This window comes from Mucilaginibacter frigoritolerans, from assembly GCF_007830615.1.
In the GTDB taxonomy this organism is placed as follows: domain Bacteria; phylum Bacteroidota; class Bacteroidia; order Sphingobacteriales; family Sphingobacteriaceae; genus Mucilaginibacter; species Mucilaginibacter frigoritolerans.
Map to the genome: position 1 here is coordinate 344,943 of NZ_VLLI01000002.1, position 115,343 is coordinate 460,285.

Consider the following 115,343-nt stretch of genomic DNA (forward strand, 5'->3'; position numbering starts at 1 on the left):
CATCACCTTCATCGGTTACGGTCCATACAATACGGCGGCCTTCTACATCTGCATTTACAATAACCTTTTTTTCAGGGTCAAGTTTGTTGCCATGCACTATGGCATTGATGGCGGCCTCACTAAGGCAGGTCATCATGTTAGCAAAAGTATCTTCGCTAACTTTATGCTTATCGGCAATTTCCTCAATCAAATTTTCGAGCAGTGTTATGCTTTCCTGTTTTGAAGGAAGCTGTAAAGTATATAATTCACCTGTTTGAACATTTGATTGGTCCATGTCATTTTGCGTTGAGTAGATCAAAATAATCTTTAATTTTTAATTTATAATATAAACTTAAGTCGGGAGGAACGGTCCTCACCTGCTCGGTTTGTTTTTGTTTAGCCTGCTGATATTCCTGCAGGGCTTTTATATAGCCCGGGGGAATTTCTTTTCCGGCATGACTTTCACGTTGCTGATCCTGATCCCGTTGTTGTTCTGCCTTCTCCGCCTCTAGTAATCGGCTCTTAATTTGTTGCTGTCGGGTCAGGGCTTCCTCTGATATTGACCTGTTTACGAGATCGTGTTCAGTTTGTTCCATTTGTTTGGAAATTTTATCCAAATTCCCTAAACTGCCCGTACCATCTTTATTATCATCTCTGTTTATCTGCTGCAAAGCCTCTCGGATCATTTGCTGCTGACGCGCTAATTTAGCTAATTGTTCGCTAATATTTTCATTATTCCCATTATTTCCGCTCTTGCTTTTTCCCTGGTTTCCCTGGGCGCCCTGTTGTTGCATTTGCTGCCGGGCTTTTTGCATGTTTTGGTTTAGCTGCTCCTGCATTTTTGCCAGTTGGGCAATGGATTGCTGCTTGCCTTTCCTTTTGCCGCCGCCTTTGTTTTTAGCATTCTGCAATTGCTCCAGCGCTTCGCTCAACATTAGTGCCAAATTATTCATAGAAGTCATGGCAAATTGCTGATTCCGGGTGGCTTCGGCGGTATGACGGTCGCCAAGGTTATCCAAAGCGTCATCAATATGCGTATTTATAGCGGCTATTTCCTGGTTAACGGTTGATTGTATTTGAGGTACTTTGCGGCTTAATGCGTACAAACTATCCTCCGCTGTTTTTAAATTATCTTTTATACTTTTTTGGTTTTGGGCCAGCGAAAGATAGCCCGGATCAGCAGGATTGGTGCTTTTTAACGTTTGCATTACCTTTTCCTGATCGAAAGAACTGTTAATGAGATTTTTCAAAAGCTGGCGTAATTGCTGCTCGTCAATGGTGGTTTCAGTCTCTGCACCTTCCTGGTCTTTTTGTTCCATTTTATTGGCCAGCTCCTTCATTGATTTTGAAGCCTGTTGTTGCGATTGGGATGCTTTTGCGGCATCGTTCTTCTTCAGCTCGTCCGAGCTTTGTTGCATTTGCTGTTCAATGTGTTGTTCTTCCTGTACAGGGTTTTTAAAATCCTGTTTATGCTCAGCCTGTTCATCTGTCTTTTGCAAATCTTCCAGCGATTTTTTAACATCCTGAAAATCCTGATTGAGCTTTTGCTGATCTTTTTGTAATTGCTGCTGATCGGCATTAGGCTGTTTAGCCTGGTCGGCCAATTTTTGCTGCTCTTGCGACAGTTGGTTAAGCTGTGTTACGTTTTGATTGAGTTTTTGCTCAAACTCTAAACGTTTGTATAACTCCAGCATACGGTCGAGCTCCTTTTTTAAGGATTTATTTTCATTCTGCATTTTTGAAAGCTGATCGCGTGTGCCTTCTTTTTGTTCATTTTGCAGCATTTGCTGTAATTTCTCCAGCATTTCCTGTGTTTTCGGATCAAGCACATTGTTCAGCAATTGTTCCATTTGCTGTTGTTTTTCTGTAAGTGCTTTATCCTGTGGTTGGTTCTCCTGGCGATTGTAAAGGTTCTTTTTATTATCGCCCTGAATTTCTTTTACCAGGTTATCGAGGTCTTTCTTTTTTTCGAGCAGATCTGCAATTTGCTTTTTCTCATCAAATGAAAGCGTGTTTTTATCCAGCAGCATTTGATTCAGCTTTTGCGAATCGTGCTCAATTTGCCCGGCAATTTTTATGGCCGATTGCATTTTTTGCTTAACCTGTTGCGTGCCGGCATTAAGCTCATTATTCATTTCCTTCGTATCCGGAATGTTAAGCGTATGCTCGGGCGAGCGTACTTTTTTTGGACCGTTAACGCCATCGTTATCGGCCACTTCAAAATAATAAGTCACTTTGTCGCCGGCTTTTATGCCCAGTTCTTTTAAGTTCCAGAAATAAAAGAAATCAGACTGGGCTGCCCCTAAATCGGCTTTAACCGGTTTGCTGAATGATTTTTGACTGGCTTTATCCGCCGGATCACCAACAATGTAATGAAAGGTAAGATCAGAAAAACCATGATCGTCCTGAATGCGGCCATTAAAGTACAGGGCTTTCATGCTGACGGAATCCTGTCTTTCATCAACCGTAATGGTTGGCGCTTCATCAGCAATGACATTGATGCGGTAACTTGCCGAGTCGGCATGATTAATCCGGTTATTTATTGGAGCTACTTTGTAAACGCTATTTTTAAGTACCCGTTCCCGGTGTTCAAAAACATCTGTTGCTATGGGGTTTACACCACCGGTATTTCCGTTTAAGAAAAACAGTAAACCTGTGGCGTTCTGCGTATGAAATTTCCAGGTTACTATGGTGCCCGCCGGAATGGTTAAATCGCCGGCATTAGCAAGGGTTTCATTTTTTTTGTGCAGATAAGAAGGATAATTCAATTCGGCATCGAAATGTAAAAGGGCCGGCCTGAGGTTTACTTTTATTTCATACTGAACAGAAGTAAAACCATTACCGCTGAGCCTGAAATATGTATTTTGCTGTAAATTGGTAAATTGATAATGGAACTTGCTGATATTCTCTTTATCCAGCTTGAAAGTATTGTTGGCTGTTTCTACATAAACATCGGCAGGCAAATTATTTCCGGCAAGTTTCAGATCAAGCTTAAAATCATCGCCCTGAACAACCGACAGATTTTTATTTTGGACGATAAAGCTAAAAGGAGCCACCGGAGCAAAATATTCATTATGACGGATAAGCTTTTTGGTGCTTTCTGTTAATATTGATGGAGCCGCCAAAGCGATGATGCAAATTATCCCGGCAGGAAACAGAATCCATTTAAGGTATTTGGTGTTTTCTTTAATATTGATGGCCGATGGAAAACTTACCGGTTTTAAAGCTTCAATTTTTTGGTCGATGCTGGCTTCAATCAATGCCCGGTGCTGTTCGTCTTCGGAAGCCAGTTTTTTTAACTGGAGGGTATTAAGCAGCTTGTCATTAACATCATTAAAATGTTTGCCAATAATTTCTGCAGCCTGATCGTGTGTTAGTGATTTACCCAGTTTAAGCCAGGCCAGTAAGGAGGGAACAATAAGCCAGACAATAAGCCCGAGATTTAACAGGATAAACAGGTAAAATATGAGGGTGCGAAACAGGGAATTAAAATTGCCTAAGTACTCGCCAACGGTAACCACTACATAAGCCGAAAACAGACCCGCACCCAAAAAGATAAGTCCCCGTAAAAAATTATTAAAATAATATTTACGGATAAAGATGTTAATCTTATCAATTAAGAGCGAATAGTTATCGGTTGAATTCATATTTCAGCTCACAATGTTAATACGCTATAACGAAATAATCAGTTTCAATTATATAATGGCGCATCAATAGTATAAATATAAATTGAGTTAATTGGCCTTAAATTAACAAAAAAGGCCTGTAAATAAATTGTAATAAAAGGTTAAGTATTTAATAACAAGTTGCTTGTGTTCAATAACTAAATCAAAACGGGCACAATTTAATAAAGAATGACTATTAAATGATAATTAATTTTTATTTAATAGGAAAACCCATCCTATATTTGTAAGGCAAACTTATAAGTTTGCCTTATTATAATGAGCAACAATAAAGATCTTGAATTTGCATCGGAATTACGTACGGCAATTGTACGGCTGATAAAAAAGCTGCGCAAGCATTCGCCAACGGGAGAAAAGCTGTCGCTTACGGAACGGTCAACCATGGCCTTGCTGCACCAGCACAAAGCAATGTTGCCCAGTGAACTGGCGGCTATGGAAATGATTACCAATCAATCCATGTCGCAGGTGTTGAATAACCTTACGGATATGGATTACATTATCCGCGTACCATCAGAAACCGATAAAAGAAAAATTAATATCTCTCTTTCAGCAAAAGGGGAAGAAGTATTGCTGCAATTTTTTCATGAACGCGATGAATGGCTGTTAAAAGCCATTAAAGAAGCATGCAATGCGGAAGAGCAGCAACTGCTGAAACAGGTGATAGGGCCTTTGAATAAAATAATTGATTTTAAGTGAAACGGGATTTAAGAAACAAGGAGTTTAAATGGAAGCAGAGAAAACACACGAAATAAGAACATTCAGAGCATTTAGCAGCAGGAACTATCGTCTGTATTTTATGGGTCAGTCGGTTTCGCTGATTGGTACCTGGATGCAAAAGACGGCCGTAAGCTGGGTGATCTATACCCTTACACATTCTACCCTTTTGCTGGGCGTTACCCTTTTTGCCAGTCTTTTTCCGTCGTTCTTGCTTTCGTTGGTAGGAGGTGTGGTTTCTGACAGGTATAACCGTTACAAGGTTTTGTTAACCACACAAATTGCCTCGCTGATACAGGCGTTGATGCTGGCCATATTAATTTTGCTGAAGCATTATGCCGTATGGGAAATTATAAGCCTGAGTGTGGTGCTGGGTATTATTAATGCATTTGACGTACCAGCAAGGCAATCATTAGTTTATGAAATGGTAGAGGATAAAAATGATTTGCCCAATGCATTGGCGCTCAACTCATCAATGGTGAATTTATCGCGCATTATAGGTCCGGCGCTTGCCGGGATTGTTTTGGAAGCCTTTGGCGATGGGATGTGTTTTTTACTGAATGCATTAAGTTTTGTGGCGGTTATAGGATCGTTATTGATGATGCGCCTACCCAAGTATGTAAAAAAGGAGCATACAAAAAATGTATTTGGCGAATTGAAAGAAGGGTGGGGCTATATTAAAAGAACACCGTCTATCGGTTTTGTGTTAATAATGCTTGCACTCATCAGTTTAATGGTGCTACCCTTTAGTACGCTGATACCTTATTATGCAAAAGATGTATTTAAGGGAACGGCTTCAACCTTTGGGGTAATTGACAGCTTTATTGGCCTGGGTGCATTTTCAGGGGCTATTTTCCTGGCGTCGCTTAAACAGGGCACCAATTTGAAACAGATATTATTTATTAATACACTGGTGTTTGGTGTGGGGCTGATATTGTTTTCGCACGAGCATAGTTACCCATTGGCGCTGGCCTTTGTTACCATTGCCGGTTTTGGAATGATGTCGCAAATTACCGTAAGTAATACGTTGATCCAAACTACGGTATCTCCAGAGATGCGTGGCAGGGTGATCAGCTATTATGCAATGGCGTTTTTCGGAATGCAGCCATTGGGTGGATTACTGGTGGGTGCCGTTTCAAAGTGGATTGGTACACAAGACACGCTGCTGGGTGAAGGTATTGCCGCGTTGCTGATTGGCCTATTACACTGGAGTCACCTGCATAAAGAAAAATTGAAAAAGAAAGCGATTCCTATTGAAACGCAGCACCTGGAAGCGGTGCAAACCACTTAATTTTAATAGTAAATCACTGTCCGGCTGGGGGCATTGAACGTTCGTTTCAGATACCGCGTTCTTGCTGATGGTAATTATTATTTAAGCAATACCGTAAACATAAGTCTTTATAATCCAGCCGCCCGGATGCTGAAAAAGTTGTTGAATAAAAACGATTTAAAAGAGATAAGAATAACTTTTTTGGCAGGCATTCCCAAGGGAAGTAAGTTAACGATGTTTTAACATCCATTTTAGATTCAAGTGTAACAGAAATATTGCAATTGGATTTTGCTTGATCTATCTTTACTAGCTCAAAGCAGCAACACTCTGTTGCCCATTGTAATAAGGTTTCCTCTAAAAAAACAACTATTCAATTTAAGTTATACCTTTTAATCACTTCCTCCCGTGTTTTGTCATCAGCTACTCTAATTTGAGATCCTTGGCTACCAAATATTTGATAATCGTACTTAAGCCAGTAAATTCTATCTACAAGCATTTTTAACGGAACTTGATCTAATTGCTTTTGGTTTACGGCAGTGGCGACTACAGATAGATATTTTTCCATCATTTCTAAAGGTGAGTGTTGTACTACCAGCCACATAGTTGCTTCAAACTGTTTACCTACTAATTGCCTGCCGATGTAAGTTTGGTAAACATTAAATAAAGAGTCGATCAACTGTTGATTACGTTCATCCAATGGTTTCTGCTTAGTCCAATCCACAGGTTTAGTCATTCTAAATTTAGAATCATTTAATTGGATCATACTAATAATACTTACTAAGTCCGGGTTCAGCTTATTGTTCTCCGCGTAGTTAGCTACATTAAAGTTTGAACTTTCTGCCGTTGATGATTGCGCACAATTGGAATAGAAGGGTAGGAATGACTCAGGGATAAGTTTATCTAAATTTGATGTACCCATCGCTTTAATATATGAGCAGATAGTAGCCGCATCCGAATGAATAGCTTTATTAAACGCAGCTTCAATGTGACTTTTTGGTTCCTTTAGGATAACAAATGCTGTAGTGATATTCCAGAAATCAGCAGCATTTAAATTTTGTACGTTATTTTTAGACGCAGACTTTGTGTCATTAATTATTTGTTGAGCATAATGAAATCGCTGCTCTGTAACGCCTTCCCTTTGGACAGGGGCAAAAAGGAATATTGCATTTCCTATGGTTTGTTCGTTGGCCAATTGGTCCGTAGTATTTTGGCTAAAACATTTTACCATTGCCAATAGTAACACAAAACATGCAAATGATTTTTTCATATCGAAAAGACGTGGAAGATTTGGATAAGTACCAATTTGTTAAACAATTCTCACTTCATTATAGTTAGATAACAAATATATTTTATTACGATATATTTAGCTGACATTTTAAAAAATAAGTTTCCTCTGCGTTCTCATGGAACAAGCCTGAGTGCTATCTACAGTTTTGGTAGCTTAGGTTTCAGACTCTTTATTCTATTACCTTTTCCGTCCTTTTAGTATTTTAGTCAGTATTAGTTTGAGGCCACGATAGCTTTGAGTTATAATATAATCCCGCTTTAGCCTGCAACTCCACGAAATGAGCGATGCCCTTTTCTTTGTAAATAGTTAGTGTTTCTAATGTGTTATGCACCACTTTGAGCAATCTTCTTGTAACAGCTACAATTGCTTTTTGCGCCTTCATGCGCTTGCGTAGCTTATCAAATAACGCATGCCAATAGGAGTCTTTCATACGAACAGCGGCCCACGCCGCGCCAACAATGGCAACACGTAAATAACTATTGCCTTTTTTAATCGAAGTGTTTTTCCGTTTACCTGCACTTTCATTGTTTCCCGGTGCAATACCGCACCAAGCTGTAAAATGGTCTGCCGATGGAAAACGACTCATATCTTTTCCGGCTTCGCTGATAATGATTTCTGCAGATTTAACACCTATGCCACTGATGCTATCAAAACATTCAGATGCCTGTGCATAATGCTCTCTGATTATATCAGCAATTGATTTATCCAAAAAGTCCACTTGCTTTTGCACATGGTCATAATCTGCCAATAGCATTTGCAGTTGAGTACGATGATATCCTTGGAGTTCGCAGGTGTAAGTGCCAAATTCCCTAAATTCCTGATTGCTGCCATCTTTACAAGAGATAAAGCCGATGATCTTGTTTTTGTGCATATCCAAACCACCGGCTCTATCTAATTGTGGCATAATGTTCACATCTTCAATTACTTGTTGTTTCATAAATATCCTCCGTTGATTATCTATGAATACATTTTTATAAGCCCAGGTGTTTTTCAAATCATAATACTTAGGTTGAAGCCTCTGAGCAGCGAGTGCAAAGAGGCTTTGTTTTTTATAGGGTTTCCCAAAACAATAACAAAACGTTAAGTAACTTATAAGCCATTGCTGAATTATTCAGTTAAAAATCGGCAGCGCCACCAAAAGTTTTAAACAAAGTTTTACTTAAAGGATCTTTGTATATATTTGCCGCCTCCGAAAATAATAGTTCGGGATGTAGCGTAGCCCGGTATCGCGCCACATTTGGGATGTGGAGGCCGCAGGTTCGAATCCTGCCATCCCGACATAGCCGGTAAAAGTCTTGACGATTGTCAAGGCTTTTTTGTTTCCTGCTATTTGGCAAGATGTTGTACACGCCTTTAAGTAATATTCAACATATAAATTATTGCCAAAGTTTTATTCACAAGATTTACACTTGCTGATTGCAAACATTGACCCCCCTTATCATTACCAAAAGTTTTAAATAAAGTTTTACTTAAAAAACGGGTTATATATATTTGTTACCTCCAAAATTAATAGTTCGGGATGTAGCGTAGCCCGGTATCGCGCCAGCATGGGGTGCTGGAGGTCGGAAGTTCGAATCTTCTCATCCCGACTAAATGACCCCAATAAAGCGAAAACCCCTTTACATCATAAAGTGGTTTTCGCTTTTTCATCATGCTATATCAAAGAAAAGGTACCTTATTGAGAGAACGACTCCCCAATGATGCTTTTTAACTTTATAAATGTGAGCATTCAATCATTGCAAACCCTATCTCCGGCTTTTCTTTCTCCTTCCCGCAAACTTGCATTATCGCTGCATATTAATTAAAGCATCCAAAAACCAGTTTGGGCCATCGCTAAATATGTCTTTTTCTTCTATTATATGGAAATGCATCCAATATATGGAAATATTATAAAAAGAACTAAAATTAAATTATTGATTATTAGGCAATTAGTGATTTGGATCAACTTCTGATGTGCTCGCGTGATTGCTTTAATAAAGCTTTCGGGGCCCCCAATAAATAAATAATAACGAAGGCCTTTTTAGAATTAAAACGATAAAAAACCCTGTCTAAGATGATTACCGGTCCTAATGCACATTTAAAATGATTGATCTGAATTTAAAAATTTTACATCTTGAAACCAAAGCATACGATATAGAGCTGTTAAATACAGCGCTATCCAATTCTGCCTTAAAGTTTGAGAAATTTAATGTCGCTTCGAAAGAAGAGTTAGTTAATTGGCTGGATAATAACACCGCTGATATTATTATTTCTGATTGGGATATGCTTTCATTTACTGCTTTAGATGTTTTAGCAATATTGAAAGCGAGGAAGCAGATAGTTCCATTTATTCTTGTTGTTTCTCCGGAAGATGAAAATTTTGCAGCAAACGCCATTAAAGAAGGTTTTGCCGATTACCTTACAAGGGACAGAATGCAACGGTTGCCGTTTGCTATTTTAAATGCTATTGAGAAGTTTAAATTGGAGAAGGGGCGCTATCAAAACTTTAGTAGCAAATTAACAACAGAATCTCTGCTGACAAAAACCGAAAAAATGACTAAAAGCGGTACTTTAGAAATAGACCTGTTGACGAATGCCAGAAAGTGGTCGCCGGGGGTGGATGCAATTTTGGGGTTTAAAGACGGAGAGGCAGAACAATCATACGAGACTTTTATCAATTGCTTACATCCTGACGATACGGACCGCGTGAGGCGGGAGGTGGACTATGCTATTAAAAACCTGGATAAGATTGATATCGAATTCCGTATTATAACCCCCGAAGGCATTATTAAATATATTCATTCCAAGCTTTTATTTGATGCCGATCAATTGGGCAGGAACTATCGTGCAAGTGGATTTATCCGCGATATAACCGATAATAAAATAGCAGAGCTGAAGTTATTGGAGGCCAATAAAGAATTAAATAGCCTTTTCAATACCATTGATGAAGTGTTTTTTTTACGCGATATGGTGCAATCAAAACTAATACAAATATCGCCAGCCTGCGAAAAAATGTACGGTTATACGCAAGATGAATTTTTAGGAGATCCCGATATATGGTCAAAAATAATGCACCCCGAAGATATTCATATTCAACAATCAAATTTACTGAAACATAATGCGGGCGAAATAGTATTTAGTCATTATAGAGTTATTCACAGAGTAAATGGCGTGCGTTGGGCAGAAAGCAAAATTATACCGAGCCTTGACGAAAATGGCAAACTGGTACGGCTGTATGGAGTGACCCGGGATATAACGGAACGTAAACAGCTTGAACAGAGTCAGCAACAAAGCGAACAGCGGCTCCGCGAATTACTAGACAATAGTACCGACATCATATCAGTAACAAACATTAACGGCGAAATAATTTTCACAAGTGAAAACGTAAAGCATATACTCGGTTATGATAAGGGTCAATATAGTAAGGTGTTATTTGATAAGGGTTTTGTTCATCCTTCAGAATTGCGGGCACATCAACAAACGTTTCGGGCTGTTTTGGAGAATCCGGGCCAGGTTTATTCTTTTAGTTACCGGCTTAAGCACGCAAATGGTAATTGGGTATGGTTTGAAGGCACAATAAAAAACCTGTTGAATTTACCGGCAGTAAACGGTATAGTAGCTAATTACAGAGACATTTCGGAACGAAAAGAGGCCGAACATCAGATCGACGTGAATCGGGCAGGGGTGCAGGAATGGCTTTTAAAGCGTAGCTCAATTTTGAACGCGTTGCCACCCCAAATAGCTTTGTTAGATGAGAATGGTTCAATCGTTGATGTAAATGAATCATGGAAAAAATTTGGAAAACAAAACGGCCTCCAATTAAATGATTACGGGATAGGATCCAATTATATCGCTATTTCGGATAGTGCCAATGGCGGGGATGAATTAGAGGGACGTAATATTGCCGAAGGAATAAAACAGGTGATATCTGGCGAAAAAATGCAGTTTTCAATGGAGTATCCATGCCATTCGCCAACCCACAAAAACTGGTTTCAAGTTTTGGTTTCACCCCTAACAGAAAAAAACAATAAGGGCGCTGTTGTTTTACATAATAATATTACGGAAAGAAAAATTGCGGAAAACAAATTATCTCAAAGCGAGCAGCGTTACCGGCATATTGTAGAAACTGCGCAGGAAGGCATATGGGTTATTGATGAAAACCTCGTCACTATTTTTGTAAATAAAAAAATGTGCGACATGCTGGAATATCCGGCGAGCGAAATTATTGGTAAACATAATTATGATTTTAAGGATGATTCACAAAAACAGCCTACTATTGAGCGCGTCTCAAAAAGAGTACGGGGGGTAGTTGAAACCCATGAATCTATTTTTACTACCAAAAGCGGAAAAAGCATTGTTTGCAATGTATCAACCAACGGTATTTTTGGTGTTGATAACGAATTTATTGGCACCCTGGCAATGGTTACTGATATTACCGACAGAAAAGCACACGAAGATGCCCTTAAAAAGTCGGAAGCGAACTTATCGGCTATAATAGAGAACACTACAGATTTGGTTTATTCGCTTAATAAGGATTTGCAATTTATTACCTATAACGAGCGGTTTAAAACTACAATTGAACATGTTTATGGATTTAAGGTAAGCATTGGGGGTAGTGCTTTGGCACTATTAAGTGGGCTCCCACCCAAAATTGCAAAGAAATGGAAAACTGTTTATCATTCAGCGCTGGCAGGAAGGACGCTTAGTTTTGTAAACGAATATCCAAATGGCAACGAGAAGGTGTACTTAAGCTATTCTGTCAATCCAATATGGAAAACCGGCGAAGTTATCGGGTTGTCATGCTTTTCACGAGACATTACCCAACAAAAAACAAACGAAGTAAAACTGGTAACATCTGAAGCTAACCTTCGGTCGGTTTTTGAAACCACTGATCTTTATACCATATTATTTAACTCCGATTTGAAGGTGGTATCATTCAATAAAAATGCTGCGGAAAACGCCTTAAAGTATTTTGGCAAAAAGATAAAGACAGGTACTTCTGGCTTTGATTTTTTCCCAAAATCGCGATGGTCCGCAATATTGCAAACTTTGGAGAAGGTAAAAAACAGGGAAACAGTTAGTTATGAAGTGGTTTATGATTTAAAAGGTGGCAGGAAGGAGTGGTTTGAGGCAAAATGGGCCGGCGTATTTAATGCCAAAAAGAAAATGGAAGGCGTTATTTTAACATTAAACCTTATTACAGAAAAAAAACTTGCAGAACTTGAGCGCGCGAGGATCACCGCCGACCTTATACGCCGCAACCAGGACCTTGAACAATTTACATACATTGTATCGCACAATTTGAGGGTTCCGGTTGCTAACATTATGGGCCTGTCGCAATTGCTCGGTTTTGAAGAATCTGTTTCTACAGATTTTACCACAACCCTGAATGCGCTTTCTGGTTCAATTAACCAACTGGACAACGTGATAAACGATTTGAACCTGATACTTGAGGTAAGTAAACAAGTAGTTGAGAAAAAGGAAACGATTGTTTTTGCCCGCTTAATTGAAGAAATTAATATAGAGATTCAATCAATGCTCCAAAAAAACAAAGTGGTATTAAGTTGCAATTTCAGCTATATTGGCCAGATATTTTCGATAAAACCCTATGTATACAGCATTTTTCAAAACCTTATTGTTAATAGTATAAAATATAGGCGGGACGATCTTGACCCGCTTATTACTATACAAACGTTAGTTAATGACAATAAAATTTGTATAAGTTTTGAGGATAACGGAAAAGGAATAGATTTAAATCGGTCCGGCAGTCAGGTTTTTGGGTTATACAAGCGTTTCGATTTCAGCGTGGAGGGAAAGGGGATGGGCCTGTTCATGGTAAAAAAACAAGTTGAAAATTTGGGTGGCACTATATGTGTACAGAGCCAAATTGGGCAGGGCACTAAGTTTTTAATTGAATTACCTTTGTAAAAAAATTATCTAAAGATATTTTCAATACTATCTCAAATGCATGACCAATTGAAGGGCAAATAAAAACCACAGTGTTTACATTTTTAGAGCAGCGAGTACTGCAAATACAAATTTCTTTTCGGGTAGACAGTTTTTGCCTCTTCAACGAATATTTTTCCTATGGATTAATTTCTGATGTAATTTTGGGTATTATCAAAAAAGGATTGTTCTCAAAAACTAAATTTAAAAACCATGAGAAATTTACCTAAAGTTTTAGGCCTTATTGTTGCTGCCACTTGCTTTGCTTCAATATGGACCAGCTGTGAAAAACCGGCTACAGACGCACATTTGGTAGCAACAGAGATTGATAGTTTAAAAAAGCAAGCTTCACTGGCCTATGTTCCGGGAACGGGAGAAATTATGAATGGCATCGTTCAGCCGCATCATTATAAACTTTGGCTGGCTGGGCATAATAGCAACTGGAAGTTAGCGGCATATGAGGCAGGCTTACTTAACGGTGGTTTTAAGCGTATTGAAAAATATCATGCAGGTTCTAAAACGGCGCAGGCTGTTCCGATGATTTACCCGGAGCTTGCAGCAATTAATAAAGCCATTGAAAGTAAGGATCGAGATAAATTTGATAAAGAATTTGTGGCCCTAACAAAGATGTGCAATATATGCCACCAAGCCACTGGTTATGATTTCAACATCATCCTGGTGCCAGGCAAGCCTGCTTTTGAAAATCAGCAGTTTTAAGGGATTGCAAATTCTCATTATTGTTAGCCCTGGATTGTAAATCCGGGACTAACGGGTTTGCTTATTCCCATTCTTCGTTGTTAGCGTTGCGACTATCACGTCGGTAAAAGCCTTGCAGATATATCGCGGAGCATAGGACTATCAAAATCATCAAAAGAAACAAAATGGTCTTTAGCCATTCTGGTTGTATTGGCAGGATGTAAATTGCCCAGCCAAGTCCCAAACTACAAAGGAGTATACAAAGAGCAATTAGTTTTCGTTGTGTTTTGCTTCTATATCTCATTAGGAACTTGTTTTAAAGGGATACTGTTTGTTGGCATAAGCTTATAAAACCAGATGCTTCCTACTACCGGCAAGGTATGGCAGATTATGGATTGAATAATAGCGTTTATTGCGACTGTTCTGATTAAGCCATTAGTATTTGACATGAGCATATCAAATAACAAGATGGCTTCAAAAAACGTAGCAAGTATAACTCCTATAACAGAAAGATAAGCCTTAATGCAGAATAATCCGATTGGTTTTTTGCTTAGTAAAACAATACTATAGTAAAGGCCCACAGCCAATGGCAAAAAGCCAACCCAGATTAATGCTATCGACTTTAATAATCTCAGCAGTTCTTTATCATAAATTCTGGCATCATAAAAAGGGTGAAGATTGTTCAGCGACAAAAAATAGAAATGCAATGCTGTAGTCAGGATAGGTGTCAAAACAGATGATGTCAACCAAACCTTTAAAGTATAGGTGAGTTCCTGTTTCATAATTGTGCATCAGTTTTTAAATACAGGCGTTTTAAACCTTTGACATCCAGTTCAAGGGTAATCAAACCAAGACCTCTATCTAAGCGGTAAAATGTACCTTCAACAACAACATAGTGGTGGTTTAAAGATTTTATATGACGGAATTTAGCTTCGTCTAATTTCAAGTGTATCGCTTTTCTATAGGGAGAATTATGTCCATTTGGGGGATGCTCAATATGGGCAGTATCAGTTTGCCCAAAAGAACAATTACTTTTTAAACTGGCGAGTATAATTGTTATAACAATCAGGTATTTCATTGGTTAGGTTTAGCCATAAAGCTAATATACAACAGTTCTCCTTTTAAACTAATATGTTGGTCTCGCTAACGCTCTTTCTGGCACGGGTATTCCCTTATCAGGTATAGTTTTTTAACCTCGTCCTAAAATGTGTTAAGTTTACAGCTTAGCCAGGTAACAAGCCTTTCGTTATTTCGGCAAGCACGGGTGCCTTTGATTAACAGCAATATTGTTTTATTTCATGATTGGTGTAGCAATGCTTATACCTGATTCGTAATGATAAAAAACGCAACCATGAAACCCAAAGGATTATTTTTTATTTTACTACTATCGCTTGCTGTTGGCGGATGCAAAAAAGACAAGAAAGAAAATGTAGTTTTTGATGGGAATTACTCGGGCTGGTTTTTTTTAAGTAACAAAAGCGGCGTGGCTTTAAAGGATAGTGTTGTGATTTTAATGCAATCGGGGCAATTCAGTTCTTTAACAAGTTCCTCAACGCTAACAACTGGCAAAGGAACCTACCTGATTAACGGCGGTACTGCAACCTTTACGAACATGGAAGCATTTCCTGATAATTTAAGCGTTGTTACTACTGCAGTGCTGAATGGTTCCTATACGTATGCTATTAAAGGAGATAGTTTACTTTTAATAAAAACAGATGCCAGCCAAAACATTTATACTTATAAATTGGCAAAGTAATAGTCGCAAAAAACCTCATTTTTCGCTACCTGGTCGAGGTTAGTAAGCTCGTCCTAAAAATGTCTTAAGTTTATAGCTTAGCCGGGTAACAAGCTTTTCGTTATTTCGGCAAAGCGAGGATGCTTAACCGGGCGGGTTGAACTTATAGAACCATAAGCATATCACTGTCGCACAACTATAACATATAAACAAGGGCTGTGAAAGCTGATCTCCATCCAATATCAAGTGATACCCATTGATTAAGAAAAAAGGAATATAAGTTAATAGTATACCAACCAAAGAAAGGATGATCTTATCGATCAAGATGCTAAAGCGCAACCTTACCAGGTAATTACTTGTAAGATAAAGCAGAAGAAAGCTTGGTACTGATAACACTCCTCCCATAAGCCATTCGAACGGTAATATCTCAATCCCTATTCCCGTGTTCTTTGGCAATGTAAATATCAAAAACAACAACGGTGCTGCAACCACGCTGGTTAGCCAAACATTTAAGCTGTATATGAGCGTTTGCTTCATGTGTTTACTTGAGTTGTAGCTTATGAAGAACTCAAGCTATAAAACCAAACCTTAACTGGTCCGGGTTTTGTAACTTGGTCCTAAAAAATATTAAGCTTGTAGCCTAACCGGGTAACAAGCTTTTCGTTATTTCTGCAAGCGGGGACGCTTAGCCGGGCGGGGGTCACAGAGTAGGGAGTAGGGAGGATTTTTAGCCAAACCATTAATTTTCACCCCGAAACAATGACAATTAAACATTAGCAGGTCATTATCATGCTATTATATACAGGATAGCAACCGGTTGATACTCTATTAGCCATAATTTGGTGTATCTTTGCAACAAAGCATGAGACAACTCAAAATTACCCAATCCATTACCAATCGCGAATCCCAGTCGTTAGATAAGTATTTAAGTGAAATAGCCAAGGTTGATCTGATCACAGCGCAAGAGGAAGTAATTCTGGCGCAAAAGATTCGTGAAGGTGACCAGGCCGCTTTAGAAAGACTAACCAAAACGAATCTTCGCTTCGTGGTATCCGTAGCTAAACAATACCAGAACCAGGGCCTAACCTTGGGCGACCTGATTAACGAGGGCAACCTCGGCCTGATTAAGGCAGCGAAACGTTTTGATGAAACCAAGGGTTTTAAGTTTATATCATATGCGGTTTGGTGGATTAGGCAGTCTATCCTTTCTGCTGTAGCAGAGCAATCCAGGATAGTGCGCTTGCCGCTGAATCAGGTAGGCTCATTGAGTAAGATCCGTAAATCATCTTCAAAACTGGAGCAACAGTTTGAGCGCCCGCCAACACCCGAGGAGCTTGCCGTTGATCTGGAAACAACAGCCGATAAGATAGCAGATGCGTTGTCAAATTCGGGTCGCCATATATCCATGGATGCACCTTTTGTTACCGGTGAAGAGAATACCTTGCTGGATGTTTTACAAAGTACAGATGCGGGTACGGATAGTGACCTGATGATTGATTCACTGGCTCAGGAGATCAGAAGATCACTTGGGGCTTTGGCCGATCGCGAGCAGCAGGTGCTTGTTTTGTTTTTTGGCCTGAACAGTATTGCCGCACATTCATTAGAAGAGATCGGCGAGAAATTTAACCTGACACGTGAACGCGTAAGGCAGATCAAGGATAAAGCATTGATGCGGCTCCGTCAAAAATCTGGCGCACATACACTGCAATCCTATTTATAGGCGAACAGGGTTGATTGAATACTGGTACTTGTTAGTCCGGATCTATAATCCTGGACTAAAGCAGGGTAACATGAAAATAATCAGCAATAATTTCGCATTGCAAATTTGATCAGACTAATCTTTTTTAGTAAACAGATGGGTAGTTCCTCCCTGAGTTACAGTGAAAGTTTTTTTAGTTGTATCAAATTGGAAAACAAGGCCATCATAAGCAAATTTATTACTTTCAATAGCTTCCAGCGGATATGCTATCTGACCAATGCCTCGTACAAATAGTACGGTATTGTTTTTAGTAATAACAGCTTTTACCGGCGTTTGGGTACAGGTATACTTACCGGTATATTTATCAAGGTCGGCCGTATTTAAGGTAATTGTTTTAAACCCGGGGATTGTGAACGGGTAGTTAAAATAAATGTTTAATGCACCCATAACAACTTGATTAGTTGAATACCTTACGCCATTAGATATATAGGCTATTGCAAGCTTGCCCTCCGGAAAATAGGTAAGCAAACTTAAAAACCCATCAATGCCACCGGTATGTCCAAAACCTTTTTTATCATCAAACGGAATTGAGATCATAGCCATACCGTAGTTGTCCTTCATTGTCTTCATCAACGTTAAATCAGCCTGGCTAATGAGTTTTCCGGTAAAGAGTGCATTTATAAATTTAACCAAGTCCGTTGGCGTGGATATGATGGCACCAGCACCGCCCGTAATACTTATATCCGTTTCGGGCATTTGCGTCCATTGCCCGGTATAATTATAAGAGGAGGCTTCATTTTTGGACGGGTTGGCTTTAGTGCCGCAATATGTGTCTGTCAGGCCTATTTTTGAGGTGATTCGTTTTTTCAATTCTTCGGCATAACTTTTACCAGTTAGTTTTTCAATTATATAACCCAGCAGCACGAAATTGGTATTACTGTACTCGGCCTTTGTATTTGGTTCAAAATCGGATTTCTGTTTGGCAAAGATGGCCATCATTTCAACTTCCGACTTATGGGTGGTCATATAGGTGGTGTAAAGTGAGTCTTGTGTAAAATTATGAAGACCGCTACGATGATTAAGCATTTCTCCGATGGTAATCTTTTGGGCATTAGGAAGTTGTGGGAAATAACTGGCTAAAGGTGTTTTAAAACTAAGTTTACCTTCGTCTATAAGCTGAAAGATCATAACCGCGGTAAACATCTTACTGATAGAACCAATCCGGTATTTAGTTTTGATAGTGGCCGGTGTTTTTATATCTTTATTCACCTGACTATAACCGATGGTGTTTTGATAGACCAACTTGCCGTTTGAAGCTATGGCAATACTACCCATGTTTTCATGATGCGCGTTCATTGCGACAAAAAAACTATCTAACTTACCTTTGTTGAATGTTTGAGCATGGGTACAACTTTGTAAAATAAGGAGCAAGAATAAAAGATAAGGTCTTTTTTTAGCCATTGCTGTAATGTTTAGAAGATAAAGATAGGATTTAATTTATTAGGTCTTAAACTGGTCGAGTTTTGCAATCTCGGCCTAAAATACATTAAGCGTGCAGCTTAACAGCGCCTGGTCAATTAGCGCACCGTCTCCAAATAGTGTCTAACTTTTGGGGTCAGTGCAAAGCGAGGGACACTATTTTTCCGCTTTAGCGCAAAACACTCGCTAAAACGAATTTTTTGACCTGCTGTCCGTAGATTATATCTACGGATTCGCGATGCTTGTAGCCCGCCTGCCCATTGATTGATATTTAAATATAAGTATGCTTTGATTTTTGTAGCTTTAGATATGGAAAAAATCTATTTTTCACATAATCTAAAAAAAGTCCCATATCAAATTAACGCACGACGTTATGAATCATCTGGTAAAAACGTAAAAGTGCCTTATAGCCGGAATGATTTTTTTAAAATTTGGCTCATCGAAAATAAATGTAAATTATACTTTAACGATCAAGAGTTTGATTGTGACAAACCCGCGCTTTTTTTTGCGCATCCATCAGCTACATACGCTTATGACAGTCTGAAATCTATGAGATCGGGATATTGGTGTGTATTTACCCAGGATTTTCTTAATGCTAATGAAAGCGTTGGCAAAGTATTACCTTCTGCCCTTTTTGGAACCATTGGAACGAATGTCTTTTTTCCGGAAAAGGAACAAATACAATTTATCAGGCAGTTATTTGATAATTTAATTGCTGAAATTAATTCTTCATTTTTATTTAAAGATGAAATAGCGCGTCATTATATCAGTTTGCTGATTTATGAAGGATTGAAAATTAAAAGCGATGCTATTAAGCTTCAGCCTAACGGAGCTAATGCCCGTATTGTTCATCTCTTTTTTGATTTACTCGAAAAACAATTTCCAATTCAATCACCACAAGAGCCGATCTGCTTAAAAAAACCGGGTGATTATTCATCTAAACTATTTGTTCACGTAAACCATTTAAATTCAGCTGTAAAAAGCCTTACCGGAAAGCCCACGTCCAGCCATATTGCAGATAGATTACTTAGTGAAGCCAAAGCTTTGCTTAAACATAGTAATTGGAGCATTGCAGATATTGCTTATGGACTTGGATTCAATTATGCAAACCATTTTAACACCTTCTTTAAAAAACACACGGCCCTTACTCCGGCTACTTTTCGACAGCGTAATATTATTTGATTTTTGTATTTTTTTCTTTGCCCGGGGTACAATCATCCCCATCCTATACTTCTACTTTTATTCACCAAAACGAATTAAATGTAGTAAACCTATGACACAAGAAAATGACAATTCAACCAACGTATTGAATTATGAAGTATTTACTTCAAGCCGCCCTGGTTTAAATCGCGATCCTAATACTCCTCCGGGTTTGGATGACCTTAAATGGGTACCTAATAGCGCTACACTCATTTATGGTAAAACCGATGCAGTATTAGTAGATGTATTTCTGGCCATTGACCATTCAAAGGCATTGGCAGATTCTATCGCTGCTACAGGCAAGAACCTCAAGTACATTTACATCACTCATCCTCATGGTGACCATTTTTATGGTCTTCAATTATTGCTTGACCGTTTTCCAGACGCAAAGGCTATAGCTACTAAAGATACCGCGGAAGACTGCCTTGAACAGGTACAGCCGGCAGTTATAGAAGGGTTTTGGGTTCCCAGATATCCAGGGCAAATACCTGAAAAACTAGTAGTGCCCACTGCATTGTCAAGCGATGAATTTGAATTGGAAGGACAGAAATTGATTGTTATCCATACCGGGTTTTCTGATACGCATAATACAACCAGTCTTTACGTGCCATCAATCGGACTAATTGCAGCTGGAGATGTTGCTTATAATGGGGTACATCAATATTTAGCTGAAACAACAACAGAAACCAGAAAGGAGTGGATAAACGCGATTGACAAGCTGATTGCCCTTAATCCCAAATCTGTAGTTGCCGGACATAAAGTACCATCCAATACTGACGATCCCGGTATTTTAATCACCACAAAAAAATATATAGAAGATTTTGAACGGTTGAATAGTGAAACTTCGACTACTCTTGAGCTGTATAATGGAATGTTGGAGCTTTATTCAGATCGCCTAAATCCGGGCTCACTTTGGGGTGGAGCTCTTGCTGCTAAAAAAGCAAACGAAGTTTCCCCGAAGACCGGCAAATAACATAAAATATAAAGTGTGTGGGTTTGACATCCCCCCGCTCATTAAACAAAAAGCCCTCAGAATATTTTGAGGGCTTTTTATGCTATATGGTTTATAAAACAGCAGCAATAATACCGGGGTGACAAAAAAGGCAGGAGTGTCCCACTGATTACGAAGTTTCATTTTTATACCGCCGTGGGACAAAATCTTCCGAAAATCCGCAATTTTTAGCCCATGTTAGCCCAGCTTGTCCCACGCGCCTTATTTAAGTTGTTGATTTATAGCGATAGTCTGTTTTAGCTCCTCATGGGTATTTTTTGTCCCGTGTTTTTTGTGGGACAACGCTTGTTCTTGTTATGCTGATGAAAGAAGCATCTTCTTCACCGTATATGTGGGCGGATTGCCGGGCGAAGACTTATTAGTTGAAGAAGATCCTTCTCCGCCATACTGGCGGAGAAGTGATTACAAGAGGAGGCTATAGGATTAGATTGATTTCAGGCGTTATCCTCAAGCGGCAGGGTGAACCAAAAAGTACTGCCGGTACCCAACATGGTATCAACCCCTATTTCGCCTCCATGTTTTTTGATAATGTCGGCGCCTATGTAAAGTCCCAGCCCCAGTCCCGAAAACTGTACGCCGCTATAGTCGGCGCGGTAATAGCGGTCAAACAGGTGGGGTAGCTTCTCGGCCGCAATACCCGGGCCGCTATCTTTAACCGAAACTTTTGCCCAACTATCTAATTGCTCAATGCTAATTTCAATATATTTTGAATCGGGGGCATATTTAATGGCATTGTTAATGATGTTTACCACTACCTGGTCTATCCGCAGTTCATCAGCATAAATTTTCAGGGAAAGATCGCCGTTTAGTCTTATCTCATGATGCCCCGTAGCGCGGATGAGCTGGCAGCAATCGTTAATCATATCAGCAAGTACAAACGTTGTTTTGCGCAAGGTGAGTTGCCCCTGTGCAATGCGGTTTACATTAAGCAAATCGTTTACCAGGTTGCTTAATTTTTCGAGGCTTTTATTGGCCTGGTCTATAAGCTTTGACAGCATGGGGGAGGATGGGTCATTTTTAATCCGGTTGAGCAGCTGGATAGACGCTTTTAAACTGGTAATGGGTGTTTTTAATTCATGACTGGCAATGCTGATAAATTCGTCTTTTTGTTTCATCAGCTTGCGCCTGTTGGTAACATCCATAAAAGTGGCTATACCTCCGGTTACTTCCCCCTTGGCATTAACAATGGGCGCGGCATTTATGGAGATATAAAAAACTTCCTGGCGGGGTATTTTGATGCCAATCTCCTGATCATGCGCAGCCAAGCCCGTTTTGAGAGCAATGGTCATGGGGTGCTCTTCATCTGGCAACAGTGTTCCATCCAAACGGAGGTTTTTCCATTTGGCATCGTTGTAAGATCGCTCGGTTATATCCAAATCAGGAAGACCGAAAATTTTCTGTGCCATTTGGTTGATGTAAACCAATTTGCCTTTTACATCAACAATAGACACACCCTCGGCCATGGTATCCAGTATCCCTTTTAGGCGTTTTTCGCTGGCCGCCAGTAAGTCGGTCGTTTTTTGCTGACGCTCGGCTTTTTCAAGGTTAGAAAGACGTAGTTCTACCTGGTCCATCACTACACTTGCCAGGCTTTGTAAAATTTCTTTTTGGTGCGGGCTTAAAGTACGGGGTTGGGTATCAACCAGGCACACGGTGCCAATAATATGATCATCGGGTGTAATGATAGGAGCACCTGCATAAAAACGTAAACCAAATTCGCCGTGTACATAGGGGTGCTTATTAAAAACCGGATCGTAAAGCGCATCTTCAACAACCATTATTTGGGGCTCCAATACAGATAATGCACAAACGCTCTCACCCCGGTTTACCAGCACAATGCCATCAATCCCGATGCTGGCTTTAACAAATTCATATTCGGCATCTAAAAATGAAATATGTGCAATAGGTACCCTGAAAATGGTTATCGCTAACTTTACAATATTGTCAAAATCCTTTTCGGTGGGCGTATTTAAAATGTGGTATTTTTTTAACGCTTCCACCCGTTCACTGTCATTGGGAGGGATGATGTTAAAGCTGTAAGTATTCTTCATAAACAGTGACTGGCTATTACAAATATACTTTTTTAACACATTGGCTAAAACAAAGTTGGTATAAAAAATTAATGATTAATTAAACATAGATTGTTTAGAGAAAAATTTAAGCGCAAATGATAAATAAAAAAACACCAGATTAAAAGGGCATTTTATGCACCCAATGCATGGTCTCTTTTAAATCGGTATACAGCTTTTTAAACACCTGGAAGTTTTGGTTATAGATTTGGTGGTTACCTGAATTGGGAATAATATTTTCGGTTTGGCCATTAACCACCGATTGCTTGGGCGATGGTAAGTTAAGGGCATCCATCGCTAAAAAAACAGCACCGATGGCGGATGCATCTTCCTGCTGCACAATGGCCAGTTCTTTGCCGGTAATGTCAGCCAGTATTTGCGTCCATACGGTTGAGGTTATAAAACCGCCGCTGATATTTAACTGACGTATTGGGGAGGACGATTGCTCCAATGTTTGTAATACATTGTTCAGTGCAAAGCAAATGCCCTCCAATCCTGCCCTTAAAAAATGGGCCTGGGTGTGCTGTTGTTTAATGTTGAAATATACGCCACAACTTTTGGTATCCCACAGTGGGGCGCGTTCGCCATACAAGTAAGGTAAAAAAATCAAACCTTCGCTTCCCGCGGTAACACTATTTATTTTCTCAAAAACCGCCTCGTAATCGGCGGGCCCCGCTTGTTTTTTATCTAGAAAGCTTTTTATTAGCCAGTTCAGCACAATGCCACCATTATTGATGGCCCCGCCGCAAACAAAAGTTTTTTCGTTAAGCAGGTAATTAAAAATCATGGCCCCAAAATCATATACCGGTTGCGGACTGGTTATCCGTACCGCGCCACTGGTGCCTATGGTTAATGAGGCGGTATCCGGCGTATTTACAAAACTCCCGAGGTTGGCGCAACAACCATCACTGGCCCCAATTACAAAGATGGTCTCTGAGGGTAGATTCAGTTTTTCTGATACAGTGTTACTTAAGCCGGATCTTTTATAGGTGGTGTTAACAGGAACAGAAAGTTTTTCAGTTGTAATACCGGCCAAACTACAAGCTTCCGGATTCCATTTTAGGTTGATGATATCAAAAAGCCCGGTTGCCGCTGCATTTGCATAATCAATTTCAAAAACCCCAAACAGGTTATACCAGATATATTCTTTTATACCGATAAACTTATCGGCATTGTTAAAAAGCGTTGTTTCATTTTCGCGCAGCCAGATAAGTTTGCACAGCGGCGTCATCGCATGGATGGGAGTGCCGGAGGTTTTATAAATTTCTGGCCCCTGATCGGAATTGCGTAGTTTTTCGGCTATGTCTTCGCTTCTTGCATCGGCCCAGGTAATCATATCTGCAAGGGCTTTTCCATTGCTGTCAACCGGAATAACACTATGCATGGCACTGCTCAGGCTAATTGCGTGCGGGGCCTTGCCTGTCTTTTTCACCATATCATTAATGCAGTTGATAAAAGCATCCAGGATCAATGCCGGGTCTTGTTCGCTGTAGCCCGGCTTGGGGCTTTTAACCGGATAGTAATGTTGTGTTACGTCGAAAGCCTCTCCGTTAAAATCAACAGCTACAGCTTTGGTACTACCGGTGCCAATATCAACCCCTAAAATGTATGATTGCATTATTTGTGTGTTTACCCGACTAATTTATGTTTTTATAGATAAACAAAGGGCAAAAGCAGCCAATAAAAGGAATGGTTTAGTTTGAATATTGCCAAGGATGGCAATATTATTTAATAACAATAATTCATTCAACGCCTTTTAATGGTTGAATGAATTATTGCTTCGGTAAATACCGTTTTATTTTATTAGTAGCGTGTTTCTGGTTGAATGGTTTGTTTTACCTGCTCAATGGTCTCTTCAGCAAATTTCTTTGCCTGGTCAAACCACTCGGGCGCTTTCTCGGTAACATCATCCAGAATAGAGCGGCCATTTGGTCCTTTTTTGGTAATGTAATTAATGCCGTATCCAACAGCCACACCAACTACTATAAATCTTAATAAGCCCATATTTTATTTTTTTAATTTAACGGCAATAGTTAAATATTGTTTTTAAGGGTTTGATAAATATGGGTTTAAGATGTTACAGCTAATGTTGATTTATTAGTAATTTATATAATGCTCATCGAAGCTACCATCGGCATAAAAATCAATTAAGCCGTAGCCTGGTGCTGTTTCGCGTTTGTTGCCTTCCCACCACGAACCGCTAACTGCTCCATTACAAATGTAGGTTACGTTGTTATAAACTACTTTGTCGCGCAAATGGATGTGGCCGCTTAAGCATAGTTTTACATTAGGGTATTTATAAAATAAGCTGATAATCTTGTTGGTATCGGTATGCATGTCGCCGCCCAGTATTTCCCATTTATTGGAGCCGGTGTCATTGTCATCAACCATTAATGTTGCCGAAAGAATAGGAATGTGCGACATTACACAAACCGGCATATCTGCCGGGGTCAACTTTAGCTCATTTTCAAGCCAGCTTAACTGCACATCTCCTAATTTGCCAATGTACCAGGTGTTATCAAAATCAAGATGAACGCTATCCAGCAAAATAAATTTCCAGCCGTTTTTAGTAAAACTGTAATAAGGCGATGATAACTCTAACTGGCCCAGTGAGAATTGCTTGCCGTATAAAGTTTGCCCCTTATCGTTTTCGTTCCACCATACATCGTGATTGCCTAATATATAATGCATGGGCAGGCTGCATTCCGCTTTTATAATAGAATGCCATAGTTTCCATTCGGTGTTAATGGTATCTATGTTTTCTTTGTTCATGTCAAATACAATATCGCCGCCATTCAATATCATATCCACACCAGGTTGCTGCTGTACGTGGTGTAAGCATTTGGCAAAACGCGCCGGGGCATCCCACTTATCTTTTAAATGGATATCGGTTAAGTGTGCAACCCTCAAAACGGGCTTTTTTTCTGTTTGTAAACTTTTAAATGGCAGGGCGGGGATTAATGCTAAACCACCCAGGCCCTTAAGCAAGGATCTTCTTTCCATATCAATATAAATAACAGCTTTTTGGTTGTTATTGGGGTTTTCTTTTTAATTCACAGCAAAAATAAACGGGTAATATAAAACAGGAATGATTTTTTCATAAATAATAGCACAAAATCATTGCGTTTTCCGTAAAAGGGTTAGCATGTAGTTAACAAATCATTAAGTTTTGAACAATTATTTTGATGCACTTTCACTTATGATAAAATGCTGTATATTTAAATCGTCTGATGATGAACTCTAATATAATTCAACGAAAAAACCTGGCCGATGAAGTTGCCTCTAAGCTACAGGAAAAGATTTTAAAAGGGGCGTACCAGGTAAATCAAAAGCTGCCGATAGAAGCAGAATTAATGAAGAGCTATGGAGTAGGACGATCAACCATAAGGGAGGCGGTTAAGATACTGGTAAATTCAGGTTTCTTACGTGTACAGCAGGGAGTAGGAACCTTTATTGAAGATGCATCGGGCATAAATGAGCCCTTAAGTCAGCGCTTGAAAAGAGCAGACCCACAAAATATTAAGGAAGTACGTAAAATATTGGAGGCTAAAATTGCAGTAACTGCGGCCATGAACCGTAACGGTAACGATATATCCAAGCTGGAACACTTTTTAGATAAACGTACAACTGCCGCCAATGCAGATCAGTTAGAAGAATGTATCAATGCACATATAAGCTTCAATGTATTATTAGCTGAAGCTTCAAAAAACGAGGTGCTGTCTGATTTGTATAAACTGTTTGCTATTCAATTAAAAAACGAGCTGCTGGACCATTATCATGATACCTCCTATTTTAAGGATACATCAGGCAGCTACCATAATTTATTTGATGGGGTGTTGAGGCAGGATCCGCAAAAAGCCGGCTACTGGAGCACCAAAATTATCGAGACCAATATATAATAGGTCAGTCTAAAAGAGGGTAGTCTGCATTCTTTTTAATTCAGAAAAGCTGGATTCCAGGTTTCCTGTACCCTTTATATAATATACTTCACTTTCCACATGCCTTGAGGCAACAACAACGGTTGTACCATTAGCGTGCTCATTAAATAAATCCTGTACCAGTTTCGGGTCGTTATTGTTTTTAGACAGATGCGATAAAAGCAAATGACTTAAATTGGATGACCGGTGATTGATAAACAACTCCAGAGCCTGTTTGTTAGAAAGGTGACCATTTCCGCTCCTAATACGACTCTTTAAATGATATGGATAATTGCCTTTATCCAGCATTTCATCATCATAATTGGCTTCCAAAAAAGCAGCATGACATTTACTGAAATGAGTGATCACATTTTCGCAGACTGTGCCTATATCTGTTAATACACCAATATTAATATTATTACAGCTTACAATAAAGCTATGTGGGTCGCTGGCATCATGTTGCTTGGGAAATGCGGTGACCTGTATTTCGCCAATAGTAATGGGACTAAACGGAGAAAATGTAAAAGTTAAATGATCTTCAATTGTGAGCCGCCCATTTAGCATGGTGGGTTTTGTGATATAAACTGGCAGCTGATATTTTTTGGCCAGCACGGGTATTCCGTTGATGTGATCGGAATGCTCATGCGAAATGAAAATAGCTTTTACTTTTTTCATGGATAAACCAAGTCGCAGCATCCTTTTTTCGGTTTCGCGGCAGGATATGCCTGCATCAATCAATACAGCATCGTGCCCATTGCCAACATAATAGCAATTGCCGTTACTTCCGGAATTTAGTGATGCAATAAAGAGAGACATTTGTAAATGCAAAGAAACCCTGAATTTAATGAAATAACAATTTTGTATGTAGAAATTGTTAAAAGTAAATGTAGAGGCTATTTTAAAATTTGCTAAAAAGAGCTTATAATGTGTTATTTTGCGCTGTCGGTTACCGGCTTGATAAATAATTGCATAAACCACCGAAATAGAAAATCGGAATGACACCTATTAGCCCATGGATTCACCAATAACTTTACCTGTACTAACCGCAGAAGAAATAAGGGTGCTTGGTTCCTTAATGGAAAAAAGCAAAACCACACCCGATTATTACCCCATGACTATTAACAGCCTTACTACTGCTTGTAATCAAAAAACATCGCGTAAGCCGGTTGTGCAATATGATGACGATACGGTGGCACAGGCATTAAATACATTAAAAAAACGCGGTTTAATTTCAACCGCTACCGGAGGCTCAATCCGCAGCATAAAATACAAACACAATTTCGCTATTGTATTTCCGGTATTACCATCAGAAGTAGCTATAATATGTTTGCTGATGTTACGTGGTCCGCAAACGCCGGGAGAGTTAAATACCAATTCGGGCAGGCTGCATGAGTTTGAATCGTTAGAAGAAGTGCAGGACGTTTTGGAAAGATTAAGTTCTGAAGAAATGCCATTCCTGATCCAGTTGCCACGCCGACCTGGGCAAAAAGAAGTCAGGTACGCACACCTATTAGCCGGTGAGCCGGAAATAACAGATGATGAAGACGAGGAAGAAACACCTGTTAGAAATAGCAGCGGCCTGGAGGCAAGGGTAGCTAAGCTGGAAACAGAACTTGCTGAATTAAGGGAAGCCTTTGATAAACTAATGAAAGAACTAACTTAGCCACCGCGGGATTAAGCATAGGTTAAAAAAACTTATTGGTATATAATTTGTTGTAATAATAAATAAATTATATACCTATGAAAAAGATGAGTTATGTGTTTGTTGTCGCCTTTGCAGCGCTTGCAATGGGCGGCTGTAACAACGCTTCGAAAGATGCCAAACAGTCGGCCGATAGTTTAAACAAAACTAAAGACACAACCAGTAACGTTGCAACCACTGGTGGCATTGCCGTTTCTGCAGCAGATGCCAAATTTGCGACCACAGCAGCAGATGGTGGTATGGCCGAGGTGGCTTTAGCCAAACTGGCTTTAAGTAAAACAACCAATCCTCAAATTAAAGATTTTGCCAATATGATGGTGACCGACCATAGTAAAGCAAATGAGGAGCTGGCCGGTATCGCCAAAACAAAAAATATTACTTTGCCCGCTGCCGTATCTGCCGATCATCAAAAAAAGTTGGATGATCTTTCTCAAAAATCGGGGACTGATTTTGACAAGGCCTATGTTGATGCCATGGTTGATGGCCATAAAAAAACACTTTCCTTAATGCAGGATGAAGCCAAAAATGGCCAGGATGCAGATTTGAAAACATTTGCGGCTACAACCGCTTCAACCGTTCAAATGCATTTGGATGCTATAAATAAGATACATGATAGCGTGAAATAATAACCAGTAATGCTAATTTGAAGGGGAGGTGAGTTGATCACTTTCCCTTTTTTTGTTGTTTTGAGTTTGTTTATTGCTTCTTTCTTTGTGAATCAACTTGTATCATCTTGTTCTGTATTGTTAAAGCTGTTTAAAAAATGGAGCTATATTTTTGTTGCTCTAAACTAAAGCAGATAAACAATCCCGATGAAAACTACACTTATTAAAACATCAATTACACTATTATTTATGGTCAGCCTCTTTGCAGCTACAGCTAAAGGGTTAAATACTATTAAGCACGATAGCAGTGCAGTAAAAAGCGCCATTGACAAGGTTGACAAAACCTATAATCAGGCATTTGCCACTGGCGATTCGGCACTAATACTGAATTGCTATGCTGATGGTGCCGTTTTAATGCCGCCTAACTCCCCGGTTATAAGCGGGTGGAACGGCATATCAGCATTTTTTAAATTTAGTTACAAGGCGGGTGTGCGGAGTGTTGTATTTAAAACGGCGCAGTTGTTTGGCTTAACAGATCAATATGCTACCGAGCAGGGTACTTATGAAGTTTTTGATGCCAATAATACAATATTAGATAAAGGAAAGTTCCTGGTAGTATGGACGAAAACTTCTGATGGCTGGAAAATGTATCGCGATATGTTTAGCAGTAATGTGCCGGCAATGCGCCCTGCAAAAAAATGATATGGGTGGAAACACAGATAAGTAAAAAGGGCACAAATTAATTACTTAGGTGTTTATTGTTTTTATGCCACCAGGCAGGGCTTCCATATAGGAGCCCTGTTTTTTTGTGCCTAAATGTTTTTTGCATTAGCTAATATTGTATTAATGAAGACCCTTAACGATTTACTTTTATTGGGCGACCCTCGCCTTTATGAAACTTGCACCCCTGTTTTAAAGGAAGAATTGCCTTTAGTTAAAGAATGGATTGCTGATTTAGATAATGTGATGCGCGAAATAAGGATAAAATACAATTTCGGCCGTGCTATTGCCGCTCCGCAGTTGGGTATTATGAAAAGGCTTATTTACATGAATATTGACCATCCGGTTGTTTTTATTAACCCCGAACTCACCGATTTAAGCGAAGATCTTTTTGAACTATGGGATGATTGTATGAGTTTCCCGAACTTATTGGTGAAATTAAAGCGGCATCAATCAATCACCATCAATTACCTTGATGAACATTGGCAACCACAAACCTGGAAAATGGAGGGGGCATTATCCGAATTGTTGCAGCACGAATATGATCACTTAAACGGCGTGCTTTGCACCATGCGGGCCATTGACGAAAAGTCATTTAAGTGGAGGACGTGAGTATCGCTCGTAGAATTTACTCACCCTGCCATTGCTTCGCTCTGCATCCCTCTCTTTTGCAAGCAAAAAAGAGGGAAATAAAATAAAGAAATAAAAATATAAAGCCTTCCCGCTCTTTTTATGACTTGTCATAGAGAGGGCAGATCCAGCGTAGCGTCGATCGGGTGAGTCAACGGAGCGCGTTGCAATTTAAATAGTACCCCTGCAAAGCAATCGCCAAAACAACTATATTTATCGCTTCAAAACCAAATTAATAAATCGCCTTTATTACCGATAGGAATGAAATATTTGAGCTTTATTTTAACCATTGCTTGTACCACTATGCTTACTTCTTTTAAGCCGGCTATTCAAACGGGTCCGTTTGATAATTATCCGGTATATTCCGGGAACGATCTCGGTGTTGAATATTCACCCGCTGCAACCGTTTTCAAAGTATGGGCGCCAAAAGCATCGGCAGTTAAATTAAGATTATATGAAGCCGGGAACGGAGGGGATGCCATCAGCACTACTGATCTGCAAATGGCAGAAAATGGTGTTTGGCAATTAACAATAAAGCAGGATCTCAAAAACAAATATTACACCTTCCAGGTAATGCAGGATGGTAAATGGCTGCAGGAACGCCCTGATATTTACGCACATGCGGTAGGCGTAAACGGAAACCGCGGTATGGTGGTTGATTTGCCTTCAACCAACCCGGCCAACTGGCAGGATGATAAAAAGCCTGCCCTTAAAAATGCAACAGATGCCATAATCTATGAGACCCATATCCGCGATATTTCTATCAGCCCTAATTCGGGTATTGCTCATAAGGGAAAATTTTTAGGGCTGACTGAAACAGGCACAAAAAGTCCTGATGGTGAAGCTACCGGACTAGATCATTTAAAGGAACTGGGTGTAACCCACGTGCACCTGTTACCGGCATTTGATTTTAATTCAGTTGATGAAACCAAGCCGGAGGCTAATCAATATAACTGGGGTTATGATCCGCTAAACTATAATGTTCCCGAAGGTAGTTATTCAACCAACCCTTATGATGGTAATGTGCGGATTAAGGAATTTAAGCAAATGGTGCAGGCACTGCACAAAAACGGTCAAAGGGTAATACTTGATGTGGTATATAACCATACCAGCGATATCAATAACTCCAATTTCAGCCAGTTTGCGCCGGGGTATTTTTATCGCCAAAATCCAGATGGTTCTTATTCAAATGCTACGGGCTGTGGCAATGAAGTAGCTTCTGAAAGGGCAATGGTGCGTAAATTTATGATCGAGTCGGTTGTTTATTGGGCCCGGGAGTATCATTTAGATGGTTTCAGATTTGATTTAATGGGGGTGCATGATATTGAAACCATGAACCAGATAAGCGAAGCACTGCACAAAATTGACCCGACGATTATTATTTATGGCGAGGGCTGGACAGCAGGGAACAGTCCTGAGCCTGAAACCTTAAGGGCGGTAAAGAAGAATGCATCCAAGTTAAATCATATTGCTGTTTTTAGTGACGATATCCGCGATGGCATAAAAGGTGGTTGGGGCGATTTAAAAGAAAAAGGTTTTGTAAGCGCAGGGGATAGGAAGGCCGAAAGCATAAAATTTGGTATTGTAGCATCAACGCCAAATCAGCAAATTGATTATAAAGCGGTAAATTATTCTAACGTGCCCTGGGCGGCCGAGCCTTTTCAAACCATTAGTTATGTATCCTGCCATGATGATAATACTTTGTTTGATCGCCTTAAAATATCTAACCCCAATGCATCTGAGGCTGATTTAATTAAAATGGATAAACTGGCCAATGCTATTGTGCTTACTTCGCAGGGAATTTCCTTTTTGCACTCAGGTGCCGAATTATTGCGGACAAAACAGGGCATTGCCAACTCTTATAACTCGCCCGATTCCATTAACCAAATTGACTGGAGCCGGAAAACAAAATACAAGGCCGTATTTGAATATTATAAAGGACTGATTGCCTTACGCAAAAATCACCCGGCTTTCAGGATGCCTTCAACAGCAATGATACAGGCAAATTTAAAGTTTATAGATACCGGCGATCAGCATTTAATAGCTTACCAAATTAGCAATAACGCCAATGGCGATAGCTGGAAAAACATATTGGTTGTTTTAAATGGCAACACCACTGAAAAAACATTTAAATTACCTTCCGGGAAATGGACATTAGGTGCAGACGAAAATAATATTCCAGAAAACGGAATAAAGTCTATTAATGAAACAAGCCTTATAATTGCGCCAACTGCCGCTTATATTTTATTTAGTAATTAATGGAGTGGATATAACAGATCAGGCAACCAACTGCACTTCAATCTTTTGAATGAGGGAGTCAATATCAAAGGGTTTTTGCAATACATCGTCAGGAGCCCCTTTTTGTTTCAAAACATCCATAATGGTATCATCGCCCGAACACATAATGACCGGTAACTGGCTGGTTGTTTTGTTTAGTTTAATGAGCTGGCAAATTTCGCGTCCGTTTATGCCGGGTAAAATGGCATCAAGCAACACCAGATCGGGGTGAATGGCTTTAATATTATTTAATACTTCAAAGCCGTTTGATAAAGATATTACCTCATAACCACTACTAATTAATATGTAGGTGAGCACATCTACCATTAAGGCATTATCATCTACAATTAATATTTTCTTGGCCATCATTATAAATCTTTACGTATTAATTAATACAAAGGTTGTGCCATGAATTAATAATAAAAAATATAACTATCTAAATACGAGGTTTTAAGACACTGATATTATATTTACACAATTATAATGGAGATTTAAATCGTAATAACCTACTTTTATTACTTTTGATCATCTAAAAACCTAAAAGCACCATATGGATAATATTAATATTAAGAAAATGGCCAAAGAGTTGAATATTTCAACCTCAACCATTTCAAGGGCATTTAATGGTAGCCCGGATATTAATAAAGATACAAAAGAGAAAATTTTAGCCTTCGCACGGGAGCATAATTTTTTACCCAATCACTACGCAAGTAATCTGCGCGACAAAAAGAGTCATACGCTGGCTGTTATTGTTCCGGAAATTGCCAACGATTTCTTCTCGCAGGCTATTAATGGGATAGAGGAGGTTGCCCGCAAAAAAGGCTTTTATATTCTTTTATACCGCACAGATGATATTTTTGAAAAAGAGGTATCCTTTGTAAACTACTTAAACAATGGCAAAGCCGATGGTATTATTATGTCGGTATCTGGTGAGGCCAGCGATCACAACTATTTAAAAAAGCTATCGCAGAAAAATGTACCGGTGGTGTTTTTCGACCGTGTTTACGAAGATATTGAAGCCGCCAAAGTTACCACAAACGACTACGACAGCAGCTTTGCTGCAACGGAACACCTGATTGAAACAGGCTGCCAAAAAATAGCTTACCTGGTGGTAAACAAAAGTATCTCCATAGGTAAGGTACGTATGCAGGGTTATATTGATGCCCTGCAAAAGCACCATATCCCTTTTGATGATAATTTGGTGATTGATTGCAGCAATGATGAAAAGGTAAACTATAACATACTCTCAAAAGTACTTACGGAAATTAAGCCCGATGGCATTTTTAGCTCTGTTGAACGTTTGGCCTTTGCAACCTATTACGTTTGTAATGACCTGGGTATTGATATTCCAGGAACATTAAAGGTGATCAGCTTTTCCAGCCTGGGTATTGCACCATTACTGTGCCCTGCGCTATCAACCATAACACAACCCGCTTACGAAATGGGCATTAAAGCAGCCACATTACTGTTTGAAGAACTGGAGAAAAAAGGACAGGTACACCACAAAAAGGAACACGTTTTAAAATCGAAACTTTATATCCGTAAGTCGTCAGGTGGGTGAGGAAAAGGGTTAAAAAGGCTGTCATCCTGAATGATAGTGAAGGATCTTCTGCATTATAAAGGTCTGCGTCTATCAAGTCCACCTCACATGAAATGTGCAGAAGATTCTGAGCGCAGCGAAGAATGACAAGAAAATCCTCTCTCTTTCTTACAAGCAAATAAATCAATACATGATAAAAGACTTTCAAATCCCTATAGACTTTAACGTTAGATCAGTTGTTTAGAATAAAGAAGTTAAATATGATGATTTACGAGAGATTTGCCAGGGTGGACCCGTTGTTGGTCATATATCAATAGATAACAAACCTATATATGGTTTATTTGGAGGCCCTTTTCTTAATCAGGATGAAAGGTTATACATTCCCATTTATGTAAAGAGGTTTTTTGAAGGATGGGGATTCAGGTTAGCCAGAATTAATATAATTGATCTTAATTGTACCTTGTTTGGAAAAACCAAAGACCTGATTTTTTTAGATAAAATTGAAAATAACCGCATCTGCTATTTTGAGGATGTAAGTAAAACCAGATATAGTTTTATCGAATTATAACAGCGTTCATCCCCAATAATCACCTTTGATTATTCCCCCGCCGCAGCTTTCAACGCCTTTTCCTGGTCCTTTTCATCGCTGCGTAGCTGGCGTTTTTCCTGGCGGATTTGTTTTTTGGTTTTTCCGGCAGTGTCAATTAAAAGCTCCTTCTTTTCTTCGTCATCCTTTAGCTTTTGGATTTCGGCTTTCAAACGGGCTTTCTGATCGTTTGCTTTTACTTCTTCTTTTTTGGCTGTGGTATCCTTTTTACCGAAAAGACGCTGAATGAAACTTGGTTTTTTTGCAGGCTCGGGTAGCGGTACAGCCGGTGCCGCATCATCATCATCATTCTGGTGCATCAGGCTGTCAGCAACCATTGGGGTAACTGTTTCTACCTGTTGACGCAGACTTGGCTTTAAGCGAACGGTAAAAAAGCCATAGGCGCTGCTGTCACGCTGTGCTTGCCCGTGTCCTGCCATCAGGTTGCCTATTAAATTAAAATAGCCTTCCAGTCCCGGGCGCAATGATCCATCGGGCATAAAGGCGTACAGGCCTGTTTTAGGGTGAGGAACGATGCTGGCCAGGTAAATACTTTCGCCAATGGTAAGCTCGGCGGGTGTTTTTCCGAAATAATAACGGGAGGCTTCGCCGATACCGTAAATATTACGCCCCCATTCAATAATATTGAAGTAAACTTCCAGCATGCGGTCCTTCGTCATAATCTGGTTGTTTTCTATCATCCAAACTATCAGGATCTCCTCAATCTTGCGCGAAAGCGTTTTCTCACGACTTAAAAAGGAGTTCTTGATCAGCTGCATAGATATGGTACTGCCGCCGCGTTTAAATTTTTTCTCCTTAAAATCTGTCGCCAGTGATTTGCGGATTGATTCTTCCACAAAACCGTGATTTTTGTAGAATGATGGATCTTCTGCCGTCATTACTGCATTGCGTAGGTTGGGCGAAATATCATCCAGACGGGTAAAGTCAGGATTTGATGCCCCTATAAAACGTGGGGGCATAGGCTTGCCTTTTTCGTACGGGGTATAGGTAAATTCGCTGTTAAGTTTACCTAAATCTGTTTTGCCATAACGGATAATCCGGAAATCATCCTTATTTAAACGGGAATCGAACACCACGTTATCTGGGTCGCCGGTATTTAAAGCGATGTTAAGGTTGTAGCTTAACTTGCCCGCCACCTGGATTCCCTGTAAAGAATCAAACATCCCGTTAGGAAAAGAGTCGAACAGGTCCTGTGCATCCATCCAGCCGGTATTTACCTTTAATTCATAAATTTTAACAGGGCTAAGCGTGTATTTGATATAAGGATGAGCGGTTATTTTTTTAAGGTGGATAAGAGATGAGCTATCAATAGAAACATAGTTTTCGCCTACAAATACATTCGCGTCAATACCGGCATTGGGAATCACAATATCACTTGATGAAAGTCCTGGTTGATTGATGAGCAAGTTACGCACAGCCCAGGAGCCAGAGATATGGGTTTCGCCACCACCATGGTCCACTTTGGTTAAGCGGGTGCTCAGCGTATCGAAATTTACTTTGAGGCGGTATTTTTTCTCAATGTATGGCAGCTCCACTTTTTTACCATCAGCATAAAGCTTAATGTCTATGTCTTTGTCTGACGGATGCATGCGGCCTGCAAAATGCCAGGTGGCCGCCCCATCATTAATGTTAATGGTTGAAGTAAGCTGTCCGTCTTTTATAGCCGCTGTTTGTGTAAGCAGTTTAAAACTGCTGCTGTCGTTTTTAAATGATATCAGGAAATTATTGACCGACAAATCATCAGGGATTTTATAAAGCACCTGGTTAACCAGGTTGTAGGATAGTTCGGCAAGGTTAACCTTTGTTTTCTCGGTAGTATCTTTTTTCTTTTTAAAGAGGAAATCAAAGTTTTTAACGTGGTTAATATCGGTTAGGTTCAGGTGTGCATCTTTCAGGTTTACTTCGGCCAGCTTTACCTCGCCAAATAAAAGCGGCAATATTTTTACACTAACTTCAAACTGTTTTATGCTTAGCAAGCTGTCGCGCTGGGCGGGCACCACGGTAATATCGGTAAAAGCAACCGTACTTAAGCCGGTGAAATGCGCCGATCCTATCTCCAGATCAAGGTTATAATTACGTTTGGCTTTGGCCTTGGCTTTTTCAATAGCGTGCAGCAATAATGCTTCACGTTTGCTATAAGCAATATAACCACCAATTAACAGGATAACTAAAAGGGAAGCAACAACAATACCGGCAATACGGATATACTTAGGATTAAGGCGACGCATTTAAAAAATTTTATCCAAAACTAAACTAATTCTTATGCGATACAAACGCCGCCACGGGCAAAATGTTTCCCGGCAGGGGATAAGTATGACGATTTAAATCGAGATCAAACAAAAAAACCTCTCCGGGAAAATCCGGAAAGGCCTTTGATATTCTGATTTCTCCGCAGATGCGGAAAAAATTAAACTCTTTTTGATTTAATACGAGCTGCTTTACCGGTAAGTTCGCGCAGGTAATAAAGTTTAGCACGACGTACTTTACCGTGGCTGTTAACCTCGATTTTATCAATATTTGGAGAGTTGATAGGGAAGATACGCTCAACACCTATGCCATTTGATACTTTACGTACAGTAAAGGTTTCAGTATTACCGGTACTGTTGCGTTGGATAACAACACCCTGGTAAACCTGGATACGTTCTTTATTTCCTTCACGTATTTTATAATGCACACTTACCGTATCACCTGACTTAAATGACGGAAGTTCTCTTTTTTCTACTGATTGTTCTTCAACAAATTTTACTAAATCCATGATTTTTAGCTCTTAAAGCGATTTTTAGCCCGTAAAAATCGGATTGCAATTATAGGGAATTTTTTTAATATAAAAAAGCAGTTATTTAAAATTTCCACAATTTGTTTTTTATTAACAATTCTGTGGTAGCTAAGCTTATGCGGTTTTACTCATCCAGTAAATCGGGTCTTCGTTGCCTGGTCCGTTCAACAGCTTGTTCAAAGCGCCATTTTTCAATTTCGGGGGTATTGCCACTTAATAAAATATCAGGCACTTTATGCCCGTTCCAGTCTGCCGGGCGGGTATAAACGGGTGCATCCAGCAGGCCATCCTGAAAAGAATCAGACAGGGCAGAGGTTTCATCCGATAATACACCCGGAATCAGCCTAACTACCGCATCAACCAAAACAGCCGCAGGGAGTTCACCTCCCGATAGCACGTAATCACCAATGGAAATTTCGCGGGTAACAAAAATATCACGGATGCGCTGATCAATCCCCTTATAGTGCCCGCACAAAATAATAATGTTCTTTTTTGTTGAAAGCTGATTGGCAATTGGCTGATTTAGCGTTTCTCCATCCGGCGACATAAAGATCACTTCATCGTAATCGCGTTCGCTTTTTAGCTTTTCAATGCAGTTGGCAAAGGGTTCAATGGTCATTACCATGCCGCTACCACCGCCGTAAGGATAATCGTCAACACTTTTTTGCTTACTGGAGGAGTAATCGCGCAGGTTGTGCACATGAATTTCGGCAATTCCTTTTTTCTGAGCTCGCTGTAAAATAGAGTGGGCAAAAGGGCTTTCGAGCAGGCCGGGTAAAACGGTAATGAGATCAAAACGCATTTGCAAAGATAAGGTTAAAGAGCCATTGGCAAGAATCAGCAATAGGCATAAAAACTAAAAATTAACTAGCATTAAGTGGGTTTAATGTTTTTGTGTTTCCGTAAACCATCACATAAAAAGTAATTAAAAAGATAATTTGAAGCGATAATAGCCCGAAAAACATTATAACCAGATAGTTGATGTTATAAAAAACCCAGGTAGCCATTATAAAAAAGAAGTAATTAATATAAACGGCTATTTGCATAGCCTTTAGCCGTATAATAATTACTTCGTCGGTTCTGCGTTTGTTCCATGAGGCTATCCAGAGTAACAAAAAAGCCGGGAGCAGATACAATAAAGACGCAAATTTGTCATCTATTTTAATAAAGGTTGAGCTGATTACGATGATCAGGAAAAAAGCAACGCCTACTTTGCCAACAACATTGTGTGGCTTATAAGGAAGAAAGTGCAAGGCAATTCTTTTTCTGGATTTAGCGTACCGGTAAAACAGGTAGTAAAACCTGCCAATAAAAAGAATAAGCAGAATAAATAAATTATAAACAACAGTAACGGAGGTATTGAGGTGCTGTAAAAAAGGGATGTTGATAAGATCTTTCAGAAACATAAGCATCCAAAATAAAGCTATCCATAAGCAATTTACTATTACGGCCCAGTAAAGCGCTTTGAGTCTTATTTTATGTGTTACATCCCGCTCGTTTCTTAACCTGGAAAAACCAATAAATAAAAGCCCGATAATTACAAAGGTTATGGCCGATTCGTCAGTGTAGCCGCTGCTTCCGGGCCAGATAATTCCAAGTGGTACTCGATTCGAAATCGTGTTGCCTGCGTTATTTTGAAATAAGTATGAATAGGCCAAAATAAAGCCCGGAACCAATAATATGAATCCAATTATTTTAAATGCCGATGGAAATAAAAGATAGGGTTTCATTTGAAACGGTTAATCTAATATAGGGTATTTTAGATCAATAATGTTAATTAAAGCTTAATTAACCCATCTCAAAGGAAACTTTTATCTTTTCATTTCAATTTTATTATCCTGTAGGTTGTTGATGCAAACCCCAAACATTCCCTGCCGGATCACTGAAGCGGGCCGTAATTTCCGGTGCATCTGCACCTACCTGCTGAACAATTTTGCCACCAGCGGCCGTTACAGCATCTATCGCGTGGGCAATATCATCAACCATAATATAAATGAGCAATCCCGGTTCAGGTGATGATGGCCTGCCTTGCACCCACATGCCACTAACTACCCCAACAGTATCGTCAAAGCCAACATGTTCACTTCCTTTATCCCTCAAGGGCCAGTTGAAGGCATCGGCATAAAAGCTGGATGATATGGCTATATCCGTTGCCGGGATCTCAACATAACATATTTTACCATGCCCGCCACCGGGGTGCTGGTAAATGCCCATTACATTTTGAGCCGGGTCTGTAAACCAGGCAATTTGTTCCTGCTCAGTCAGTGCCATTTGTTTAATAATATGACCCCCATTGGCCTTAATTAAGGCGATGGTTTCAGTAACGCTATCTACCATGATAGATACCAGTAAGCCGGGTTCTGTTGCCGGCTTTCTGCCCAAAACCCAGGTGCCGCTAACTTCGTTTATGCCATCGTCAAAAGCTATGCTACCATTACTGCGGGTTCTGATCTCCCAGCTGAAAACGGTTTGATAAAAAGCAGATGATACCGCTATTTCTGTTGCCGGGATCTCTACATAACATATTTTGCCATTGGCCAATGTTGGTTGCTTTGTATTTTCCATATAATGGGCGGTTTATTTAGTCATTATCCTCCAGCATAAAAATATCCTCTAGCGGTTTACCGAATACCCGGGCTATTTTTAATGCCAGTACCGTTGAAGGTACATATTTATTACTTTCAATAGCGTTAATGGTTTGCCGGGATACACCGGTTTGTTCGGCCAGTTCGCCCTGGGTAATGTTTTTAATGGCGCGTTCTACGCGGATATTATTTTTCATGATTATCCCTCCCGGCTTAATGAGCTGTTAAGGCGATAAATAACCCACCTGAAACGGATAATGAAAAATATAAGGGGTATCCAAAGATTCAATAATAAGATATGTTCTTTATCGCTGGATAAAATCAGGGTAACCGTGAGTAAAATATAATTCAAATAGATGGCCCATTGTAAGGAATCCAGCCGCAGTTGCGATATCTGTTCATCTTCCATTTTTTCTTTTGCAAAAGCTACCAAAAACAAGCCAATGGCCATTGCAAGGGTGGTGGTCACGAAAAATATATGGTGGCTGTTAAATAATCCATCATCAGCAGCGCCTGGGTTGTCAAAGCCCAATACTTTTCTGAATAGGGCAACCGGCACATGGGCAATAATTAAGGCGTAGCCCAAATAGCGGCACCAATAGGGAAACAGGAAGCGTGTTTTCATAATTTGTAAAGTTTAATTTACCAAATGTAAAATAAACTTTACAAAAGTTCAAACAAAGAAGAATTTTTTCAACATTTTTTTAAATAAAAAAATTCAACATTAATCTTTTGTTTGCATTTTTAAGTCACGTGGTCTTATCCAAAAGAAATATTTGTTTATTCCTATACATAGATTCGCAGATTTATCCGATTAAAAGATCGGACATTTTGCCCTGATAAGTTAATTTAAGAAGGGATCTATGTGCAGATTGTACTTGAAGATTTGAGTTATGTAGACTATTTATTATAGTCTATCTAAAATACCCAATATAAATAAATTAATTTCTAAGAAGAAAATTATCGACCATGAAATAAATAAGAATCAAAACTTTCTAATAAAGGTTCTATTATAGACGACTTCATAAATTTGCTATAATTCATCATGTAATATTTTTTTTTGGACGAATTGGTACTATCTCCTTCTATAACTGCGCCACAAGTTATACCAACCAATTTGTCATTTACAACAATCGGGCCTCCACTATTACCATGGTAAACGAATATATTACCCAAAAAATAATTTTTATCTTTTTCGGGATCAGCTATTGAGCCGAATGTAACAACAGGTCTACTATAATTATAAGCTTCCCAGTTAAAAGCCGAGGATGGGAGGCTTTTCTTTCCTTTATCTGAAATAATCTCCGTAAATCCGACTGCCATAATATTATCACCACGTCTAATATTGCATTTGTCATCGATATCAGATGTTTCAATTGGTTTATATCCTCTTTTATTTAGGGTCTTCCAAAAATAAGGGCCTTCTGAATCCCCCTCCAAGCAAACAATTGCAATGTCTTGATCTATTGATGAAAATTTATAACATAACCACATAAATAAGTGTGGTTCTATTTCTGATGTAGTCATGTTTTGGTTCCCATCCATTACTCTCGTTTTGGAGATGTAATTTGTGTCACTTACTAATACAATATTATTGAAAATAGCATTAGTCCCAATTGAAGCATCATTTAAAAGATGCCGGGATGTAATTAAGTAATGATGATTTTTGCATATTAAATATACGGCGGTTCCACTTACACGTAATCTATGTCGATTTATGCTATCAGTTTTTTTCAAGAGTTGATCTCTTGATATTAAATGCTTTGAATATTGGTCATATACATCCACGGTTTTTTTTCCGCCACTTTGGATGCACTGGATATTGATAGTCGCATTAATCCACTTGTCTACTGTTGGATTATTTACAATTCGTTCTTGCTGGCGGCACGACAATGCAAGGAACAGTAAGGCGAATTTTATTTTTTTCATTTTAGATTGCTAAAATAAAAAGCCTCATTAGTTGCTTTATCTTTTGAAGGTTTAGTGTAATCTTGATAAAACATGTTTATTTTAAAACAATTATATATATGTAATAAATTATTATTGAAGTTAAGATTTTTTTTAACTTTATTAGCGCCTAAACGTCAAAGGGGTGAAAGTGTCTGACTAAAAGCGAAAGCACCTAAAAAAATCATTTTCATATACGGAAAACTCCATATCACAGTTGAAATTCTGCTATATTGATAATAAAAGTAACAAGTATTATTAATAACATACAATCCCTAAAAGGACCAATTTTGAGTAACTCTTAGATAATATGGATGCCAAATTTATTACTCTTCCTGCTTTAATTATTTTAGAGAAAATAATTTGTTTTATTATTGGTTACTTAATTATACGATTAGGGTATAATCTGATTGTTAGTGGTATAAAAGGGGAGTTTAAATTTTCAAGTGATTACAAAGGATTTAGGGGAGCTTTAAAAAGCTCCTCACCCGGACTTTTATTCGTGCTATTAGGAGCTGTTCTAATAGCATTTACTTTATTTTCAAAAAAAACGTTCGAATATAGTGGGGGGGCTATAAATAATAATGGATATTCTCAATCATCAACAGAATATAAAGACAATATAGATTCGTTATCAAATCCAGAACCTGCTAAGACTCTCAAATACGACACCTCTAAAGAGCGCATCATAATATATAAAAGAAAGAAAGAATAAAACTTGTTCCATTTGGCATCTTATGTAATACGCACTTTACAAAATGTCAAGTTCTTAAAACAAAAAAACCGCCTTAATCTCTTAGGGCGGTTTTAAATTAATTGGTTCTTATTAAAACAAAATAACTTTAATCCAGATAAATTTCCAATAAGCCATCAGGCAAATCAACACTTACCAGCTCTTTAACTACGTCAATACCTTTAACGGTTTCTTCGTTCAGCGGAAAAAGCACCTCACAGTTTTTATAAGTAACAGCGGCTATCAATTGCTGCGGGTATTCGTGAATATCGCTTATAATGCCCAGTTCACCTTCGTTTATGTCAATGGCGGTAAAGCCTTTCAGGTCCTTAAGGGTAAAATCCTGTTTTTTCTTTCTGGGTTTTTGTTTGTTGGGCAGATAAATATCCTTGCGTACCAATAAGGATGCCTTTTCAATGGTATCCACATCCTCCAAAACCAAATAGGCAGCATTTTTTTGCAGCAGCTTAATGGAGCTTACAAAATAAGGTACCAGCTTGCCGGCAATTTCAATAAAAATGGTGGAAAGCTTTATATCTTCAAGTCCGTCAAAATCAACGTACATGTTGAGTTCGCCTTTCAGCCCCTTGGGTTTTAATACACTTCCAATTCTGAAACAATCTGCAGTTGTCATAAGCAATGGTATTTACGTTTATTCATGCATTGGATTATAGCGATGGGCAAGAAAAATAGTTGCCCACCTTGTCATTCTGAATGTAATGAAGAATCTTCTGTGTATTTCAGGTAGACTACATGCTAGTAGTACACTTGTTTAATGAAGAAGATCCTTCGCTACGCTCAAGGGTGACAACCTTTTAAACCAATAAAACAACAATGGCGAAGAACTGTTAAGTTGCTTCGCCATTGCATTATATTTAAATATAAAATTATTCAGCGCTTTCTGCTTCAGTTTCAGTAGCTGCATCTTCTTCAGCAGTAGCTTCAACTTCTTCAGCAACCGGTGCATTTTTAGCAGCAATTGCAGCAGCTTTTTCTTCTTTCTTAATAGCTTCAGCAGCTAAAGCAGCTTTGCGGGCTTCGTCTTTTGCTGATACTAAGCTGGTTTTTTTACCAGTGATCTTGCCATCTTTGTGGTCAAGCCATTCCTGGAATTTTGCTTCAACTTGTTCTTCGGTTAAAGCACCTTTTTTCAAACCACCTTGTAAGTGTTTTTTGTATAAAACACCTTTGTATGACAGGATAGCACGGCAGGTATCAGTTGGCTGTGCACCGCTGTTAACCCAATCAAGGGTTTTGTCAAAATTGATGTCGATTGTTGCTGGGTTAGTGTTTGGGTTATATGAACCTAAACGCTCAATAAAACGCCCGTCTCTTGGAGCGCGTGCATCCGCTACTACGATATAATAAAAAGGTTTACCTTTTTTACCGTGTCTTTGCAGTCTGATTTTAGTTGCCATTTTTAAATTTTATGTATTCAACATTGTCCCCGGAGTTCTTTCTGCGGGGATGCAAAGGTAAATAAATAAAATTAAATTTAAAACGCTTATTATTAATAAAATATAGATTTAGCTAAGTCCATAGGCAAGTAAAGTCCGTAAGTATATAAAGTTTGATAAATTAGAGGGCATTTTGAAGAGAAAATTAAAAGAGTAATACACAGTAATTTCTTTTAACATCCCATAATTTCGTTTTTATTACTAAAAAAAGGAATATTTCTTTTAAAAACAAAAGGATATGATTAGTATAGCATAAAATATCATTTTGCTAAAAAAAGGACAATTTAAACGGTTAAAATGATACAAATTCAATAATGCTCGTTTTTTGAATATAATAATTAACTTTATGATTAAAGCTATAGTACTCAATTAATAGTATGTCCTTAACTGATACGAGTTTTTTGTTTGATGACAACCCTAATCCAATGTGGATATTTGAAATATCCTCGTTGCGCATTTTAAAGGTTAATAAAGCAGCAATTCAAAGATATAGGTATACCGAAGAGGAGTTTCTGGCTATGACCACTACTGATTTGCGCCCGGCACTGGAGATAGATGTTTTTGATAAATTTCGTGTTGCCGAGACAAAGCTTAATGACATTGATTATTCTGGCGTATGGAAGCATCAAAATAAAGTGGGGGAGTTTATTTACGCAGAAATAAACGGGCATGATTTAAAATATAATGGAGCAGATTGCCGGATTGTTGTTGCTACTGATGCTACCGAAAGGTTAAAATACCAGGAAGAAGCTGTGCTGCGCGAGCAGGAGCTGGTAGGAACAAAAAGCAGCCTCGAGGCTCTTATTAATAATACCGACGATCAGATATGGTCTGTTGACCGGGATGGCAGATACGTTTATATGAACCTGGCGTATCGCAAAAGCATTACCCAGTTTACGGGAATGGAGCCTAAGGAAGGTGATTTTTCAAACAAGCATGCTGGATTTGGCGAAGAGGTAATAAAACGCTGGAACCAGTATTATGAGCGTGCGCTTGACGGTGAAATTTATACCATAATAAATGAAAGCATTGACCCGGTAACCAAACAGGTTATAAGCTTTGAAATAAGTTTTAACCCCATATACAGAAGCGATGGCATGATTACCGGTGTGGGTTGTTTTGCACGTAATATTACAGAGCGGCTTAAAACCGAACGGGCAATTGTTGATCAGAATGAGCGTTTGCGGAACATTGCCTCACTAACCTCGCACGAGTTGCGCCGACCTGTGGCCAGTATGATTGGCCTGATTAACATAATGGATCGCGAAAATTTTTTTAACCCGGACAATAAGGAAATTATAGAACATTTGCTTACGGTGGGTAAGGAAATTGATGAAGTTATAAGGCTGATTGTTGATAATACGATTACCGAAAATGCAAAAAACAGGTATCTTTTGCCTTGATACATAGGGGTTTGAAATAGCTAGCTATTAAAGATGTGTTTTATTAACCCAGCACTTAGCGATATTGGTTTCGGAAAACCAGGAAAGAATAAAAATTAACTTTAACTCACAGATTCCCGTATTAATGTTAATCTATTGATAACCTAAGCAATATTTATATGCTTGCCCAAACCGGAGGAAATTTATCTGCATCAAAAATGATTTGTGATTCCTTGTGCCATGCCGGTAATAAGGGCAGCCTAAAAGCGCAGGCAAGCATGCCGATTCAGATAAAAGACTTTTTCAGCAAAATTTTTGATACTTCTGATTGGCCCGCCCGCTGGCACTGTGGCACCTGGTCAGATTTTCATGGCTGGTTATATATTATTTCAGATATTTCTATCTGGGCCGCTTATTTCGCCATTCCGCTTTTGCTGTTCCGTATCGTTAAACAGCGTAAAGACATCCCTTTTTCAAAAGTATTTTGGCTGTTTATTGCTTTCATTATGTTATGTGGTACCAGCCACTTAATTGATGCCATTATATTTTGGTGGCCGGCCTATCGGCTTAGTGCCATTATAAGGTTTGCTACCGGAGTGGTTTCTATTATTACGGTTTATGCTTTGTACAAAATTATTCCCCTTATTCAAAAGCTGCGTACGCTCGATCAGCTGGAAGCCGAAATTGAAGAACGTAAAAAAGCTGAACAGGAAGCCAGGCATCAGTTAATATTAAAACAGGCTACTGAAGAACTGATGGCCAAAAAGGATGAGTTTATGAGCATTGCCAGTCATGAACTTAAAACACCAATAACCAGCGTAAAGGCATCTTTACAGATTTTACAAAGAATGGCTTATAAGAGTGAGGCCTTGCAGCCTGTTGCTCCATTTGTAAATAAAGCAGCCCGCCAGGTTAATAAATTAACAGATATTATTCACGAATTGCTGGATGTGACACGCATACAAGCAGGCAAACTGGAGCTTTATAAAACGGAGTTCAACTTGCTCGAATTGATAAAAGAATGCGTAGATCAATGTGATGTGGATGGCAAAAAGCACAAAATTCAGATTGAGGGCGATAAAGAGCTACAGGTATGTGCAGACAAGAACCGGCTTGACCAGGTATTATGTAACTTGTTAACCAATGCTATAAAATACTCACCAGCTAACTTTTTGATAAATGTGTGTTTTGAAAAACTGGAAAATGGAACTATTAAAATATCAGTAGCTGATAGTGGCATTGGTATACCGGCAGACAAAATAGAAAACATATTTGACCGCTTTTACCGTGTTGAAAATACATCGCAATATTATTCGGGAGTTGGGCTGGGGCTTTTTATTTCATCGGAAATTATAAAACGCCATGGCGGCGAAATTGGTGTTGAAAGCCAGCAGGGAAAGGGGTCAACCTTTTGGTTTGCTATCTAGTTATTATTAAGAGGCAAAGGCTGCACGTGTCCAGGTAGCTGAAATAAAAAACAGGTTAATTTTCATTAATAAAGTTTAGCTATAAACTATAAAAAGAAAAAATAACCTGTTGTGGGCATAAAAAATTATATCGCCAGTATTTCAACAATTTTTAAGAAATCAGGATTGATCTCTACATTGTGCTTAAGTGCGTGTTCAAATGGTGTATAGGCAATTTCGTTATGGATGAGGCCTATCATTTCATTACGGTGCCCGTCTCTTAAAGCCTCAACCGCAGCAACCCCTACACGGCTCGCCAGTACACGGTCCATGCAGCTCGGCCTTCCACCACGTTGAATATGACCCAATATGGATACACGGGTATCATAGTTAGGGAATTTTTCTTTTATCTGTCTTCCAACTTCAAAAGCATCACCTGCTATACCATTTTCGGCAAGCATAATGATCTTTGATTTTTTATCCTTACGGCCCTTTTCCAAACGGTCAAATACAGACTGTAGATCGGTTTTGCTTTCCGGAATCAATATGGCTTCGGCACCTGCGGCAATGCCGGTACGTAAGGCAATTAGGCCAGAATCACGACCCATTACTTCAACAATAAATAATCTATCGTGCGATTCGGCAGTATCCCTTATCTTATCAACCGCATCAATTACGGTATTAATGGCAGTATCATAGCCAATGGTAAAATCGGTACCGCAAAGGTCGTTATCAATGGTGCCTGGCAGCCCAACAACCGGAATGTCATACTCCAAACCAAAAATATGAGCTCCGGTAAAAGTGCCATCACCGCCAATGCCTACAAGGGCATCAACATTATTTGCTTTTAAATTTTCATAAGCCTGCTTACGGCCTTCTGGGGTTTTAAATTGTTCGCTTCTTGCAGTTTTAAGGATGGTTCCTCCGCGTTGAATAATATTGGATACCGATTTACGGTCCATTGGGAACATATCACCCTTAATCATTCCGTCATAACCACGGCGGATGCCGGTTACATCAATACCATAATAAATAGCCGAACGTACTACTGCCCTGATGGCGGCATTCATCCCCGGCGCATCGCCACCTGATGTGTAAACTCCAATATTCTTAATTTGCGTCATTTTTTGTTGAAAGGGCGCTGAATCGCTTTGTAATGAAAATATAACCTGTATAAAAACCCTTTACAAAGTTAAGGCTTGCAACCCTCCTTTATAAAAGTTTGGCGAATTTACACTAAATTTTCTTATGAGAAATTATTCCTTACAGTTTGTTGGGTAATTGGCCAATAAGGGTTGGCTGTATTATAAATAGCGATGGGTTTTAAACCCATCGCTATTTATAAGGTTATTTTTTATAAGCAGCAATCCCACTATCTAAGAATTTTAAATAGCTGGCCACATCATAGTTGGCAGGGGATGGTTGTATTTGTTTTCCGCTTTTGTCGGCAAGCATGTTGCCATCGCTATCCAGCAAAACATAATAAGGCTGCGAGTTTGAATTAAACCTTGAAGCCTCCAGATCACTCCATCTGCCACCCAGGGTGGTGATTTTTTTACCACTGTAAGCTGAGGTAAATTGTTCGGAAGGAGCTAGCTCTGCTTTATCATCAACCACCAGTTGCAATAAAACATAATCGTTTTGCAAACGATCAAATACCTGTTTGTCTGACCATACATTACTTTCCATTTTACGGCAGTTAACACAGTTAAAGCCAGTAAAGTCAATTATTATAGGTTTATGCAGTTCTTTTGATGCCTGCAGCGCCTGGTCATAATCATAAAAGGCATCTAATCCGCGGGTACTTATGCGGGTATAGTTTTCGGCGTATTTATGATTTTTGATAGATGATGAAGCACCGGCAGAAGATGTCGTTGAGCCGCCAGGGGATGGGGATAAATCAAAATCCTGAGTAGCAATTGGGGGTAAAAATGCGCTGATAGATTTTAGCGGCGCACCCCACAATCCCGGAATCATATAAATTACAAACGCAAAAACAATGATAGACAGGAAAGTGCGCGGAATACTTAAATAGGGTACATCACTATCATGCGAAAATTTAATTTTCCCAATCAGATATAATCCCAACAACAGCCCGATTGCTATCCAAAGGGATAAAAATATTTCGCGGTCAAACCAGTTCCAATGGTAAGCCAAATCCACATTTGATAAGAATTTTAGCGCAAATGCCAGCTCTAAAAAGCCTAGCACAACTTTAACGCTATTGAGCCATCCGCCAGATTTTGGCAGGCTTTTTAATAATGATGGGAATAAAGCAAATATGGTAAAAGGCAATGCCAGTGCTAATGAGAAGCCAGCCATACCCACAGCCGGGCCAAGTCTATCGCCCTTTGAAGCTGCATCAACCAATAGTGTTCCTATAATGGGTCCGGTGCATGAAAATGATACAACCACTAAGGTTGATGCCATAAAGAAAATACCGGTAAGGCCCCCTTTATCAGCATTTGCATCCAGTTTATTGGCAAGTGAACTGGGTAGAGTAATTTCAAACGCACCCAAAAATGAAATCCCGAAAACAACCAGCAACAGGAAGAAGAACATATTAAATATACCATTGGTTGCCAGCTCATTTAAAGCATCAGAACCAAATACAATGGAGATTAACATCCCCAGTGATACATAAATAATAATGATTGATAATCCGTATACTAATGATTGCATAATTCCCTTAGCCCGTGTGCCGCTTTTTTTGGTGAAAAAGCTTACAGTTAAAGGCAGTAAAGGATATATACATGGTAAAAGCACAGCAGTAAAACCGCCTAAAAGGCCGGCTATAAAAATCTCCCAAAGTGTTTTGGGCTTTTCAGGGCTGGAAACCTTTGTTGCAGCAGCATTATTTACTGCAGGTTTTGTTGTTGCAGCAGCTTGTGCCTTTTTGCGGGCGGCAATGCTATCAGCGGCAGTAGGTATGGTTGTAAACTGAACATCCGAAGATGAAACAGTATCAGCAGTTTTAGTTTGAAATGCTTTAACCTCATGAGTTCCTCCAATTAAAAAGAAGGATAAAGTTAAAAGCAGGATCATTGCTGTTCTTAATGAACGGCCCTTGTTGATTGTTCTCATTTTAAAACCGCCCGTTATTTACCTAAAGGAATAGAGAAATCAAGATCTTCCGGTGGAAGGCATTTCTGATCGTTACAGGTCATATATTCCAGCTTGCCTTTAACAACTGATACATTGGCTGATTTTAATTTTATTTTTTGCTGAAAAGTAACCGTTTTTTCAAAAAAGCTAACATTCATACTGAACGCTTTTTCGTAACGTGTTACCGGGGTTGGTTCGGTTGTTTTGCCATTCAGACTATAATCTTTTGAAGGGTCAAAAGTAAAAGATGTTTTTATTGGGCCGCCATCTTTAACATCAAGCGAATAAATATGCCATCCATCCTGAATGGTTGCCCTTAAAAATACAACAGCTTCTGTACTGCTTATTTTTTTTGCAGCATATGACCACTTTACCGGTGTTTCAATTTGTGCATAAGTGCTAATCCCGACTATCATCAGGACTATCAAAATCAATAATTTTTTCATTATAAATTTATATGTTGTTATTGTTGTTTGTATTTTAAATGTGTTAGTTACCGAAAGAAACGCGGCGCAGTAAAAATAAAATTCAATTCTGATTTTATGCTGAACCTAATTACGCTTAAAACCAATTATTGTAATTTGTTCAAAAATTCAATTTCTTTCAGGCTAAACTCTAATATGTGCTTATTATTATCTTCAATAACTAAAAGTCCGTTAAACATTACATCCTTTATGGTGCCTTCCAAAAAGCGATTGCCAGCCTTAAAACCTTTTTGTTCATTTAACCAATATAGTCGGCTCAAATAGGAATTCCTTACAAAAGAAGTTTTTCCTGCTTTTAAGTTCAAATACCAGGCTTCAATATGTTTGCAAATTTCGGATAATAAAGCCTCTAAACCATAATCCTGATGTAAGATTTGCTTTAATGAGATGGCGTTGGGCAGGTGCGGCGGGAAGTTTTCCTGGTTAATATTGAGGCCTATGCCAATAATGGAGTGCTTGATTTGTCCGCCTTGTATCATATTTTCAATTAACATCCCACCTAATTTGTAGTCGCCATAGTAAATATCATTGGGCCATTTGATCTTTAACCTGTCACCAAGCAAAGGTTCAAGGGCATCAAAAACCCCTAAACTGATGGCTCTGGTCAGGTCAAACTGCTCTGCAATGGAAATGAAGCCAGGTTTAAAAAGTACGCTGAATGTTAGGTTTTTACCCGGTTCAGCATGCCAGCCATTTTGATGCTGCCCCCGGCCGGCAAACTGGTTTTCTGCCATAATGACTGTTCCTTCAATCACTGGCTTGGAATTTGACGCTAATTCCTTGAGGTAATTATTGGTTGAATCAACTTCTTTAATAGTAATATAATTTTGTCCAACAAATAACCCCGAAAATATGTTATTTTGCAAAGTATAATATTTTAAAACTTAAAATCGTTCAAAACTAATTCTTTTTGATGGTAAAAAGCAAAGCGCAAAGCGAATCCGCTTACATTTCTGAATTGGCCATACACGGCATACAAGAAAAAAAAGGGAATGAAATTATCAGGCTCGACCTGCGGAATATTTTTAGTTCAGTATCCGATTATTTTGTGATCTGTCATGCAGAATCAACAACGCAGGTAAAAGCCATAGCAAACAGCGTAGAAGACGAAATATATAAAGCCACCCAACAGGAGCCCTGGCGAAAAGAAGGCCTTGAACATGGAGAATGGATACTGCTGGATTATATTGATGTAGTGGTCCATGTTTTTAGAACCGATAAACGTGAATTTTATGGTATGGAAGATTTATGGGGCGATGCAGAAATCAAAATGTATAAAAGTGCATAAATAAGTAACAACTGCATGCAATAATGCGTCAATACCCACACCCATACGAATATTTAAATAAAGATTGTAAGTTTGAGCTTGTAAAGAAATGAAAGATAATAAATTGGAAAAACCAAAACCTCTCCGGAAAATACCGAATAAAAAAATAAGTCCAAAGCCGCCCAAACCAAACATTATGTGGTTTTATGCCATTATTGTTGTGGTTATATTGGGCCTGGCTACTCTATTAAATGGTAGCAATACCAGCTCTATCACCTTTCAGCGTTTTTCTGAACAAATGCTGAAACAGCATGACGTTGATAAAATTACTGCATACCGCAGCGGAGATTTGATTGTAGCGGATGTTTACATCAAAAGTGAGAGTTTAAAAAAGTCACAATATAATGACGCCAAAAAAGAGCAGCGGCAATTTAATATGGGGGGCGCAGATGGCCCTCAATATCAATTTACCGATGCATCATTTGAGAGTTTGAAACAATCAATCAATAATGCTGAAAAGGATTATGGCTTTACAGATGCCGACAAAGTGTCAATCAGTTATGAACAAGGTCATGAAAGCCTTTTGTCAAACTGGTTCGTACAGTGCATTATAATGGCAATAGTGCTTGTTGCTGTTTGGCTGTTTATAATGCGCCGCATGAGTGGTGGAGCAGGAGGCGGTCCGGGCGGACAAATATTTAATATAGGCAAATCTAAAGCTACCCTGTTTGATAAAGAGGCTCAGGTATCGGTAACCTTTAATGATGTTGCCGGACTCGAAGAGGCTAAGCAGGAAGTAATGGAAATTGTTGATTTCCTGAAGAACCCTAAAAAATATACTAACCTGGGAGGTAAAATTCCTAAAGGGGCATTATTAATAGGCTCACCCGGAACAGGTAAAACTTTGTTGGCTAAAGCCGTAGCTGGTGAGGCACATGTTCCGTTCTTCTCTTTATCAGGATCTGATTTTGTGGAGATGTTTGTTGGTGTTGGTGCATCGCGTGTACGTGACCTTTTCCGCCAGGCAAAAGACAAAGCCCCTTGTATTATATTTATTGATGAAATTGATGCCATTGGCCGTGCCCGTGGTAAAAACAATTTTGTTGGAGGCAATGATGAGCGTGAAAACACTTTAAATCAGTTACTAGTTGAGATGGATGGTTTTGGTACCGATTCTGGTATCATTATTCTGGCCGCTACCAACCGTCCGGATGTGTTGGATTCAGCATTGTTACGCCCAGGACGTTTTGACAGGCAGGTATCCATTGATAAGCCGGATCTTAACGGCCGTGAACAGATATTTAAAGTTCACTTAAAGCCGTTAAAGTTGGCTGATGGTGTTGATGCTAAGAAACTATCGGCACAAACTCCTGGTTTTGCGGGAGCCGAAATTGCCAACGTATGTAACGAAGCCGCATTGATCGCGGCCCGAAAAAATAAAGAGGCTGTTGATATGCAGGATTTCCAGGATGCGATAGATCGTGTTATTGGTGGACTGGAAAAGAAAAATACGCTTATTACCCCAGAAGAAAAAAGAGTGGTGGCGTATCATGAGGCTGGCCATGCAATTGCAGGTTGGTTTCTTGAACATACCGACCCGTTAGTTAAAGTATCTATTGTTCCACGTGGAGTTGCAGCGTTGGGATACGCACAATATTTACCAAATGAAAGATTTTTGGTTGCAAGAGAAGAGCTTATTGATGATATGACCTTATCAATGGGTGGCCGTGTTGCAGAAGACATTACATTTGGTAAGATTACTACCGGCGCGCTGAGCGATCTGGAACGTATTACACGTGTAGCCTACGGCATGGTTAGGATCTATGGAATGAATGATAAGGTAGGTAATGTATCTTTTTATGATCCGCAGGGTGAGAACCAGTTTAATAAACCATATTCTGATACCACAGCTGAATTAATAGATACAGAAGTACGTAACCTGGTTGATTTTGTATACAACAAAGCAAAAGATCTCTTAATAGCCCACCGCGAAGGTTTGGAAAAAGTAGCATTAAAACTATTGGAGAAAGAGGTATTGTTTCAATCAGATCTTGAAGAAATACTGGGAAAACGACCATTTGAGCATCGTACAGCTTACGATAAGTTTGTAAATGGGCCCGAAGTTGTTCCGGAACCGGTAGTAGTGGCTTCAGAAAGTAATTCGGAAACTTTTGAAACTAGCCCTGAAGAAAAAGAAGCCAGCGCAAACAAAGAATAAGTATTTTAATATACAGTCCTAAGTTTTTACTCTTAAGCAGCAGATAACACAGTGTTTTCTTAAGCTTTAGATTAGAGACTTAGGATTTTTTATAAAGAAGAATCACTAATTTGATTTTTTTAAGTTCTGTAAAACAAAAAGCAGACTTTGCACTTAAAACTCAAGGCTAAGTACAAACAATGAGGGATATTACAACATCAAAGGAAAAACTACTCAAAAAGATCCGTAAGGCCCTGCTTGAGAAAAGGGATAACCCATATCCTAATCTGGAGGACCTGCCTCATTATGCTCCATCTGATGAATTGCCCGAAGTGTTATTTGCAGAGCAATTTACTTCAGTATCCGGTCAGTTTCTTTTTTGTGAAGATGAGGTACAGTTTATTGAAAACTTACTGGAACTTGCCGAAGAACGTAAATGGCGCAAAATATACTGCTGGGAACCAGCTTTGCAGCAGGTACTGAAAAAGTTTGATTATCCCTTTTTTGAAACCGATAAAGATTTTGAACAGGCAGATGTTGGATTTACCCTTTGCGAAGCACTAATTGCACGTAATGGCAGTATTTTAATTTCAAATGCCGGAATGGCTGGCCGGCGTTTAAGTATTTACCCGCCGGTTCATATTGTACTGGCCTATACTTCGCAGCTTGTGCTCGATTTAAAGGACGGGTTTAAAATAATTAAAAACAAGTACGGTACTGATTTACCCTCAATGATCAGCAATATTACCGGTCCAAGCCGCACTGCAGACATTGAAAAAACCCTTGTGCTGGGGGCTCATGGTCCTAAAGAGCTATTTGTATTTCTATTGGATGGTTAGTCAATCTAACTAATTACCGCGTCATCAATTATTGGTTTTCAACTTACATCGCTTTATTTTTAAGTCAGAAATTGTCATGTTTTATAAGTATTTCAGCTGAATTTTGACCGGGAAAAACGTAAGGTATTAAATGATAGTTATTTAACGCACCGTTAAATAACGCAGCAGAAACCGTTATTTAACGGGGTGAAAAAACGTAGTTATACTTTATATTAGCCATTATTTAACTAATACCTAATTAATTTATCATGGCTTCAATTATCGACAAAGCGTTAGCACAGAGTTTAATTGACTCTTATCGTGCACAAAACTCCTCTCCTGATGGCCCCGGCTTGTTAACACCTGACGGACAATTTTTAAACGGCTTTTTTATTGACAGGGATAGCCTGGATTCTATTCTGTCCAATGATGACTTTGCAGGAATTAGTATTCACCTGGCTAAGCATCCAGATTTTCCAACAGGCGACCAAAAAATTTTTACTATTATTTTTGCAGGCGCTGTGCCGAATCCGGGTTATGAAAAAGGAAGCGGAATGCCGCCGTATTTAAACAACGATCAGGTTTGGGATCAGGTAGAACCGTGCCCGCCGGTTTGTGCAAATCTCATTTAGTTTAATTTGAATGGATAATCAATATTACGTATACTTATTGCTGCTGTTTTTAATTTCTATTGCAGGCGTTGCCCGTTATAAAAAGCTTTCACCGGCATTTAAAACATTAACAACACTTATTATAGCAACCTTTATTAGTGAAACTATAAAGAAGATAATTGGTAAAATATTTCATAATAGCATGCCCGTTGCACATTTATGGGCAATTATGGAATATGCTTTTTTTTCTTTTGTTTATTATCACCTTTTAGAAGACAGATTGGTAAAAAAGGCAATAATTGCATCTGTGTTTTTTATGCTGTTGCTTGAAATTGTAAATTTTTCATTTTTTGAAACCCTTTTACAGTTCCCTTCCCTCATATTAAATGTATCGCAATTTATTTATGTACTGTACTCGCTGCTTTTATTTAGACAAATGTTGCTAAATCCTGCTGAAGAAAGTCTTTTTAAACAAAGTGTCTTTTGGTTTAACCTGGATATGTTGTTGTATTGTACCGCCATGTTTCTTGATTTTGCGTTGACCGATTATTTTATAAAAAATAATTTGGATGCAACTATATTAATATACTTCAGCATTGTTGTCAATATGTTATTTTATGCCGTAATTGGTGTTTCTATCTTAATCGACAACAGGAAGTATAATGCGGTTAGTTTTAATAACAGTTAACAGTAATCCAAGCAGTGATGAGTTATACGTTATATTTTTTTCGGCAACAGCTTTTTTTGTATTCCTAGCCGGCTTTATTATTTATTTTATCGTACTATATCAAAAAAGACAGAGACAGAATAAAGTGGAAAGGGAATCCTTACAGGCAAATTTTCGTCAGGAATTTCTTAAGGCCAGGTTAGAAATACAAGAGCAAACTTTTGCTCATGTAAGTCGCGAAATACATGATAATATAACACAGGTATTATCATTTGTAAAGTTAAACCTGGCTATGATGGGAGGTACAAATGCCGAACAGCAAGCTAAAATTAGTGAAAACAGGGATTTGATCGCGCAGGTTATTACCGATCTGCGCGATCTTTCAAAAAGCCTTAGCTTTGAAAATATTACCAAGCAGGGCCTGGTAAAAACCATTGAAATTGAAACCAGGAGGATTAATAAAAGCGGACTGCTTAATTCAACACTTTTAATAGAAGGAGATAGCTATCCATTGGGCGAACAACGGGAATTGGTGCTGTTCCGCATTTTTCAGGAAGCCCTTAATAATACATTAAAGCATTCAGGAGCTAAAGATTTAACAATCGCCTTGCAATATATTCCTGAAATGTTTACCTTGACCCTCGAAGACAACGGGACCGGATTTTTGAGGGATAACCTTGATGATTTTATGGGCGCCGGATTAAAAAACATAGAAAACAGGGCATCCCTGATTGGCGCTGTAGCTACAATAAACAGCGAGCCTGGGAATGGATGTTCAATAAAAATAAGCCTAAACCCTTTAGAACAACGATTATACGCCGATGGAAACCATCAAGATCACATTGGTTGATGATCACCGCCTCTTCAGAAGCGGTATAGCCTCTTTAATTAATAATTTAAATGGGTACAGCGTTCTTTTTGAAGCGGCAAACGGCGAGGAACTAACTCAAAAAATAACCCCGCGTAATAAACCTGATATTGTTTTGCTGGATATTAACATGCCAGTTATGGATGGCACCCATACGGCCAGGTGGCTGCATGATGTTTATCCTGAGATTCATATCATTGTTTTATCAATGCATGAGGATCCTGAAAAGGTACTTACCATGCTTAAATTGGGGGTTAAAGGGTACCTGTTAAAAGATGCCGAACCCCATGAATTTGAACAGGCCCTGCGGAAAGTTGCGAAAGGAGAGGTTTACTACCCCGAATTTGTTACCCGCCTTTTATTAAGTTCTTTTAGCCAGTCTGCTTCTGAGGTTAAACTAAACACCCGGGAGCTTGAATTTTTGAAGCTTGCCAGTACAGAACTCACCTACAAAGAGATTGCCGACCAAATGAACATCAGTGTACGTACCGTTGACGGTTACCGCGATGCCCTGTTTGAAAAACTACACGTAAAAAGCAGGGTGGGTTTGGTTTTGTACGCTATAAAAAACAAGATGATCGACTTGTAATTTGCTAATTTTATTAGCAAATTTGTGCTATGGCACATGAGGAGAATCCTGATTTTTTTAAGGGTAGAGGAGCTCAGGTTAATACACACAATAAGTTTTTAAAAAGCAAGTATGTTCTTGAACATGTAGAGGGCCTTGACGAACCTTTGCTTGAAAACTCGGCCACACAACTTTTTGAAGAAACGCCTAAAAAGATTGTAAGCGAATCAAACAGTCCTGATCTGAGTCATATGTATTCCATAAACCCATATCAGGGTTGTGAACATGGTTGTATTTACTGCTATGCCCGCAATTCGCATGAGTATTATGGATTTAGTGCAGGGCTTGATTTTGAAAGAAAAATCATTGTGAAGCGAAACGCACCAGAGTTACTGGAAGAGTATTTTAACAAAAAAAATTACCGGCCGGTTTGCATCATGTTATCGGGTAATACAGATTGTTATCAACCTATTGAGCGCAAACTGGAAATTACCAGGGCGCTTTTGGCGCTGTTTTTAAAATATAAAAACCCCGTAAGTATTATCACCAAAAACAATGTGATATTACGTGACCTGGATATTATATCAGAACTGGCCAAATTGAATCTGATTCACGTAAATGTATCTATTACCTCATTGGATGAGCAATTAAGGCAAAAGCTGGAACCCCGCACCATAACCGCCAGCGGCAGGCTTTCTGTTATCCAAAAGCTATCAGAAAATGGAGTGCCAGTTAGGGTGATGGCTGCGCCCATCATCCCAGGATTGAACAGCAATGAGGTGCCTGCCATTATTAAAGCGGCAGCAGATAGGGGAGCATTATCTGCAGGATTTACCATAGTAAGGCTGAATGGCAGTATAGCCGAAATTTTTAGCGATTGGATCACCAAGGCTTTTCCCAATAAAGCCGAAAAGGTGCTCAACATGATCAGATCCTGTCATGACGGGCAGTTAAATGACAGCGATTTCGGGCGCAGAATGAGCGGGGAAGGTAAAATAGCTGAATCCATCCACCAGATGTTTAAAATGGCTTGTAATCGCTTTTTAGATGGCCGGGAAATGCCTGCTTACAACTATGATTTATTTGTGCCGAAAAAAGGGAAGCAGACGAGTTTGTTTGACTAGGGCGGGCCTATTTACAGAATGCAATGATGCCGGGAGTATGCGTAGGGATTAATGGGGCATGGTGTTTTTGAGGCAACCATTAGCTATTAGTATTTCAACAATTATTCCAATCGCTATGCCTATAGTATAACACAGCATATCACCCCAAAGAAAAGTTTCACCTAATATTAATCCGCCAATTACCGTGTGCCTGATATTGTTGATCCACGGCGCTTGGTAAAGCTGACTAAATTCAATAGCGTAACAAAACAATAAGCTGACTATAGAGACCCATTTTATACTTCGGGTTATAAAAAGAAACCGGACTATGAAATAGACCATTAATGCCCATAAAATATCGCCTACAAACAAAGGGATGCCTGCAATATGCCTGGATAAGAGTCCGAGGATAATGGTAATAATAATCAGTATGAAATAAGAGAGTCGAGGTTTTAGCACAATAGTTTTTATTGAAGTTAAGATTTCGTAGGGTTTTAAACAACAGTGCGCCCCGGCTAGTGTTGTCACCAACGGGTAACATAAAAGCTTCTGTGGAACAAGTCCTTGTATACCTGAGTCTTTATTAAACAAAAAAAGACGCCCTAATGAGCGCCTTTTATATATTTTAATCAATAATCGGCTTATACTGTTTCAGCTTCTAAAGCCATTTGCTCATCAACCAGGATACGGCCGCAATGCTCGCAAACAATAATTTTTTTGCGTTGACGGATATCAGACTGACGCTGAGGTGGAATCTGGTTAAAGCAACCTGAACATGAATCGCGTTGTATAGTTACTACAGCCAGACCATTTTTTGCATTTTGGCGCAGGCGGGTGTAAGCAATTAATAAACGTTCTTCAATATTTGCAGTAGCTTTTTCTGCTTGTGAAGTAAGTTCAGATTCTTCTTTCTGTGTTTCAGCAGTAATGGTGCCTAATTCAGCTTTTTTAGCATCAAGGTCACTTTTACGTGAATCCAGATCAGCTAACGCTTTGTCATAGATTGCAGTTTTTGAAGCGATTTCAAAACCGAATTCACGGATTTTTTTCTCACTTACCTGGATATCTAATCCCTGAATTTCAACTTCTTTTGAAATTGCGTCATACTCGCGGTTGTTTTTAACCTCATTAAGCTGACCTTCGTATTTTTTGATGTTAGCCTGTGCTTCCTTTATCAGGTTTTTACGGGTAACTATATCATCCTCCAAGTCATCCAGCTCGTTCTTTATTTTTTGTATACGGGTTTCAAGACCTGCAACATCATCTTCAAGGTCGGCAACCTCCATAGGTAATTCACCTCTAACCTGGCGAATTTTATCAATTTTGGTGTGGATGGTTTGTAGTTCGTATAAAGCTTTAAGCTTTTGTTCTACGGTTTGTTCCATTAAATAAAATATTTGACGGGGTTTGTATTTACTTCTGTTAAACGGACGGCAAAGTTAATAAATTTTTTCCGTATTATTTCATACAATAATTGTTGCGTAAATTGCTCACTTTCAAAATGTCCAATGTCGGCAATAATGATTTTTCCTTCGGCATCAAAAAACTCATGATATTTGTAATCAGCAGTGATAAAAATATCGGCACCGGCGGCTATGGCCTGCTTTAACAAAAAGCCTCCGGCCCCTCCGCAAACAGCAACTTTTTTAATCTGCCTGCCAGTAAAAGCGGTATGCCGTATCACCCGGGCTTTCATTTTATCTTTTACATGATATAAAAAGGCTTCTTCCTCTACCGGTAACTCCAGTTCGCCAATCATACCGGAGCCAACTTGTGGGTTTTGGTTGGTAAGGGTATACAGGTCATAAGCCACCTCTTCATAAGGATGTGCTAAAATCAGCGCCATTATAATTTTGCTTTCCAGTACAGCAGGGTAGATGGTTTCTATACGGATTTCATTTTCCCTATGCAGTTTACCCGGTTCGCCAACAAAAGGATTGGTAAGCTCATTGCCTTTAAAAGTACCGGTACCTTCTGCATTAAAGCTTACTTCGCCATAGTTGCCAATATTACCGGTGCCGGCTTCAAATAATGCGGCCCGTACCGCATCGGCATTTGCAATGGGTACGTAGGTAACCAGTTTTTTGAGTAAATTATGTTTTGGTGCCAGTATGTGGCAGTTTTTCAGACCCAGTGTTTCACAGATACGGGCGTTGACCCCTGTCATGATATTATCCAGGTTGGTATGAATGGCATAAAGTGCAATATTATTGCGGATAGCCTTTTCAACCACTCGCTCCACATAGGTTTTGCTGTTGAACTTTTTTAACCCGCGAAAAACAATGGGATGGTGGGATATAATTACCTGGCAATTTGTGGCAATAGCCTCATCAACCACGGCCTCTGTACAATCTAAAGAGATTAGCGCCTGTTGAATTTCCTGATCCGGATAGCCAACTATTAAACCTGCATTATCGTAATCTTCCTGGTAAGCAAGCGGTGCAATACTTTCCAGGAAGCTGGTTAATTGGGATAATTTCATAATCCCGAAGTTAGCGCAGGATTTTTAAGATTAAAAGGATTTTAACCATTCTTTATGAAATAAGTTCAGTTTAAAGAACAGGAATCACTATTTATCTTATTACAGATTCATTTTAGCCAGTTGGAAACTTTCAAAAGCGGCTTTGCGGTTATATTCTTCAGCAAGGGTTTTATAGTTTACCAAATCAACAATTGAACCAACCAGGCAAAGTCCGGCAGTAAATAAATATAAAATACCCATTCCGATCTGACCGACAATAAAGCGTTGTAAACCCGGAATTAAACATAGGCCCACCAAACAAAAGATCAGCATATCTTGTGGTGACTTTCTTTTGCTCGAATAATTCATATAGAAATATTTCTTTTGGTTATCGTTCAAATCGGCAATGCCTTGCTGAATAAAATTCATCTCTTCGGGAGTTATACCTGGCAGCGCCATATAAGGATTTTGATACATGTCCATTGTTTTATTTTTTAAGTGATTTTGTTTTGATGATATAAAACTAAGATAATACAAAAAATAACACAATAAAAAACTGGTTATCAGTAAAAAGATGTCGGTGAGTATGGGTATTAAAGCGGTGAAGAAGTTTATCTAAATGTTTCGCGATTAGGAGAGGTTTTTAATAGGATAAAGCCTCATCTTTCCCAACTGATAAATGCGGTATAATAAAATGATTAATGCAGGGATACCCAGCCAATGGGCATGAAAAGAGCTTTTTATATCGCCATGAAATAAAAAGGCGATAGAATGCCCCAGGCCGCAGCCCGGGCACCAGGTAAAGCCTAAAAGCTTTAGCGGGCATAAAGTAAAATGAGCCTGCGCCGTTGGATTGCTGATGGCTAAAGCAACCAATGCCGAAATCCAAAACACAAGCTCGAAATATTGTGAAAAAAGCCTTTTAATCAACCTTGTTGGGTTTGGTGGTTAACAATACAGATACACCTAATGAGAACAGGAGACCCACAAGCAAAGCCCCGAACACACGGCCCGAAAAATCCTGAATGCTATGATCTTTTGCAAACTCATCTATATAAATAATGGCAGCGGCAACGGTTATTATACCGCCAATTACCAAAATTTTAAAACATTGAAATAAAGCTTCCAAAAACCCCATGTGGCCTTTGCATTCGTGATTGCGATAACTCTTTAGTCCGAAATATAAAACTATCAGGGGTATAAGCAAGGAGACAAATTCAATAGGTTCAACACCGCTGATCTGTGGCGAAAAGCCAAGCATCCGCATAACAAACATCCACACTATGCTTAAAACGCCTATATAAAGGCCACATATAATTGCATTTTTCATGGTTTAAAATTTGGTTAAGGTGATATTGCTTAATAATACTGCTGCTATGCAGCAAACGTTGCTTTTGTGTATTAAATTTAAGTATATAAAGTAATTACATCATCATATTGTTTGTATTATTTTTAAGCCAGTTCCCATTATCGGCATGAACCCCCTTTTTTGCTTATATTTGCAGCGCTTTGAATATTCGGGATATTTTAGATAGATATAAAGCTGATAACCGGATCCAGGCGTTGGCGCAGGCGCTAAATGCTGGTAAAAGTCCAAGGGTTCAGTTACGTGGTTTAGTCGGATCGGGAGATGCGACCATCGCGGTAGCGCTGTATTTTTTGCAGCATAAGCACATGATATTTGTGCTGCCCGACAGGGAAGAAGCCGGCTATTTCCAGGCCGACCTGGAGAACTTAACCGGGAAAGAAATTTTGCTTTTTCCTTCATCCTACAGAAAACCTTTTGAATTTACACAGCCGGATAGCAGCAATGTACTGGCCCGTGCCGAAGTCCTGAATGAGCTTAATCATTCTTCAGAATTTGGCCAGCTGATAGTCACTTACCCCGAAGCTTTGGCCGAAAAGGTGATTGACCGTGCATCCCTCGAAAAAAACACCCTCGAAATATCCCTGAACAATAAACTGAGTATTGATTTTATCAATGAGTTTTTGGTAGAGTATGATTTTGACCGGGTTGATTTTGTTTATGAACCGGGCCAGTTCTCTATCCGTGGTGGGATTGTTGACATATTCTCTTTTTCGCACGAATTACCTTACCGGGTTGAATTCTTTGGCGATTTTATCGAATCGATACGTACGTTTGAGATTGAGAGTCAGTTATCTGTTGAGCAGGTTAAAAGCATCACCATTGTACCCAATGTACAGTCGAAGTTTTTAACAGAAAACAATATTTCACTGTTGGAGTATGTGGATAGCGATAGCCAGATTTGGATAAAAGATGTTCAGTTTACACTGGATATTATTCAAACCGGTTATAAAAAAGCGACAGAGTTGTGGAAGGCCTTATCTGTAGAGGATAAAAATAAAAACCCCGAATGGATAGACCCTAAATTTGGCTTTACCGACGAAAAACTGATTGCCGATCAACTGCATGATTTTGCCCTGGTTGAATTTGGCAAACAGTTTTTTTACCAAACGGAACATGCCATTCATTTTGATATGCGCCCGCAGCCATCTTTTAATAAAGATTTTACGCTGCTGATCCACAATTTTAAGAATAACGAGGCAGAACATATCGAGAATTTTATCCTTACAGATTCTGCCCGGCAGGTGGAACGACTTTATGCCATTTTGGAAGATCTGGATAAAACGGTAAAATTTACACCTATAAGTATATCGGTAAGGGAAGGTTTTGTTGACCGGGAACAAAAATTTGCCTGCTATACCGACCACCAGATATTTGACCGTTACTATAAGTATAAGCTTAAAAAAGGATATCAGCGTTCACAGGCTATCACCCTAAAAGAATTACGGGAGTTAAAACCGGGCGATTATGTGACCCATATTGACCATGGCATTGGCAAATATGCCGGACTGGAAAAGGTTGAAGTGAACGGCAAAATGCAGGAGATGATTCGCCTGGTTTATGCTGATAATGATTTGCTTTATGTAAACATTAACTCGCTTAACCGCATTTCTAAATACAGCGGTAAGGAGGGAGCAATACCCAGAATGAATAAGCTGGGAACCGATACCTGGGAAAAGCTGAAGAAAACCACAAAAAAAAAAGTTAAAGACATTGCCCGCGATCTGATTAAGCTATACGCCCTGCGCAAGGCGCAACATGGCAATGCTTTCTCCAGAGATACTTATCTGCAAACCGAGCTGGAGGCATCTTTTATTTATGAGGATACCCCCGACCAGGAAAAAGCCACCAACGACTTTAAAAAGGATATGGAATCGCCACATCCTATGGACAGGCTGATTTGTGGGGATGTGGGCTTTGGTAAAACAGAGGTGGCCATAAGGGCCGCATTTAAAGCTGTTGCCGATAGCAAACAGGTGGCTATATTGGTGCCAACCACTATTTTGGCAGCACAGCATTACAAAACATTTTCGGACAGGTTGAAAGGTTTCCCTTGCAATATTGATTATGTGAATCGGTTTAAATCACCCAAGCAGATTAAAGATACGCTGGAGAAACTGAAAGAGGGCAAGGTTGATATCATCATAGGCACCCATCGTTTGGTAAGTAAAGATGTTAAGTTTAAAGATTTGGGGCTGATGATTATTGACGAGGAGCAGAAGTTTGGTGTATCAACCAAAGAAAAGCTGAAACAAATGCGCGCCAATGTAGATACGCTTACCTTAACCGCAACGCCAATACCGCGGACCCTTCATTTTTCGCTGATGGGCGCACGCGATCTTTCTATTATATCAACCCCGCCGCCAAACCGCCAGCCCGTAGTTACCGAATTACATGTATTTAACGATACGCTGATTAAAGAAGCCGTTGAGCATGAGATTGACCGTGGTGGCCAGGTGTTTTTTATCCATAACCGGGTAAGCGATCTGCCGCAGCTGGGTGGTATGATCCACAAACTGGTACCAAAGGCAAGGATAGGGATTGCCCACGGGCAACTGGAAGGTGATGCGCTGGAAGATGTAATGCTAAAGTTTGTGAATCATGAGTATGATGTGCTGGTAGCCACAACCATTATTGAAGCAGGGTTGGATATCCCTAACGCCAATACCATTATTATTAACTACGCACACATGTTTGGTCTGAGCGACTTGCACCAAATGCGTGGCCGTGTGGGTAGGAGTAATAAAAAGGCTTATTGTTATTTGCTGAGTCCGCCATTATCTACGCTTACCAGCGAGGCGCGTAAACGCCTAAGCGCGATTGAAGAGTTTAGTGACCTGGGCAGCGGGTTCAATGTAGCTATGCGCGATCTGGACATCCGTGGCAGTGGTAACCTGTTGGGGGCTGAACAGAGTGGCTTTATTGCCGAAATAGGCTTCGAGATGTATCATAAAATACTGGACGAGGCCATACAGGAGCTGAAGGAAGATGAATTTAAAGGTGTTTTTCCGGATGATAAACCAAGGCCTTATATTTCCTTTACCCAGATAGATACCGACCTGGAAATATTAATACCGGACGAATACGTTACCAGTATATCTGAGCGATACAATTTATACACCGACCTATCCAAACTGGAAAACGAAGTTGAGTTGAACGCATTTCAGCAGCAACTCCACGATCGTTTTGGGCCGATACCACCGCAGGTAAACGATTTGCTGAACACCATGCGTCTGCAATGGTTGGGTAAAGCTATCGGATTTGAAAAAATATCGCTCAAAAAAAATGTCCTTAGGGGCTATTTTATTACCAATCAGCAATCGCCTTATTTTGAAACGGATGCTTTCAGGCAGGTGCTTTCCTTTGTACAGGGAAATCCTCGACGTACCAATTTAAAAGAAGTTAAAAATACGCTTCGCCTAAGCATTGAAGGTGTAAACAGCATTAACCAAGCGGTTAACTTGCTAAGTGATATTGCGGAACCGGTTAGTGTTTAAAAAGCCTCACACCCAATTCTGAAATCAAAGGGCCAGTTTAGCTACTTCTTCTCCTACCAAACTTCCCATGGCTACACCCATGCCATTGCATCGCACGGCACAAAACAGATTAGGTTCAATTTCTTTAACAATTGGGTTAATGTCATCGCCAAATCCCATAATTCCACTCCACCAGTAATCAATTTCAAAATCCTGCCCGGGCAATATTACTTCTTTAAGATAATGGGTTAATTTGTTTTTAACCGCTTCGGTATGTCCAAAAACCCAGGTTTCTTCGCTCTCGAAATCTATATTCCTACCACCTCCAAAAAGTACCCGGTTGTCAATATTCCTGAAATAGTAATAGCCTTCATCAAAGTGGTAAGTGCCTTTCAGCTTTAAATCAGCAACGGGTTTAGTAACCAATACCTGCCCCCGGCCCGGCACTACATTCAATTCAGGAAACAACTGACTGGCAAATGCATTGGTAGCCAGAATCACTTTGCCTGCCTTAAAGTTGCCGTGTGTTGTACTGAGACAAATGTGACTTACTTCATTTTCAATTTGCTTTATTTCGCAGCCGTTTAAAACCAGTACTCCCAGGTTATATGCCTTATATAAAAGGGCACGCATCATTTTGCCGGTATGTATCTGTCCCTCAAACGGGTTATAGATCATGCGGCTTACACCCTTAAATCCAAAAGCTGCAATTTTGGCACTAACGGCTGAATAAATGTCGGCCTGGCCGATGGCGTTTTTTAATAAATTGTTGATGTAGAGGATTTGTGCAATACTTGCATCGGCCCGCTCTGTTTCATCGTCCATAAATAATTCATAACCACCATGCTGTAAGTATTCAATATTGCTATCGCCTAAATTTTCCCGTAATCTTTGTAATCCCCGCCATTTGTAATTAACCAAACGGGCAACCTCTTCTTCCGAAGCTTCTTTTAAATATGCAATCTGCTCTGATACAGTGCCAAAGCAGGTAAATCCTGCGTTTTTGGTACTTGCACCGGTCGGCAAAAAGCCTCGTTCTAAAACCAATACTTTTAAAGTGGATTGTTGTTGTTTTAAATGTAAAGCCGCACTTAAGCCAACAATACCACTGCCTATAATAATGATGTCGGCATTATCAATAAAGGCGGTGCGCTCCCAGTATGAAAAAGTGTTTGTTGCCATTTGATCTGGTAGTAAACGGAATGCTTTTTGTTTTAGGGTAAAAGGCCGTAGTCTTTAATCCATAATCAAAAATATAGAATTAAATGCGATTAGACTCAAGACCACAGACTTAAAACTCAAGACTAAACAATGGATCATTTATCATTTATAACTGCATACATCAATACCGGCTCTGCCTGGCTTTTGATGATTATTATTGCCATAGTAAGTTTTATTGTACAATGGCGCTTTAAAAGCAAGTTCAAAACCTATTCAGAAATTCCCTTACTATCTGGCCTTTCCGGACAGGAGGTAGCAGAACGGATGCTGCGCGACAACGGCATTTATGATGTACAGGTAATTTCTGTTGAGGGGCAACTCACCGACCATTATAACCCCGAAAACAAAACGGTTAATTTAAGCCCCGATGTGTATTATAGCCGTAGCGTGGCCTCGGCTGCAGTGGCCGCTCATGAGTGCGGACACGCCGTGCAGCATGCCAAAGCTTATGCCTGGTTAAGTTTCCGTTCAGCAATGGTTCCGGCAATCAGCATTGCATCAACCATAACTCAATGGACTTTATTTATTGGAGTGATGTTACTCTTTTTTACCCATAACCCATTAGTGCTGGCTATTGGCGTTGCTGCCCTGGCCCTGGTTACATTTTTCAGTTTTATAACCCTGCCGGTTGAGTTTGATGCCAGCCGCCGTGCTTTGGCCTGGCTTAATAACAATTACACTGTAATGCAAACCCGCGAAGAACATAAACAGGCGAAAGACGCCCTATGGTGGGCCGCTATGACTTATGTGGTTGCCGCTTTAAGTTCATTAGCCGCATTACTTTACTATGCTTCCTTTTTGTTTGACAGAAGAAACTAATAACATTATTATAATTTAATAATGATAAAAGGGCTGTTACGGTTTCACAGGAACAGCCCTTTTATGTTTGATTCCTTTAATGAATGAAGCTCATAAATGTTAAATAATTGAACTGACACACCCATTTAACTAATGGCTCCGAGTTATTGCATAGGCCCACAAACAAAACATTTTGGCTTTATAATTGTCGTATGGATACTACAAATACAATTTACCATGAAAAAAATATCAAAAATATTGCTTTTAGCATGCGCTGTTTTCTTTGCAGTGTCAGCAACATACGCGCAGGTCAGCGTGGGCATATCTGTTGGGATAGCCCCGCCACCATTACCGGTTTATGTTCAGCCCGAATGCCCTGTTGACGGTTATTTATGGCAACCAGGTTATTGGGCCTATGATAATGTTGAGGGATATTATTGGGTGCCTGGTGTGTGGGTGGCCCCGCCAAATCCTGGCTTATACTGGACGCCTGCTTATTGGGGATATGCCGGTGGTGCTTATGGTTTTCACATAGGATATTGGGGTCCACATGTTGGTTTCTACGGTGGCATTAACTATGGATACGGATATGGGGGCGTTGGCTTTGTTGGTGGAGGATGGTCTGGTGGCCGTTTCCGTTACAATACTGCTGTAGTAAATGTAAACAGAACCGTAATACACAACACTTATATCGACCGTACGGTTGTCCGCAATAACAATGGGGGCCGCACCAGCTTTAACGGCCCAGGCGGTGTAAACGCCAGACCAAATTCACGGGAACAAGCTGCCATGAGAGATCGCCACATACAGCCTACTTCACAGCAGCTTTCACATCAGCAGGCAGCCAGCCATAATAGAAGTCAGTTTGCTTCAGTAAACCATGGCCGTCCGGCAACAGCAGCAGCAAGCCGCGTTAGCGCACGTCCATTTAGTGCACAAACGAAAACTGCGCCTCACCAGGCTACCGGTTTTGGTCAACATGCACAAGCTCGTAATTCAACAGCAAATCGTACAACTGCCCGTGCACCGCAACAACGTGCTGCGGTTTCGCACCAAACGCAACGTACGCCTGTACAACACGCACAACAAACCAGGCAACAGCCTCAAGCGCATGTACAACAGGCGCGCATGCAGCAACAGTCAAGAGCGCCTCAGCCTCAGCAACATATGCAGCAGGCAAGGGCTCAGCAACAACCACGAATGCAACAGGCAAGAGCTCCGCAACAACAACGTGCGCAACAAGCAAGAGCACCGCAACAACGTGGTGGCGGTGAAAGACATAGATAATATCATGCTATATATTTAAAACAAAAACCCGCTATTTAAAGCGGGTTTTTTGTTTTGTAGCCGAGCCCCTCCGTTTGTTAATACAATATTAGAAACACATTAGATTTTTACTTTTTTCAATCAACAATTAAACTTTACTGTTTAATTAGCTGTCTCATACATGAAATTTAATAAGTTATAGATGAAATTTACAAGAATATTTATCCCCTTATGCGTACTGCTTTTTGCAGTTATCAAAACAAATGCACAAATAAGTGTTAGCATCAGCGTAGGCACACCACCTCCCGCATTACCTGTTTATGTTCAACCAGCCTGTCCTACTGATGGCTATTTATGGGTACCCGGCTATTGGGCCTATGATGATAATGACGGTTACTACTGGGTACCCGGTGTATGGGTAGCAGCTCCGCAACCCGGCTATTTATGGACACCGGCCTATTGGGGTTATGAAGGTGGTCATTATGGTTTTCATGCCGGTTACTGGGGGGCGCACGTAGGTTTTTATGGCGGTATTAATTATGGCTATGGTTATGGCGGTGTAGGTTTTGCAGGCGGCGGATGGTCTGGCGATCATTTCCGTTATAACACGGCAGTTGTTAACGTAAACACCACCGTAGTTCATAACACCTATATTGATAAAACAGTAATTGTTAATAATACTACAGTAAACAACCATGCCAGCTTCAATGGTCCGGGTGGTTATAATGCGCGTCCGCGTCCGGAAGAACAAATGGCCATGCGCGAGCAGCACATTCAACCAACCGCTGAGCAGGTTTCACACCAGCAGGGAGCCAGCAAGGACAAAAATCAGTTTGCTTCTGTAAATAACGGTCATCCAACCGCAACAGCAATGAACCATGTTGGCGGCCGCCCAATTAACGAGCAGGGCCACACCGCAACCGGATCAAACATGGGGCATTTTAATAACGCTAACCGAACAAGTCCAAATCCGGGCAGTCCTAACAGCAGTAATGCAAACAGGCCGGCAAATAATGCGGCAACACCTAATCAACCACAGGCCAATCAGCAGCATAATTTAAATCAGCAGCAAGGTCAGCAACACAATCAACAGGTACAACAACCACGTACTCAACAGGCACAGCAACCTCGTGGTCAACAACAGCCGCATAATAACAATCAGCAGCATAGTCAGCCACAGGCACATCAACAACACGGAGGTGGTCAAAGGCCCCCTAAAGAAAAACACTAATTGCTTTTAATTGAAAAAAACAAAAACCCGCCTGATAATTCAGAGCGGGTTTTCTTTTTGATGTTATACTGTTCTAATTTTTTTAGTTCATCCTGTAAGGGGCTACCAGGTAAAATTCAGGAATTTGCACATTGAATAAAGAGTTATCAATCAGGCGTGTCATCTGATACTCACCTTTCATGCTTCCCATGTCTGTTTTTAAATTACAGCCAGAAACATATTCATGTGCATGGCCCGGCTCAATAACCGGCTGCTGACCAACAACACCTTCGCCTTCCACTTCTCTTTTTGCACCGTTGGAGTCAAAAATATACCAATGACGGCTCAATAAACGAACCGCATAATTACCCATGTTTTCTATGCTTACTTTGTATGCAAACATAAAATGATCATTCGCAGGGTTCGAATATTCAGGCTGGTAAATCGTTTCTACCGAAACCTTAACACCATCTGTAATAGTAGTAACCATATAAAGATCTGTTTTTTTCAAATATATAATATACAGTCAAATATCAAGCCATTTCTTAATAAAAAATTTATGGTTCTTTATTTTATTTAACTGCTAATGCTCAAAGTATTATGTCTAAACTAACGACTCAAATTCGGCATATCGCGGATTCTGGCTTACCTCTTCCAAAATCTCCATAACCTCTTCAAAATTGCCGGCTGTTACCAGGCGCATGCGGTATTCCTTAAAGTTTTCAATCCCCTTAAAGTAATTTGAATAATGCCTCCGCATCTCAAAAATGCCTGTTTTAGGGCCTTTCCATTCCATTGATTTTTGCAGATGGGTGGTACAGGCATCAATCCGCTCGGCTATGGTTGGTTTCTCCAGGTATTCGCCTGTTTTAAAGTAATGCTTTATCTCCCTGAATATCCATGGATAACCAATGGCCGCACGCCCAATCATCATTCCATCCACACCAAATTCCATGCGCCACTCCGCCGCTTTTTGTGGCGAATCAATATCTCCGTTTCCAAAAATTGGAATTTTTATTCTCGGGTTTTTCTTAATTTCTCTTATCAGTGTCCAGTCGGCAACACCTTTGTACATCTGTGAGCGGGTGCGGCCATGTATGGTTAGGGCTTTTATACCCACATCCTGCAATCGCTCAGCAACCTCGTACACATTTTTGGTGTTGTCGTCCCAGCCCAGCCTGGTTTTTACGGTTACCGGTAAATGGGTAGCTTCAACAACCGCTTTGGTCATGGCCACCATTTTATCAATATCCTGTAAAAGACTGGCTCCGGCACCGCGGCAGGCTACTTGCTTAACCGGGCAGCCATAGTTAATGTCCATCAGGTCGGGCTTGGCAAGGGTAGCTATTTCGGTAGCCTCGCGCATGTGATCAATATCGCTGCCAAATATCTGTATACCTATAGGACGCTCATACTCAAAAATGTCCAGCTTCTGTCTGCTTTTTGCTGCATCGCGAATTAGCCCCTCTGATGAGATGAACTCTGTGTACATCATATCCGCACCGTTTTTTTTGCACACGTAACGGAATGGCGGATCGCTCACGTCTTCCATCGGTGCCAGCAACAGCGGGAATTCTCCTAAATCAATATTTCCAATTTGTACAGACATGCCTTATCTTCGTGGCAAATTTACGAATTTTAACCGGGATGATAAACACACCATACAAAGACTTAGAAAAGCATGACAATCAGTTACATCCTTCGCTGCTGTTTTTAGTTTTTATATGCATTTTTATTGGGGTGCTTATTATTGGCAATGCCATTGGCGCAGGTTTAATTGTGCTGGTTTATGGCACAAAAACGTTAACCGCCCTGGCTACGCTGGATACCTCCTCACCACAAATTATTAATGCTTTATGGATATTGCAAACCCTGGGTACTACTTTCCCGATTTTTGCAGCGCCTGTTTTTTTTGCTTTTGTAGTTGTACGCGACCCGGCAGATTATCTTAAAGCGAACTTCCGTTTCCCATGGGGGTTATTATTTATAGGGATATTTATTATGCTGCTCTCCAATCCGGTTATTGAAGTGCTGTCAAACATCAACCAAAAACTACAACTGCCGCATTTTTTAAGTGGAGTGCAGAAATGGATGGAAGATAGTGAAAAAAGCGCAGCGCAAATTACTGAAACTATGCTGCAAATGAACACCATTGGCAGCTTGATTTTTAATGTTTTGTTTATTGGTTTGATACCCGCCATTGTTGAAGAATTTATGTTCAGGGGGGTATTGCAAACAATTTTTTTAAAATGGACTAAAAACGCCCATGTTGCTATATGGATAACTGCCATATTATTCAGTGCCTTTCACATGGAGTTTTTTGGTTTTTTACCACGATTGCTGCTCGGCTTATTGTTTGGTTACTTTGTAGTTTGGACAGGCAGTATCTGGCCGGCGGTTTGGGCCCACTTTTTAAATAACGGGCTGGATGTAGTACTTACCTATCTTTCACAGCATAAATTAATTAAAATTGATCCTAACGAAACGCACGTATTTAATGCTGTTGCTTATATAACCAGCGCCATAATTTTATTTATACTGATGCTGATATACCGGCGCCTGGCTTTAGAAAAAAAACAGATTACAGAAGGCTGAAAAATGGAGAAAAATTGGATTAAAATTTTCTCATCCTCAAATTATTACCAATCTGAAATGGTAAAGCAAGCCCTTATCGGCCACCATATCGAATCAGTTCTGTTAAACAAGCAAGACACAACTTACCGTACATTTGGCGAAGTTGAAGTTTATATTCACCAGGAAGATTTTAGCAATGCCATTGAGATTATCATCCTTAATCAAATTAATTCATGAAAACACGTGCCATTACCGGCTTTTTCTTTGTTATTGTAATGCTGGGCTCTGTGCTTTTGGGTCAGTATCCATTCGGCATCTTTTATTTATTGCTCATTATTCTTTGCCAGCGTGAATTTTATGGCTTAATAAAACAAAGCGGCTTCAAACCAAACCTGGTTTGGGGGCTAATCAATGGCTTTTTCATTTATACGGTATTTGCCATTATTCCTTTTTTTAATGCTAATGCTTTAATCTTTCATAAACTGCTGTTTTTAATACCGGTAACCTTAAGTGTGGTTTTTATACAGGAGCTGTTTAACAAAACAGAAGCTCCGTTCAGCAATATTGCCTATACTTTTTTAGGGTTGATATTAATTTGCATCCCTTTTACTTTTTTTCAGGCGATGGCCTATGTAAAAGGCGATTTTAACTTTCATTTTCCATTAGCGTTTTTACTGCTGCTTTGGGCCAATGACACCGGGGCCTATTTAACAGGCAGGCAGTTTGGCCGCACCAAACTTTTTGAGCGCCACTCGCCTAAAAAAACATGGGAAGGCTTTTTCGGGGGGATGGTGATTGCTGCTGGCGTGGCATTAATTATCAGTCATTATTTTAATGATCTACCCTGGAACAGGTGGGTAGCTATAGCCATCCTCATTAGCTGCTTCGGCACACTGGGCGATCTGGTTGAATCTATGTTTAAACGCAGCATCAATGTAAAAGACAGCGGCGGAATATTGCCCGGCCATGGTGGCCTGTTGGATCGTTTCGACGGATTATTTATAGCAGCCCCTGTTGTTTATGCTTATCTATATCTTGTTTTGAACTAAGATATCGCTCTTTTTGATGCAAGCCAATTAAATTTTTAACTTTGTAAAAAGAATACAAACATGACTTTCCATAAAGAAGGATATAGCTCCCTTGCCATTTGCATACTATTTATAGCTGTTTTAAACGCAGCCATTCAGTTTTATTTTCCTGAAGCAATTGTTGTTAAATGGATAATTTACATCCTATCATTTGTTCTTTTTGTAATTATTGTACAGTTTTTCCGCAGCCCGTCCATCACTATAGAAAAGGACGAAAAATATGTGCTTTGCCCCGCCGATGGTAAAGTAGTGGTAATTGAAGAAGCCGTTGAAACCGAATATCTGAAAGATAAAAGAATCCAGCTTTCGGTATTTATGTCGCCTATAAATGTTCATATTAACCGTAACCCAATTAAAGGTGTGGTTAAGTATTTCAAATATCATTCGGGTAAGTACTTAGTAGCCTGGCACCCTAAATCAAGTACCGAAAACGAGCGCACCACTATTGTTATTGAAAACAGCAAGGGCGTACCTGTATTATTCCGCCAAATAGCCGGAGCGTTGGCTCGCCGTATTGTTTGGTATGTAAAAGAAGGTGACAAGGTAGATCAGGGTGATCAGTTTGGGTTCATCAAATTTGGATCTCGCGTGGATGTATTTTTACCCCTTGGCTCTGAAATAAAAGTTGAATTAGGCCAGGTTGTAAAAGGCGGCCGAACTATACTCGCGGAATTGCCTGCAATAGCCGCAACCAAAAAACAAGATGCCGACAATGCTTTCGACGCCGTTGCAGCTGCCAGACCGGTAAAAACTACTGTAAAGAAAAGTGTGTAATTATACTACACTAGTATATAAACCAAAGCGCCGGTAATCATATACCGGCGCTTTTTGTTTATCAAAATTCAAAGCTATTTATTATTTATATTGCTCATCTGCGTTGCTGGTCTTTTTCTCTCCATAATCAACAAGTTCTATACGGGCCTCATTAGTATCTTCTCTTTTTTCAGAAAAAGGAATAGCAAGGCCTCCCCCAAAACATATACCAACTGACGCCAGGATAATAAGCAGCACTATAAATACCAACTTAATAGCTTTTTTAAAGCCTCCCATAATAAATAAATTAACGGTTAAATAATTACTGCATAAAGGCAGCATTAATAAAAGGAATAACGCCGGTTGAAGAATTAACCAGGTTACGTTATTGACGTAATAAGAACGTCCTTTGCCGGGCTTTGAGGAATTGCCTTTATAGTAATGGCTTGTTGTTGGATCGTTATTTTAACCAATCTGAATTGTTTACGCTGGTGGATAAACCTTACTTTACAAACCAGGTTGTTTGCAAATACTAAATACTTTTGATTAGCACCGTAAACAATTTTGACTACCTGCTGCTTGACTTTTTTATTATAGGCACTAATAAGATGAGCAGATCTTACTCTCCTTGAGAATACTAATTCAGTAAGTGCCTTTTGAGTACAGAATGACTGTGATACCGCTGGAAGCGAAATGGCACAGGTGTGGAATATAAAGGTTAACGCAATTAACCATTTATATAACTTCGCTTTACAATAAAACAACCGATCACCTGACATTATAGGTAAAGGTACATTTTATCATTAATTTTCCATTAACTCCTTTGTATTAACCAGTTCATTATAGATGCCATCCCATAAAGCTATCCGTTTTTCAAGCGCGGTTATGGAGGCTGCAGTAATTTCCTCCCATTTTTGGGCATCTTCGCCGCAAAGTTCGGCAGTCATTTCCAGTGCCAGATGGCTATGGTGATCGCCATCAACTTCTATATGGCGGTCCAGGTAATATTTAAATTGTGAAACCTGCCCCGGAAATTTCAGATTAAGGTCATTCACAATGGTTAAAAACATATAAGGGATCAGGTCTTCACGTCCAAAAGTAAAAACTGCAGCCTGCAAGTGCGCCTTGCCGCTGTTAATCACGTTAAAGGTATAGTCCACAAATTCGCGGGCAGCATCAGGAATGGCCGTTGTAGTAAAAGCGGTATCCAAATTGCCTGATTTTTGAAGAGCTGCAATAAAATCAAGAAATACTGTGGGGGCGGCATCGCATTGCTTCATGGCATCCAAATACATTTCATAATGGCTTTTGCGCACGCCTTCAGCATCAAGATCAGATTCCTCGCCGGTTACAATTTCATTAATCAGATAACGGGTATTGGCATTTCCAACCGGAAACCAGGGCACATTAGTACAAGTTAAATTTTGCTGCAAACCTTTAAGCAACGACATAAAATCCCAAACGGCGTAAATATGGTAATTCATAAAAACAGCAAGGTCATCAATATTCTTTACTACGCTGTAAACTTTATGGTTAACAATTTGCTGCCTTAGGGGTTCAATAGCTTCTTGTATTTTTTTTATGTGCTCGTTCATCTGCTTCCTACTGGTGTTTTCCGGGCGCAAAGGTAAAATTTTGCTGCAAATCCATTTATAAATATTGATCTTAAAGTACTTATCGCTGCGCAATTATGAGAATGAAATGACCGGAGAAGGCTTATTTAATCACTTCAGGAATACTTTTATCGGCTTGGTTCAATTATCATGGCGCCTAACGCTTGCTCAGCTGGTAAAAAAACAATTTGTTTACCAAGTGGTTGTTTACAAAATATTAACTGAAAAAATACACCCGCATAATATAGCTATAGGTTGTAAAAGGTGTTGGATTTTATAATTGGAAGTTTAAAATTATAAGCTCCTTATTATTAAGTTATTATTTATAATTATATTTGTTTGATTTGATAAACGTGATGGATTGCCGCTTATGTTTTCAATTTGACCTAACATCGCACATTTCATCAATAAATTTTATTCCCTAGGATTGTTAAACTATTTGCCCGGAATGATTTGCCAGGCGATTAATAAAAATTATGAAGAACGTTATTTACTGGATACTGGTCTTCCTGGGATTAATTTCCACCGTTGCCTTAGGAATGATCATCATAGGGTGGGCACTTAATAAGCCATTTTAAAAATCTAATTAGCACAGGTTCTTATCCCTGTTGTATTTTTAAACTGGTAGTTTGGGCTATTTCCTTATTTTATCAATCAAATGACACTTATACGCTGTGTTTTAGGTAATTTTGTTTGAGAAATTATGACAATCACCCAAGAACAAGTTTTACAAGCCCTGAGCAATGTGGAAGAACCCGATCTGAAAAAAGATCTGGTTACCCTTAACATGATACAGGATATCCATATAGAAGGTAACCATGTTAGCTTTTCTGTAATACTAACCACCCCGGCTTGCCCGCTTAAGGCCATGATTGAAAATGCCTGCCGAAATGCCATATTGTATTTTGTTAGCAAAGATGTCGAGATCAGCATTAACATGACCTCACGTGTTACTACGCAAAAAAACACAGGTGTACCGGGGGTAAAAAACATTATTGCTGTAGCTTCAGGTAAAGGAGGTGTTGGTAAATCAACCGTATCGGTTAACCTGGCACTTGCTTTGGCTAAAACGGGAGCAAAGGTGGGCTTAATAGATGCAGATATTTACGGCCCTTCAGTCCCTATTATGTTTGGACTTGAAGGTGAAAGACCAAAAGCCAGAGACGTTGATGGTAAAACCCGCATTCAGCCCATTGAAAAATATGGTATAAAATTATTATCAATAGGTTTCTTTACCGATCCTAATCAACCCGTTCCATGGCGTGGCCCAATGGTATCAACCGCAGTAAAACAACTTTTTAATGATGCCGACTGGGGCGAACTGGATTATCTGGTGGTAGATTTGCCGCCTGGCACTGGTGATATTCACATAACGGTTACACAAACTTTTCCGGTAACTGGCGCGGTAATTGTAACAACTCCGCAGAATGTGGCACTTGCCGATGCTAAAAAAGGAATTGGCATGTTTATGATGAATGCCATTAACGTTCCCATACTGGGTATTGTTGAAAACATGGCTTATTTTACTCCTGCCGAGCTACCCGAAAATAAATATTACATTTTTGGACAAGGTGGTGGTAAAAAGTTGGCTGAACAACTGGATGTTCCTTTCCTGGCAGAAATTCCGCTGGTTAAGGGCATAAGTGATTCTGGCGATGCCGGTAAACCAATTGTTTTGGATGAGGGTAGTATAATGGCAAATGCCTTTATTGAAATGGCCAAAAAGGTGGCACAGCAGGTAGCCATTTGTAACGCTACTGCTATAGATAAAAAAACTTTGGTAAATAATTAATAACTTTACTTTTACATTTTGGTACAAATGAGTTTATTAGATCAGGTTGAAACAGCTTTAAATACCATCAGGCCATATTTGGCTACTGATGGTGGCAACGTTTCTGTAGAAGAAATTACTGCAGACAATGTTGTTAAATTAAAGTTGCTTGGTGCATGCGGATCATGCCCCATGAGTATCATGACATTAAAAGCGGGTATTGAGGAAGCTATAAAAAAGGCCGTTCCTGAAATTACCGCCGTTGAAGCTACAAATTTAACAGACATTGACGACCCTAACGCGGTACTGCCCGAAAATTTGAGGTAATGTTAAGTTTTGTTAAAATGTATATTGTGTTGGGGCAAAAGGCTATTTTTGTTTAAGATTTTATATCCCCTTTTAAGATTGAACCCTGTAATAACAACAAAAAAGCTAATTAGTAAATGAAGAAGTTAATTGGCATCATATTTTTAAGCGTACTTACCATAACTGCTTTTGCCCAAAAGCAAGAGAAGTCTTTAGTACAATTTACCGGTATTATTCATAATGCTGATAGTGTAAGGGTGGCTGTACCGTATGTAAGTATAGTAAACCTGACTAACAAAACCCAGGCCTATCTTTCCAATTACCAGGGTTTCTTTTCATTTGTAGTACATGAACAGGATACTATACGGTTCTCATCTGTTGGTTATGCTCCTGTAACAGTAGTTATTCCGGCAAATTTGCCTGCAAAGAGCTATTTGACACAAGTATCACTTAAACCGCAAATTGTTAACCTTCCTGTTTTTCGCGTATTTCCGTGGGCTACTACTGAAGAATTCACCAAGGAATTTATATCCATGAAACTTGCTGATGATGACCTGGCAATAGCGGAAAAAAACATTAGCAGATCATCAATTTTAAGACTAGAGCGCACTTTACGGAGAGACGGTCCGGAGATAGGAAGCTTTCAGGATTTTCATAACGATGTGCTGAACTCGCACTCTATCACTAACCCGCTGTTAAATCCGTTTAACTGGGGCAGCCTGATCAAAGAGATCTCTGATGGGGATAAAGCACGAAGCAGCACACCAAGCATCACAAGCAGCCCAACCAGCACGATAGGTAATTAACCTTAAAACATTTCATAAAAAGATAAAGGAGCTATCATAAACAGCTCCTTTATCTTTTAAATCCTTTTATTTATAGCTAACCTATACCCATTTAGCTATAAGTTATCTCCCTTTCTTAACCGCCGGAAATTTCATTTTATAATCCACATCAACAATTCCTTTTGAAATATCGTTGAGTTTTTTCTCGATAAGGCGTTTACGTAGAGGACTCAATTTATCGGTAAATAGCTTTCCTTCAATATGGTCATATTCATGCTGAATAACACGGGCAGCCATACCTTTAAAGGTCTCTTCATGGTGTTTCCAGTTTTCGTCGTAATAAGAAAGCCTGATAACCGGGCAGCGATAAACATCTTCCCTAATATCAGGGATACTTAAACAACCTTCGTTAAATGCCCATTCTTCGCCGGTTTCATCCAGCATGGTAGCATTAATAAAGGTTTTTTTAAACCCTTTTAATCCTTCGTCATCATCTTCAAAAGGGGTGGCATCAATCACAAATAAACGCATAGACATACCCACCTGCGGAGCCGCCAGGCCAACTCCATGAGCGGCATACATGGTTTCAAACATATTGTCAACCAACTCTTTTATGTGCGGATATTCGTCAGGCTCAATAGCCGTAGCTTTTTTTCTTAAAACAGGATCGCCGTATGCTACGATAGGATATTTCATTAATTTGGATGTTCTTTTTAGTGATAATTAACTTATTGTATTAAACTATTTACAATAAATTCATTTTACAAAAATAAAGGATTATTGCTTAGGCTCAAACACTAATGTTACCATGCGGTTATCATCAAAAATTTCGTTGCTTATTGCCAGCAATTGTTCGGCAGTTACCGCGTTAATTTTATCAAAAACCTGCTGCAGGCTATCTACATAATTAAAATCAACCAGGCTTTTAGCCATGGAGATAATTAGGCCCATACGGCTTTCTTCAGCCAAGGCTATCTGGCCAATAAATTTTTGTTTTGTTTGATGTAATTGCAGGGTTCCCAGCTTTTGTTCCCTTAGCTTTTTCAGTTCTTTATGTACCAGCTTAGTTGCTTTTTCGGCCTTTTCGCTGTCCGTACCAAAATAGATAGAGAATATACCGGTATCGGTTAATGCAGTATAGTTTGATTCAATAGTATAAGCAATACCGTGTTTCTCTCTTATCTCCAGGTTAAGCCTGCTGCTCATGCCCATACCACCCAGCATATTGTTTAAAAGCAGCAGCCCGGTTTTATTTTGGTGCGATGAAGCATACGCCTGATTACCGATTATACAGTGCGTTTGCGAGATGGGTTTTGTAAAAATATGGTTACCTTTTGTATTTAAGTCGGGCGTTAAACGATGCTTTTTAGCATCATTTGCAGGTACTGCACCAAAATATTTTTCCGATAATTTGATAAGCTTTTTGAAATCATAATCGCCAAAAACAGCAAAAACCATCTCTGATGTGTTGTTGTTGGCTGCCATAAAGTCCTGTATATCCTTACTATTTAGCTTTGCCACGGTTTCTGGAGTGCCCAAAATATTCTCACCTATAGGGTGATCCTTAAACAAAAGGCATTCAAAATCATCCTGTATAGCTTCTTCAGGCTGATCAAGATAGGAGGCTATTTCATCTAAAATTACGCCTCTTTCTTTTTCCTGCTCTTCTTCGGGGAAGGTAGAATGGAATAAAATATCTTCAAAAAGATCAATGGTGCGCTCCAGATGCTGGTTTAACAGCGACGCATGGATGCAGGTATATTCTTTTGTAGTATAGGCGTTTAAGTCGGCGCCAACCAGCTCCAGGCGGTTTAATATCTGGCTGGTGTTACGGCGCTCTGTTTCTTTAAACAATAAATGCTCAATAAAATGGGCCAAACCAATTTGGTGTCCCAGTTCATCGCGGGAGCCTGCATTAACAATAAAACAGCAGTGTGTTATGGTTGATGGCGCATGTTTAAAAAGAATCCTGATGCCGTTGGATAAAGTATGAACCTGATAATCCGTCATGTAGGGGGCAAAGATAGGGTTTTAAGTCTGAAACTTTGAAATGAGCGGGGCGGCTTAAAGTCAGCAGGATGTTAAGATTTTAAGAAAGCTCATAACGATGCGTTTGTTGATGCGCTTTGTCAGCCCAGGGTCTTTTCTACCATGGCCTTCCTTCGCACTTTCGCACATTTTACTTAATTTAGACGCATGAAAACAAAAATTGCCGATCTGGAGTTTACCCCCCTTATAAAAGCAAAAGATATAGAGGAACGGACTAAAGCAATGGGTTTGCAACTAAGTGAAGATTATAAAGATAGCATCCCGGTATTTGTGGGCGTATTAAATGGCAGCTTTTTGTTTATTGCCGATTTAATTAAACAAATCGACATTCCCTGCGAAATAACTTTTACCAAACTGGCATCTTATTATGGCGGTACCAAAAGCAGCCTGAAAATACGCGATGATATAGATTTTACAGTTGATATTAAAGGCCGCGATGTGGTAGTGATTGAAGATATTGTTGACACCGGCAATACCGCCCATTACCTGCTCGAAAAATTAAAGTTAAAACAACCAGCTTCTATAAAATTGTGCTCCCTGCTGCTGAAACCTTCGGCATTGCTCAAAAAAATCGATGAACTCAAATACGTAGGCTTCGAAATTGAAAACGAATTTGTGGTAGGTTACGGCCTCGACTACAAAGAAATGGGCCGGAATTTGAAGGATATTTATAAGAGAGTAAAGTAATTCTGATTTCGGAAGTCGGAGTTTCGATTTCGGAATTTGCCTATCTTTCTCTGTGCGACATTAACACGCGTGCTTTCTTAAACTTTTGTTTTATATTAAAACAGTTCCACCAATCGCTCCAAAGCCATTCCACGCGAGCCCTTTATGAGTACTGTTGAGTTTTTTATGGGATTTGCTTTTAAACCGGCAATGGCATCTTCTGCGGTGGGGTAAAAGATTTTAGAGTCCATGGTCCATGGTCCATGGTCCATGGTCAGACCTGCTTTTTGAAATTCTTTTCCAACGAAAATTCGTTCGTCTACAGGTGTTTCCATAGCCTTTTTAATCACCGCTTCATGTTCGGCAGCCGCTTCGTCGCCCATTTCAAACATATCGCCCAAAATCAATACTTTACGGCTGGCAGTAAGTTTGCCAATGTTTTCAATAGCTACAAACATGCTGCTGGGGTTGGCGTTGTAATAATCGCAGATAAGGGTATTACTTGCCGTTTGCACAATCTGTGAGCGGTTGTTTTTAGGCTGATAGCTTTCAATGCCTTTATTTATTTCTTCATCGCTCAACTTAAAATATACGCCAATGCAGATGGCCGCCAGGATGTTATCCAGATTATAGGCCCCGGTTAGTTGTGTTTTTACAGTGTGGCTTTTGGCCGATGAATTATTGGTCCACTCTAAAGTTAGCAGGGGTGAGTTATCAATTATTTTACCGCTAACCAGGTTTCCATTGGCCGATGTTCCATACAAAACAACATTTGATAAATGGCGCGCATCTTTCATCTCCATTAAAGTGGCATTGTCGCCGTTAACAAATGCAACCCCGGTTGATTGCTTTAAATAATCGTAAAGCTCACCTTTCCCTTTTTTTACGCCTTCCACACCACCAAAACCTTCCAAATGCGCCTTGCCTACATTGGTAATTAAGCCGTGGCTAGGCTGCGAAATGCTGCAAAGCAGTTCAATTTCTTTTTGGTGATTAGCGCCCATTTCAATAACGGCCGCCTGGTGTGTTTTGTCGATAGTTAAAATGGTCAACGGCACGCCAATATGGTTATTCAGATTGCCTTGTGTGGCCTGCGTTTTAAAATGATGCGATAAAACGGAGTTGATCAGTTCTTTAGTAGTGGTTTTGCCATTGGTACCGGTTAAGCCCACAACCGGAATATTTAACTGTCGGCGATGGTGACGTGCCAACTCCTGCAAAGCGGAAAGCACGTCATCAACCAACAGATATTTTTCGCCCAACTGATAGGCTGGGTTATCGATAACAGCATAGGCTGCACCTGCCTCAATAGCTTGTTGCGCAAAAGTATTGGCGTCAAATTTATCCCCCTTCAAGGCAAAGAACAAACTTCCCGGTGTAATTTTACGGGTATCGGTACTGATAGATGGGTGCTGAAGAAAAAGCTGGTATAAATGTTCGGTAGTGGTTATCATAGTTTTTCGCAACAACAATTTTCTTGTTTTTCTGGCGCTTTAACAAATAAAGCAGATTTTATATCATTTCTTTTAGGCGCATCCAGGCTATGGTTGCTTTAATTTCGCTGTAGCTGATATCCGCACCAAGAACTTCCTTTAGCGGGCTTAGTTTATCGGCTCCATAACTTTCAACGGTGTCTTTTATTAATTGTTTCTTTTCATCATTTACAAATTGACTCACATCAATTTCGCCTTTGTAAATGTAAAAACTCAAATGCCCCTCAATGGTAGTGGTCGACAAGCCGCGGATAGCTGCAATTTCGGCAATGGTTTTACCGGATTTAAAAAGCGTAAAACTTTCTAAAGCCGTATCAGACGATTTCGATGCACCGATTTGTCCTGGTTTTATCTTTGAGGGTTTTTTTGTTGCTTTCTGTTTTATTTTGGATGATAGGCCTTTGCGTTCACTATAGTTTTTAACTGGCAACAAAAACTCTCTTCCATATCGGGCCAGTTTTATATCACCAAAGCCGGAGATTAATCGCAATTCATCCAGACTTTGGGGTAAATAGGTTGCCATTTCTACCAATGTAGCGTCAGACAAGATGATGTATGGAGGCACATTCTCGTGGATGGCAATATCGCGGCGGATAATTCGCAGATCGGCCAGCAGTTCTGTTTCTGCAGGTATCTCTTCCGTAACAGGCTGATGTTCTTCTATTATTTGTGATTTTACAAGTTCAACTTTTTCAAGTCCTTTAAGCACGGCTTCACTTTTTGCGGTGAGCCTTAAAACAGGGTAGGCATCGTCACTTACTTGTAAATAGCCCATTCCGGTTAACTCGCGAAGGTAACGAAGCCAATCGTTTTTGCTGATATCAGCACCAATACCATAAGTTTTAAGTTCTTTATGCTCGGCGCGAATCTTTTCGTTTTTGGATCCTCGGAGAAAATCAACTACATAAGTAGCGCCGAAGCGCTCCTTTAACCTAAATACTGCCGATAGTGCTTTTTGAGCAATCAAGGTGCCATCAAATGTTTCGAACTCGGTTAAACAAAAATCGCAGGAGTTGCAGTTGTTGGCGGCATCTTCATCAAAATATCGGAGCAGAAACTGGCGGCGACAGGCGTGCAGTTGGCAATAACGCACCATATCATCCAGCTTTTTGAGCATGATGCGGCTTTGGTCGGGATTGTCCTCCACCATGGCAAACTGTTTCAGCTTATTGGCATCGCCAGGCGAGTAAAACAGCATGGCTTCAGATGGCAGTCCATCGCGCCCTGCACGGCCGGTTTCCTGGTAATAGCCCTCTATGTTTTTTGGCATATCCACATGCACCACATAGCGCACGTTTGATTTATTGATACCCATTCCAAACGCAATGGTGGCAACAATGATCTTAACCTCATCGCGCAAAAAAGCCTCCTGGGTACGTGCCTTGATGGAGTTATCCAGGCCGGCATGATAAGCCTCCGCAGAAAATCCAGCCTCCTTTAAATCGGCAGCTAATGATTCTGTTGATTTGCGCGAAAGGCAATAGATAATACCTGAATCTTCTTTTTTTGAATCTAAAAAAGCAAGCAGCTGCTTAAAGCTATTCTTTTTAGGGGCAACGTTATAAGTAATATTTGCCCGGTTAAAGGATGATATAAATATGGCAGGGTCCTTCAGGTTTAATTTTTCGAGAATATCCTTTTTGGTGAGCTTATCTGCAGTAGCCGTAAGTGCAATTACCGGGATGCTCAGGAATTCAAGTTTTAAATTGGCCAGTGCCAGGTATTCCGGTCTGAAATCGTGTCCCCAATGCGAAATACAATGTGCCTCATCAATAGCAATTAATGAAACAGTCAGAGTTTTCAGAAAGGTGATGAGCTTGCCTTCGTTGGCAAACAAACGTTCGGGCGCGAGGTATAAAAGCTTAATCTGGTTATTACGCAGCTGGGTAGTAAGTTTAATCTGCTCATCAGTTGACTGGCTCGAGTTTAAAAAAGCTGCCGGAATTCCGTTTACATTCAGGCTGTCAACCTGGTCTTTCATCAGTGCAATCAAAGGCGATATGACGATGGTGAGCCCTTCCAGCATTACTGCTGGCAACTGGTAACAAATAGATTTACCACCACCGGTGGGCATGAGTGCCAGTACATCTTTTTTGTTTAAAACATGCCGGATGATAGCCTCCTGATCGTGGCGGAACGCGCTGTACCCGAAATATTTTTGTAGTGCCTGTACTGGAGTCATATATTTTGCTGTGCAGATGTGAAGATATGCAAAAGTGCGAATTTTTGACTGGGCGTTCAGGGCATTTTGATTATAATTTATTTGGATGTCTTCTTTTTCTTGATAGCTTTATTAGGTTCAATCCAATTTAAATGAAAACACTATTTATTTTGATATCGGGCATGCTTTGCTGCCAATTGCAGGCGATGTCGCAAAGCCACAAACAAAATACCTATAAGCAATTACCCAAAATATACCGGGATCGCGATAGCCTTGTCAGGTCTGTTGTTGCTGATAAAAACTATACGTATTGGGAATATGTTGAAGGCGGAATAGATACTACCAAAGAAGGCTATGTGATTTTCAGCAAAGGAAAAAGACCGGATAGTGTGAAATTTAAAGATCCCGGGGGTAGTTTGTTTATAGGCTGTTTACCAGCTTTTTGTTATAAATACATTGCCTATGTTTATAACGGCAAGGTGGGCTATATAATCTCAAATGAACAATTTATTGAGTTTATGGGTGATATCGACAATCTGCAAGAGGCTGTATTGTTGGCAGAATTAAAAACCGGAGTTTATCCGGATCAAAGCAAAAAGGGTGGCGCATATTTACAAGCTAAAGGGCTTTATGAAATAATACTTACAAAGGAAACCCTCTGTCCCAATACAAAAGAAGCATTTCATTTCACCATCGATACAAAAGGTATTGTAAAGAAGGTGAGTAAAGGAATTTATTTTAAAAGTCCCGCATGTATTGTAATTTGATCTGAGGTTTCTTTATTTCAAGTCAATACCAATAATCTCTACTCATTGTAAACTCAGACAATTAAATCATCGCATTAAATTATTTTTTTAAATTAGCTTCTCTATACTCAATCTGATGTTAAAAAAAATATACGCCCTTTTAATTTTTTTAAGTTTTGTTTGTACCGCCTCCTCCCAGGAAATTAAATCGCCCGAACAGTTTTTAGGTTATAAACTTGGCGACCAGTTTACCCCCCATTACAAAATTGTTGAGTATTTTAAATACATAGCACAGGCATCAAAAAATGTAAAGCTACAGCAATATGGTACTACTAATGAGGGTAGGCCGCTATTGGCGATGTTTATTGCATCGGATGAAAATATTGGTCGGTTGGAAGAGATCCGGGCGAATAATCTAAGGCTTGCGGGATTAGAAAAGGTGGCATATAGCACTACGAATAATAAAGTAAGAAATGCAGCAATTGACAGCCTTTTTGGTGCAGAATACGGGACCCTTTTAAGAACCACAACCAATGCTGCAACACTTGATAATGCACCGGTTATTTGCTGGCTAAGTTATAATGTACATGGCAATGAGCCTGCATCAAGCGAAACTTCCATGCAAACTTTGTTTGAACTTGTCGATCCGGCCAATAAACAAACTAAAACATGGTTGAAAAATACGGTTGTGGTTATCGACCCCTGTTTAAACCCAGATGGCCGCGAACGATATGTGAATTTTTACAATTCTGTAAGAGGAGCAACGCCCGATGCTAACCCAACATCACGCGAGCATGCAGAACCATGGCCGGGTGGCAGGATAAATCATTATTATTTTGATCTTAACCGCGATTGGGCCTGGCAAACACAAAAAGAAACACAGGCTCGTTTGGCTCTTTTTAATCAATGGCTTCCAGAAGTACATGTTGATTATCACGAACAAGGATACAATGCACCATATTACTTCGCGCCAGCTGCCGAGCCGTTTCATAAAGTGATAACTGCATGGCAAAGAGAGTTTCAAACAATCATCGGAAAAAATAACGCCAAGTACTTCGACCAAAACGGCTGGTTGTATTTTACCAGGCAGGAATTTGATCTGCTTTACCCATCATACGGCGATACTTATCCTATTTATAACGGCTCCATCGGGATGACCTATGAGCAGGGTGGCATTAGTGCCGGTTTAGCTGTAGTGACCCGTAGCGGCGATACCTTAACACTTGCTGATAGGATTGCGCACCATCATTCAACCAGTATAAGCACAATTGAAGTGGTATCAGCCAATGCAAAGAAATTATTGGATGAGTTTAAAAAGTTTTACGACAATAGTATTAATAATCCACCAGGCGAATACAAAACCTATATCATCAAAAATAATAACCAGGAAAAAATAGATCGTCTGAGTGAATTACTTCGCAGGAATGGTATTCAGTATGGATCCGGCCTTAGCCAGAGTGTTACAGGGTATAACTATTTTACAGGTAAAACAGAGCAATATGATGTTAAAAAGGGTGATTTGGTGGTTAACGCCTATCAACCTAAATCAGTATTGTTAAATGTATTGCTTGAGCCTAAAACCTTTATTGCCGATTCAAATACCTATGATATCACCGCATGGTCATTACCCTATGTTTATGGATTGGAAACATACGGCTTAAAAGAATCTATAAAGAGTCCTGAAAGAAAGATAACTAATGTTAGGCTTACTCCTCCACCCAAATTTACAGAGATACCACATTTTTATGCTTATGTTTCGGCATGGCAATCTGTTGGGGATGTTAAATTTTTAGCGGCGCTGATAAAAAAGGGAATCAAGATAAGGTATTCGTCAAGACCTTTTGAGACTGGTGGTAAAAAGTTTGCTGCCGGATCATTGCTCATTACCCGAGCCGGTAATGATGCCACAGATTTTGATCAGGAAGTTACACAAACAGCCGAAAGATTTAACTGTCCTTTAACGCCCTTAACTTCAGGCTTTGTTGAAAAGGGAGCTGATTTAGGATCTGATGTGATTAGATACATGCATGCGCCAAAGGTTATGCTGGTTGCCGGTGATGGTGTTTCAGCTGAAGCAATGGGTGAGGTTTGGCACTTTTTTGAGCAGCAAATAGGCTATCCTGTTTCGCTGGTCCGCTATCAAGATCTGAGCCGTACCCGCTTATCCGATTTTGATGTAGCTATTTTCCCTGATGGTAATTATGAAGATTTTCCATCGGATAAATTACAAAGCTGGGTGCACGACGGTGGGCGGCTTATTGTTATGGAAAACGCGGTAGCACAATTAGCTGATAAAAAAGGGTTTGCTTTAAAGAAGAAGGAAGATAAAAAGGACGATAAGACCGATGATAAAAACAAAACAGTCAACATCAGATTATATGAGGACCGGGATAAAGATGCCCTGCGGTCAAGTGTTCCGGGAGCTATTTATAAGCTGAATCTGGATAATACCCACCCGCTAGGTTATGGTTTGCCTTCATACTACTATTCACTAAAACTAAGTGATGATATTTATGACTTTTTTGGCGATGATGGCTGGAATGTAGGCACAGTTAAAAAAGATGGCTATGTGTCAGGCTTTGTGGGGCAAAAAAGCAAGGATAAAATTAAGGATGGCTTACTGCTGGGCGTACAGTCTCTGGGTCGTGGGTCGGTAGTGTATTTTGTTGATGACCCGCTTTTCCGCAGCTTTTGGGAAAATGGAAAATTGCTTTTTAGTAATGCAGTATTTATGGTTGGACAGTAATTGTCAGTTTGCAGCTTTTAGTTAGCAGTAGGCAGTAAGAGCCAGTTAGCAGTTAATAATTTCTCTTTCTGGCGCGAATGTATAGCGCGGGCCTAAAGCCACGCATAGTCTTGACTTTAAGGTAAATTTATAAATTTAATAATGAAAAATTCATTCGCTTTTTATTTGATATACCTAATGTTTTCTTTCTATTCGTGTAATGGTCAGCATATGAAAATACCCTCATCTGAGTGTATTGAGCTAAATAATAAAGGAACCTCTTTTATGATGAACGTTACAGAGAATGAAAAAGGAGGAGTATTAAAAGCTATATCCTTTTTTAAGAAAGCCATAGATTGTGATTCTACATATTTGCTTGCTTATATAAATTTGGCGAATGCTTATGATCGCAATCGCGAATATAAAGAAGAACTAAATATTAGTAAGAAAATTTTAACGCTGTCTCGTAATAACCCTTCAATGATTACACTGAGAGCTGAGGCGTTTGAGAAAATGAACCTGTTAGATTCAGCCAAAAGATTGTATCAGTTAGCTAAACATAATTTTAGAGATAGTTTGATTACTCATCCTGGGGATGTGAATTTTATACATGGCTTTGTATTGGGAGTAGCCTTAACAGAGGGAAAAGAATCTGCTTTAAGCGAATTAAATAGGCAAATTAAATTAAACCCAAAGCTTCAATCAGATTTGATTACGGATTTTTATTTTTTCGAAGACTTTGACAAAAAATCATATCTCTATCATTTGGCCCAATAATATGAGAATAGAAGATGGACGGTGTATAAATGCCCAGATTTAGCAGTAATTATCAGTCAGCAGTTTTTAGTTATCAGCAGGCAGTAAGAGCCTGCTTGCTTTATTAGTTTGCAATGGGCAGTATCCCTGCAACTTGATGGCTGTAAAACCAGTTATGGACTATCTTAATATAAACTAATCGTTCTATTGATAACTGTCCACTTCTAACTGCGTATTGGCAACGGCAAACTGAATAAACATCGTTAAATAATGTTAAAATGAACTCCTGAAGCTTAATTTCAATAAATGCCGTGTTCATTTATACCTATAATTGTGGCACTGGTCGGCACAATTGGCCTTGTCGTCTATTATAAAAATGGTCGGCCTTAAATTCACTTACTTTTGTTTGTATGTTAAAACGGGTTAAACCGGCAGTGATATTTGAGGTTCTGATCCATATTCTGTTTTGGGTTTTTATTACTATCCTGCCCTTTATGTCAAGGCCCTATACGGGTGTGCCTCATCGTTTTTTTTCGCCCTGGCATTTTGTACTGGTAAACGTATTGCTTGCAATTCAGTTTTATACCAATGCATTCTTTTTAATACCGGTGGTATTAAAGAAAAATATCGGGCTGTATTTTCTTTTACTGGCAGCCTTATTTGGGATACTTGATTTTATCATTATTTATACCCGGCCGCCAACCCCTCCTTTTTTTATGCATAAGGATCATTTCGGGCCGCCTCCATTTGGCTTCAATTTATTACCATTGGCAGCTATTACTGCTGCAAGTTTCGCATACCGGTATCTGGCTGAGCAGTTTAAGATCATCAATAGTAAAAATGATATTACAAATGCCGCGCTTATATCAGAGTTGGGATTTCTTCGTTCACAGATTAGTCCGCATTTTATTTTTAATGTAATAAACAGTGTTGTGGCCTTATCACGCTTAAATCCGGTTTCTGTTGAGCCAACCTTAATTCAGTTTTCAAAACTGATGCGGTATATGCTTTATATTAATGATAAAGACCAGATCACGCTTCAGCAAAAAGAGGATTATTTACGCAGTTATATTGACCTGCAGCAATTACGCTTTGGCAATTCAGTAAAAGTGAATTTTCATTTTGAAATTAATTCGCCACAAAAAACTATCGAGCCCATGCTTTTAATACCCTTTGTTGAAAATGCTTTTAAACACGGTGTTGGTGATGTAGCAAACCCTTATATAGATATTAACTTATTTACGGACGATACAAGATTAGCTTTTAGCGTTGAAAATACCTATAACCCGGGTGATTTAAATAAAGATGAAAGCCACGGCATAGGCTTAAATAACGTTAAACGCCGACTTGAACTACTTTACCCCAAAACCCATAGTTTACTTATTGATGATAGCAATAACATTTATAAGGTAAACCTGCAAATAAGTTTAAAATGATAAGATGTTTACTGGTTGATGATGAGCCCCTGGCGCTTGATTTGTTGGAAGATAGTTTAAAACATGTAAATTATATACAGGTTGTTGGGCGATGCCGTACCGCCGCTGAGGCCATAATACTATTGCAAAAAGACGACATAGATCTTTTGTTTTGCGATATACAAATGCCCGGCCTTAATGGCTTACAACTGGTTAAAAGTTTGATTAAGAAGCCCATGGTAATATTTGTTACCGCATATGAAAAATTCGCTCTTGAAGGATTTGAACTGGACGTAATAGATTACCTGGTAAAGCCTGTTTCATTAGAGCGCTTTTTGAAGGCCTGTTATAAGGCCCATATTCAGTTTGAACTACGGAAGAAAACGCCCGAGGAAATTGTTAACAAACGGAACCATTTTTTTATGCATGCCGACTACAATTTGGTTAAAGTTAATTTTAATGACATTGAATATGTAGAGGGTTTGAAAGATTATGTAAAGATAAACCTGGCAAACCAGGCTAAACCGATTGTATCACGTACCAGTATTAAATCACTCCAGTTACAGTTGCCTCCAGATCAGTTTTACCGCGTGCATAAGTCATATATTATCAATATTGATCATGTTTTGTATATCCGAAGGGGGAAGATCATAACCACTACCGCTGAACTGCCTTTAAGCGATAACTACCGCGATGTTATTAATAAAATGACGAGCGATAGGGTAGAATAAAACGGCACATCTCGGCCTTTTGTCGGCACTTTAAAGGCTTTTATCTCATTTATTTTCCAGCGCTGTCTATATCCCGCATTTTCGGCAAACTGAAATCAATTAGAATGAAGAAACTATTACTGCTGTTGATGATTATTGGTTTTTCTTTGGGAGGCTTTGCCCAGCAAACGCAAAAAATCTTAAAAAAGAATTCTATTAGTAAATTTTACACCTGTCCGCTTGATAAATTTCTGGACACCCTTGCCCTTGATTATCATTTAAACATTGTTTTTGAACGCGATTCATTACAGAAAATGGATGTGGTTGAGCATTTTTTCAATGAAACGCTAAAGGATGCCCTTGAGAAAGTTTGCAGCGACTACAATTTGCATTACTGGATTGAGGCTAACGGTATTATTTACATACTGCAAAATACGGATGACCTTGCCCGTCTCAAAAAGACGAAAAATGCCGGAGATATGGCTGCCGGTACTGTCAAGCCGGTCCAGTTGCCTGATCCTGTGGCTCCTCCAAGTCATTTTAAGTTTAGTATAAGCGGCAGGGTGGTTGATCAGGGCTCCGGCGAACCTTTGCCATCGGCCACCATCAGTATCCGAAATACCAATTTAACTACGATTACCCGGGGCGACGGTAATTTCATTTTGTTTAATATTCCTTCTGATACCTGCGTAGTTGAAGTAACCAACTCCGGCTATCAGCCTGAAAAAATAAGGCTCGATGCAAAAAAAATTCAGGAACCCATGGTAATTGAAATGTTTACGGCCTTAAACACGCTTAATGAGGTAACCATTACCGGTAAAAAGAGCGGTGTAATGAATACCGATACCAAAAAAGTAGGTGTATTGGAATTAAACCCGGCCAGTTTGGATAAACTACCAAATATTGGCGAAAAAGATATACTCAGGGCTTTTCAATTAATGCCAGGCGTAGCGGCGACCAATGAGTCTTCGTCCGGTGCATATGTACGCGGCGGAACGCCCGATCAGAACCTGGTAGTTTTTGATGGCTTTACCATTTACCAGGTTGATCACCTTTACGGATTTTTTAGCGCTTTTAACAGCAATGCTGTAAAGGATGTACAATTATATAAAGGTGGTTTTTCCTCTCAGTTTGGTGGCAGGCTTTCCAGCGTTACCGAAATTAATGGGAAAGATGGCAACAAGAACGAGGCTAATTATGGTGTGGATTTGAGTTTGTTAAGCGTTAACGCATTTGCCGAAATACCGGTAACTGATAATTCAACACTCGTGCTTGCTGTCCGCCGCTCGTACCAGGGGCCTTTGTATAACAAAATATTCAGTCAGTTTAATACCTCTACCGTTCAAGGTGGCGGCCCTGGTCGTGGTGGTCCCGGTGGTCCGGAACAAACCACACCGGCGTCGCACTTTTATGATGCTGATTTGCGATATACTAATCGCCTGGATAAAAACGACCTGATAACCTGGAGTGTATATAATGGTCAAGATAATACTGACAATAGCAGGGCGCTGGATATACCTTCATTTTTAACCTCATCAGTTAACAGTATTAATATAACCGATTATACTAAATATGGTAACCTGGGCAGCAGCGTAAAATGGTTTAAAAAATGGACCGATAATATCTATTCTAATACCTATATCACCTATTCATCTTTTTTTAATGATCGAAACAGGTCAACCTCCGGAACCACAGATGATAGCAATGGCGATGCGGTAAGCTTTGAACAGGGTATTGTTGAGAAAAACAGCCTGAACGATGTAGGGGTGAAGTCTGAATGGAACTGGGAACTGAGCAACAAATTGAAATTTGCATACGGTGGTTTTTTAACCCGTCAGGCTACCAATTATAACTACGTACAAAATGACACCAGTACACTTGTGAATCAGCGCGAAAGTGCTTTTTCAGGAGGTGGTTATGCCGAGCTTTTGATTGATCCGACCACTAAATTGCATTTACAACCTGGCGTGCGCGAAACATGGTATGGGCCAACCGGCAAATTATATACAGAGCCACGGTTTTCGGCAAGCTACGTACTCAACGATCATTTTACACTGAAAGCAGCTACAGGTCAGTTTTATCAGTTTATGAACCAGGTTACACAAGAAGATATTTTAAATGGTAACCGTAACTTTTGGTTATTATCAAACAAGACCGATATCCCGGTTGGGTCGGCGCAGCATTATATGGGCGGTGTGAGTTATGAAACGGATAAGTTTTTAGTTGATGTGGAAGGGTATTATAAAACGCTGTCGGGCTTAACCGAATATACGCTGCGGCAATCAAACGCTTTTCAGGGTGCTGCTACTACTATAACCCAGGATTTTTACAATGGAACCGGGTATGCAAAAGGCATTGAAGTTTTATTACAGAAAAAGCTGGGTAATTATACCGGTTGGATAAGCTATACGCTCGGCCAGGCTGAAGACAAATTTGCTGTATTTGGAAACAATTACTTCCCGGCAGATCAGGATGTGACGCACGAGTTTAAAACTATTAATATGTACCACTATTACCGCTGGAATTTTTCGGCAGTGTGGTTGTTTAGCACCGGACATCCATACACAGCCCCGCTTACTACATATACCGTTTCAACACTTGATGGTGGTACCAGCACAGCTTATACGGTTAGTGGCAAAAACGCACTACGTTTGCCTGATTATCACCGGCTTGATATTTCGGCCACTTATGATTTGCTGAAGATAAGTGGCAATAAAATTGGTAGTATAGGAATATCCCTGTTTAACGTGTACAACCATACCAATGTGTGGTATAAGGAGTACCAAATTCAAAATTACGCGGCTATTGCCACCAATGTTGATTACCTGGGCTTTACCCCAAATCTTACTCTAAGTTTACGATGGAAATAAAAAGATACAAAATTAAACACCTGGTGTTATTGTTCATAGCAGCAGTGATGTTATACGCTTGCAAAAAAGAAACTACCAGCGCTAGTAACAACAGTAACCTGCCCGTAGTTCAAGCTTACCTCGTAGCCGGTAAACCGATTACCGTAAATGTGTTTTCGCAAAAGGCACTTACTGATACGGCGAAGTTTGGTCCCGCAATTAAAGGATTGAAAGTAAGTATTTCTGATGGCAGTAACACTATTCAGTTAACACAGTCATCTACCGGAGCTTACACTTATGCTGATTCAACCTTTTTAGCTACAGGCAAAACATATACCTTAAGTTTTAGCTATTTAACTTATGCTGTTTCGGCTAAAACAGTTATGCCTGCTAAGCCCGTTAATTTTGCGGCAACACATTCAGGTATGACTATTGATGCCTTATTGGGTACCTCGGTTTTAGATACACTGGTTAATTTAACATGGACTAATCCCGATTCGCTTCGCAGTGTACTTGTATTTAATAACCTGGATGGAACTTCTTTTGCTGCAGATACCCGTTTTGGAAGTGCTAGTGCCAATTTTGAATTAAATACTTATCAAGGTTCGAGTTATCCGCTTACACAGCGCACTTTTGCTTATTACGGGCATTACCAGATAATGCTTTGCAACGTAAATGTGGAATATATTAATTTACTGAGTAGTAATACAACGGGTTCAACATCGTCCAGTTTATCAAATCAGCCAACTAATGTGGTAAACGGTGTCGGCATTTTTACGGCTATGCAGGCTGACACTTTATCATTTTTGGTACAATAGAAATACCCTGCAAATAAAAACCCGGACAGTTTAGGGTTTAACTGTCCGGGCCTTGTGGGTTTAATTAGCTCCTTTTACGCGGTTTTTCTCTTCATCGGCACCAGTTTGGTGCTGGCGGGCCTTAATTGAATTGTTGCCAAAATTGTAGGTTAGTGTTAACCGGGCAATGCGGCTTTCACGTTTTTGATTAATAACTAAATTGTTATCCTGGTAGTTGCTGGTAACATTGTTGGTAAGGGTATTAAATATATCGCTTACTGAAAATTTAACATTCAGTTTTTTGTCGGCAAACGAGTGACTCACCCCGGCATCTGTTGAATACCGTGGTTTTACATAAAAAAGCCCATACGTTAATGCCGATTGATACTGGTTGGTTATCTCAAATTTAAATCCTTTTAAAGGTGTTAGTGTTTGTGTTGCCCGCATCTGGTAGGCCCATTGCCCATTGTCTAAATTTCCGCCTTCCAGGTCATTTGATTTAAACCCCAGGTAAAAGGCTGTTGCGTTTACATTGCCTTCCCACCATTTGGCTATTGTGTACGGCGCATACAGGTTAACATTATAAGCATTTTGTACCTGCAAATTTTCCTGTGTCACAAATGAAACCTTAGTTGTTGGATCTGTTCCGGGTATTTGGGTAATTACATCAGTTGTTTTGCTATATCCAAGTGTTAGGGTGATGCTTTTATTATAGGTATAATCAAACTCAAAATTGTTGGTATACTGTGGTTTTAAATATGGGTTACCCTTTTGGTAAGTGTAAGGATCAAGATGAAAAACAAACGGATTAAGGTTATCATATTGCGGCCTGTCAATGCGGCGGCTGTAAGAGAAACTCATTTCGTTCTTATCATTTATAGTATGATTAATAAACAAGCTTGGGAAAAGATCAAAATAATGCCTCGAGATACTTTGAACCACATTTGCCGAATCGCCCACTGCTGATGATTGTGTGTATTCTGCCCGTAAACCGGCTTTTACCGAATAATTCTTAAAATCCTTGTTTAAGCTTACGTATCCCGCATCAACTTTCTCGTCGTACACAAAATGGTTATTATCTATATAAGGATCTGTTTGTGATTCTGTTTGCAGCAGATTATTATCTGTTTTTACGTCGCTGTATTTTAAACCGGTTTCCAATTTTAACGATTTGGTTAAAGGTTTTGCATAGTCAACCTTCCCGGTCCTAATGTCAATGTTTGATGGTGTAATGTTCCCTAAAAATTGTTGGGGTTGCTGTACGGATCCATTCGGCAAAAAGAAATCAGTAGTATAAGAAGCTATTGAGCCATTTCTGAAATTTGAATAATCGAGATCGGCGCTTATTTCCTGGCCAGCGGTATCTAGTTTGTACGAATCATTTAAATTAAATGCGATGTTATGATAGGTTTGGTGAATAGCTGATACTGTATGCAAGGATGAATCAACTTCGGTAAAGTTTTTGCCTATATTAGTATAATTGTTAAAATTATCATCCTCGCCATTAAAATAACCACTTACAACAAAACCGATTGTGTTTTTGGATGATAAATCATAGTCAGCCCCAAGGCGGTAGCTATTATTATGATTTACCTGTGGCATGGCAGTAGATTGATTAAAAAACGTTTGGTGTCCGGTACTGTCGGTAATTATGCGCTTTAACCCAATTTGCTGTGTGTATTTATTGTCGTTATGACTGAAGGAGCCAAAAACATTTAAGTTGCCATCTTTATGGTTTAATGTAAGGGTTTCATTATCTTTCCAATACTCACCATAGCCGGTACCTGCTGTAATGCTTCCGTTTGTGCCTGCTTGTTTATTCTTTTTTAGTTTGATGTTGATTATGCCAGAGTTACCCGCTGCATCATATTTTGCCGAAGGGTTAGGGATAATTTCGATAGATTGAATAGTTGTACCATCTGTGGAGCGAAGCAGCGTTGCCAGTTGCGCTGCCGACAAATAGGTCAATTTATCGTTTATCATTACGGTAACACCTTGTTTTCCTTTAAGGCTGATGTTATCATCTTTATCCACTGATACACCAGGTGCCCGCTCCAGAATATCCATGGCTGAATTACCCGCTGCCAGCACACTGTTCTCCACATTCATTACCGTGCGGTCAACCTGATGTTCGATTAACGGTTTTGTTGCAGAAATGGTAACGGTATTCAACGCACGGCTGGCGGCATGCATTTTTAATGCCTGAGCAGTAAAGCCTGGGTTTGCAGCGGTTGTAGTAAAGGGCGCGCTGGTTACCGCGCTGTAACCTACTGTTGTTGCTTTAATAATATAAGTGCCGGGTGTTATATTATCAAATATGTACACCCCGGCATCGCTGCTCAATGTTCCTTTAACTGTTGTTGAGTCTGTTGCTTTTAGCAGGCTTACTGTGGCATAACCGAAAGGTTTGCTCTGCTCGTCGAGCAACGTACCCGAAACGGTTCCTATTGGTTTGGTTGTTTGTGCTGCTGCTGCTCCACTAATAATAAGCAGTAGCATCAGGTATCGTATTTTAGTAATAAGTAGTTTCATGTTTTAATTTATTGCGTTGCGTTTTGTTTTTTATATATCCTTTTGTTTTTGATGCAAAGATTTGTTATTGTACTTTTTGCAGAAACTTTTTTGACCAGCAGACAGCTTTTAATGACCAGTGGCTTCACTTACATTATTTTTTGGGCAATAATTATCCCTTTAGAAGAGCTATCTTCTTTTTTAATAGTTTAAATATGTTTTTTGGATTTTTACCCGGTTTAAGCCCAGGTTGTTATTGTACTTTGTATTAAATAGGTAGTGTGTTTTTATAATTATTTAATCTCTACAAAATCTTACCCAAAAGAAATCCCCTAAGAGGCTTGCCCTCTTTTTTGCGATCAAAAGATCATTATAGTCTTAAACCTTGAAGTTTATATTATTGTCTATAAGATGCAGAAACAATGGTAAAGGTTACAAGAAATATGTTTTTTTCGGCCAGAAGGGGTCTTTTTCCGGTGAATGCCCTAAATACTTCGGTAATGTATTTATAGTCATGGGCTTCTAATTTGTAAATTAATGAATAAACAATTAAATGTTTTGAATTAGAGGATTTTAAATCCAGATTAACTTCGTATTTATATTATATAGGCGATGTGTTTTATTAAAAGGGGGTGAAGGTTACATCCTAATTTTAATTTTTTAATACGGGGAACAGTTCTTTAGCTATTTCTTTAAAAAAGAGCGCAGCGAAAGGCGAAGTATTATAATGAGGATGGATGGCGGGGCTTTGGGTAAGCAAATTCTTTTTAAATTGATCATCACCTGATAATTTATGAATTCCGGTATTGTAAAAATGCAATATAAGCCCGCTGACTAACAGCAGGCTTATATATCTAACAATGGCTTTCATTATTGTGCATTTTGGGTGCTGTCGGCAGTTTGTTTAATTTTAATACTGTCTGCTTTTGCGGTAACAAGGGTATCAACTTTACATTGCAACCCGTTATCGGTCATTATAAATACAGCGGAGGTTGCTTTATCTTTTTTATTCGCTTGTTTACAATCGTATATATTTATATCTCCAACCATATTACTCAGGTTTTCATCGATAACCAGTTTGGTATTTAAAGGTATTTTTAGGGTGATGTACAATTCTTCACCGTGCCAAAGCTCGTCATCGCTTGCATACAGCCTGTAATCAAACCTTAAAACAGAATCCTGCTGGGTAAAAATGTATTTTATGTTACGTGCATTAAATAAAGCATCTCCATAGGTTCTGCCCATTGCACTGTATGATTCAACAATAACGGGTTGGTTAACATCACTTTTTTCAATATTGATATGTACCTTTCTGTATTCATAATGATCAAAGTCATTATATTCATAAGGGTTATCTGTAATTTTTACATTAGGTGATAAGGTTTTAATATCCAGCCGGGTACTGTCTTCGTGTGTAAAATATTTTAAATCGTTTAGCTTAAGATAGTAGGTGCCGCTTTTTTCAGGTTTTATGTTTACTGTTTCAGTAAACTGAGCCGACTCTCTGAAGTTTGACGCTATTTGTGTGCTGTAAAACACCAATACCCCCAGTGCACATAGCCATACCACCAGGATGGTTGATCCTGTTGAACGATTGATGGATCCGGTATTAAAAATCCCTTTTAATGTTAGCATAATAATACTTAACACCGGAATAAATGCCACCAGGAATGCTGCTGAATAAATCAAACTGGCGTGATTATGTTTAAGTATATTAAAAGGAAGATCATGAAACGGAGCAAAGTGCCCAAATCCTATCAGGGCAACAAAAGCCACCACTATAAAAATGGTTAGGCCCAGGCAGGCTAATAAAATAAATACCCCAACCAGTTTTACCAGCACCTGGCCGGCTCCTCTTATAAATATCCCCAGATGATGGAAAAAGTCGCCTGCAAAATCACGGGCTTTATAAACAAAGGGCCTTGCCTCGTTACCAAAGTTAGAAAGGTTTTGCTTAACGCCGCTCAATTCGTCTTCAAAGTTCTTTTTAAAGCCCTGCAGGTTTTGCTTTTCGCCCTTCATGGCCATCCTGTCGGCCCGCGTAATAGCTTTGGGCACCACTATCCATAGTATAATGTACAGGATAAAGCCTGACCCGGCAAATGCGAATGATAAGGCGAATGCTAATCTTATCCAAACTGCATTTATATCAAAGTAATTGGCAATGCCCGAGCACACCCCTCCAACCAGGTGGTCATCCGGGTCGCGAAATAGCCTGCGGCTTTCGGTAGTATAGGGATGAGAGGCAGAATCGGCTTTGCTATTGTCTTCTGCAAACTCAAAATCGGCCACGGTACCCATTTGTTCAATTATGCTGTTTACATCCTGCTCAACAATAACCTGCTTGTTTTCGCGGGCCAGCGTTTCCGCAAACATTTCGGCAATACGGTTTTCAATGTCGGTGGTAATTTCCAAACTGTCGGCAGACGTCGAAAAGTGTCGCTTAACATCTGTCATGTAATTTTTTAACACTTCGTAGGCATCTTCTTCAATGTGGAATACGATGCCGTTTATATTTATGATGATAGTTTTGTTCATGATGATAATAATTTCAGGTTTTTTATTTTCTGTTCCCTATGGCAGTTTGCACTGCAAACAAGAGTTCTTCCCAGGTTTTATCTAATTGTTCAAGCACATTCCGGCCCTCGTCCGAGAGTACATAATACTTTCGCGGTGGTCCTGAAGTTGATTCAACCCAGTTGTAAGTAAGCAGTCCGTTATTTTTTAAACGGGTTAACAGCGGATACAAAGTACCCTCAACTACAAGCAGTTGGGCTTTCTTGAGCTCGGCAATTATGTCCGAAGCATAGGTCTCGCCCTTGGCTATTATGGAAAGAATGCAATACTCCAGTATTCCTTTCCGCATTTGGGTTTGTGTATTTTCAACAATCATACTGCAAAGATATATGTTTTAAATTGTATTATGCAATACATAGTACTAAAATTATCACTTTTGCACTATACCATTGCCTTTTTTTAAAAAAAAGCAACTTTTTTTAAGTTTTTGCTTGACAATTTGATAACGTAACACTACTTTTATCATTAATTAACTATTAACTGATCTTATTATTAACAAACATGAAAAAACTTCTACTAGTAAGTTTGTGTTTCCTGATGTTATGCATAACACAGGCATTTGCACAAAACCGTACAGTTACTGGTACGGTTACGGCCAAAGATGATGGCCTACCCATGCCGGGAGTCTCAGTAAAGGTAAAGGGAACCAGCATTGGTACTCAAACCAACGCAGCAGGTAAGTATACCTTAAGCGTACCTAAAGGATCCACCACATTGGTGTTTACTTTTATCGGTTACGAACCCTTTGAAAAACCAATCACAGGCGGCGATGTTAAATTAAATTCACAAGGCAATGTGCTTGGTGAGGTTAACATTACCATGAACACCTCCAGCAGGCAGCTTGGTGAGGTTGTGGTAACGGGAGCTTTGGGTGTTAAGCGCCAGGCAAAAGAGCTTGGTTATGCAGCAACACAAATTGAATCAAAATCACTTACCGAAGCACAGGCAACTAACTTTACCAACGGCTTATCGGGTAAAGCCCCGGGTTTAGTGATAAATACTGTTGATAACGGTATTAATCCTCAAACACGTTTTACTTTACGTGGTAACCGCCACATTACCGGTAACAACTTTGCATTGGTTGTATTAAACGGCGTTCCGGTTTCTCCAAATGATGTAAACAACATTAACCCTGATGACATTGAAAGCGTAAACATTTTGAACGGTGCTGGTGCTGCCGCCCTTTATGGTTCTGAAGCTTCTAACGGTGCGTTGATTATTACTACCAAACGCGGTTCAGGATCTGGTGCCCCGGTTATCAATTACCAAAACACTTTCCAGTTAGAAAAAATTTCTTACTTCCCTGATCTGCAAACCCGTTTTGGTAGCTACGGTGGTGAAGGTGTTCCTTATGAAGATGCCAGAACTGGTTATATTACCACTCCGGTACCTTTTGAAAACCAATCTTATGGTCCGGCTTATAACGGTGCACTTACTCAGTTAGGTATTCCTGACGAGGCTGGTACAAAACAATATTACCCTTATTCAACTCCTAAAGTTGACCCTCGTTTAGCATTCTTTAACACTGGCCATACTGAACAAAATAGTGTTTCTTATGCTCAGGGTGATGCTAATAACAGCTTTAACTTATCTGCTAACCGTTTAGACAGAACTGGTGTAGTTCCTAACGATACTTATAACAGAAGTGTAGTACGTGTTTCTGCTACTAAAACTACTGGTATTGTTCATTTAGATTTCACCGCTGCTTATACTAACAGCAATACAAGTACTTATGGTGGTGGCTACCAAAACGGTGGTGCACTATTATCTACTTTATTAAATACACCATCATGGGTGCCAATTACTAATTTCAAAAACATCAACGCTCCATTTGCTGATGTTAATACCTACTTCAACTCGTATGATATTAACCCATACTGGTATGTAGATGAAAACAGAATAAATACCCGTTCTGATGTATTTAACGGAAGCTTTGGTGCTACTGTATCGCCTACAAAATGGTTTGATGCAACTTACCGTTTAGCTGATAACTTTGGTACTGCACAAGTACAACAAACAAAAGCACCGGTTAACTTTGATGCTTATGCTTTAAGTGATCCAACAGGTGGTTATGGTACTATCGCATCTGAAACTTTTGGTACCGGTGGTACAAGCGGTCACATTCCAGGTTATGTGTATAACACTACCCAGTTTGGTGACGGAAGTACCAATACAGGTGGTGGCCCTCAAGGTTATTCACGTATCCAACAGGATATGGTATTAAACTTTCATAAAACATTTTTTAATGATTTTAAAACTAACTTATTGTTAGGTAATACCATTTGGCAAGAATATTATAACAACCTGCAAAACAGCAGTACCCAATTATTGGTTGACAATTTTTACGGTATAGGCAGTATTTTAGGTACTCCGGGTGTTAGCCAGGATATTGAAGAAATCCGTCAGATAGCTTATTTCGGCGATCTTTCTATCGGTTACAAAGACTGGGCTTTCATTGAAGGCACTTTACGTAATGACCATGATTCAAGGCTTGCAGCAACCAACCGCTCATTCTTCTACCCTTCAGTAAAAGGTTCGGTAATTTTAACAGATGCAATTGATGCATTAAAAAACAATAAAATATTAAGCTATGCTAAAGTACGTGGTTCATATAGCCAGGTGGGTGACGTTAACTCGGTTCCTTATGGTTATGTAAACACTTACGCGCCAACTGGCGGTTTCCCTTACGGAAATACAGGTGGTTTAAGTTTAAGCCAACAATTAAACAACCCAACATTAAAACCTGAGTTAACCAGGGAAACAGAAGTTGGTGTTGATTTAGGCTTCCTGAACAACCGCATCAATGCAAGTGCTACTTATTATGATAGCCATACTAAAGATCAAACACTTCCAATCACTGTTTCTCCTGCAACCGGTTACCAACAAACACTGATTAACATTGGTGAGGTACAAAATACAGGTGAAGAGTTTAAATTGGATATCCAGGTATTAACCAAAGCTCAAAATGGCGTAGGTTTAACTTTAGGAGGTAACTTCTCTATCCAAAACTCAAAAGTTATTTCTCTATATGGTGGTCTGCAGTCAATCACAGTGGGTGGTTACAGCAATGCGGCTGTACAAGCTCGTGTTGGTAAACCATTCCCTGAATTATATGGTACCGACGTTAACCGCGACCCACAAGGACACGTAATTGTTGACGCTAACACTGGTATGCCTTCAGCAAACCCTAACCTGGTTGATTTGGGTCGTTTAACTCCTAAAAACTTATTAGGTTTAACTCAAACAGTTAGCTGGAAATTTATTACCCTTACTGCTGTGAGTGAGTTCCGTAGCGGCTATGTTGTTTATCAGCAAGGTTTATCAGCTGCAACTGCTGCAGGTACATCAGGCATTTCTGCACAAGCTGGCAGACAGGTGTTTGTGTTCCCTAACTCAGTTATCAATACTGGTAGCTCTGCTAATCCGGTTTACACACCAAACACTAATACTACTGTTTTAGATGGTAACCTGGGCTTCTGGGATTCTGGTGCATACTATAACTCTGCAAGTACTTATGTAGTTAATGGTGCATTCTGGAAATTGAGAGAGGCTGACTTAAGCTTCGATCTTACTCAATGGGTTAGAAAATCAAAATTCATCAAAAAAGCTTCATTTGCCATTACCGGAAGAAACCTGGTTATGTTAAGAGCTCCTGGTGCTAAATTTACCGATCCTGAGTTCCAATACAGCTCTGGCAACAATGGTATTGGTGTAAGTAATACTGGGCAATTGCCTCCAACACGTATTTTCGGGGCAAATTTAAACGTTACATTTTAATATAAGAGATGATGAAAAAGTATCTATCAATCATAATTATAGCACTTGCAGCTGCTAGTAGCGGATGTAAGAAAGATTATCTGAACCTGTCCAGCAACCCGAATAATCCGTCGGTGAGTTCGCCAGGTCTGCTTTTAACGGGCGCCCTTAAGGGTACTGCCGATATTGTTAATGGCCCTAATATGCAAACAACGCCAAACCCTCCAGCTGGCTTAACATCAACTGTAGGAACCGGTTACGTTATGTACGCTGCCTGGGGTGGTTTTGTTAGCCAGAGTACAGGTTTCCAGCCGTTTGTTTCATTAGAAGAGTACCAGTTCACCACATCAACTTATGATGAGTGGACATCAAACTACCTTAATATATCAAATTATACAGCACTTTTAAACTCAACAACAGAGCCTAATTACCAGGCTATTGCAAAAATCATGATCGCTTTTGATTATGAATCGTTAGTTGATAATTATAACAATGTGCCTTATACTTCTGCTATTAAGGGAACATCAAATCTAAACCCTACCTATCAAAATGGTATTGATATTTATGATGATTTGATGAAGCAACTGGATGCTGCTATTGTGCAAATTCAGGGTGCTGCTTCTTCTACCACTGCAGCTAATCCATTATCATTTGATGTGATGTTTGGCGGTAAAATGACCAACTGGATCAAATTTGCTAATACACTAAAATTAAAACTTGCTGTACGTGAATCAAGTAACTCAGCCATTGCAAGCAGATTTGCTGCATTAAAAACGGCTGCTGCTGCAACCGCCTCTTTGGGTTATTTAGATGCTTCTACTCCGGCGGTAGTTAATCCGGGCTATTTGAGTTCTGATGCTGATGGCGGACAACAAAGCCCGCTTTACCGTAACTATGGTTTTACTGCCAGCGGTGCAACTCAGACTAATAATAACGAATACCAGGCAAACTCTTATACAGCCAATTTCTTAGGTCAAAATGGCGATCCTCGTTTAACCCGTATTTACTTAGGAACTAATGATCCTAATGCAACAGCTAATCCTACCTTATTGGCTGGATCAGCGGTTAACGTACAGTTACAAGCGGATAGCACCTTATTAGCCGTTGTATCAACTTCATTTGGTGATGCACAGCCGCCTACAACAGCGGCAGGAAAAACCTTAACCCCAAGTAAATTTGGCCCTGGCATTATTCCTTCAGCTACTATGAATGCCGTTATCATTTCATCAGAAGAAGCTTTGTTTTTACAGGCTGAAGCTAATCTGGATGGTATTTTACCTGGAGGTGCTGCTGCTGCTCAAACATTGTACGAAGCAGGTATAACAGCTTCATTTGTTGATTTGGGTGCGCAGACAGTTACGCCTAATACACCAGTTGGTGTTACACCTGGTGTTACTGTATCAACCCCTGCAGCATCCGCCGCAGCGCTTTATGCAACAGGAGCTCCTTATGCATGGCCTGCAACTGCTGTTGACCAGGAAAAAGCAATTATTACCCAAAAATGGGTAGCTTTGAATCTTGCTGGTTCTTTTGAGGCTTATAACGAATTACGCAGAACAGGATACCCTGCTGTACCGACATCTATTTATCCAGGCGCAGATGCCCCTAATAATGTTACCCGTATTTTTTATCCGCAGATTGAATACGCCACCAACGCTGCAAACGTAGCTGCGCAGGGTACCATTGATAAATTTAACTCTAAGATTTTCTGGGCTCAGTAATAATTATTTAAATAATTAAAGAAATGAAAAAATTAATCTTAATAACATCCCTGATTGCGATTACGCTTTCGTCTTGTTTGAAAGACAGCCCTACAACTGTCAACTTTACAAACGCAGGGAACATAGTAAACTTTCCGCTTAGCGGAACCCCCAATTTTGGGTCTGATGCTTTAACCGGTTCGATTGATACCATACAATTCGCTGTTGACTATGCCACAGCAACCCCTAATAAAGCGTTATCTGTTACTTTGGCCGTAGACCAGACCTTAACAACCGCTTATAATACTGCTACGAGTGCAACTACAGGTGTTACTTATGAACCAATGCCTACAAGCGTTTATTCGTTGTCTACAACAACTGTAAATATTGCTGCAGGTGCACAATATGCTTTCGTAACGTTAATTGTACAACAAAACCAGCTTGACCCAACAAAGAGCTATATGTTGCCGATAAAAATTGCAAGTGCTAATGGCGTTCCTATTAGTGCTAACCAAAGCGTACATTATTTTCACATAATTGGCAATGCTATTGCTGGTCCTTACACTTATAATTATACTCGTTACAATAATGGTGTAGGCCCTTCAGTTGGTGGAGTATTGCCTCCAGTAAATGAGGGAACAGTAACTCTTGTTCCTGATAATGCTAACCAGGTAGAAGTGGCAAGTGCTTATGTTGGAATTAGATATGTAATAACATTCGACCAAAGCGGTACTACTTTATCTAACTTTGCAGTATCACAAAATGCTAGTGATGTTTCATCTGCACTAACCAATAGTGGCGTGTCGATTGTTCAACCACCTAAAATTATTACAGCAGATCCGGTAAACGGGGTATACGAATTCTACTACATTGCTAAAAACTCTGCGGGTAGTTTGAGGTATATAGATGATAAATATTCTAAATAATAATATTTAAATTATTTTTAAAAGCGGCTCCGGTTTACCGGAGCCGCTTTTTTTATAACTGCTAAATAGAAGTTTTGAATGTCCAGTTCAATTATTTAACCTAATATTATAGTTGGTATAGAGAATAACCCAGTTGGTGTAATTTATTTGCGCCTGTCGTTTAATGATAATATCTTTCACAAAAGATAAAATAATTAACAAATAACCTTACACATGAAAAAAACAACCATCATAGCATTAGCTATGCTTTTGGGTTTAAGCGCCTGTAAAAAGGACGCCAGTACCATAAACCAAGCGCCATCTGCCCAGGTAAAAGCCAGATCCCTCGTTGTCAGCCATAACTATGTGGACTTGACTTTAATGCCACGTGCAGCAGGTCAAAACTATGATACCTACCAGGGGGTATGGCAGGGCCTTCAGGTAACCGTTCTTGGGCCATTAAGTTGGAATATCCAGCAATATCCTACATTAGTTAATGGTGTTCCATTGGTTGGTGCTTCAGTAAGTACCAGCATCGGTAGTGATTCATACATTAGTGAACAAAATAGTGGCCCTGATGGAAATGTTTTTGCCGGATCAGAAGGCGTATTGGAGGGTGGAAACTATGCCCAGTTTCAAGCCAGCCTGGATAACTATTATCAGGCTTTGGACAATTATTTTGACGCTAACGCAAGCGGGACGCCGCCGCTGATAGGTGATTATGTAAATACTAGCTATTCTTCTGTTCCTGGTTTTGTAGTGTTTACCGGTAAATTAATCCGGGTTACCACCGGATCAAATGTAGCGATAGCTGATATTGGTTACCCCCTGCCTACAGCGAGTACAACAACAATACCATCGACTAATTTTTATATCAGTGATCCGGATCAGGTCCATTATGCAAGTGTAAATTATGCTTTATATGGCTCGAATGGTGTATGCAAAAACGCAACCATTGAAAACAGTTCAACAGTTGTGGTTATTTCCGCCTCCTATACATATCTTGGCAATGGAATATTTCAGTTTTGGGGTACAATAATAAGGACTGATGGCACCAGCTTTTCGTTTAACATAACAGACAACCCATCTTAATTTAATTGAGTATAAAAGGCAGGTTCATTTGGTTTGAACCTGCCTTTTATACTATTATGTCCTTATTTAATCAGGATTTGTCAGCCCTTATTTCTTATCCACACTATTTCTTCCCGGCCCAACAATTAGCAGGCCCGCAAATACTACTGCATCTTCAATAGCGTGTGATGCACCCGCTAAACCTTCTCCCTTGCCGAAACACATCGCGGCAGCCACAATAAGATTTATCATTAAAGCAAAACACACCGGGCGAAAAGCTAGCCCGATAATTAAAAGGAAACCGCCAAAAGTTTCTGTGGCGGCACATAATAGCCCCCATACTACCGGCCAGAAGTGTATGCCCACGTATTTTGTGGCGCTACCCAGCTCGCGCCATTCTGTAGGGCCGCCGCCTAATTTTGGATAGCCATGGTAAATGAACATTACGCCAAGTCCTACACGCATAATTAATAAGCCGAAATTTTTATAATTACCTAAACCTTCAAATAGGGCCATATTTTAATTTTTAAATGTTTAATATTTAATTTTTACCTCAGTTTGTTTTACGGATAAATTTAACATTTTACCGAGTATTAAACTGCAATTATCAGGAATATGCCCTGCCGGGAAATCAAAACAAACCGGGTAATCATATTCCTTAACTACTTCCAGTATAATTTCGGGTACGGTTTGTCCGAATGGAATATCATTGTCCTTTACTTCGGAAAATCCGCCAACAATTAAGCCCTTTAGTTGGGCCAATTTGCCTGCGCGTTTTAAGTTGCGCATCATGCGGTCAATAGAGTATAGATATTCGCCAACATCTTCAATAAACAGAATTTTGCCATCGTAATCCAGGTCAGATACAGAACCGGCCACTGCTATCAGCAAAGATAAATTACCGCCGATTAAAATGCCGGAGGTGTCCCCAACACGATTTAAGGTATGCGGGTGAACATGGTAATGTAGGTTTTCGCCAAAAAGGGCTTTTCTTAAGGTTTCGAATGAATGGGCAGAAGCATCGAGTATATTGATGGGCATTTGCCCGTGTATGGTTTGAACCTGGTAATTAGCATACAGGTGAGTATGCAAAACGGTAATATCACTAAAGCCGATTAACCATTTTGGGTTTTGCGCAAAGCGACTAAAATCAACCTTGTCAATCATCCTCATTGTACCGTAACCGCCGCGGGCGGCTATGATGGCCTTTATGCTGTCATCATCAATAAAGCGCTGCAAATCTTTTGCCCTTAAATCGTCATCGCCCGCAAACTGGTGATAACTGGCGTCAACCGTTTCGCCTAAAACAACTTCCAGTCCCCACGATTCAAGTAAGCTGATGGCATCTGTCATAGGGTTAGGCAGCTTTTTTGCGGGGCAGGTGATGGCTATTTTATCCCCTTTTTTTAAATAAGGAGGCTGAAGGCCTGATGATGCGGGAGAAGTAGCCGATTTTTGCATTATTTGGTGTTTTGTAAAGTCTTATGGTTATTCCCCTCAATAATAAAAAACTTTTCTCAATCTGCTTATAACATTTCTTTCCTGCTTACTGACTTCCCCCGACTTTCGCGCTAAAAAAGTATCTTTGCAAAAAGGAATACTTTAATGTCAAAATTGGATAAGTTTAAACGGTTTACCATTACTTCGGCTTTGCCGTATGCTAACGGGCCGCTTCATATAGGTCACTTAGCCGGAGCGTACCTGCCGGCTGATATTTTTGTGCGCTACCTTCGCCTTAAAAAAAAGGATGTAGTTTATATCTGCGGTTCTGACGAGCATGGCGCAGCTATCACCATAAAAGCAAAAAAGGAAGGCACTACACCACAACAGATTATTGATAAATACCATAACCAGATTAAAGACAGTTTCCAGGAATTTGGGATCTCTTTTGATATTTATCACCGTACTTCATCCGCTATTCATCATGATTTGTCGCAGGAGTTTTTCCTGAACCTGTATGAAAAAGATGAGTTTGTAGAGAAGTTTTCGGAGCAATATTACGATGAAGATTACCAGCAGTTTTTAGCTGACAGGTATATTATTGGTACCTGCCCCAATTGCCATAACGAGAATGCCTACGGCGATCAGTGCGAAAGATGTGGGACTTCCCTTAACCCAACAGACCTGATCAACCCTATATCAACCTTAAGTGGTAAAAGCCCGGTTTTAAAGCCTACCAAGCATTGGTATTTACCACTGGATAAATATCAGCCCTGGCTGGAAAAATGGATCGACGAGAAAGAAGGGGAGTGGAAGGTAAATGTTTTTGGTCAGTGTAAATCGTGGTTAAAATCGGGTTTGCAACCACGCTCCATGACCCGCGACCTGGATTGGGGAATTGACGTGCCATTGGAAGAAGCAAAAGGCAAAAAGCTTTACGTTTGGATGGATGCCCCTATTGGCTATATATCAGCTACCAAGCAATGGGCCATTGATAATGGAAAAGATTGGAAACTATACTGGAAAAAACAGGAAAATGAGGCTGATGAATCTTGCCTGTTGCACTTTATAGGTAAAGACAATATTGTGTTTCACTGTATTATTTTCCCATCTATTTTGCATGCTCATGGAGGATATATTTTACCACAGAATGTGCCGGCAAATGAGTTTTTAAATCTGGAAGGCGATAAGCTCTCCACCTCACGTAACCACGCGGTTTGGTTGCACGAGTATTTGGAGGAATTTCCGGGTAAGCAGGATGAGTTACGTTATGTATTAACCTCCATATTACCCGAAACCAGCGACAGTGAGTTTACCTGGAAAGATTACCAGGCAAGGGTAAATAATGAACTGGTAGCCATTTTAGGTAATTACATTAACCGTGTAATGATATTGATGCACAAGTTTTATGATGGCAAAATTGAAAGTGACGCCGCAAAAATTGTGCTGACCGACAAAAACCTGGATGCAGATCTGGGTGATTATTACGACGAGCTTCACCAAAACCTGGAGGCGTATAAATTCAGGCAGGCATTACAAAATGTAATGGATATTGCCCGTTTGGGAAACCGATACCTAACAGAGAAGGAACCCTGGAAATCGATAAAGACAGAACCGGAAGCGGCTAAAGATGCCTTGCATAACTGTTTAATATTAATTGGGCATTTAGCTACCTGCTTGCAACCATTTTTACCTGCTACGGTGAAAAAAATTATCGGTATGCTGAATCTGCCTTTTGAGGCTATTGCTTTCAATACAGAAATATCCTTTGAAAATGGCCATCAACTAAATGCTGCGGACCTGCTTTTTGAAAAAGTAGAAGACGAAGTAATAGAAAAACAATTACAAAAACTGGCTGATAAAAAAGCAGCAGCTCAACCAGCCAAACAGATAAGCATTGTACCGGCAAAAGAAAATATTGATTATGAGACTTTTGCTACCATGGACATCCGTACAGGAGTTATTTTGACTGCCGAAAAAGTAGCTAAAACGAAAAAGCTGTTAAAATTGACAGTTGATACTGGTATTGACGAACGTACCATTGTATCTGGCATTGCTGAGTATTTTGAGCCGGAAGCAATTATTGGCCAAAAGGTAAACGTTTTGGTAAACCTGGAGCCACGAGAAATAAAAGGTATTATATCCCAGGGAATGATCCTGATGGCAGAGAATGCTGATGGCAAGCTCAGTTTTGTATCGGCCGATGGCGATATGCACAATGGCTCGGTAGTGAGGTGATGATTGAAGTGCAGATGAAGTACAAATGTTTTGCCAGATCAGCTAATAATTTGCACCTTTGCAGAAATTTAGATTTGCTTAAGGATAAATTCTGAAATTGCAAATTCGAATTCCGAAATCAAAAAGGTCCCGTAGTTCAACGGATAGAATAGGAGTTTCCTAAACTCTAGATATGAGTTCGATTCTCGTCGGGACCACAAAACGACCCACCGTATGCCAAGCATGGGAATAGAATTAAAAAGCCTTTAGATGAAAAATCTGAGGGCTTTTCAATTAATCATATATTCGCATGAATCAAACAGATTACTGTTATATCACGGTTATTGAATGATTGCCTGATGAATATGTATTTAATAAAGGCAGTGTATTTAATTAGTTATTGGCCTAAAAGCCGGTGTATTTACAATATGATAACCAGCTTTTGAACCCTTGTCAATTAGATTGCTCACGTTTCCAGTTACATTTTGGAGATCAAAACCAAAATAATGTTTTTTCACTGTGCGGTTATCTACAGTTATATTGTTGTTAATTTCACCATTGGTTATGTTATAAATAGCACAAACAGTACCTGAAAAGCTGGATGTTTCATTACAACAATTGGTAAAATTATTATCAGAAATAATGGCATTTACCGTATTAGTAAACCACAAGCCGTTTACGCCACAATTATTTACTTTATTATTCACAACTGATACATTTGAAAGAATTGTTGCGTCATTAAGCTGCCCATTGGTTCCTAAAGTACCAACAAAAATCGCACCCCTGCCGGTTGAATTTTGTCCGTTATTATCATACATAATACCCATTATTTTTTGAGAGCCGCAACTGTTGTTAATTTTATTATTTTGTATTATAGCCCCATTCACCCTTGCGGTACCTCCAATATTAATAGCCTGTGTATTAAAAATAGCTATACCTGCACCCACTGTTGAGGAAATAGTGTTGTTTGTGATTTCAATATTTTTACATGATATGGAGCTAATGCCCTGATAAGCGTTGTTAATTACATTATTGTATATTTTTATGTTTGAGGCCTGGGTATAGCCATTTTTCCTTATAAATAATTTTTGCCCATCGGTACCATAATCGTGGCAGGCTAAAGCATCGTCTTTAATATTGCTTAAGGTGTTTTCAAAAACTTGTACATTAGCACAGTATATTTCATGTATCCCATCTCTATAACAATTTTTTATATTATTGTAAGATGCTATTACTCCAATACAAGCGATGTGGGCAATCCCCATTTCGTTTGATCCGTCAATAATTAATTTAGTTGTGGTGATGTTTTTGCATTGTACATAGTTGATGCAGTTTTCTGAACCGGCACCCGCTATAGGTTTGGCTGAGCAAAGTATTTTCCCATTTTTAAAAACTATTGTGTTACAGTTTTCAAATGAAAAGCCAATTTTTGACGGGTCGCGATTGATTGTTGAGTTATTTAGATCGATTATTTTTTTTACAGATTTAACAATTACAGTGTTTGTTATTTTATAAACTCGACCTTTTTTAAAAGTAATATCGCCAGTAGCATTCAGCGCTTTTTTTAACGCCTCTGTATCGTCATGTACGCCATCTCCAATCGCACCAAATTCTTCAGGTGTATGTGTTTTAGCAATAGACTTAGGACGTATTATGCCAATCTGTTTTATATAAATGATTTTTTCGGATATTTTAATGGTTGCATTAGCATGACTAAAAATACACCAAAAATTAATGACTACTATTAATAAAATGTGGTGCCAGTTTCTCATCTTTTTTAACATGTAACGTACTTTAACTGCAATCTAATATTTGTATAGTTGCAATTTAGGCTTTTAATTCCGAAACGACATTAGCAAGCTATTCTCTTCCAAACCTGTCGAACAATGCAAATCAACCATAAAAGAATTCGATTTTGTAGCCTAGGGACCACTCACGGGAAAGGAGCGATAACTTCGCATCTTTCTCGTTTATATTTTCACGTAACTACCTGTTAATGTGATATATTAATTGTGCAGCTTCGTTCAATCTTGTAGTTCGATATTTTTTATTGGGCAACCGAATGGCTGATACAAGGTTGTTGGAAGTAATGGCAGGACGACACGCAATAAAGAACGAACATTATTTCCCGGCAATTTTTTTTCGGTGCACAGTTCCCCAATCTGTAAGATTACTGATGATGGTTTGCAACGTATTGCCGTGTTCAGTAAGTTCGTATTCAACCGTTATAGGTTGTGTAGGTAAAACGGTCCGTGTTACCAATTGGTTTATTTCCAGTTCCTTCAATTCTTTGCTTAGCATTCTGTTGGAAACTCCTTCTACATCATTCAGAATATCAGAAAACCGCCTTTTGCCGTAACAGCAAATAGACGAAATAATAGCAATCTTCCATTTGCCATTCAACACGTCCATTGAATCCTGAACGGCTCTGATTCTTTTCTTTTGTTCCTGTTGAAACTCTTCTATTTTACACCCCATAATGTTACTTGGTTACACCGATGATACTGTTATTTCAGTACAAAACGGCAAATCTTCCTTTATTTAAATAGAAAACAAAATCCGAAAAGCCCTGTTGTTTAATTTAATAGGGCTTTTTTAAAACCTCATATTGAGGTATTAATATTGGTTTAAGATACATTTTTTCAATATCCTGTTCCCAGGACTTTTTTAGACAGATACTTTAAAGCCCTATCGTATGTATCGGAAAAAGCGCTACTTCCCATTAGCGCGTCCGTTGAATTTTGAACGGCTCTATTTTTTCTTCCTTTGCTCTTGCAAATCTTTAATCTGACACATCACAATGTTACTCTGTTACCTCTGTGTTACTGTTATCTTTCAGTACAAAGTTACTAAAGATAACTTTAATAGTCGACTTTTGTCGCTCAACCTTTAAAAAAAGAAATAATGAATAGATTAAAAAATAAAGTAGTAGTTATTACAGGTGGTAATAGCGGGATAGGATTTGGCATTGCCCAGGAATTTAAAAATGAAGGTGCTAAAGGAGTTATTGTCGGCAGAAATCAGGAAACTTTAGATAGTGCTGTAGCTCAACTTGGAGATAATTTTATAGCCATAAATGCCGATGTAACCAATGTTGCCGACCTGGAAAGGGTGTTTGCAGCAACAGCTGAAAAATTTGGTAAAATAGACGTGATCGTAGCCAATGCGGGTGCCGGGGCGGTAGGAACTGTGGCAACTTTTGACGAAGCCGCGTTTGACCAGGCCATTGACCTGAACCTGAAAAGTGTTTACTTCACAGTTCAAAAAGCATTGCCCTATATGAATGACGGTGGCTCTGTTATTTTGATCGGTTCAAATGCTGCTCATCGGGCCTATGCGAATTTTACGCTTTATGGCGCTGCAAAAGCAGCCGTGATCTATTTAGCCAA

General features: G+C 39.5%; 101 protein-coding genes and 3 tRNA genes (2 of these 104 cut by a window edge). 54 read left to right on the plus strand and 50 right to left on the minus strand.

Annotated features, from left to right (window positions below; translation table 11 throughout):
- Together JN11_RS05070 and JN11_RS05075 are read right to left on the minus strand one after the other, a co-directional pair.
- Positions 1-274, minus strand: partial view of an ATP-binding protein gene (locus tag JN11_RS05070; RefSeq protein ID WP_144910246.1) — the 5' portion only. It extends 149 nt beyond the left edge of the window; only the first 274 of its 423 coding nucleotides appear in the window; its start codon is at positions 272-274; the stop codon falls past the left edge of the window.
- A 1-nt stretch (position 275) separates the two neighbouring features.
- On the minus strand, positions 276-3,626 hold the full coding sequence (locus tag JN11_RS05075) for a DUF4175 family protein (protein WP_144910248.1): 3,351 nt from the start codon (positions 3,624-3,626) through the stop codon (positions 276-278).
- Positions 3,627-3,920: 294 nt separating this feature from the next.
- Between JN11_RS05075 and JN11_RS05080 the strand changes: the two genes are divergently transcribed.
- Both JN11_RS05080 and JN11_RS05085 read left to right on the plus strand, forming a co-directional pair.
- Positions 3,921-4,358, plus strand: coding sequence for a MarR family winged helix-turn-helix transcriptional regulator (locus JN11_RS05080; RefSeq protein WP_144910250.1), 438 nt, complete (start codon positions 3,921-3,923; stop codon positions 4,356-4,358).
- Between the two features lie 28 nt (positions 4,359-4,386).
- Complete coding sequence (locus JN11_RS05085; RefSeq protein ID WP_144910252.1) at positions 4,387-5,667, plus strand: MFS transporter; 1,281 nt, start codon at positions 4,387-4,389, stop codon at positions 5,665-5,667.
- A 349-nt stretch (positions 5,668-6,016) separates the two neighbouring features.
- Here the strand turns inward: JN11_RS05085 and JN11_RS05090 are convergent, their stop codons facing one another.
- Positions 6,017-6,913, minus strand: a complete 897-nt coding sequence (locus JN11_RS05090) for a hypothetical protein (protein WP_144910254.1) — start codon at positions 6,911-6,913, stop codon at positions 6,017-6,019.
- Between the two features lie 223 nt (positions 6,914-7,136).
- The gene (locus JN11_RS05095; RefSeq protein ID WP_144910256.1) at positions 7,137-7,871 is read right to left on the minus strand and encodes a transposase; all 735 of its coding nucleotides are present in this window, start codon (positions 7,869-7,871) and stop codon (positions 7,137-7,139) included.
- Between the two features lie 267 nt (positions 7,872-8,138).
- Here JN11_RS05095 and JN11_RS05100 point away from each other — a divergent pair.
- From JN11_RS05100 to JN11_RS05115, 4 genes are all read left to right on the plus strand, one after another.
- Positions 8,139-8,212 (plus strand) — tRNA-Pro (locus JN11_RS05100).
- Positions 8,213-8,449: 237 nt separating this feature from the next.
- Positions 8,450-8,523, plus strand: a tRNA-Pro gene (locus tag JN11_RS05105).
- A gap of 493 nt (positions 8,524-9,016) precedes the next feature.
- Positions 9,017-12,841 carry a PAS domain S-box protein gene (locus tag JN11_RS05110; RefSeq protein WP_144910258.1) on the plus strand — a complete coding sequence of 1,275 codons (3,825 nt, stop codon included), beginning with the start codon at positions 9,017-9,019 and terminating at the stop codon, positions 12,839-12,841.
- Positions 12,842-13,072: 231 nt separating this feature from the next.
- On the plus strand, positions 13,073-13,576 hold the full coding sequence (locus JN11_RS05115) for a hypothetical protein (RefSeq protein WP_144910261.1): 504 nt from the start codon (positions 13,073-13,075) through the stop codon (positions 13,574-13,576).
- A 272-nt stretch (positions 13,577-13,848) separates the two neighbouring features.
- On the opposite strand, the gene JN11_RS05120 is transcribed toward JN11_RS05115, so the two are convergent.
- On the minus strand, positions 13,849-14,337 hold the full coding sequence (locus JN11_RS05120) for a hypothetical protein (RefSeq protein ID WP_144910263.1): 489 nt from the start codon (positions 14,335-14,337) through the stop codon (positions 13,849-13,851).
- Positions 14,334-14,633, minus strand: a complete 300-nt coding sequence (locus JN11_RS05125; RefSeq protein WP_144910265.1) for a hypothetical protein — start codon at positions 14,631-14,633, stop codon at positions 14,334-14,336. The genes JN11_RS05120 and JN11_RS05125 overlap by 4 nt, the downstream gene beginning before the upstream one ends.
- Before the next feature lie 255 nt (positions 14,634-14,888).
- On the opposite strand from JN11_RS05125, the gene JN11_RS05130 reads away from it, so the two are divergent.
- A complete protein-coding gene (locus JN11_RS05130; RefSeq protein ID WP_144910267.1) occupies positions 14,889-15,311 on the plus strand; it encodes a hypothetical protein in 423 nt (140 codons plus the stop codon).
- A gap of 841 nt (positions 15,312-16,152) precedes the next feature.
- A complete protein-coding gene (locus JN11_RS05135; protein ID WP_144910269.1) occupies positions 16,153-17,010 on the plus strand; it encodes a sigma-70 family RNA polymerase sigma factor in 858 nt (285 codons plus the stop codon).
- Between the two features lie 114 nt (positions 17,011-17,124).
- Here the strand turns inward: JN11_RS05135 and JN11_RS05140 are convergent, their stop codons facing one another.
- Positions 17,125-18,450, minus strand: a complete 1,326-nt coding sequence (locus tag JN11_RS05140; RefSeq protein ID WP_144910272.1) for a serine hydrolase domain-containing protein — start codon at positions 18,448-18,450, stop codon at positions 17,125-17,127.
- A gap of 327 nt (positions 18,451-18,777) precedes the next feature.
- Between JN11_RS05140 and JN11_RS05145 the strand changes: the two genes are divergently transcribed.
- Entirely contained in the window at positions 18,778-19,650 is an 873-nt protein-coding gene (locus tag JN11_RS05145; protein WP_144910273.1) for a helix-turn-helix domain-containing protein, read from the plus strand.
- Between the two features lie 91 nt (positions 19,651-19,741).
- Positions 19,742-20,641 carry an MBL fold metallo-hydrolase gene (locus JN11_RS05150; protein ID WP_144910275.1) on the plus strand — a complete coding sequence of 300 codons (900 nt, stop codon included), beginning with the start codon at positions 19,742-19,744 and terminating at the stop codon, positions 20,639-20,641.
- Positions 20,642-21,114: 473 nt separating this feature from the next.
- Here JN11_RS05150 and JN11_RS05155 read toward each other — a convergent pair whose 3' ends face one another.
- The 4 genes from JN11_RS05155 to JN11_RS05170 form a co-directional block, all read right to left on the minus strand.
- Positions 21,115-22,731 (minus strand): ATP-binding protein, encoded by a 1,617-nt coding sequence (locus JN11_RS05155; RefSeq protein ID WP_144910277.1) that lies wholly within the window; start codon positions 22,729-22,731, stop codon positions 21,115-21,117.
- A 139-nt stretch (positions 22,732-22,870) separates the two neighbouring features.
- Entirely contained in the window at positions 22,871-24,367 is a 1,497-nt protein-coding gene (locus JN11_RS05160; protein WP_144910279.1) for a gluconokinase, read from the minus strand.
- A 185-nt stretch (positions 24,368-24,552) separates the two neighbouring features.
- Positions 24,553-24,753 carry a YtxH domain-containing protein gene (locus JN11_RS05165; protein ID WP_144910281.1) on the minus strand — a complete coding sequence of 67 codons (201 nt, stop codon included), beginning with the start codon at positions 24,751-24,753 and terminating at the stop codon, positions 24,553-24,555.
- A gap of 93 nt (positions 24,754-24,846) precedes the next feature.
- Positions 24,847-25,752, minus strand: coding sequence for a metallophosphoesterase family protein (locus JN11_RS05170; RefSeq protein WP_144910283.1), 906 nt, complete (start codon positions 25,750-25,752; stop codon positions 24,847-24,849).
- Positions 25,753-25,979: 227 nt separating this feature from the next.
- On the opposite strand from JN11_RS05170, the gene JN11_RS05175 reads away from it, so the two are divergent.
- Positions 25,980-26,648: a FadR/GntR family transcriptional regulator gene (locus JN11_RS05175; RefSeq protein ID WP_246138940.1), complete on the plus strand. Its 669-nt coding sequence runs from the start codon at positions 25,980-25,982 to the stop codon at positions 26,646-26,648.
- Between the two features lie 9 nt (positions 26,649-26,657).
- On the opposite strand, the gene JN11_RS05180 is transcribed toward JN11_RS05175, so the two are convergent.
- Positions 26,658-27,482, minus strand: a complete 825-nt coding sequence (locus tag JN11_RS05180) for an MBL fold metallo-hydrolase (RefSeq protein WP_144910285.1) — start codon at positions 27,480-27,482, stop codon at positions 26,658-26,660.
- Positions 27,483-27,678: 196 nt separating this feature from the next.
- Between JN11_RS05180 and JN11_RS05185 the strand changes: the two genes are divergently transcribed.
- The 5 genes from JN11_RS05185 (at position 27,679) to pulA (ending at position 32,582) form a co-directional block, all read left to right on the plus strand.
- Positions 27,679-28,329 carry a YceH family protein gene (locus JN11_RS05185; RefSeq protein WP_144910287.1) on the plus strand — a complete coding sequence of 217 codons (651 nt, stop codon included), beginning with the start codon at positions 27,679-27,681 and terminating at the stop codon, positions 28,327-28,329.
- Between the two features lie 77 nt (positions 28,330-28,406).
- Positions 28,407-28,994, plus strand: coding sequence for a DUF4142 domain-containing protein (locus tag JN11_RS05190; protein WP_144910289.1), 588 nt, complete (start codon positions 28,407-28,409; stop codon positions 28,992-28,994).
- A 186-nt stretch (positions 28,995-29,180) separates the two neighbouring features.
- Positions 29,181-29,675 (plus strand): YybH family protein, encoded by a 495-nt coding sequence (locus JN11_RS05195; RefSeq protein WP_144910291.1) that lies wholly within the window; start codon positions 29,181-29,183, stop codon positions 29,673-29,675.
- A gap of 144 nt (positions 29,676-29,819) precedes the next feature.
- Positions 29,820-30,305, plus strand: a complete 486-nt coding sequence (locus JN11_RS05200; RefSeq protein WP_144910292.1) for a peptide deformylase — start codon at positions 29,820-29,822, stop codon at positions 30,303-30,305.
- A gap of 279 nt (positions 30,306-30,584) precedes the next feature.
- A complete protein-coding gene (pulA, locus tag JN11_RS05205; protein ID WP_211360653.1) occupies positions 30,585-32,582 on the plus strand; it encodes a type I pullulanase in 1,998 nt (665 codons plus the stop codon).
- An 18-nt stretch (positions 32,583-32,600) separates the two neighbouring features.
- Here the strand turns inward: pulA and JN11_RS05210 are convergent, their stop codons facing one another.
- The gene (locus tag JN11_RS05210) at positions 32,601-32,969 is read right to left on the minus strand and encodes a response regulator (protein WP_144910294.1); all 369 of its coding nucleotides are present in this window, start codon (positions 32,967-32,969) and stop codon (positions 32,601-32,603) included.
- Between the two features lie 181 nt (positions 32,970-33,150).
- Here JN11_RS05210 and JN11_RS05215 point away from each other — a divergent pair, with 181 nt between their 5' ends.
- Positions 33,151-34,161, plus strand: coding sequence for a LacI family DNA-binding transcriptional regulator (locus tag JN11_RS05215; RefSeq protein WP_144910296.1), 1,011 nt, complete (start codon positions 33,151-33,153; stop codon positions 34,159-34,161).
- Positions 34,162-34,737: 576 nt separating this feature from the next.
- Here the strand turns inward: JN11_RS05215 and JN11_RS05220 are convergent.
- The 8 genes from JN11_RS05220 to JN11_RS05255 form a co-directional block, all read right to left on the minus strand.
- Positions 34,738-36,975: a biosynthetic peptidoglycan transglycosylase gene (locus JN11_RS05220; RefSeq protein ID WP_144910298.1), complete on the minus strand. Its 2,238-nt coding sequence runs from the start codon at positions 36,973-36,975 to the stop codon at positions 34,738-34,740.
- A 179-nt stretch (positions 36,976-37,154) separates the two neighbouring features.
- Complete coding sequence (gene rplS / locus JN11_RS05225; protein ID WP_144910300.1) at positions 37,155-37,502, minus strand: 50S ribosomal protein L19; 348 nt, start codon at positions 37,500-37,502, stop codon at positions 37,155-37,157.
- A gap of 145 nt (positions 37,503-37,647) precedes the next feature.
- Positions 37,648-38,325, minus strand: a complete 678-nt coding sequence (gene trmD, locus JN11_RS05230) for a tRNA (guanosine(37)-N1)-methyltransferase TrmD (RefSeq protein ID WP_144910302.1) — start codon at positions 38,323-38,325, stop codon at positions 37,648-37,650.
- 61 nt (positions 38,326-38,386) lie between these two features.
- Complete coding sequence (locus JN11_RS05235) at positions 38,387-39,253, minus strand: hypothetical protein (RefSeq protein WP_144910304.1); 867 nt, start codon at positions 39,251-39,253, stop codon at positions 38,387-38,389.
- Between the two features lie 103 nt (positions 39,254-39,356).
- The gene (locus JN11_RS24615) at positions 39,357-40,088 is read right to left on the minus strand and encodes a VOC family protein (protein ID WP_211360656.1); all 732 of its coding nucleotides are present in this window, start codon (positions 40,086-40,088) and stop codon (positions 39,357-39,359) included.
- 16 nt (positions 40,089-40,104) lie between these two features.
- Positions 40,105-40,305: a helix-turn-helix transcriptional regulator gene (locus JN11_RS05245; RefSeq protein ID WP_144910306.1), complete on the minus strand. Its 201-nt coding sequence runs from the start codon at positions 40,303-40,305 to the stop codon at positions 40,105-40,107.
- 2 nt (positions 40,306-40,307) lie between these two features.
- Entirely contained in the window at positions 40,308-40,733 is a 426-nt protein-coding gene (locus JN11_RS05250) for a hypothetical protein (protein ID WP_144910308.1), read from the minus strand.
- Between the two features lie 335 nt (positions 40,734-41,068).
- Positions 41,069-42,037: a trypsin-like peptidase domain-containing protein gene (locus JN11_RS05255; RefSeq protein WP_144910310.1), complete on the minus strand. Its 969-nt coding sequence runs from the start codon at positions 42,035-42,037 to the stop codon at positions 41,069-41,071.
- A 328-nt stretch (positions 42,038-42,365) separates the two neighbouring features.
- On the opposite strand from JN11_RS05255, the gene JN11_RS05260 reads away from it, so the two are divergent.
- Positions 42,366-42,770 (plus strand): hypothetical protein, encoded by a 405-nt coding sequence (locus tag JN11_RS05260; protein WP_144910312.1) that lies wholly within the window; start codon positions 42,366-42,368, stop codon positions 42,768-42,770.
- 127 nt (positions 42,771-42,897) lie between these two features.
- Here the strand turns inward: JN11_RS05260 and rimM are convergent, their stop codons facing one another.
- Positions 42,898-43,422: a ribosome maturation factor RimM gene (gene rimM / locus JN11_RS05265; protein WP_144910314.1), complete on the minus strand. Its 525-nt coding sequence runs from the start codon at positions 43,420-43,422 to the stop codon at positions 42,898-42,900.
- Between the two features lie 253 nt (positions 43,423-43,675).
- Positions 43,676-44,206 carry a 30S ribosomal protein S16 gene (locus JN11_RS05270; protein WP_144910316.1) on the minus strand — a complete coding sequence of 177 codons (531 nt, stop codon included), beginning with the start codon at positions 44,204-44,206 and terminating at the stop codon, positions 43,676-43,678.
- A 416-nt stretch (positions 44,207-44,622) separates the two neighbouring features.
- On the opposite strand from JN11_RS05270, the gene JN11_RS05275 reads away from it, so the two are divergent.
- On the plus strand, positions 44,623-45,648 hold the full coding sequence (locus JN11_RS05275; protein ID WP_144910318.1) for a PAS domain-containing protein: 1,026 nt from the start codon (positions 44,623-44,625) through the stop codon (positions 45,646-45,648).
- A 158-nt stretch (positions 45,649-45,806) separates the two neighbouring features.
- On the plus strand, positions 45,807-47,054 hold the full coding sequence (locus tag JN11_RS05280; RefSeq protein WP_144910320.1) for a sensor histidine kinase: 1,248 nt from the start codon (positions 45,807-45,809) through the stop codon (positions 47,052-47,054).
- Between the two features lie 125 nt (positions 47,055-47,179).
- On the opposite strand, the gene pfkA is transcribed toward JN11_RS05280, so the two are convergent.
- From pfkA to JN11_RS05300, 4 genes are all read right to left on the minus strand, one after another.
- Positions 47,180-48,157, minus strand: coding sequence for a 6-phosphofructokinase (gene pfkA / locus JN11_RS05285; protein WP_144910322.1), 978 nt, complete (start codon positions 48,155-48,157; stop codon positions 47,180-47,182).
- 223 nt (positions 48,158-48,380) lie between these two features.
- Positions 48,381-50,117: a protein-disulfide reductase DsbD family protein gene (locus JN11_RS05290; RefSeq protein WP_246138941.1), complete on the minus strand. Its 1,737-nt coding sequence runs from the start codon at positions 50,115-50,117 to the stop codon at positions 48,381-48,383.
- Between the two features lie 14 nt (positions 50,118-50,131).
- Positions 50,132-50,584 carry a protein-disulfide reductase DsbD domain-containing protein gene (locus JN11_RS05295; protein WP_144910324.1) on the minus strand — a complete coding sequence of 151 codons (453 nt, stop codon included), beginning with the start codon at positions 50,582-50,584 and terminating at the stop codon, positions 50,132-50,134.
- Positions 50,585-50,709: 125 nt separating this feature from the next.
- Positions 50,710-51,489, minus strand: coding sequence for a biotin--[acetyl-CoA-carboxylase] ligase (locus JN11_RS05300; protein ID WP_144910326.1), 780 nt, complete (start codon positions 51,487-51,489; stop codon positions 50,710-50,712).
- A gap of 47 nt (positions 51,490-51,536) precedes the next feature.
- Here JN11_RS05300 and rsfS point away from each other — a divergent pair, with 47 nt between their 5' ends.
- The 8 genes from rsfS (at position 51,537) to JN11_RS05340 (ending at position 58,743) form a co-directional block, all read left to right on the plus strand.
- A complete protein-coding gene (rsfS, locus tag JN11_RS05305; RefSeq protein ID WP_144910328.1) occupies positions 51,537-51,911 on the plus strand; it encodes a ribosome silencing factor in 375 nt (124 codons plus the stop codon).
- Between the two features lie 88 nt (positions 51,912-51,999).
- Positions 52,000-54,108, plus strand: a complete 2,109-nt coding sequence (gene ftsH, locus JN11_RS05310; RefSeq protein WP_144910330.1) for an ATP-dependent zinc metalloprotease FtsH — start codon at positions 52,000-52,002, stop codon at positions 54,106-54,108.
- Positions 54,109-54,287: 179 nt separating this feature from the next.
- Entirely contained in the window at positions 54,288-54,926 is a 639-nt protein-coding gene (locus JN11_RS05315) for a LutC/YkgG family protein (RefSeq protein ID WP_144910332.1), read from the plus strand.
- A 248-nt stretch (positions 54,927-55,174) separates the two neighbouring features.
- Positions 55,175-55,537, plus strand: a complete 363-nt coding sequence (locus JN11_RS05320; RefSeq protein ID WP_144910334.1) for a hypothetical protein — start codon at positions 55,175-55,177, stop codon at positions 55,535-55,537.
- Between the two features lie 10 nt (positions 55,538-55,547).
- Complete coding sequence (locus tag JN11_RS05325; RefSeq protein WP_144910336.1) at positions 55,548-56,204, plus strand: hypothetical protein; 657 nt, start codon at positions 55,548-55,550, stop codon at positions 56,202-56,204.
- Between the two features lie 124 nt (positions 56,205-56,328).
- Entirely contained in the window at positions 56,329-57,033 is a 705-nt protein-coding gene (locus tag JN11_RS05330; protein WP_170227692.1) for a sensor histidine kinase, read from the plus strand.
- Positions 57,005-57,640: a response regulator transcription factor gene (locus JN11_RS05335; RefSeq protein ID WP_144910340.1), complete on the plus strand. Its 636-nt coding sequence runs from the start codon at positions 57,005-57,007 to the stop codon at positions 57,638-57,640. Before JN11_RS05330 ends, JN11_RS05335 begins: the two co-directional genes overlap by 29 nt.
- 29 nt (positions 57,641-57,669) lie before the next feature.
- On the plus strand, positions 57,670-58,743 hold the full coding sequence (locus tag JN11_RS05340) for a PA0069 family radical SAM protein (RefSeq protein ID WP_144910342.1): 1,074 nt from the start codon (positions 57,670-57,672) through the stop codon (positions 58,741-58,743).
- Positions 58,744-58,791: 48 nt separating this feature from the next.
- Here JN11_RS05340 and JN11_RS05345 read toward each other — a convergent pair whose 3' ends face one another.
- The 6 genes from JN11_RS05345 to JN11_RS05370 form a co-directional block, all read right to left on the minus strand.
- Entirely contained in the window at positions 58,792-59,181 is a 390-nt protein-coding gene (locus tag JN11_RS05345) for a ribosomal maturation YjgA family protein (protein WP_246138942.1), read from the minus strand.
- Positions 59,182-59,363: 182 nt separating this feature from the next.
- Positions 59,364-60,107 carry a zinc ribbon domain-containing protein gene (locus JN11_RS05350; RefSeq protein WP_144910344.1) on the minus strand — a complete coding sequence of 248 codons (744 nt, stop codon included), beginning with the start codon at positions 60,105-60,107 and terminating at the stop codon, positions 59,364-59,366.
- Positions 60,107-61,204, minus strand: a complete 1,098-nt coding sequence (locus JN11_RS05355; RefSeq protein WP_144910346.1) for a Nif3-like dinuclear metal center hexameric protein — start codon at positions 61,202-61,204, stop codon at positions 60,107-60,109. Before JN11_RS05355 ends, JN11_RS05350 begins: the two co-directional genes overlap by 1 nt.
- A gap of 99 nt (positions 61,205-61,303) precedes the next feature.
- A complete protein-coding gene (locus tag JN11_RS05360; protein WP_246138943.1) occupies positions 61,304-61,666 on the minus strand; it encodes a TM2 domain-containing protein in 363 nt (120 codons plus the stop codon).
- A gap of 147 nt (positions 61,667-61,813) precedes the next feature.
- The gene (locus JN11_RS05365) at positions 61,814-62,113 is read right to left on the minus strand and encodes a DUF2752 domain-containing protein (protein WP_246138944.1); all 300 of its coding nucleotides are present in this window, start codon (positions 62,111-62,113) and stop codon (positions 61,814-61,816) included.
- A complete protein-coding gene (locus JN11_RS05370) occupies positions 62,106-62,513 on the minus strand; it encodes a DUF4199 domain-containing protein (protein ID WP_144910348.1) in 408 nt (135 codons plus the stop codon). Before JN11_RS05370 ends, JN11_RS05365 begins: the two co-directional genes overlap by 8 nt.
- A 179-nt stretch (positions 62,514-62,692) precedes the next feature.
- Between JN11_RS05370 and mfd the strand changes: the two genes are divergently transcribed.
- Positions 62,693-66,046: a transcription-repair coupling factor gene (gene mfd / locus JN11_RS05375; RefSeq protein ID WP_144910350.1), complete on the plus strand. Its 3,354-nt coding sequence runs from the start codon at positions 62,693-62,695 to the stop codon at positions 66,044-66,046.
- A gap of 24 nt (positions 66,047-66,070) precedes the next feature.
- On the opposite strand, the gene JN11_RS05380 is transcribed toward mfd, so the two are convergent.
- Positions 66,071-67,207: an NAD(P)/FAD-dependent oxidoreductase gene (locus JN11_RS05380; protein ID WP_144910352.1), complete on the minus strand. Its 1,137-nt coding sequence runs from the start codon at positions 67,205-67,207 to the stop codon at positions 66,071-66,073.
- Between the two features lie 129 nt (positions 67,208-67,336).
- On the opposite strand from JN11_RS05380, the gene JN11_RS05385 reads away from it, so the two are divergent.
- The 3 genes from JN11_RS05385 to JN11_RS05395 all read left to right on the plus strand — a co-directional run bounded on the left by JN11_RS05385 (position 67,337) and on the right by JN11_RS05395 (position 70,541).
- Positions 67,337-68,065, plus strand: a complete 729-nt coding sequence (locus JN11_RS05385; RefSeq protein WP_144910354.1) for a zinc metallopeptidase — start codon at positions 67,337-67,339, stop codon at positions 68,063-68,065.
- A 216-nt stretch (positions 68,066-68,281) separates the two neighbouring features.
- The gene (locus tag JN11_RS05390) at positions 68,282-69,331 is read left to right on the plus strand and encodes a YXWGXW repeat-containing protein (protein WP_144910356.1); all 1,050 of its coding nucleotides are present in this window, start codon (positions 68,282-68,284) and stop codon (positions 69,329-69,331) included.
- 181 nt (positions 69,332-69,512) lie between these two features.
- Positions 69,513-70,541, plus strand: coding sequence for a YXWGXW repeat-containing protein (locus tag JN11_RS05395; protein WP_144910358.1), 1,029 nt, complete (start codon positions 69,513-69,515; stop codon positions 70,539-70,541).
- Between the two features lie 82 nt (positions 70,542-70,623).
- On the opposite strand, the gene apaG is transcribed toward JN11_RS05395, so the two are convergent.
- Positions 70,624-71,010 (minus strand): Co2+/Mg2+ efflux protein ApaG, encoded by a 387-nt coding sequence (apaG, locus tag JN11_RS05400; RefSeq protein ID WP_144910538.1) that lies wholly within the window; start codon positions 71,008-71,010, stop codon positions 70,624-70,626.
- Positions 71,011-71,124: 114 nt separating this feature from the next.
- Positions 71,125-72,129 carry a tRNA dihydrouridine synthase DusB gene (gene dusB, locus JN11_RS05405; RefSeq protein WP_144910360.1) on the minus strand — a complete coding sequence of 335 codons (1,005 nt, stop codon included), beginning with the start codon at positions 72,127-72,129 and terminating at the stop codon, positions 71,125-71,127.
- Between the two features lie 38 nt (positions 72,130-72,167).
- Here dusB and JN11_RS05410 point away from each other — a divergent pair, with 38 nt between their 5' ends.
- From JN11_RS05410 to JN11_RS05425, 4 genes are read left to right on the plus strand one after another with little or no spacing between them, the layout of a single operon-like run.
- On the plus strand, positions 72,168-73,115 hold the full coding sequence (locus JN11_RS05410) for a CPBP family intramembrane glutamic endopeptidase (RefSeq protein ID WP_170227693.1): 948 nt from the start codon (positions 72,168-72,170) through the stop codon (positions 73,113-73,115).
- A 57-nt stretch (positions 73,116-73,172) separates the two neighbouring features.
- On the plus strand, positions 73,173-73,331 hold the full coding sequence (locus tag JN11_RS05415) for a hypothetical protein (RefSeq protein WP_246138945.1): 159 nt from the start codon (positions 73,173-73,175) through the stop codon (positions 73,329-73,331).
- Positions 73,328-74,143 carry a phosphatidate cytidylyltransferase gene (locus JN11_RS05420; protein ID WP_144910366.1) on the plus strand — a complete coding sequence of 272 codons (816 nt, stop codon included), beginning with the start codon at positions 73,328-73,330 and terminating at the stop codon, positions 74,141-74,143. Before JN11_RS05415 ends, JN11_RS05420 begins: the two co-directional genes overlap by 4 nt.
- Positions 74,144-74,203: 60 nt before the next feature.
- Entirely contained in the window at positions 74,204-74,956 is a 753-nt protein-coding gene (locus tag JN11_RS05425; RefSeq protein WP_144910379.1) for a phosphatidylserine decarboxylase family protein, read from the plus strand.
- Between the two features lie 81 nt (positions 74,957-75,037).
- Here JN11_RS05425 and JN11_RS05430 read toward each other — a convergent pair whose 3' ends face one another.
- Both JN11_RS05430 and JN11_RS05435 read right to left on the minus strand, forming a co-directional pair.
- Entirely contained in the window at positions 75,038-75,232 is a 195-nt protein-coding gene (locus tag JN11_RS05430) for a hypothetical protein (protein ID WP_144910381.1), read from the minus strand.
- Between the two features lie 506 nt (positions 75,233-75,738).
- Complete coding sequence (locus tag JN11_RS05435; RefSeq protein ID WP_144910384.1) at positions 75,739-76,530, minus strand: DUF3050 domain-containing protein; 792 nt, start codon at positions 76,528-76,530, stop codon at positions 75,739-75,741.
- A 721-nt stretch (positions 76,531-77,251) separates the two neighbouring features.
- Between JN11_RS05435 and JN11_RS05440 the strand changes: the two genes are divergently transcribed.
- From JN11_RS05440 to JN11_RS05450, 3 genes are all read left to right on the plus strand, one after another.
- A complete protein-coding gene (locus tag JN11_RS05440) occupies positions 77,252-78,340 on the plus strand; it encodes an Mrp/NBP35 family ATP-binding protein (protein ID WP_144910386.1) in 1,089 nt (362 codons plus the stop codon).
- A 27-nt stretch (positions 78,341-78,367) separates the two neighbouring features.
- The gene (locus tag JN11_RS05445) at positions 78,368-78,646 is read left to right on the plus strand and encodes a NifU family protein (protein ID WP_144910388.1); all 279 of its coding nucleotides are present in this window, start codon (positions 78,368-78,370) and stop codon (positions 78,644-78,646) included.
- 116 nt (positions 78,647-78,762) lie between these two features.
- The gene (locus JN11_RS05450; protein WP_144910390.1) at positions 78,763-79,431 is read left to right on the plus strand and encodes a hypothetical protein; all 669 of its coding nucleotides are present in this window, start codon (positions 78,763-78,765) and stop codon (positions 79,429-79,431) included.
- 102 nt (positions 79,432-79,533) lie between these two features.
- Here the strand turns inward: JN11_RS05450 and def are convergent, their stop codons facing one another.
- Both def and JN11_RS05460 read right to left on the minus strand, forming a co-directional pair.
- Positions 79,534-80,106, minus strand: coding sequence for a peptide deformylase (def, locus tag JN11_RS05455; RefSeq protein ID WP_144910392.1), 573 nt, complete (start codon positions 80,104-80,106; stop codon positions 79,534-79,536).
- Between the two features lie 81 nt (positions 80,107-80,187).
- The gene (locus JN11_RS05460; protein WP_144910394.1) at positions 80,188-81,420 is read right to left on the minus strand and encodes a M16 family metallopeptidase; all 1,233 of its coding nucleotides are present in this window, start codon (positions 81,418-81,420) and stop codon (positions 80,188-80,190) included.
- Positions 81,421-81,606: 186 nt separating this feature from the next.
- Here JN11_RS05460 and hpt point away from each other — a divergent pair, with 186 nt between their 5' ends.
- On the plus strand, positions 81,607-82,146 hold the full coding sequence (gene hpt, locus JN11_RS05465) for a hypoxanthine phosphoribosyltransferase (protein WP_144910396.1): 540 nt from the start codon (positions 81,607-81,609) through the stop codon (positions 82,144-82,146).
- A 95-nt stretch (positions 82,147-82,241) separates the two neighbouring features.
- Here hpt and JN11_RS05470 read toward each other — a convergent pair whose 3' ends face one another.
- Positions 82,242-83,579 (minus strand): UDP-N-acetylmuramoyl-tripeptide--D-alanyl-D-alanine ligase, encoded by a 1,338-nt coding sequence (locus JN11_RS05470; RefSeq protein ID WP_144910398.1) that lies wholly within the window; start codon positions 83,577-83,579, stop codon positions 82,242-82,244.
- A gap of 58 nt (positions 83,580-83,637) precedes the next feature.
- Positions 83,638-85,800: a DNA helicase RecQ gene (gene recQ, locus JN11_RS05475; RefSeq protein ID WP_144910400.1), complete on the minus strand. Its 2,163-nt coding sequence runs from the start codon at positions 85,798-85,800 to the stop codon at positions 83,638-83,640.
- 131 nt (positions 85,801-85,931) lie between these two features.
- Here recQ and JN11_RS05480 point away from each other — a divergent pair, with 131 nt between their 5' ends.
- From JN11_RS05480 to JN11_RS05510, 7 genes are all read left to right on the plus strand, one after another.
- Entirely contained in the window at positions 85,932-86,546 is a 615-nt protein-coding gene (locus JN11_RS05480) for a hypothetical protein (RefSeq protein ID WP_144910402.1), read from the plus strand.
- Positions 86,547-86,661: 115 nt separating this feature from the next.
- Entirely contained in the window at positions 86,662-89,271 is a 2,610-nt protein-coding gene (locus tag JN11_RS05485) for a M14 family metallopeptidase (protein WP_144910404.1), read from the plus strand.
- Between the two features lie 141 nt (positions 89,272-89,412).
- Positions 89,413-90,027: a tetratricopeptide repeat protein gene (locus JN11_RS05490; RefSeq protein WP_144910406.1), complete on the plus strand. Its 615-nt coding sequence runs from the start codon at positions 89,413-89,415 to the stop codon at positions 90,025-90,027.
- Positions 90,028-90,416: 389 nt separating this feature from the next.
- Positions 90,417-91,442 (plus strand): sensor histidine kinase, encoded by a 1,026-nt coding sequence (locus tag JN11_RS05495; protein WP_144910408.1) that lies wholly within the window; start codon positions 90,417-90,419, stop codon positions 91,440-91,442.
- A complete protein-coding gene (locus JN11_RS05500) occupies positions 91,439-92,152 on the plus strand; it encodes a LytR/AlgR family response regulator transcription factor (protein ID WP_144910410.1) in 714 nt (237 codons plus the stop codon). The genes JN11_RS05495 and JN11_RS05500 overlap by 4 nt, the downstream gene beginning before the upstream one ends.
- Positions 92,153-92,256: 104 nt before the next feature.
- Positions 92,257-95,001, plus strand: a complete 2,745-nt coding sequence (locus tag JN11_RS05505) for a TonB-dependent receptor (RefSeq protein WP_144910412.1) — start codon at positions 92,257-92,259, stop codon at positions 94,999-95,001.
- Complete coding sequence (locus JN11_RS05510) at positions 94,992-95,798, plus strand: DUF4249 family protein (protein ID WP_144910414.1); 807 nt, start codon at positions 94,992-94,994, stop codon at positions 95,796-95,798. Before JN11_RS05505 ends, JN11_RS05510 begins: the two co-directional genes overlap by 10 nt.
- 60 nt (positions 95,799-95,858) lie before the next feature.
- Here JN11_RS05510 and JN11_RS05515 read toward each other — a convergent pair whose 3' ends face one another.
- The 4 genes from JN11_RS05515 to JN11_RS05530 all read right to left on the minus strand — a co-directional run bounded on the left by JN11_RS05515 (position 95,859) and on the right by JN11_RS05530 (position 101,181).
- Positions 95,859-98,309 (minus strand): outer membrane beta-barrel family protein, encoded by a 2,451-nt coding sequence (locus JN11_RS05515; protein WP_144910416.1) that lies wholly within the window; start codon positions 98,307-98,309, stop codon positions 95,859-95,861.
- A 631-nt stretch (positions 98,310-98,940) separates the two neighbouring features.
- Positions 98,941-99,159 carry a hypothetical protein gene (locus tag JN11_RS05520; protein WP_144910418.1) on the minus strand — a complete coding sequence of 73 codons (219 nt, stop codon included), beginning with the start codon at positions 99,157-99,159 and terminating at the stop codon, positions 98,941-98,943.
- The gene (locus JN11_RS05525) at positions 99,159-100,826 is read right to left on the minus strand and encodes a PspC domain-containing protein (RefSeq protein WP_144910420.1); all 1,668 of its coding nucleotides are present in this window, start codon (positions 100,824-100,826) and stop codon (positions 99,159-99,161) included. The genes JN11_RS05520 and JN11_RS05525 overlap by 1 nt, the downstream gene beginning before the upstream one ends.
- Before the next feature lie 22 nt (positions 100,827-100,848).
- Positions 100,849-101,181 carry a PadR family transcriptional regulator gene (locus tag JN11_RS05530; protein WP_144910422.1) on the minus strand — a complete coding sequence of 111 codons (333 nt, stop codon included), beginning with the start codon at positions 101,179-101,181 and terminating at the stop codon, positions 100,849-100,851.
- Positions 101,182-101,366: 185 nt separating this feature from the next.
- On the opposite strand from JN11_RS05530, the gene JN11_RS05535 reads away from it, so the two are divergent.
- The 4 genes from JN11_RS05535 to JN11_RS05550 all read left to right on the plus strand — a co-directional run bounded on the left by JN11_RS05535 (position 101,367) and on the right by JN11_RS05550 (position 108,318).
- Positions 101,367-104,642: a SusC/RagA family TonB-linked outer membrane protein gene (locus tag JN11_RS05535; RefSeq protein WP_144910424.1), complete on the plus strand. Its 3,276-nt coding sequence runs from the start codon at positions 101,367-101,369 to the stop codon at positions 104,640-104,642.
- Positions 104,643-104,650: 8 nt separating this feature from the next.
- Positions 104,651-106,342: a SusD/RagB family nutrient-binding outer membrane lipoprotein gene (locus JN11_RS05540; protein ID WP_144910426.1), complete on the plus strand. Its 1,692-nt coding sequence runs from the start codon at positions 104,651-104,653 to the stop codon at positions 106,340-106,342.
- A 23-nt stretch (positions 106,343-106,365) separates the two neighbouring features.
- Positions 106,366-107,247, plus strand: a complete 882-nt coding sequence (locus JN11_RS05545) for a DUF1735 domain-containing protein (RefSeq protein WP_144910428.1) — start codon at positions 106,366-106,368, stop codon at positions 107,245-107,247.
- A 213-nt stretch (positions 107,248-107,460) separates the two neighbouring features.
- Positions 107,461-108,318 carry a hypothetical protein gene (locus JN11_RS05550; RefSeq protein WP_144910430.1) on the plus strand — a complete coding sequence of 286 codons (858 nt, stop codon included), beginning with the start codon at positions 107,461-107,463 and terminating at the stop codon, positions 108,316-108,318.
- 87 nt (positions 108,319-108,405) lie between these two features.
- Here JN11_RS05550 and JN11_RS05555 read toward each other — a convergent pair whose 3' ends face one another.
- Positions 108,406-108,813, minus strand: coding sequence for a DoxX family protein (locus JN11_RS05555; RefSeq protein ID WP_144910432.1), 408 nt, complete (start codon positions 108,811-108,813; stop codon positions 108,406-108,408).
- 18 nt (positions 108,814-108,831) lie between these two features.
- A complete protein-coding gene (locus JN11_RS05560; RefSeq protein WP_144910434.1) occupies positions 108,832-109,758 on the minus strand; it encodes a S66 peptidase family protein in 927 nt (308 codons plus the stop codon).
- Positions 109,759-109,902: 144 nt separating this feature from the next.
- On the opposite strand from JN11_RS05560, the gene metG reads away from it, so the two are divergent.
- Complete coding sequence (metG, locus tag JN11_RS05565; RefSeq protein WP_144910436.1) at positions 109,903-111,975, plus strand: methionine--tRNA ligase; 2,073 nt, start codon at positions 109,903-109,905, stop codon at positions 111,973-111,975.
- 125 nt (positions 111,976-112,100) lie between these two features.
- Positions 112,101-112,172, plus strand: a tRNA-Arg gene (locus JN11_RS05570).
- Positions 112,173-112,343: 171 nt separating this feature from the next.
- Here JN11_RS05570 and JN11_RS05575 read toward each other — a convergent pair.
- Positions 112,344-113,726: a right-handed parallel beta-helix repeat-containing protein gene (locus JN11_RS05575; protein WP_144910438.1), complete on the minus strand. Its 1,383-nt coding sequence runs from the start codon at positions 113,724-113,726 to the stop codon at positions 112,344-112,346.
- Between the two features lie 349 nt (positions 113,727-114,075).
- Complete coding sequence (locus tag JN11_RS05580; protein WP_144910440.1) at positions 114,076-114,432, minus strand: winged helix-turn-helix transcriptional regulator; 357 nt, start codon at positions 114,430-114,432, stop codon at positions 114,076-114,078.
- Between the two features lie 426 nt (positions 114,433-114,858).
- On the opposite strand from JN11_RS05580, the gene JN11_RS05585 reads away from it, so the two are divergent.
- Positions 114,859-115,343 carry the 5' portion of a glucose 1-dehydrogenase gene (locus JN11_RS05585; protein ID WP_144910442.1) on the plus strand. It continues 268 nt past the right edge of the window, so the window shows 485 of its 753 coding nt (coding positions 1-485); it begins with the start codon at positions 114,859-114,861; the stop codon falls past the right edge of the window.

Excerpts from the sequence above, each read along its gene's own strand:
- JN11_RS05075 (WP_144910248.1), bottom strand. The coding sequence starts at position 3,626 with ATGAATTCAACCGATAACTATTCGCTCTTAATTGATAAGATTAACATC.
- JN11_RS05080 (WP_144910250.1), top strand. The coding sequence starts at position 3,921 with ATGAGCAACAATAAAGATCTTGAATTTGCATCGGAATTACGTACGGCA.
- JN11_RS05085 (WP_144910252.1), top strand. The coding sequence starts at position 4,387 with ATGGAAGCAGAGAAAACACACGAAATAAGAACATTCAGAGCATTTAGC.
- JN11_RS05090 (WP_144910254.1), bottom strand. The coding sequence starts at position 6,913 with ATGAAAAAATCATTTGCATGTTTTGTGTTACTATTGGCAATGGTAAAA.
- JN11_RS05095 (WP_144910256.1), bottom strand. The coding sequence starts at position 7,871 with ATGAAACAACAAGTAATTGAAGATGTGAACATTATGCCACAATTAGAT.
- JN11_RS05110 (WP_144910258.1), top strand. The coding sequence starts at position 9,017 with ATGATTGATCTGAATTTAAAAATTTTACATCTTGAAACCAAAGCATAC.
- JN11_RS05115 (WP_144910261.1), top strand. The coding sequence starts at position 13,073 with ATGAGAAATTTACCTAAAGTTTTAGGCCTTATTGTTGCTGCCACTTGC.
- JN11_RS05120 (WP_144910263.1), bottom strand. The coding sequence starts at position 14,337 with ATGAAACAGGAACTCACCTATACTTTAAAGGTTTGGTTGACATCATCT.
- JN11_RS05125 (WP_144910265.1), bottom strand. The coding sequence starts at position 14,633 with ATGAAATACCTGATTGTTATAACAATTATACTCGCCAGTTTAAAAAGT.
- JN11_RS05130 (WP_144910267.1), top strand. The coding sequence starts at position 14,889 with ATGATAAAAAACGCAACCATGAAACCCAAAGGATTATTTTTTATTTTA.
- JN11_RS05135 (WP_144910269.1), top strand. The coding sequence starts at position 16,153 with ATGAGACAACTCAAAATTACCCAATCCATTACCAATCGCGAATCCCAG.
- JN11_RS05140 (WP_144910272.1), bottom strand. The coding sequence starts at position 18,450 with ATGGCTAAAAAAAGACCTTATCTTTTATTCTTGCTCCTTATTTTACAA.
- JN11_RS05145 (WP_144910273.1), top strand. The coding sequence starts at position 18,778 with ATGGAAAAAATCTATTTTTCACATAATCTAAAAAAAGTCCCATATCAA.
- JN11_RS05150 (WP_144910275.1), top strand. The coding sequence starts at position 19,742 with ATGACACAAGAAAATGACAATTCAACCAACGTATTGAATTATGAAGTA.
- JN11_RS05155 (WP_144910277.1), bottom strand. The coding sequence starts at position 22,731 with ATGAAGAATACTTACAGCTTTAACATCATCCCTCCCAATGACAGTGAA.
- JN11_RS05160 (WP_144910279.1), bottom strand. The coding sequence starts at position 24,367 with ATGCAATCATACATTTTAGGGGTTGATATTGGCACCGGTAGTACCAAA.
- JN11_RS05165 (WP_144910281.1), bottom strand. The coding sequence starts at position 24,753 with ATGGGCTTATTAAGATTTATAGTAGTTGGTGTGGCTGTTGGATACGGC.
- JN11_RS05170 (WP_144910283.1), bottom strand. The coding sequence starts at position 25,752 with ATGGAAAGAAGATCCTTGCTTAAGGGCCTGGGTGGTTTAGCATTAATC.
- JN11_RS05175 (WP_246138940.1), top strand. The coding sequence starts at position 25,980 with ATGATGAACTCTAATATAATTCAACGAAAAAACCTGGCCGATGAAGTT.
- JN11_RS05180 (WP_144910285.1), bottom strand. The coding sequence starts at position 27,482 with ATGTCTCTCTTTATTGCATCACTAAATTCCGGAAGTAACGGCAATTGC.
- JN11_RS05185 (WP_144910287.1), top strand. The coding sequence starts at position 27,679 with ATGGATTCACCAATAACTTTACCTGTACTAACCGCAGAAGAAATAAGG.
- JN11_RS05190 (WP_144910289.1), top strand. The coding sequence starts at position 28,407 with ATGAAAAAGATGAGTTATGTGTTTGTTGTCGCCTTTGCAGCGCTTGCA.
- JN11_RS05195 (WP_144910291.1), top strand. The coding sequence starts at position 29,181 with ATGAAAACTACACTTATTAAAACATCAATTACACTATTATTTATGGTC.
- JN11_RS05200 (WP_144910292.1), top strand. The coding sequence starts at position 29,820 with ATGAAGACCCTTAACGATTTACTTTTATTGGGCGACCCTCGCCTTTAT.
- pulA (WP_211360653.1), top strand. The coding sequence starts at position 30,585 with ATGAAATATTTGAGCTTTATTTTAACCATTGCTTGTACCACTATGCTT.
- JN11_RS05210 (WP_144910294.1), bottom strand. The coding sequence starts at position 32,969 with ATGATGGCCAAGAAAATATTAATTGTAGATGATAATGCCTTAATGGTA.
- JN11_RS05215 (WP_144910296.1), top strand. The coding sequence starts at position 33,151 with ATGGATAATATTAATATTAAGAAAATGGCCAAAGAGTTGAATATTTCA.
- JN11_RS05220 (WP_144910298.1), bottom strand. The coding sequence starts at position 36,975 with ATGCGTCGCCTTAATCCTAAGTATATCCGTATTGCCGGTATTGTTGTT.
- rplS (WP_144910300.1), bottom strand. The coding sequence starts at position 37,502 with ATGGATTTAGTAAAATTTGTTGAAGAACAATCAGTAGAAAAAAGAGAA.
- trmD (WP_144910302.1), bottom strand. The coding sequence starts at position 38,325 with ATGCGTTTTGATCTCATTACCGTTTTACCCGGCCTGCTCGAAAGCCCT.
- JN11_RS05235 (WP_144910304.1), bottom strand. The coding sequence starts at position 39,253 with ATGAAACCCTATCTTTTATTTCCATCGGCATTTAAAATAATTGGATTC.
- JN11_RS24615 (WP_211360656.1), bottom strand. The coding sequence starts at position 40,088 with ATGGAAAATACAAAGCAACCAACATTGGCCAATGGCAAAATATGTTAT.
- JN11_RS05245 (WP_144910306.1), bottom strand. The coding sequence starts at position 40,305 with ATGAAAAATAATATCCGCGTAGAACGCGCCATTAAAAACATTACCCAG.
- JN11_RS05250 (WP_144910308.1), bottom strand. The coding sequence starts at position 40,733 with ATGAAAACACGCTTCCTGTTTCCCTATTGGTGCCGCTATTTGGGCTAC.
- JN11_RS05255 (WP_144910310.1), bottom strand. The coding sequence starts at position 42,037 with ATGAAAAAAATAAAATTCGCCTTACTGTTCCTTGCATTGTCGTGCCGC.
- JN11_RS05260 (WP_144910312.1), top strand. The coding sequence starts at position 42,366 with ATGGATGCCAAATTTATTACTCTTCCTGCTTTAATTATTTTAGAGAAA.
- rimM (WP_144910314.1), bottom strand. The coding sequence starts at position 43,422 with ATGACAACTGCAGATTGTTTCAGAATTGGAAGTGTATTAAAACCCAAG.
- JN11_RS05270 (WP_144910316.1), bottom strand. The coding sequence starts at position 44,206 with ATGGCAACTAAAATCAGACTGCAAAGACACGGTAAAAAAGGTAAACCT.
- JN11_RS05275 (WP_144910318.1), top strand. The coding sequence starts at position 44,623 with ATGTCCTTAACTGATACGAGTTTTTTGTTTGATGACAACCCTAATCCA.
- JN11_RS05280 (WP_144910320.1), top strand. The coding sequence starts at position 45,807 with ATGCTTGCCCAAACCGGAGGAAATTTATCTGCATCAAAAATGATTTGT.
- pfkA (WP_144910322.1), bottom strand. The coding sequence starts at position 48,157 with ATGACGCAAATTAAGAATATTGGAGTTTACACATCAGGTGGCGATGCG.
- JN11_RS05290 (WP_246138941.1), bottom strand. The coding sequence starts at position 50,117 with ATGAGAACAATCAACAAGGGCCGTTCATTAAGAACAGCAATGATCCTG.
- JN11_RS05295 (WP_144910324.1), bottom strand. The coding sequence starts at position 50,584 with ATGAAAAAATTATTGATTTTGATAGTCCTGATGATAGTCGGGATTAGC.
- rsfS (WP_144910328.1), top strand. The coding sequence starts at position 51,537 with ATGGTAAAAAGCAAAGCGCAAAGCGAATCCGCTTACATTTCTGAATTG.
- ftsH (WP_144910330.1), top strand. The coding sequence starts at position 52,000 with ATGAAAGATAATAAATTGGAAAAACCAAAACCTCTCCGGAAAATACCG.
- JN11_RS05315 (WP_144910332.1), top strand. The coding sequence starts at position 54,288 with ATGAGGGATATTACAACATCAAAGGAAAAACTACTCAAAAAGATCCGT.
- JN11_RS05320 (WP_144910334.1), top strand. The coding sequence starts at position 55,175 with ATGGCTTCAATTATCGACAAAGCGTTAGCACAGAGTTTAATTGACTCT.
- JN11_RS05325 (WP_144910336.1), top strand. The coding sequence starts at position 55,548 with ATGGATAATCAATATTACGTATACTTATTGCTGCTGTTTTTAATTTCT.
- JN11_RS05335 (WP_144910340.1), top strand. The coding sequence starts at position 57,005 with ATGGAAACCATCAAGATCACATTGGTTGATGATCACCGCCTCTTCAGA.
- JN11_RS05340 (WP_144910342.1), top strand. The coding sequence starts at position 57,670 with ATGGCACATGAGGAGAATCCTGATTTTTTTAAGGGTAGAGGAGCTCAG.
- JN11_RS05350 (WP_144910344.1), bottom strand. The coding sequence starts at position 60,107 with ATGGAACAAACCGTAGAACAAAAGCTTAAAGCTTTATACGAACTACAA.
- JN11_RS05355 (WP_144910346.1), bottom strand. The coding sequence starts at position 61,204 with ATGAAATTATCCCAATTAACCAGCTTCCTGGAAAGTATTGCACCGCTT.
- JN11_RS05360 (WP_246138943.1), bottom strand. The coding sequence starts at position 61,666 with ATGGACATGTATCAAAATCCTTATATGGCGCTGCCAGGTATAACTCCC.
- JN11_RS05370 (WP_144910348.1), bottom strand. The coding sequence starts at position 62,513 with ATGAAAAATGCAATTATATGTGGCCTTTATATAGGCGTTTTAAGCATA.
- JN11_RS05380 (WP_144910352.1), bottom strand. The coding sequence starts at position 67,207 with ATGGCAACAAACACTTTTTCATACTGGGAGCGCACCGCCTTTATTGAT.
- JN11_RS05385 (WP_144910354.1), top strand. The coding sequence starts at position 67,337 with ATGGATCATTTATCATTTATAACTGCATACATCAATACCGGCTCTGCC.
- JN11_RS05390 (WP_144910356.1), top strand. The coding sequence starts at position 68,282 with ATGAAAAAAATATCAAAAATATTGCTTTTAGCATGCGCTGTTTTCTTT.
- JN11_RS05395 (WP_144910358.1), top strand. The coding sequence starts at position 69,513 with ATGAAATTTACAAGAATATTTATCCCCTTATGCGTACTGCTTTTTGCA.
- apaG (WP_144910538.1), bottom strand. The coding sequence starts at position 71,010 with ATGGTTACTACTATTACAGATGGTGTTAAGGTTTCGGTAGAAACGATT.
- dusB (WP_144910360.1), bottom strand. The coding sequence starts at position 72,129 with ATGTCTGTACAAATTGGAAATATTGATTTAGGAGAATTCCCGCTGTTG.
- JN11_RS05410 (WP_170227693.1), top strand. The coding sequence starts at position 72,168 with ATGATAAACACACCATACAAAGACTTAGAAAAGCATGACAATCAGTTA.
- JN11_RS05415 (WP_246138945.1), top strand. The coding sequence starts at position 73,173 with ATGGTAAAGCAAGCCCTTATCGGCCACCATATCGAATCAGTTCTGTTA.
- JN11_RS05420 (WP_144910366.1), top strand. The coding sequence starts at position 73,328 with ATGAAAACACGTGCCATTACCGGCTTTTTCTTTGTTATTGTAATGCTG.
- JN11_RS05425 (WP_144910379.1), top strand. The coding sequence starts at position 74,204 with ATGACTTTCCATAAAGAAGGATATAGCTCCCTTGCCATTTGCATACTA.
- JN11_RS05430 (WP_144910381.1), bottom strand. The coding sequence starts at position 75,232 with ATGGGAGGCTTTAAAAAAGCTATTAAGTTGGTATTTATAGTGCTGCTT.
- JN11_RS05435 (WP_144910384.1), bottom strand. The coding sequence starts at position 76,530 with ATGAACGAGCACATAAAAAAAATACAAGAAGCTATTGAACCCCTAAGG.
- JN11_RS05440 (WP_144910386.1), top strand. The coding sequence starts at position 77,252 with ATGACAATCACCCAAGAACAAGTTTTACAAGCCCTGAGCAATGTGGAA.
- JN11_RS05445 (WP_144910388.1), top strand. The coding sequence starts at position 78,368 with ATGAGTTTATTAGATCAGGTTGAAACAGCTTTAAATACCATCAGGCCA.
- JN11_RS05450 (WP_144910390.1), top strand. The coding sequence starts at position 78,763 with ATGAAGAAGTTAATTGGCATCATATTTTTAAGCGTACTTACCATAACT.
- def (WP_144910392.1), bottom strand. The coding sequence starts at position 80,106 with ATGAAATATCCTATCGTAGCATACGGCGATCCTGTTTTAAGAAAAAAA.
- JN11_RS05460 (WP_144910394.1), bottom strand. The coding sequence starts at position 81,420 with ATGACGGATTATCAGGTTCATACTTTATCCAACGGCATCAGGATTCTT.
- hpt (WP_144910396.1), top strand. The coding sequence starts at position 81,607 with ATGAAAACAAAAATTGCCGATCTGGAGTTTACCCCCCTTATAAAAGCA.
- JN11_RS05470 (WP_144910398.1), bottom strand. The coding sequence starts at position 83,579 with ATGATAACCACTACCGAACATTTATACCAGCTTTTTCTTCAGCACCCA.
- recQ (WP_144910400.1), bottom strand. The coding sequence starts at position 85,800 with ATGACTCCAGTACAGGCACTACAAAAATATTTCGGGTACAGCGCGTTC.
- JN11_RS05480 (WP_144910402.1), top strand. The coding sequence starts at position 85,932 with ATGAAAACACTATTTATTTTGATATCGGGCATGCTTTGCTGCCAATTG.
- JN11_RS05485 (WP_144910404.1), top strand. The coding sequence starts at position 86,662 with ATGTTAAAAAAAATATACGCCCTTTTAATTTTTTTAAGTTTTGTTTGT.
- JN11_RS05490 (WP_144910406.1), top strand. The coding sequence starts at position 89,413 with ATGAAAAATTCATTCGCTTTTTATTTGATATACCTAATGTTTTCTTTC.
- JN11_RS05495 (WP_144910408.1), top strand. The coding sequence starts at position 90,417 with ATGTTAAAACGGGTTAAACCGGCAGTGATATTTGAGGTTCTGATCCAT.
- JN11_RS05500 (WP_144910410.1), top strand. The coding sequence starts at position 91,439 with ATGATAAGATGTTTACTGGTTGATGATGAGCCCCTGGCGCTTGATTTG.
- JN11_RS05505 (WP_144910412.1), top strand. The coding sequence starts at position 92,257 with ATGAAGAAACTATTACTGCTGTTGATGATTATTGGTTTTTCTTTGGGA.
- JN11_RS05510 (WP_144910414.1), top strand. The coding sequence starts at position 94,992 with ATGGAAATAAAAAGATACAAAATTAAACACCTGGTGTTATTGTTCATA.
- JN11_RS05515 (WP_144910416.1), bottom strand. The coding sequence starts at position 98,309 with ATGAAACTACTTATTACTAAAATACGATACCTGATGCTACTGCTTATT.
- JN11_RS05520 (WP_144910418.1), bottom strand. The coding sequence starts at position 99,159 with ATGAAAGCCATTGTTAGATATATAAGCCTGCTGTTAGTCAGCGGGCTT.
- JN11_RS05525 (WP_144910420.1), bottom strand. The coding sequence starts at position 100,826 with ATGAACAAAACTATCATCATAAATATAAACGGCATCGTATTCCACATT.
- JN11_RS05530 (WP_144910422.1), bottom strand. The coding sequence starts at position 101,181 with ATGATTGTTGAAAATACACAAACCCAAATGCGGAAAGGAATACTGGAG.
- JN11_RS05535 (WP_144910424.1), top strand. The coding sequence starts at position 101,367 with ATGAAAAAACTTCTACTAGTAAGTTTGTGTTTCCTGATGTTATGCATA.
- JN11_RS05540 (WP_144910426.1), top strand. The coding sequence starts at position 104,651 with ATGATGAAAAAGTATCTATCAATCATAATTATAGCACTTGCAGCTGCT.
- JN11_RS05545 (WP_144910428.1), top strand. The coding sequence starts at position 106,366 with ATGAAAAAATTAATCTTAATAACATCCCTGATTGCGATTACGCTTTCG.
- JN11_RS05550 (WP_144910430.1), top strand. The coding sequence starts at position 107,461 with ATGAAAAAAACAACCATCATAGCATTAGCTATGCTTTTGGGTTTAAGC.
- JN11_RS05555 (WP_144910432.1), bottom strand. The coding sequence starts at position 108,813 with ATGGCCCTATTTGAAGGTTTAGGTAATTATAAAAATTTCGGCTTATTA.
- JN11_RS05560 (WP_144910434.1), bottom strand. The coding sequence starts at position 109,758 with ATGCAAAAATCGGCTACTTCTCCCGCATCATCAGGCCTTCAGCCTCCT.
- metG (WP_144910436.1), top strand. The coding sequence starts at position 109,903 with ATGTCAAAATTGGATAAGTTTAAACGGTTTACCATTACTTCGGCTTTG.
- JN11_RS05575 (WP_144910438.1), bottom strand. The coding sequence starts at position 113,726 with ATGAGAAACTGGCACCACATTTTATTAATAGTAGTCATTAATTTTTGG.
- JN11_RS05580 (WP_144910440.1), bottom strand. The coding sequence starts at position 114,432 with ATGGGGTGTAAAATAGAAGAGTTTCAACAGGAACAAAAGAAAAGAATC.